The sequence below is a fragment of the Snodgrassella sp. CFCC 13594 genome (genome assembly GCF_001590725.1).
Taxonomy (GTDB): domain Bacteria; phylum Pseudomonadota; class Gammaproteobacteria; order Burkholderiales; family Neisseriaceae; genus Snodgrassella.
In genome coordinates this window covers 1-87528 of record NZ_LQXR01000010.1, presented here as the reverse complement: position 1 = coordinate 87528, position 87528 = coordinate 1, and the positions used below count along the sequence as shown (strand labels likewise).

Here is an 87528-nt window from a genome sequence, read left to right as displayed (position 1 = left end):
GATGTTGATTGTGTGGCCGTCTTGATGGTACTGATCTACGTGGCTTCATTTTGAGTGCAGATCATGCAAAATTTCGACAGTGGTATGGGCGGTTTAATATAAAGGCGGTTCAGCGTAGATTTGTTTGAATATGGGGCGCGCCAGTTGGGGGTAGCTAAAAGCCAGCTGCCGAAGGCAACTATTTAGTTAGGCTAGTGCCTGAATCAATACAAAACGAGGCGTGGATTTTCCCTGCCAGTGTACGGGCTCAGTAAACATTGTCACGGGCCGTGCCCATATGCTGTAATCCCCATATAAGCATTGATAAATCACCAATTCTTCTTCAGTTTCACTGTGTTTGGCCAGCGTTAACATCTGATATAGCTGACCTTTATAATGCTGATAAATACCACGTTGTAATCTCATGTTGTGTTCTTTAAAAAATAATGGTGTGAAAAGCGCTGTTGCTGCGTGATGCATGCTCACCCGGTAGTTGGCATGGGCTTGCTTTTGAGCATTCAAGCAAGCCATGTTGTGCCAATTGAGGCCATGATGGTGGATTGGGTCTTGGCTGTGCCACCTTGGTGTTAAGTGTAGGCCGTTGAATAGCAGCCTGCCGCTTAGCCATCGCAGTTTGTGAAGATACGTCTGGTATTGACTAATTATCCCAATGGGGAGCCAAGCCTACTGGATTGATTTCGCGGCCTTGCCGCTCCAGTGTGGCAATACGCTGCATATCTTCTGGGCTCAATTGAAGCTGTTGGGCCGCTAAATTGCTGATGAGATGGGCTCGTTGAGTGGATGAGGGGATGACCGAGTATCCCTTGGCCAGAGCCCAAGCTAGGGCAATTTGTGCCGTGCTGGCTTGGTGTGTTGCGGCGATGTCCATTAGCACGGGGTCTTGCAACACTTTGCCGTAGGCCAGCGTCATGTAAGAAGTGACCTGAATACCGTTGCGCTGTAGAAAATCAGCCAGTTTACAGTTTTGCAAATAAGGGCTCAGTTCGATCTGATTGGTGGCAATTTCGTCTTTACCCACGGCATGTTCGGCTGCCTGAACATCAGCAATATTAAAATTAGATACCCCGATTTGGCGAGTGAGCCCAGCTTTTTTTGCATCGGCCAATGCACCCATGAATTCGGCTAAAGGAACGCCATTATCGGGTGCTGGCCAATGAATCAACGTCAAATCCACATCATCGACGTGCAATTTGGCCAAACTTTCTTGCAGGCTTTTGGCCAGTTTTTGTGGCGCGTAATTGTCTACCCAAATTTTGGTGGTGATGAACACCTCGTCACGACGTAAGCTACTGTCGGCAATGGCTTGCCCAACCTCGGCTTCATTGCCGTAAATCTGTGCAGTGTCTACGGCACGATAACCGACATCCAATGCGGTTTTGACCGAATCATAAGCTGCTTGGCCTTTGAGACGAAAAGTGCCCACGCCGAAAACAGGTATGCTCATGGTAGTCTCCATTAATAGCAAGGTGAAAGTAAGGTTGATGTTAACGCAGTGGAGTGCTAAAAAGGGTTAAATAAATGGTTATGTGAGCGGCTCTAGAGGCAATTGCTGGCGCCACGACACCACGCAAGTCAATCTGGTTAGCCATGGTTGGATACGCAAGACCCAGTGGGTTTTAATACCAGCTGACCTAGACGGCGGGGCCATATGTAAATCCAGCTTTTGGTTCCTCAGCAGTGCATGCGCTTACGTATAGGTTGCCTGAAATTGTGGCTGATTTGGATTAGCATGTGTGGTTGGGTTCTATCCGCTTTGTGCATTTAAATCCACGCTCATTGAGTAACCGATAAAGAGTAATCGCTTTCAGGCAACCTTGCATATAACCAAAACCTATTTTGATACAACCAAGCATTCTTTCCCTTTTGTTGTGTCCAATAATAGAGTACGTTTATATTCATACGCATAAAAACAGTTTTTAAGGAACCTCCGCATGACCACGTCCGATCCACGCGCCAAACTGCCTGATGCGCCTTTGGCTGATAATGAACGGCTCAAAGACCACAGCGATTATTTGCACGGCACCATCGCCGCAGATTTGAAAGACGGGTTAACCGGTGGGTTCAATGGCGATAATTTCCAGCTCATTCGTTTTCACGGCATGTATGAGCAAGATGATCGCGATATTCGCGCAGAACGCGTGGAACAGAAGCTGGAACCTTTGAAAAATGTGATGTTACGCTGTCGGTTACCGGGCGGCATCATCAGCCCAAAGCAATGGCTGGGCATCGATGAGTTTGCCACCGAGCACACAATGTATGGGAGCATCCGCTTAACCACGCGCCAGACATTCCAGTTTCACGGTGTGCTGAAAAATGATGTCAAACCCATGCATCAATGGTTGCATCAGCTGGGTTTGGATTCTATTGCTACGGCGGGTGACGTAAACCGCAATGTTTTGTGCACCAGTAATCCGATTGAAAGTGCCTTGCATCGAGAAGCGTATGACTGGGCCAAAAAGCTTTCCGAACACCTGCTGCCCAAGACCACTGCTTATGCCGACATTTGGTTGGATGGTGAGAAAGTTTTTTCTACCGAGTTCACGCAACCAGAAACCCAAGAAGCCACGGATAAAGTTGAGCCGGTATTGGGCAAAACTTATCTGCCGCGTAAATTCAAAACCACTGTGGTGATTCCGCCGCTCAATGATGTGGATTTGCATGCCAATGATTTGAATTTTATTGCCATTGGTGACAATGGTAAATTGGTGGGCTTTAATGTTTTGGTGGGTGGCGGCTTGTCGATGGAGCATGGCAATCACAAAACGTTCCCCAATACGGCTTACGATTTTGGTTTTATCGGGTTAGGCGATGTGCTTAAATGCGCGGAAGCTGTGGTGACCACCCAACGTGACTGGGGCGATCGCACCAACCGTAAAGCTGCCAAAACTCGCTATACCTTGCAGCGTGTAGGTGTAGACGTGTTTAAGCATGAAGTGGAACAGCGTATGGGCGTAGCTTTCCAACCCAGTAAGCCTTATGAATTTACTGAACGTGGTGATCGCATTGGCTGGGTGCAGGGCGAAGACAAAAAGTGGCATTTAACCCTATTTATTGAAAACGGCCGCTTGCTCGATTATCCGGGCAAACCGTTGAAAACGGGGGTGCGCGAAATTGCCAAAATCCATCAAGGGGATTTTCGTCTCACCGCCAACCAAAACCTGATCGTGGCGGGGGTATCGGCACGTAATAAAGCCAAAATCGAAAAAATTGCCCGTGAGCATGGCTTGATTAACGACGACACAACAGAGCAGCGCAAAAACAGCATGGCGTGCGTGGCATTTCCCACTTGTCCGCTGGCCATGGCTGAATCAGAGCGGTTTTTGCCTGGTTTCATTGATCAAATCGACGCCATTCTAGCCAAGAATAGTGTGCAAGACGAAAACATCATTTTGCGCATTACCGGTTGCCCCAATGGCTGTGGTCGCGCCATGTTGGCAGAAATCGGCATGGTGGGGAAGGCCATCGGCCGCTATAACCTCTATGTCGGCGGTAATCGTGCGGGCACCCGCATTCCTCGGTTATTCAAGGAAAATATCAGTGCTGATGAAATCTTGGTGTTGATTGGCGATTGGGTGGCCGCTTGGGCGCACGGGCGCGAAAAAGGTGAGGCGTTTGGCGATTTCGCCATCCGCACGGGTATCGTGAAGCCCGTGGTGAATGCCGCAGTCGATTTTTGGGATGAAAGCAAAGTGCCTGCTTAGTCAAAATAATCATCGTTAAAATCAAATTGGATGTAAGCGGTGGTTGGATGGTGAAAGGCTGCTTGAATATTTTCAGGCAGCCTTTGGTGTTTGGAGTAGTGAAGGCAGGATGGATGAAGAGGATGCACAGGATGAAAAAATGGTTATGGGCTGGTTTTGCGGGAATATTGTTGAGCCAAACATGGGCTGCTGTGGCAGCGCCCAGTGCGCAGGGGCAGCCGTCTTTAAAGGTATTGGTGCATGTGGATGAGTTATCCGTGTGGCCACATGCCTTAGCCAACATCAATAACTTAGCTGTGGGTAGTCATGACGCGGCACAGATTGAAGTGGTGGTGAATGGCGCAGCGGCTGCGGTAACAGATAAGACGGTGCGCGACAATCAGCCAGTGATTGCGCGTATGCAGGAATTGGCGCAGGCACATCAAGTGGATTTTGTGGTGTGTGCAAATTCATTAAGTGCCCAGCAGATTGGCACCGCTAAATTGCCGTCATTTTTCCGCGAGGTACCCGTAGGTGTGCTGGAGCTCGCGCAAAAGCAACAGCAAGGATACAGTTATATTAAACCCTAAATAGCCGATTTACGATAACAAAACAAAGGCTGCCTGAAATATTCAGGCAGCCTTTGTTGACGGAGTCATGGTTTTTTTTGTGCCCATAAGGTGGCAAACCTCAGACGGATGCGTTGGCCATCGGCATTTGTGCGATGCAATTCGCCGACGTTTTCATTGTATTTATGAATTTGCCAGCCTGTGTAGAGATCGAGCAGCTCGTTGTGCTGGAAAACAAAGGGGAAATCCACAGGGCAGGGCATGTCATTGGTGGTCATGGCCGAAACGATAAGGTTTCGCCCGCCCGGTTGCGTGGCTTTTTGCATGTTGCTGATGAGTGTGGCAATGGTGGTGGGTTGCAGAAACATCATGACCACAGTAGACACAACCAAATCATATATCGCGTTGGCGCCCTGGAAGCTGGGTTGTTGATTGAAATCACGTATTTCTGCGTGGATGCCCGGTATGTTTTCAGCATCGGCGATCTGTTGCAGAAATTCGATATTGCGTTGGTTGATGTCCAAGCATCCACGGTAAAACCATGGTCAGCCAGAAATAAGCTATTGCGCCCACGCCCGCAACCCACATCCAAAGCATGGCCGCCGGTGAGTTGAGAACCCATCTCACGCAATTCAGAATGAGGCAAGGTTAGGCCATATCGCTCAGCAAAATAATCATCGTTGTGTGCCATTGCGCTGCTTTCTTTTTTTGTTTGGAACCAAATTTTGCTCATGCCTGAAACCCTACTGCTGGCGATTTGGGTCTGCTGGATGCTGCATGGTGGTTCTAACGCAGGGGTTTGGGTGTCGCCAAATTCAATCTGGGTTCTCAGTCCATTCAGACGGATCTTGCTCTGTTTGCTTGGGTGATGGTAATTGTGCAAACCAATGCGCCACCACCCGCTCAACGTCATCCATACCTTTTTTCTTCAAGCTGGAAAACAATTGAACGCTGACTTCTTGGCGCTCGGCAAAAGGCTGCAATGCCTTTTGTACTGTGGCCAAAGTTTTAATCTGGTCATTTTTGGAGAGTTTATCGGCCTTGGACAGTAAAATATGGACGGGCCTACCTGTGAGCGCAAAAAAATCCAACATGCGCTTATCCAATTCTTTTAAGGGGTGCCGGGCATCCATAATCAGCAGTAAACCGATGAGTTGTTGGCGATGTTGCAAATAATCGCCAAGCAACTTCACCCAGTGCGCGCGTATTGCTTCAGGCACTTGCGCATAACCATAGCCCGGGAGATCAGCCAAATAAGCACCATTGGTTAATTCGAAAAAATTGATGTGCTGTGTGCGCCCTGGTGTTTTGGAAACATAGGCTAGGCGCGTGTGTTGTGTCAACGTGTTGATGGCGCTGGATTTGCCCGCGTTACTGCGGCCCACAAAGGCGATTTCGGCGGGGGTATCTGGCAAATCCGTTAAGTGGTTTACCGTGGTAAAAAATTGGGCATGGCGAAATAAGCTCATCGGATGGGTAAACGCTGTGAATAAGCGGATATTTTATCATCATCGGCTAAGACTGAGGGTTTTTGCCATCTGTACCAGTCTAAAATAATGATGTCAAACCCTCTTAAAGTTGTCCTAAGTCAGGGGGGTGATGGGTAGTCCCAAAACAGCGTGTAAAGTATTTTACATACAGCCATGAATGTAGTTTAATAAATCGAAAATATATAAATAAATATAACAATACGTCTACACCTCACACTAACGTCAATTGATTGGCAGCTACTGGCTGCGAATCTGCTGTGATGTCTGTTTAAACATAGAATCAACCCATGTTGTCAATTGTGAAGAGGAGCATAAATTGGAACGTTTCGATTTGGTCGTGATTGGTGCTGGGCCCGGCGGCTATGTGGCTGCTGTGCGGGCAGCCCAACTCGGAAAAAAAGTTGCAGTGGTGGAAGCCAAAGCCGTGGGCGGGACTTGCCTAAATGTTGGGTGTATTCCATCCAAAACTTTTCTGAAACACAGTGAGTGGGTGCAAACCCTACAAGAAGCCAATCATTTTGGCATCGAAAATAGCATCACCAAAATCGACATCACCAAACTGGTCAAACGCAAAAATAGCGTCGTTAAATCCCTGCAAGGGGGAATCAAGCATTTGTTTGGTAAGTATAAAATACCTCTATATTCCGGTTTGGCTGCTGTGTCTGCTGATAAAACAGTTCGCATTGGCAATGAGCAAATTCGTGGGGAAAAGATTCTCTTGGCTTGTGGGAGTGTGCCCTTTGTGCCACCCATTAAAGGGTTGCCTGAAGTACCTTATGTCACCACCGATGATTTTTTTGATTTAGATAAATTACCGCAACAGCTCATTATTATTGGTGGTGGGGTGATTGGTGTTGAATTGGCTTTTGCCATGGCGCCGTTGGGTGTGCAGACCACCATTGTGGAAGTGGCCGATGACGTGTTGTTAACAGAAGACCCCGAAGCGCGAGAGATTGTCAAACAGCATTTGGCAAAACTGGGGATTACCCTCAAAGTCAAAGCCAAAATTGCGGGTGTGATGGACAAGGCACTGCAAGTGGATGGACAGGCACTCCCTTTTGACAAATTGTTGGTGGCTACTGGCCGCAAAGCTGATTTGAATTTGGCCGCCAGTCTTAAGCTGAAGCTCAGTGATAATGGCAAATTCATTCACGTTAATGCCGATTATCAGACTTCTGTACCCGGTATTTACGCCATTGGTGATGCCATTGGCGGCTGGATGCTGGCGCATGCGGCGAGCCAAGAAGGCATCATTGCGGTAGAACGGATGTTTAAGGGTAGTCAAGTTGATTTGAATCAGAATTGGGTGCCGCGCGGTGTGTATTCATTTCCGGAAATTGGCTCAATTGGATTGAGTGAAGCTCAGGCCAAAGCGCAATATGGTGATCAGGTAGTGGTGAAAAAACAGCCATTTGCTGCTAATGGGAAAGCCATCAGTGCCAATGAAACGGCCGGTTTTGTGAAACTGATTACCGAGAAAACCTATGGTGAAATATTGGGTGCTGTGATTGTGGGTGCCCATGCTACTGAATTGATACACACCGTGGGCGCGGTGATGCAAGCCGAGGGCACTGTTGATGACTTGGCTCAACAAGTTTTTGCCCATCCAACCATATCTGAAGTCATTGGCGAGACCGCCAAAAGTGTGTTGTTTAAAGCCATTCACGAGTGAGGAGCGAGAGATGAATAAAGAAACCGCAAAACTGATTTACGAAAAAATGAATGATATTCGTTTTTTTGAAGACAGGCTGCATGAATTGTTTGCCAAAGGTGAAATTCCTGGATTTGTGCATTTATATGCAGGAGAGGAAGCTGTGGCCGTGGGTGTGTGCGCACACTTAACTGATGATGATCAAATCACCAGTACCCACCGCGGGCATGGCCATTGCGTTGCTAAGGGTTGCGATTTAAATGGCATGATGGCGGAAATTTATGGTCGTTCCGGTGGCTTGTGTAAAGGCAAAGGCGGCTCTATGCATATTGCCGATATTGATAAAGGCATGTTGGGTGCCAATGGCATGGTAGGCGGCGGCTTCACTTTGGCAGCCGGCGCCGCTTTGCGTAACCAGTATTTGAAAACCAAAAATGTGGCCGTTTGTTTCTTTGGTGATGGTGCGGCCAATGAAGGCACGTTCCATGAAGCAATCAATATGGCTTCTATTTGGAAATTGCCAGTGGTGTTTGTTTGTGAAAACAATATGTTTGCCGAAGCCACTCCGCAGCATTATTCATCTGCATCCAAAACCATTGCTGACCGTGCCTGCGCCTACAATATGCCTGGTAAAACCATCGATGGAAAAAATGTGGTGGCAGTGTATGAAGAAGTGGGTGCAGCCATTGAGCGCGCGCGCAATGGGGAAGGACCTAGTTTGATTGAATGCAAAACCTACCGCAAATACGGGCACTTCGAAGGCGATGAGCAAAAATACAAAGCTTTGGATGGTGAAGAAAAGGATTTTGCTGATGTGGATCCGATTCCTTTATTCCGCGACTATGCCATCAAACATAAATTATTGACAGCCAAGCAGGCTGATGAAATTGAAGCGGCTTCGCAGCAGCGCATTGAAGATGCAATTAAATTTGCTGAAGCCAGCCCCATTCCTGCCCCAGAAGCCTTATACGAAGACGTATACGCCTAAATATTGAAAAGGAGAGATTAAAATGGCTCGTACACTAACATTCATGAAAGCAATTAATGAGGCTTTGACCATGGCGATGCGTCAGGATGACAAAATCATCCTGTTGGGTGAAGACATCGCAGGTGGACGCAATGTGCCTCACTTGGAAGGACAAGGCGCTTGGGGTGGCGTGATGGGGGTAACCAAAGGACTGGTGGAAGAATTTGGTACTCAGCGTGTCATTGACACACCCATATCAGAAATGGGTTACATGGGGATTGCAGTGGGCGCCGCAGCAACAGGATTGCGCCCGATCCCGGAGTTGATGTTTATTGATTTTCTAGGATTTTGTTTTGATACTTTATTGGGACAAGGCTCAAAAATGCGCTATATGTTTGGCGGCAAAGCTAAAATTCCGATGACGGTGCGCACCATGCACGGTGCCGGTGCATCGGCTGCTGCTCAGCATTCTGGCTCCTATTACGGTATTTTGGGTTCTATTCCTGGTATCAAAGTGGTGGTGCCCTCTACACCTTACAATGCCAAAGGCCTGTTGTTGTCGGCCACCAAGGAAGACAACATTGTGATTTTCTCCGAAGACAAAACCTTATATAGCCGTAAAGGTGAAGTGCCGGAAGAATACTATACAGTCGAAATTGGTAAAGCTGAGGTGGTAAAAGAGGGCACAGATTTGACCATCGTCACCATTGGCAAAATGCTGTATGTGGGTCTGGATGTGGCCAAACTCTTGGAAAAAGACGGCATCAATGTGGAAGTGATTGATTTACTGACTGTGGCACCCTGGGATCAAGAAACGGTGTTGGAATCAGTGAAGAAAACCGGCCGCCTGATTGTGATTGATGAGGCCAATCCACACAATAACACGGCCACTGATATTGCATCTGTGGTATCTGATAAAGCATTTGATTACTTGGATGGACCGGTGAAATGCATTTGTGCCCCCAATACACCAGTGCCTTTTGCAACCAATCTGGAAAAATTGTATATCCCTTCTCCGGAAAAAGTACTTAAAGATGCGAATGAGCTGATTTTTGACTTAAAAGCTTAAGATAAGGAGAAGCACCATGGCAGAAACAGTATTGATGCCCAAACTTGGTTTGACCATGACCGAAGGCGTGGTTGACGAGTGGTATAAAAAGGAAGGTGATGCCGTACAAGCAGGCGAAGCAGTGTGTTCCATCAGTTCTGAGAAGTTAACTCAAGATGTGGAAGCCGAGCAAGACGGTATTTTGTTGAAAATCGTGGTTCAGGCCGGAGAAAGCACGCCAGTCAAAACACCTATTGGTTATATTGGTCAGGCTGGTGAATCCGTTGGTGAAGGCGATGCGGTTGCCACGCCGACGGCAGAGTCGACCCAGCCAGCAGCATCTGCACCTGTAGCAGCTGCGCCGAGCCAACCGATCGCAAAAAGCGGCGCGCGCGTGTTTATTTCCAAGCTGGCGCGAAAAATCGCGTCGGCACAAGGAATTGATTACACCAACATTACGGGCACCGGCGGCAATGGTCGCATCACTAAACGTGATGTGGAAAAATACATGGCCAGTGGCGCAGTGGTTGCTGCAGCGCCAGCAGAGGCGCCTACTGATGTGTCGCCTATTCAGGCAGCCGCTACGGTAGGCGCCGGTCTGAATGGTATGCGTAAGGCCATTGCCAAAAACATGATGTATAGCCTGCATAACACGGCTCAGTTGACTTTACACCGCAAAGCAGACATCACGGCATTGTTGGCATTCCGCGCTGAGATGAAATCTAAGGTGGGGGATGGGGTCGAAGCGGCCACATTCAGCTTGAATATCTTGCTGCTCAAAGCGGTTGCCTTGGCTTTGCAAGCCTGTCCGAAACTGAATAGCCGTTATGATGGCGTGACATTAAGTCAACCTGATGACATCAACATCGGTGTGGCTGTGGCTTTGGAAAATGGTTTGGTGGTACCCACAGTTGCCGATGTGGGTCGTAAATCATTGAGTCAGTTGCAGAAAGATTTTTATGGTCAAGTGGCACGTGCCGCGACGGTGAGGTGGATACCAGTTCAGCAGGTACCTTTACGATCACCAATCTGGGGGCGCAAGGTATTGAGTACTTCACACCGATTGTGAATGTGCCCGAGGTAGCTATTTTGGGTGTGGGTTTAACCACTGAGCGTCTGACTTTGGATGGTGCTGGGGAACTTTTGCTGCGCCAAGAGCTGCCGTTGAGCCTGACCTTTGATCATCAAATCGTGGATGGCGCGGATGGGGCAAAATTCTTGGCTGAATTAGCGGCCATTTTGGCTCATCCGTATCGCATCATTTTATGATGTAGTCTTCATCAAACGGCCACACTTTGCTGTGTGGCCGTTTTTCTGTGGCCGTTATGCCAGAGGCGTCGCCATTGCCTCAGTTGTGCGGCTTGAGTAGGGCTGTCTTGTGCACTAGGGGCGAGCGCTTTTTCTAAGCTGTTTTGATCATAACAAACACCTGAGAGTCTTGATTGTAACCAATTACGCATGTTTGGACTGGCTTGGGGTGCCACTACTTGGGTTATGTGGGCTTGATTGATTTCACAGTAGGCATCTTGTTCATGTGGCTCATGTGCACCGTTGATGTAGTGGCGAAACTTAGGGGTTTTGCCATAATTCCACGCCCAGCTTTGCTGTTGTTCATACAAATGGGTGGCACTTTCAGGTAAATGCCCATCACCATACTGCATACCTAGCCATTTTCCATGCATTGCAAAAGCCTTAGCGAGCTCTTCAATTAAGGTTGCCTGAAAGCTGTCCATATTGATAGCGGGGTTCAGGCTACTTAAATTGATGACTTTAGCGCGCTGGGAAGCCACGCCTTGGCTGATTAAATGCGGCTTGATGACTTTGAGTGCTGCGCGCAGCTGGGTTAAATCGCTATTGATTAACAAAGTGCCATGATGTAGGCCTTTTAGCCGAGTTTCTCGGTATGCTGAGCCAGAAAGTTTATAAGTCTGCCCAGCCTCTGTGTACAAGATATCATTGCGTGCAGACAATTCGGCCTTAATGCCAAATCGGTTCAAAGCTGACACAATGATGGGGCACATTAAATCTTTGTGGTAAAAAGGTTTGGGTGCCATCAGGGTGAAGTTAAGATTGGCTTCGTCATGATAAACTGTGCCGCCCCCGCTGATGCGCCGAAATAATGGGATATGATGTGCTTCCAAGTACGCTAAATTGGCTTCCAGCCAAGGATTTTGCGCGCGACCTATCACCACGCATGGCTGATTGCGCCACAATAATAAATGCACTTCATTTTCAGGCAATTGCTCAAATAGAGATTGCTCTAAAACTAAGTTATGTAGGGCATCGATACCCGTTAAAACCGATAAGCGAATGGTTAACATATGGCGCTGTTGAGTGCATGGCTAGCCTTTATTGGCTATTGTCACGCGGGTCTATAGGAGTCATGAACAAACATGTATTGGATGTGGGGTGTTATTAAAAAAGGTCATCACCACTTTGATGATTGAGGCCCGGATGATGATCAAATCGAACCACGCCAATGGCCACTTGCTTGGGGACTGCTACTTTGATTTTAGCTGTGCCTTCAATACCAAAGCCGCCGCACAATTCAATGGCGGCAATGCCTTCTGCAACCAGCTCTTTGGCAGCTATAACCGCTTCATCATAGTTGGGTACGCCTACTGTAGTTAAGTCTACTTCGGGTGTGTGGATGGTATGGCGATGTTGCTGGCGTTGAGCGCCGGGGGCCAAGAAAATGAAAGCAGCCTTGAGTGCCATGGTTGAACTCCTTTTGTGATTTTCAGACAGCCATTGCTGTCTTGTGGAATTGTAGCCCAATCCGCACTCAATATCACGGCTGGGAGAGCGTGTAATCATGCATTCAAGCATGGGATTGGATATTGCCAGGCACAATGCAGACAGCAGACACTCATGCTGTTTTGAATGCCTGTCGTTGGGTGACCTGCGCATAAGAGAATAACGGGCAAGCTGCCTGGCACCATTATTGGCGGTGTTGTTTTTCGGGCATGCCCGCGTTGGCTGGGCTGGCATAGGTGGGTAAAACTTGCTTTTTGAACGCAGCGTGCTTAAACTTTAAACCATTGTATTTTGAGAATTGTGACTATCATGAAAGACGGTGTCTCGCAGGGTTTTTGGTTAACACCTTGTTCGAACGTGCTTTTTTGATGGTTTTCAGGCAGCCTACCATGATGATAAGGCTGCCTTTTGTCGTTATTACACAGGAACATAAAAATGGATTTCAGTTGGTTGGCTGAGCCGACCACGTGGGTGGCTTTGCCACTTTGGTGGTGTTGGAAATTGTATTGGGAATTGATAACCTGGTGTTTGTGGCGATTTTGGCCAATAAGGTGAAGCCTCAGAATCGGGACCATGCACGCATTACCGGTTTGTGCTTGGCGGTGTTGATTCGCATCATCATGCTGGGCACCATGTCGTATATCATTACCTTGACCAAGCCGTTTTTCCATATTGGAGAGATGGGCATTTCGGTCAAGGATTTGATTATGTTTGCGGGAGGCTTGTTCCTGCTCTACAAAGCCACCACTGAGCTGCATGAACGCTTGGAAGGGCATACCGAGCTTGCTGATGTGGGTCAGGTGAGCCATTTCTCACCATTTTGGATTGTGGTTGGGCAAATTGTGGTTTTGGATGCGGTATTCTCGATTGATTCGGTGATTACGGCAGTAGCCATGGTGCAGCATATTGTGGTGGCCATGGGTGCAGTGGTGGTGGCGATGGCAATGATGATATGGGCCAGTCGTCCACTCACCGACTTTGTGGGGCGCCACCCTACTGTAGTGATGCTGTGTTTGGGCTTTTTGCTGATGATTGGCTTCAGCCTGATTGCTGAAGGACTGCATTTTGAAATTCCGAAGGGCTATTTATATGCCGCCATTGCATTCTCTATTTTAATTGAAGTGTTCAATCAGATATCCAGTAAAAACGTCAAGCGCAATGACATGATTGGCCGTACCTGGCGCCACCGTACCGCCGAAAGTGTTTTGGGCATGATGGGCATGCGTGAGCGTGTGCTGGCTAAATCGGGTGCTCAAGCGGACGACGATGAACATTTCGAGGAAAATGAAAAGTCGATGATACGCAGTGTGCTCACGTTGGCCGAGCGGCCGATTTTGGGTGTTATGACGCCGCGAAGTGACATTGAGCGTTTGGATATTTCACAAAGCAAGGAGCAGCAGCACGAACAGCTGCAAGAAACCCCTTATTCACGTTTGATGGTGGTGGGGAAGGCGGGGATTGATGAGCCATTGGGGTATATCAATAAAAAAGATTTACTCAATCAGCTGTTGAAAACTGGGCAATTGGATATTCAAGCTGCTTTGAAACAGCCGTTGGTGCTGCCTGATGGGGGCACAGTATTGGATGCGATGGAATTATTCCGCTCGCGCAGTGCCGATGTGGCTTTGGTGGTAGATGAATTCGGTGCGGTCTTGGGTTTGGTAACCATGAAAGATTTAATGGAAACCATTGCAGGCGACTTCCCGGAAGAATACGAACGGACTGATGCACCCAGTATCCAGCAGAATGCTGATCATTCCATGACTGTGGATGGCAGCTTGGAATACGCTACATTGGCGCAGCAGCTGCATCTGCCGACGTTACCAGAAGATGCAGATTACCACACAGTGGCAGGATTGATGATGGAGGAATTGCAAACCATTCCGGATGAAGGTGATTATGTTGACTATCACGGTCTCCGGTTTACGGTACTGAGTAAGGAAAATCGACGCATCGAACGCGTGCGTATTAATCGTATCCCTGTGGTTCAATGATGTGCTTGATGAGACTCAGAACGGAGCTCCAATAGCAAAAAGGTCTGCCTTGTCGGGCAGACCTTTTTGAATGTGGCATGAATTAGCGTATTTGGCTGCCGATCACACCGCCCAATGCGGCACCACCCAAAGTGGCACCCGTGTCACCACCGAGCAGATTCCCAGCCACGCCGCCCACTACGGCACCGGTGGCTGCATTGCGTTGCTGATGGGTCATGCCTGCGCAGGCGCTTAAAGAGGCGGCTATGGCAGCCAAAGCCACGCATTTAAGGATTAAAGATTTCATGTTGTTCTCCATGAGGTTGGGTTTGCGGCAATTGGCAAGAACCAGTTGTCTTCAGAAATGAATATAAAAATAATTGAATCTTGGAATCAAAATCAAGTTAAAAGTTCGTTTATCCAACTTTCGTTTGCGCGTTTTAACTTCTCAATACAAAGGCAGCCTCTGGCTGCCTTTGATGCCATCATCTTAACAGTTTATTCGGCTTCAACAGCAGGCACATCTATTTGGCCACTTGGGGTAGCGCGAACCTGTTGTTTTTTCTCTTTGTGTTTCAATACTGCGCGATCCAGCTTGTCCATTAAGCCATCAATAGCCGCATACATGTCAGGATCAGTGGCTTCTACGTGTAAATCTTTGCCAGACAGGTGTAGATCGATTTCGGCTTTTTTGTTCACTTTTTCCACCGACAATGTCATGGTGATCGAAATGACGTTGTCAACGTGACGGGTGATCCGTTCCAGTTTGGCCGTAGCATAGGATTTTAAGGCATCAGTAACGTCAATGTTCAATCCAGTGAATTTTAAGTTCATAGTCTACTCCTTCCGTGGATGGGCCTTTTCAGGCAACCTCTGTGTCAGACACAGTGCGTAAAATCATGATTTGGCTATCTTGCGTACTTTACGTTGGTGTGCAGGTGGGATTTTCAAGGCTTCGCGGTATTTGGCGATGGTGCGCCGGGCCAAATTGATGCCTTGTTTTTGCAGCTGCGTAACCAGTTCGATGTCAGAATAAGGGTTGGATTTTTCCTCTTGCTGGACGATGCTTTCTATTAGGGTTTTTACGGCCGTTTGACTACTGCCTTGTTCATTGTGGGCACTTTGGGAAACGGCATGATTGAAGAAATAGCGTAGCGCAAACACCCCCTGCGGGCAAGCCAAATATTTTTGGTTGATGGCGCGAGAGATGGTGCTTTCAGCAAGCCCCAATGCGGTGGCGGTTTCTTTTAAAGTGAGTGGGGCTAAGCCGATGGGGCCGAAAATAAAGAAATCCTGTTGTTTTTCTAAAATCCAATGCGCCAGACGCAACACGGTGCTTTGGCGCATTTTTAAACTATCCAAATGGGCCTGTGCCTCTTGCCATTTGGCCTTGCAGGCTGGATCCAAATCAGCCTCAGCAAGCCAGGTCTGATATTCGGGATTGATGCGTAAATGCGGCCATGCCGCGCGGATGGGCTGTACCTGCCAATGTCCTGTTTCATCCACATAAATGCGTACGTCTGGTTGTACATATGCCGTGGGCGAGTTATTGCTTAATCCATAGCAAGGATAAGGATTCAGTGAGGCAATTAAATGACAGGCTGCCTGAATAGTGTCGCTCGGGTATTGTGGTAACTTTCGACACAAATTTTTAAATTGGGTACCCGTTTGCCATTGCCCCAGATGATGATGAATGAGGACTTCGGCACATTCACGTATAAGGCTCGGAGGACGGCGTTGTAATTGTAAACTCAGGGATTCCGGCAAATTGCGGGCACCCACACCGGCAGGATCAAATTGTTGCAAAATGTGCAATGCTTCGGCCAATTCTGCTTCATTTAAGCGCCATTCGAGTGGGCTGTGATCGATTAGGTCCAGCAAACTGCTGTCTAAATAGCCTTGTTCATTGAGGTTGTCGATAAGCATGTGTATTTGTGCTGCGATACGGTCATCCAAATCGCAGACGCCTGTCTGATGGTGCAATTGCTGATAAATACTTTCTTCTTCGGCAACCGTTGCCCAAATGTCGGCGGCTTCATCTCCACCAATGTGCCGTTGAGCTGGTTGTACATATTGGGTAATGGCATCGTTAGGCGGAGCGTCTTCGCTGTCTTGGCGCTCTAAAAAAGGATTGTCTTCCAACCACTCATTAACGGCCTCATCCAAACGCAAGGCCGACATGTGCAAGACCTGAAGCGACTGCTGAAGGGTTTGGTTCAGCAGTTGAGTCTGTTTGAGGTTTAGGCGCAGAGCGGTTTTGGCCATAGCAGAATCAATATTCGAAGTGCTCACCTAGATAAACGGCGCGGACTTCTTCATTGTTAACCAATTCTTCCGGGTGGCCCGACGCCATCACGCTGCCTTGATTGATGATGTAGGCTCGGTCACAGATGCGTAAAGTTTCGCGTACATTGTGGTCAGTGATCAATATGCCAATACCACGGGTCTTCAGGTATTCGATAATGGTTTGAATATCGATAACCGCAATTGGGTCGACCCCCGCGAATGGTTCGTCTAACAGGATAAACCGGGGTTTCATGGCCAGCACACGGGCGATTTCTACGCGGCGGCGTTCACCACCAGACAAAGACATGGCCGGATTGTCGCGCAAATGGGCGATGTGCAATTCATCCAATAAATTATCGAGCGCAGCATCAATATCGGCTTTGGCGTGGCTAATTTGTAAAATGGCCCGGATGTTTTGCGCTACGGTCATTTTGCGGAAAATAGAAGCCTCTTGGGGCAAATAGCCCAGACCCAATTTGGCACGCTCATGAATGGGCCGGTGGCTGATTTCGGCACCATCCACTTGGATGCTGCCCGAATCGGCTGCAATGAGTCCCACAATCATATAAAAACTGGTGGTTTTGCCCGCCCCATTGGGGCCCAGCAAACCCACTACCTCACCACTTTGCAGATGCAGGGACACATCTTTCACTACTTGACGGTTTTTGAAGCTTTTTTGCAGGCCTTGTACTTGCAGTTGGCTGCCTGAAAGGGCTGTTGTCGGCATACGGGCGTCCGTTTATTTTTTCTTTTGTGGTTGAATGATCACGTGAACTCGGCCTTTGGCCGCACTTTTCACGGTATAAACTTCGGTACGGGTATTGTAAACAATGGTTTGACCACGAGCCATATCACCGCCACGGGTTACTTTGGCGTTGCCAATAAGCGTCACAATACCAGTTTGGCTATCGTAGTGTACCTGATTGCCTTGGCCGGTGACCTTGCCGTCTTTTTCTAATTGTTGTCCAAACGTGGCGGGGCTGCCGCTGGCATCCATGCGTTGATTGCCGGCGCCATCTTTGTTGGCTTGTACACGCGCTGCATTGATGTACATGCTGCCTTGGCGCATTTTGACATTGCCAGTGAAGATGGTGGTTTGGTTATTTTTGTCGAGAGAGCCTTGATCGGCCTCGATTTCAATGGGCTGATTTTTGTCGCTTTCCAAAGCCATTGCTGGCACGTTGGCCAGCATGAAGCCGCAAGTCAACAGCCAATCACGGGTTTTTAGGGTCATAAATAATTGCCTTTATGCGGGAATTGAGGTTCAAAAAACCGCGTTGTTTATGGTAAACAAAGCCAGTAGCGGTGCCATGTGAGGCGCCATAAAGGTAGCTGATGGGGGCATCGGTGTATACCGATTGCGATTGCGTATCCACCGTCAATTGGCTGGTGGTGAGCTCTGCTTCCGGTTCATTGGGGCGGCTGTTTTTGTGCCACACCACATTCTGGTTTAAATCAATTTGTTTGTTGTCACTGCGATAAAGCCCTTCGTTGGCGCGAATACGGTATAAGGCATGACCCTGGTCATATAATGTTAAATCGGGTCGGCTGAAGTGAATTTCATTTTGTTTGGGATATTGCCAAGCGCGTTCGGCAATAATGGATTGATCGCGTTGCCCAGATCGATTGAAGCGTTCGCCGGCAATGCCATCAATGGTATATTTGGGCTCATTTGGATTGAGCGCCACTTCAACGGTTTGTACTTCAGTGACTTTATCCAGCCAAAAAGTCACCCCGCCCAGTACGACGGCCAAGCACAATGGGAAAAACCAATTACTGCGGTTGCGTATCATGCGGTATACCTGTCTAAAAGCGGTTGTAGCAAGCCCTGTGACTGCAAAATTAATTCACACAATTCACGCACTGCGCCTGCCCCAGCATGGGCTTGGGTAGTCCATGCAGCATACTGGCGTACCAATGGGTGTGCTTCAGGCACGGCCACCGGTAAGCCGCAACGCACCATGACTGGTAAATCCACCACATCATCGCCGATGTATGCGCATTGGCCTTCCGTCAGCCCCAAGGTAGACAATAAATCTTCATAACACCGCTTCTTATCGTGTATGCCTTTAAAATAATGGGCGATGTTCAATTGTTGTACGCGTATTCCGACAGAAGGTGCATCACGCCCTGTGATGATGGCGGTTTGCAGACCGCACTCATGCAGCATCTTGATCCCATGTCCGTCTAGGGTATGGAAAGACTTAATTTCTTCACCATTGTCGCGAATAAAAATGCGCCCATCCGTCAACACACCATCTACATCCATAATCAACAAACGAATGTTTTGTGCGAGTTTGAGAATGGCATCGGAGGGGGTGATCATAGTAAAAATGCTTTCTGTATGGGCTGTGGTCGATCATTATTTTAAATGAATTCAATCAACAAACTCTCAAAGGCTGCCTGAATAAATCAGACAATCCGTGCTTGCAATAAATCATGCATATTCAAGGCGCCAATAGGGTGTTGCTGCGCATCAACCACCACCAATCCGTTGACTTTCTGATCTTGCATCAATTTAAGTGCTTCTGTCGCCAACAGGCCGGGGGCAATGGTTTTCGGTTGGCGACCCATGGTGTCGGCTAAGGTTAATCCGCGCAAATGGTCTTGGGTTTGGAAAAGTCGGCGCAAATCGCCATCGGTGAACACACCAGACAGTATCCCGGCATCATTGACGGCCACCAACATGCCCAAGCCTTTTTCACTCATGGTGACGATGGCTTGTTGCAAAGGCGTATCCTCACGCACCAGCGGCAGATCCTGATCACGGTGCATCACATCAGCTACTGTTAAGAGTAAGCGTTTGCCCAAACTTCCGGCTGGGTGGCTGAGAGCAAAATCATCGGGCGTAAACTGGCGGGCGCGCAGCAAGGCCACCGTTAATGCATCACCCAGAACCAAAGCAGCCGTGGTGCTGGAAGTTGGTGCCAAGCCCAAGGGGCATGCCTCTTGTGAAACGTGAGCGAGCACATGAATATCCGCGTGCTTGGCCATGCGAGATGTGTCTTTGCCTGTGATGCAAATCAGAGTTACATTTTTGCGTTTGATGGCAGGGATAATGGCCAAAATTTCATCGCTTTCACCGGAGTTAGACAGCGCCAGTACCACATCGCCATCCACAATCATGCCCAAGTCACCATGACCCGCTTCCGCTGGGTGAATGAAAAAGGCGGGGGTTCCGGTAGAGGCCAAAGATGCGGCAATTTTGCGACCGATGTGGCCACTTTTACCCATGCCAGTGACCACGACATGGCCATGACAAGCAAGAATGGCAGCCACTGCATGAGCAAAATGGTCATCCAAACTATTGGCCACTTCAGCTACTGCTTGCTCTTCAATGGCAAAAACAGCTTTGCCCCATTGCAAATAAGTATCCAATACATCCATATTCAGTGTCATCACCATGAAAAAGAATGCTTGCATTATACCGACCCTGTCCCGTAATTGTGCAGTTTGGCTTGTCAAATCAAGTTAGCTTGGCATACTGTATGCTTAATGGGCGGTTCAGGCAGCCGTATTACTTGTTTAGAATTGGCTTTAAGGTTAAGTAAATTCAGGTACGTTTACTGTATGACAATTTTGTGGGCGTTGAGAAAAAAGGGAAATAGCGATGACGGTATTGCAGCAAGTACGAGCGTTGGGCCAGCAAATTTGGCTGGATAATTTGTCACGCTCTTTGATTCAATCGGGTGGTTTGGCGCAAATGCTCGAGGCTGGTGTGTGTGGGGTGACCTCCAATCCTGCTATTTTCCAAAAGGCCTTTGCGGGCGATGCTTTGTATGCCGAAGATGTGGCGCGCTTGAAGCGGCAGAATTTATCGGCCAAAGCACGGTATGAGTTGTTGGCAGTGGCTGACGTTCAGGCCGCTTGTGATGTGTGTTTGCCGCTTTACCAAGAAAGCGGTGGTCAGGCGGGACTGGTGAGCTTGGAAGTGGCGCCAGAATTGGCAAATGATACTGCAGGCACCGTTGCTGAGGCTCTGCGGTTGCACACAGCATTGATGCGCCCTAATGTCATGATTAAAGTGCCGGCCACTGATGCTGGGTTGGCGGCGATGACGCAATTGGTGGCGAAAGGTTTGCACATCAACCTAACCTTGTTGTTTTCACGCGCGCAAGTGGCAAAAGCTTATTTGGCCTATTGCGCGGGTTTGCGCGAACGTCAGGCGCAGGGATTGCCTGTGTGTGGTATTCAGGTGGTGGCGAGTTTTTTCCTCTCACGCATTGATGCTGCTCTGGATATAACGTTGCCCGCCCAGTTGCAAGGACAAACGGCAGTTGCTTTGGCTAAGGCCGCCTATCGAGATTGGCAGGTTTTTTTTGGTGCTGAAGGTTTTGCGGGCTTATTGGAGGCCGGTGCTGGACCGATGCGTTTATTGTGGGCATCCACCGGCACCAAAAATGCCGCGTATTCAGATGTATTGTATGTGGAAAGTGTGATTGGTCCACAAACCGTGAATACCGTCCCTGATGGTACTTTGGCTGCATTTATTGATCATGGCGTTGCCGCATTGACACTCACTGATAAATGGCTCGATGCTGAGGCGGTTTTGGCAAAAGTGACTGAGCTCGGTATTGATTTAGAGGTATTGGCGGCGCGTTTGCAAGAAGAGGGTTTGCATCAGTTTGAGGTCGCATTTTCGGCGTTATTGCTGCCTTTGGGTGATGCCTGAGTTTGATTTTGACCCCAGTTTTTCTGTGAATGCGTGACGGTTTATCGCCGTGGGCAACAACACCCGCAAATGGCGGGTGCTGTTGCCCAAATCGACTTAATTTTTTTTAGGTGCGTTCCCTGATGTTAACGATCATGGTTGGTGTTATATCGTTTTTCCAGCCATGAGAAAAACCAGCTTAGGGCCATGGTCATCACCAGATAAATCAAGGCAATAGTGTAATAGGGTTCTTCATAAACGGAGTAGCGGCCAGCCACTGTGCGCGCCACAAAGGCCAATTCAGCCACGGCGATGGCGGAAACCAATGAGCTGTCTTTAAGTAAAGTAATGAATTCGTTGCCAAATGGTGGCAGCATGCGCCGCACTGCTTGCGGCAAAATGACATAGCGCATCGCTTGTGGGTAGCTCAGACCTAAGGAGCGAGCAGCTTCAACTTGGCCGCGGTCGATGGATTGGATGCCTGCACGGAAAATTTCGGTGATGTAGGCACCGACGTTGACCGTCAATGCCAGTGTACCGGCAATCAACGCACCATAACTGCGCCGTAACTCAGCGGCCAAATCGCCACTGATGATCCAGCCATCGGTGGGATTGATGAGAATCGGAAACCACACAAAATACCAGATAAAAATCTGCACAAATAAAGGGGTACCACGGAAAATGGTGACGTACACCAGTGAAATTTGCCGCAAACACCAACTGAGGAGGCGTACCGGCCAGCCTCCTTTTTCCACATGAACAATGCGCGCCAGCGCACTGAAAAGCCCCAATATCGTACCTGCTAACGTGGATACGAAAGTAATGCCCAATGTGGTCAAGGCGCCGTAAAAAAACATTTCACGGTATTCGTAAATAATACTGAAACGGAAGCCCGTGAGGTTTTGGAGAGAAAGGAAGATGGCGTGAAAATCAAAGGGCATGGTGTATCCCGCAGATGTGTTTTATTAAATCAAATACCGCTGCTGTGCGCGGTTCTCTGCCTGAGAAAAGCAAGTGGCGCTTATTCTAACAAGAAAAAAAGCTGGCACCGTACTAAATTTTACCGTTCGATGACGCAAGCTTACTTTTTACATCGGATTTCTGAGTGTATGACAAAGGATATGGCTGGATATGGTTGCCTGAAGTGTTTACAATAATGCGCTTGACTATTTGATGTATCAAAGAATTGTATGCAAGTTTGGTTGGGAAGCGGGCGCAAGCCAAGCTGGCCTCAAGGTACGGCGGTGACCATCGGTAATTTTGACGGGGTACACTGCGGGCATCGGCATATTTTGCAGCGCTTACGCGACGAAGCAGCAGTGCGCCATCTCAGTGCAGTGGCGGTGGTTTTTGAACCGCAGCCTGCAGAATTTTTTGCGCGTAAGACAGGCCGTCCTTTGCCTTATCGCTTAACGCCGTTGCGCGACAAATTAAGTTTGCTGGCGCAAACGCAATGCCTTGATGCGGTGTGGGTATTCCGCTTTAATCAGCGCTTTGCTGATATGGTAGCCGATGATTTTATTCAACATATTTTGGTGGCGGAATTAAACACCCGCTATTTGTTAGTGGGCGATGATTTTCGTTTTGGTGCGCAGCGTCAAGGGGATTTTTCATTGCTGCAACGACAAACGGCTTTTGTTACCGAACAGACACCATCCATATTGGTGGCCGATGAACGTGCTTCCAGTACGTCAGTGCGTGCGGCGTTGGCGGCTGGCGACTTAGCAACGGCTAGGCGCTTACTGGGGCACGATTATGTGCTCAGCGGCCATGTTAAATATGGCGCACAATTGGGGCGAACCCTGGGATGTCCTACCGCGAATATTCATTTACCGCCACACCGCTATGCAATGAGTGGGGTGTTTGTGGTGGACGTAGAGGGGGTATTTGGACGCAAACGCGGAGTCGCCAGCTTTGGCTTGAATCCCACTGTGTCCAATACTCAGGCGCAAAAATTGGAAGTACACATTTTTGATTGGCAAGGCCATTTGTATGGGCAACGCTTACGTGTACATTTTTTACATAAGCTGCGGGATGAAGCCAAGTTCGCTGACTTACCAACATTGCAGGCGCAAATTCACGCAGACATGGATGCCGCACGAATATGGCAGGTTGCCTGAACACAAAGTGACTGTTCAGACAGCCAAAATCCCGTCACAATGCTTTAACCCGATCCTGTTTGTGGCCGCTATTGCGGCCAAACCCACACGAGTATGTTATGACTGATTACAGTAAAACCGTAAACCTATTGGATACGCCGTTTCCCATGCGCGGTAATCTGGCTAAGCGCGAAGGCGGCTGGCTGAAATCTTGGTATGAGCAAAAACGCTATCAAAAACTGCGTGAGCTTGCCCAAGGTCGCCCTAAATTTATTTTGCACGACGGCCCTCCGTATGCCAATGGCGATATTCACATTGGTCACGCAGTGAATAAAATTCTCAAAGACATCATCATCCGCAGCAAAACATTGGCCGGTTTTGATGCGCCTTATGTACCCGGCTGGGACTGCCACGGTTTACCGATTGAGCTGATGGTGGAAAAACTACATGGCAAAAATATTCCAGCAGCTAAATTTCGTGAGCTATGCCGTGAATACGCAAAAGAGCAGATTGCCAAACAAAAGTGTGATTTTATCCGTTTGGGGGTGTTGGGCGATTGGGACAATCCTTATCTCACCATGAACTTCAAAACCGAAGCCGATATCGTGCGCACGCTGGGCAAAATTCAAGCTGCTGGTTTCTTGTATCGCGGCGAAAAACCCGTGAATTATTGTATTGAGTGCGGTTCTGCTTTGGCCGAAGCTGAGGTGGAATACAAAGACAAAACGTCACCAGCCATTGATGTGGCTTTTGATTTTGTGGATGTGCCGGCCTTGGTTAAGGTGTTTGGGTTGCCTGAAACGCCGGATAAGGTCAGCGCGGTTATTTGGACCACCACGCCATGGACGTTGCCAGCCAACCAAGCGGTCACTGTGCATCCTGAGATGACCTACCAATTGATTGATACCAGCAAAGGGATGTTGGTATTGGCCAAAGATTTGGTGGATGCGGCTTGTGCGCGTTATGGCATCGCTGATTACACTGTGGTGGCCGAAATCCACGGCGCAGCGTTGGAGCATTTGCGACTACAACATCCATTCTTGGCCGATCGCCAAGTACCGGTTATTTTGGGTGAACACGTGACCACTGATGCTGGTACTGGCTTGGTGCACACGGCACCGGCTCATGGTATGGATGACTATCTGGTGGGCTTGCGCTACCACCTGCCGATTGATAATCCGGTGTTGGGCGATGGTACATTCCGCAAAGATACCCCCATTGTGGCTGGTATGAATGTGTGGGCTGCTAATCCGGTGGTGATTGACACATTGGCCAACAATGGCCACCTTCTGGCCAGCCAAAAATTGGAACACAGCTATCCTCATTGCTGGCGCCACAAAACGCCGATTATTTTCAGGGCCACCAGCCAATGGTTTATTGGCATGGATAAACCTGGGTCCAATGGGAAAACCTTGCGCAGCATGGCGATGAGCGCCGTGGATGCCACCGAATTTTTCCCAGCGTGGGGGCGGGCGCGTTTGGAAGCGATGATTGAAGGCCGCCCTGACTGGGTGGTGTCACGCCAGCGCAACTGGGGAACACCCATGGCGTTTTTTGCACACAAGGAAACCGGGGAATTGCACCCACGTTCGGCAGAATTGTTAGAGACAGTGGCCAAGCGTATTGAGCAACACGGCATAGAAGCGTGGTTTTCATTGGATGCCAAAGAACTATTGGGCGATGAAGCGGGGCATTATGAGAAGCTGAAAGACACGTTGGATGTGTGGTTTGATTCAGGCAGCACCCATTATGCCGTATTGCGTCAACGCCCTGAATTGGCTTGGCCTGCGGATTTGTATTTGGAAGGCTCAGACCAACATCGCGGTTGGTTCCAATCATCCATGCTCACTGGTTGCGCCACTGTGGGTCGCGCCCCTTATAAACAATTGCTGACGCATGGTTTTGTGGTGGATGGCAATGGTCAGAAAATGTCCAAGTCGGTGGGCAATGTGGTGGCGCCGCAAAAGGTCAATGATTCACTGGGTGCCGATATTCTGCGGCTGTGGGTGGCCTCAACTGATTATTCTGGCGAATTGGCGATTTCTGATGAGATTTTGAAACGCGTGAGCGAAAGCTATCGGCGTTTGCGCAATACTTTACGGTTTTTGCTGGCCAATTTGTCTGATTTCGACCCAATGGAAAACGCGGTACCACAAGACAAAATGGTGGAAATGGATCGCTATGCCTTGGTATTGGCGCGACAGCTGCAAGAACGGGTGGCTGGCGATTATTACCCTCGTTATGCATTTCATTATGCCGTTCAAGATATTGTGCATTTCTGCTCTGAAGACATGGGCGCGTTTTATCTGGACGTCCTTAAAGACCGTCTGTACACCACCAAGGCCAACAGCCATGCACGGCGCAGTGCGCAAACGGCGTTGTTCCACATCACGCGCAATTTGGTGCTGCTGTTGAGTCCGATCCTGTGTTTCACCGGTGAAGAAGCATGGGACATCATTGGCGGTGGTGAAGAAGACAGTGTGCTGTTCCATACTTTGCACAATTTCCCCGATATGCCCAAAGACAGCGAGGAGGTGCTGGTGCGTAAATGGGAAGCCATCCGCGCCGCGCGCGAAGTGGTGAATGCAGCGATTGAGCCATTGCGTATGGATAAAACCGTTGGTTCGTCTTTGCAGGCCGATGTGGCCATTACGGCACCCGCACCCACGGCAGGCTACCTGAAAGCCTTGGGGAATGAATTGCGGTTTGTGATGTTGGTTTCTCAAGCCAGCGTAACAGAAGGGGATGATTTGGCTGCTGTGGCCACGGCCAGTAGTGGTGAGAAATGTGACCGCTGTTGGCATTACACGCATGATATCGGCATTGATGCCAAGCACCCCACTGTTTGTGGCCGGTGTGCCGATAATTTGGATGGGGCTGGAGAAGAGCGGCACTATGCCTAATTGATTCAGGGTCATTTACTGGATTTAGACAAACATGGATAGCGCAGCAACTGTCGTTGCGGCGCTGCTGTGTACATGGGAAATTTTATGCAGCAAGAAAAAGTGGGCTTGGGTAAATACATGGCTTTGGCCGCGGTGGCCATTGTATTGGACCAATTGATCAAAACATTGATCGTGCAACAGTTTAGCTATATGGAACGCGTGAACGTTATTCCTAATTTTTTTGATTTGACGTTGGTTTATAACCCGGGTGCGGCATTTAGTTTTTTGGCTGACGCGGGCGGCTGGCAAAAATTCTTCTTTATGGGGCTGGCAGTGGTGATTTGCGCTTACTTGATTCGTGCCATTGCCAAAAATGAATTTGGGGGAATCGGCAAATGGGGTGCTGCGATGATTGTTGGCGGTGCCATTGGGAATGTCGTGGACCGATTGATTCATGGTCATGTGATTGATTTTTTGTTGTTCTACTATCAAGAATGGTATTACCCAGCATTCAATATTGCCGACAGTTTTATTTGTGTGGGCGCGGTGTTGTTGGTCATCGACAGCTTCCGCCATAAACCCAAAAAACCAGAAAAAAATACCCAAGCTGCTTGAATAATGTGTTTGAGTAGCTTGAACGCACGTTAATTCACATCAATGAGTGACACGATACATGAGTGAAAAAAGCATTATGCTGGCCAATCCGCGTGGCTTTTGCGCAGGTGTGGATCGCGCCATCAGCATTGTTGAGCGCGCCTTGGCCCAATATGGCGCACCAATTTATGTGCGCCATGAAGTCGTACACAACAAATTCGTGGTGGATAATCTGCGCGCCAAAGGCGCGATATTTATTGAGGATTTGGCCGAAGTACCTTTGGGCGCTACCTTGATTTACTCCGCCCACGGGGTGTCTAAAGCAGTGCAAGATGAGGCTGTTTTACGTGGTTTTCGGGTATTTGATGCCACTTGCCCGTTGGTGACTAAGGTGCATAAAGAAGTGGCGCGATTGGATCAGCAAGGCTTTCAAATCATTATGATTGGGCACAAAGGCCACCCAGAAGTGGAAGGCACGATGGGACAACTTTCGCCCGGTGCGATGTTGTTGGTGGAAACGGAAGAAGATGTGGCGCATTTAGTGGTACGGGATACAGAGAAACTGGCGCATGTGAGCCAAACCACTTTGTCGGTGGATGAAACCAGCGGCATTATTGCCGCTTTAAAAGTTCGATTTCCGCACATTAAAAGCCCTCATAAAGAAGACATTTGTTATGCCACCACCAACCGCCAAGAAGCGGTGAAAGCATTGGCTGCGGATTGTGATGTGGTGATCGTGGTGGGCTCGCCCAACAGTTCGAATAGCAATCGCTTGCGTGAAGTGGCGGCACTGCGCGGTGTCGATGCATATATGGTCGACAACGCAGGCTGCCTGAAACGCGCGTGGTTTGAGGGTAAACATAAAGCGGGCATCACGGCTGGAGCGTCTGCGCCTGAGGTGTTGGTACAGGAAGTAGTGGACACCATTGCGGCATGGGGTTACCCATCTGCTCGTGAAACAGAAGGTGTCGCTGAGAGCATCGTGTTTGTGTTGCCTAAGGAATTGCGTGATCCGTCATAAATGATAGCAGCGTAAAACATTCAGGCAGCCTTTAGGGCTGCCTGAATGTTTTTTGAGCCAGCTGCTGGATATGAGTTTGCTGCCTAGGACGTGCGCTTTTTTAGGCTTGCGCGGATGAAGGCTTGCCTCGAGCCAGATTGGCTTGCTGCGTTTTTAAGTAACTATCATACATGGCAAAACACAGGCCTACCCAAATTAAAGAATACGTGATCATGGCCGAAACGGTGACGGGGGTTTGCAGTACCGTTACCGTGAGCACAAACAGCAAAATTGGTTCCAAGTAGCTGAACATCCCAAATAAACTCATGGGAATCATTCTGCTCGCATAGAGATTCAACTGCATGGACGCGGCACTGATGATGCCCATAACTGGAATCAATAGCCAATATCTAGAAGGCTCCGTGAGTATGGCCCAACTGCCGGGCTGAAACGCCAAATAAAAAGCGGCCACCGGGGCAATTAAGGTGAGATCGATCAATAAGCCGGTGAGGGCAGGAACCTGCATCCAACGGCGCAGCATGTAATACAGCGGATAAGTTGTGAACACCGACAGCGTTACCCAAGAAAAGACTTGGTTTTGCCATAATTCGTGGGCCACGCCCATGCCAGCCAGACCCACTGCCAACCATTGCCAACCACTCAATTCTTCATGCAAAAACAACCAACCGCATAACACCATCATTAAGGGGAATAAGAAATAACCCATCGCCACGTCAATGCCATGACCATTGACGGGTGCCCACATAAATAACCACAGTTGGTAGCCGATAATCGGCGTTGGCAACAGAATCAGCAGCCATTTTCGCCCGTTCATACCCACTTGGTAAACAAAGCGGAACAGTTCTGGCCAGCCATGCGTACACAACACGATTAACCATAAGCTCAAGAGCATGCTTACCATCCGCCACGCAAACACGGTGGTGCCAGACATGGGCGCCATCCAGTCACTGTATAAAAACATGGCACCAAATAAAAAATTGGACAACAAAGCAGCCCAAATGCCTTTTTTATGTGTATTCATCAACAATGGCTCAACGATTGCCAAGGCCCAATTGTCTTGGTTCTTGGTTAATAAGAATGAAGCTATTTTATTCGTCCTGACCCAATAAATTTTTTCTAAATTTATTAATTTGTGGGATTTTTTATCAATTTGATATAAATTGTAGGAAATTTTTTTGGAAATGACGATGCACGAGTTGGATAGACTGGATAAGCAAATTCTCAATATCATGCAAACGGATGGCACTACGCCTTTGAAGGTTTTGGCTGAGGAAGTGGGCTCTTCGGTGGCCACGTGCCAGCGGCGTATTCAGCAAATGGTAGATGAAGGCGTCATCATCAAGCAGGTGGTGATGGTGAATCCGGATGCGGTGGGCCGCCATTTGAGTGTGTTTGTGATGATTGAAATGGACAAGCAAAATTTCGCGTTACAAGATGAATTTGTGCGACGGGTGAATAAGGAACCCGATGTGATGAGCTGCTATGAAATTTCTGGGGATTACGATTATATGTTGTTGGTGCATGCCCGCGACATGGCGGATTATCATCAATTTACGCGCCGTGTATTAACGTCTGAAAATAATGTGCGTGGTTTTAAAAGTCAATTTGTGATGAATTTTAATAAAGTTGAAACCAAAATTACATTGTAAAACCGCACAGGCTGCCTGAATTCGGTAGGATGATTCCTTTTTACTGTGGAGTGTGCCATCTTGATTTGGCAATGGTTGGGTTTGTGGTTTTCAGCATTCAGCTCGGCCACGATTTTGCCTGGGACATCAGACGTGGCGCTGTTGGCCTTTGTGCATGCCTATGAATCATTGTGGCCGTGGGCATTGCTGGTGGCCACGTTGGGCAATGGCATGGGCAGCATGGTGTCTTATGGCATGGGTAGATTGGTGCCGGACAAACACCAACCCAGTGAACGTATCAAACACTGGATAGACAAATACGGTATTTGGGCTTTGCTGATGGCTTGGGTACCGTTTGTGGGCGACGGATTGGCCATTGCGGCGGGGTGGTTGCGATTGAATTTTTGGCTGTCCAGTTTGCTTTTGGTGGTGGGTAAATTTGCTCGTTATGCGGTGTTAATTGGTGGGCTTTGGGTTGTGGTGTAAATGGTATGTTCACTGTGTGTATTCAGCAGGTTGAAATGCGTGGTGCCTAGTTATGATTTTATGTATGGGTTGATTCGGATTGATGCTTTAAAACAATATGTTGATCAATCAACCCTGCATCGGCATATGGCTTTTCGCACGAGGTTAATCTTGCTGAATGTCTGTTATTTGTATGGGATGAAATGTGCTTATTGAGCTCATGTGATTCACTGACCAAACAGTGAAGAATAGTATCAGCACATTCCAAGCTGATGAGGCTAATTGTTCATTGCTGTTTGGATGAAAGGCTGCCTGAACCGGTTTCAGGCAGCCTTAAATAAGATTTGCGGTATTATTTATTGATGCTGGTCTTCGTCTGCTGCATCGTAAGCATCAACAATTTTTTGTACCAGAGGATGCCGCACCACATCTTCGCTGGTGAATACGTGAAAATAGAGGCCATCAATGTTGTTTAATTTTTCGCGCGCGTCTTTTAAGCCACTTTTGATGTGTTTGGGCAAGTCAATTTGACTTGCATCGCCCGTGATGACGGCTTTGGCACCAAAGCCGATGCGCGTGAGGAACATTTTCATTTGTTCTGGCGTGGTGTTTTGTGCTTCATCAAGGATGACGTAGGCACCATTCAAGGTGCGCCCCCGCATGTAGGCCAAGGGGGCGATTTCAATCAAGCCTTTTTCCAGCAATTTAGTGACACGATCAAAGCCCATCAAATCGTACAATGCATCGTATAAAGGGCGCAGATAAGGATCGACTTTTTGCGCCAAATCCCCAGGTAAAAAACCCAGCTTTTCCCCCGCTTCCACAGCAGGCCGAACCAATACAATGCGCTCAACTAAATGTTTTTCCATGGCGTCTACTGCCGCGGCCACGGCCAAATAGGTTTTGCCCGTACCCGCTGGGCCCAAGCCAAACACCACATCATGCGTTAAGAGCGCGCGGATATAGCCGCTTTGGCGCGGTGTTCGGCCGCCGATATTGCCACGCTTGGTGCGCAGCGTCCAAGTTTGGTGGTCTTGGTGTGTGGGGTGTTGTGGTTTATGGGCTTTCGCTTCCACTGCGGCCAGTTGAATGTCGCTGTCGTTGATGTCGCGCTCGTTCGCGGTCTCGGCTAAGCTTTCCAAAGCAGTGATGCCTGCATGGGTGTGCTCACCGGTTAGGGTAAACTGGTCAAAACGACGGCTGATGTCTAAATTTAAGGCTTTTCCCAAGCTAATGATGTGCTCGTCTAAGGCGCCGCAGAGGCGTTGTAACGCGGCGTTGTCCATTTGCTGGAGTTGGTGATGTGTGGTGTGACTCATGGTGATGATGTGTGACATTCAAAATAAACAATAAACACAATATGCTGCCGAGTAGGCTGAAATGCAAGTGTTGGACGCGCGGTGAAGCTGTTTCAGGCAGCCTTGGGCTTTACAGAGAGGGTGGGAGGTATGTTACATTTATTTTAAATGGCATGCTGGAGGCGAAAGCGTGCTGCTCATTTACTCACTTCAATCAAGAATCGAGATCGCCATGACTGCTTTAGATGTTGTTCGCCCTTATGTGCGCGAGGCCAAAGCATATGCGGTGGCTGATGTGCCGGCCGATTTTGTTAAACTGGATGCAATGGAAAGCCCTTATGAGTATCCAGAAGAAATGCAAAAGGCGTTGGCCGAAATGCTGGCTGAAGTGCCTATTCGTTTATACCCGGCACCGCAAAAATGCGCTTTATTGCCATTGTTGCGCCAGACGCATCGCATTCCCGATGAGGCTGACTTGGTGCTGGGCAATGGCTCGGATGAATTGATCGAACGACTCGTTATGTTGGTGGCTGAACCTGGGGCAGTCGTGGTGGCCCTGCGCCATCTTTTGTGATGTATCGAGTCAATGCTGAGTTTTTTGGTTTGAATTATGTCGGGGTGCCTTTGCACTCCGATTTTACTTTGGACCTCGAAGCCATGCTGGCTGCGATTCATACTCATCAACCTGCATTGGTATTTTTGGCCTACCCCAATAATCCCACCGGTGGCCGGTTTGAGCGCGAACAAATGGAGGCCATTATTCAGGCAGCCCCTGGGATCGTGGTTATCGATGAGGCCTACGGCGCTTTTTCTTCTGACAGTTTTTTGCGTCAGGCAGGCACCATTGATAAGCTGGTGGTGTTGCGAACCTTGAGTAAAATTGGCTTTGCTGGTTTGCGCGTGGGTTATGCAGCTGGTGCGCCTGCACTGATTCATGAGCTGCGCAAGATTATTCCACCTTATAATGTCAGTCAGTTGAATTTGGCTGCGGCTGAGTTCGCGATGAAATATCGGCCGTTTATTTTGCAGCACATTAATCAGTCGATGGGTGAGCGTGAGCGCATGCGCACGGCTTTACGCGCTTATGACTGTGTTGAGGATTTTGCATCGGAAGCCAATTTTTTGACAGTGCGTGTGCCGGATGCCCAAGTGTTGTTTGATACACTGTATGCCAATAAAATTTTAATTAAAAACCTGCATGGCACGCACCCGCTGTTGGATCAGTGTGTGCGCATTACCATTGGGCTGCCTGAACAAAATCAAGCAGTTTTGCGTGTCATCGACGAACTATACGGAAACCTTTAATCACCATGAGAACCGCTACCATTACCCGCCATACCAGCGAAACCCAAATCACCGTCAGCATTAATTTGGATGGTACGGGAAAGGGCCATTTCGATACTGGGGTGCCGTTTCTGGAACACATGTTGGATCAAATCAGCCGCCACGGTTTGATTGATTTAGACATCGTAGCCAAAGGCGATAACCACATTGATGATCACCATACAGTAGAAGATATTGGCATCACTTTGGGACAAGCGCTGAAAGAAGCATTGGGTAATAAAGTCGGTATTTGTCGTTATGGTTTTAGTTATGTGCCGTTGGATGAGGCGTTAAGTCGAGTGGTATTGGATTTGTCTGGTCGTCCTGGGTTGGTTTACAACATTGATTTTACCCGCGCCATGATTGGTCGTTTTGATGTGGATTTGTTCAGTGAGTTTTTCCATGGTCTGGTTAATCACGCCATGATGACCGTGCACATTGATAATTTACGTGGGATTAATGCCCATCATCAAGCAGAAACCGTATTCAAAGCGTTTGGACGGGCTTTGCGTGCGGCTGTTGCATACGATGAACGCATGGCGGGCGTGATGCCTTCGACCAAAGGAACGCTCACCGCTTAAGTGTTCAAGCAGTTAAAGCCAAGCAATCAGCGGCCCTGACTGCTTGGCTTTACATATTCTAAAAGCCTTCAATCGAGATGATTTACACTCGATAAGGAATCATTAAACTTCAGTATTCATTAATAAAACCAGCGCCTTGATTGATAATACAGTTCTGGCTGCATGAAATCCCTAATTGTTTATATCTAAATCATTTGGCAATGTCGAATGTAATGTATTGTGAAAACCTATTTTTTTGCGCTAAGATAACTTCCATCGCATTCGCCGAACGAATGAATCACGGTGCAATGGAGATGAATCTCAATAAAAAGGACTTATGCAATGATGAACATTAAACGCAAAACCATGGTTTTGGCTGCCATGGCGGCTTTGGCCAGTTTAACGGCTTGTAGTGGCGGCGATAAAGGTGCTGCTGCGGGTTCTGCTGCCTCTGGCGCAACTGCGGCGGCTGGTGAGGATACGCTGCAAAAAATTAAAAATTCCGGCACCATTGTATTGGGCTATCGTGATTCTTCCATTCCATTTTCTTATATTGCAGATAAACCCGGTCAACCAGTGGGTTATGCACACGATTTGGAATTAAAAATCGTTGATGCGGTGAAAAAAGAACTCAATTTGCCCAATTTGCAAGTGCGCTACAATCCCATTACCTCACAAAACCGCATTCCGTTGGTATTGAATGGCACCATTGACGTGGAGTGTGGTTCAACCACGAATAACGCAGAACGTGCCAAACAAGTAGCGTTTTCTAGTGCGTTTTTTGAAGTGGGTACGCGCCTGTTGGTAGCCAAAGGCTCCCCCATTAAAGATTTTGCTGATTTGAAAGGTAAAACCGTTGTAACCACCGCAGGTACCACTTCTGAGCGGTTGTTGAAAGCCTATAACGATAAAGAAAAATTGGGCATGAATATCATTTCTGCCAAAGATCATGGTGAAGCATTTTTGATGTTGCAAAATGGCCGTGCGCAAGCGTTTATGATGGATGACGTGTTGTTGGCTGGCGAGCGCGCTAAATCACAAGATCCGAGTAAGTGGGAAATTGTGGGCAAGCCAATGTCATTTGAGCGTTACGGCTGTATGCTGCGTAAAGGTGATGATGGCTTTAAAAAGGTAGTTGATGGTGCTTTACAGGCAACCTTTAAATCTGGCGAAATCAACACGATGTATCAAAAATGGTTTGAACAACCTATCCCACCTAAAGGGGTAAACATGCAGTTCCCGATGTCTGAACAGGTTAAAGGCATCATTGCAACGCCGACAGATCAGCCGGCTGAGTGATTTAGCGTTTGTGCAGCCAAGCCGGCTTGCCAGCCAAGCCGGCTTTGTGTTTTACACAGTCTGGAGCGGATGTTTGCCGCTTTCTAACCCTAAGTAAAGGAACATCAATGGGTTATACATGGAACTGGGGGGTCTTATTTGACCAAACCGGTGTTGGCAGTCAAATTTACTTGCAATGGATGTTGGCAGGGATTGGTTGGCTGTTTGTCATTGGCGGAATTGCTTGGACCATCGCCATGGCATTGGGGACTGTGCTGGGGATTATGCGCACCTTGCCTTCCGTCGGTAGCCAACGTTTGGCCGCGTTGTACGTTACGCTGTTTCGTAATGTGCCTTTATTGGTGCAGTTGTTTATTTGGTATTATGTGGTGCCTAATTTTTTACCCGATTCAGTGAAAAACTGGTGGTATTACGATTTGACGCCAAACACTTCAGCGTTAATTTCAGCCGCCATTGGTTTGGGTTTATTTACTGCCGCACGGGTGTGTGAGCAAGTGCGAACAGGGATTCAATCATTACCCCGAGGCCAAACTCAGGCAGCCTATGCCTTGGGTTTTACGACTCGGCAGGTCTATCGGATTGTATTGTTGCCCCAGGCATTTCGGGTAATTTTGCCACCGCTGGGATCTGAGTTAACCAATTGTTTTAAAAATGCTTCTATTGCATCGCTGGTGGGTGTGGCTGAATTGATTAGTCAAACCAAAACCATTGCCGAATACTCGCAAAGCAACTTCGAAATTTACACTTATGCCACCATCGTATATGTGGTGATTAATATGGTGCTGTTTGCTTTCATGGCTTTCTTGGAGCGCCGTTACCGCATTCCGGGTTTGATGAATGAGAAAGGACAATCATGAGTTTCGGTTTACAAGAATTGTCCGCTGCTGCTCCCACCTTGTGGGAAGGCATGAAAACAACGCTGGAAATCACCTTTTTGGCGATTGTCGGCGGTTGTTTCATCGGTACGTTGCTGGCCATGGCACGCCTGTCTTCTATTAAGTTTTTGGCTGCTGCGGCCACTGCGTATGTGAATTTTTTCCGTTCGGTGCCTAAACTATTGACCATCATGTGGTTGTATTATGCTTTTCCTTTGTTTTATCGCATGATAACTGGCCAGTTTGTGAATTTTGACACTGGATTTGTTGCGGGTGTGATCGCGTTTTTGATCTTTGAGTCAGCCTATTTTTCTGAAGTTGTGCGTGCGGGTATTCAATCTATCCCCAAAGCAGATGAATGCAGCCAAGGCCTTGGGCATGACTTATGGGCAAACTATGCGTTTGGTGATCTTGCCGCAAGCATTTCGTAAAATGACACCGCTGCTGTTGCAAGAAAGCATTATTTTGTTTCAGGACACCACCTTGGTGATTTCGATTGGGGTATTGGATTTCTTCGGCGCGTCCAACGTGCGCGGCGATGCTATGGGGATGAAGACCCAATACATTATTTTTGCCGGTGTGGTGTATTTCGTGATCAGTACGATCTGCAGCTATGGCGTCAAACAAATTCAAAAAAGAATGCGTGTTTAAGGAAACCAGCTTATGTCAGACAATTCTGTGATGATCGACATCAACAACGTCAGCAAATGGTATGGCGACTTTCAAGTCCTTACGGATTGCACGGCACAAATCAATAAAGGCGATGTGGTGGTGGTGTGCGGGCCTTCTGGCTCAGGAAAATCGACCCTTATCAAGTGTGTTAATGGGTTGGAGCCGTTTCAAAAAGGCGATATTGTAGTCAACGGTACCTCGGTGGGTGATCCGAAGACCGATTTGCCGAAGTTGCGCAGCCATGTGGGCATGGTGTTTCAGCATTTCGAGCTGTTTCCGCATCTGAGTATTACTGATAATTTATCCATTGCCCAAGTTAAAGTATTGGGCCGCAGTAAAGACGAAGCCCGCAAAAAAGGTTTGGCGTATTTGGATCGGGTGGGCTTGTCAGCACATGCGAAGAAATTTCCTGCCGAGCTTTCCGGTGGTCAGCAACAGCGCGTGGCCATTGCCCGTGCTTTGAGTATGGACCCCATTGCGATGCTGTTTGATGAGCCCACATCGGCGTTGGATCCTGAGATGATTAATGAAGTATTGGATGTGATGGTGAGTTTAGCTCGAGAGGGTATGACTATGATGTGTGTGACCCATGAAATGGGGTTTGCCCGCCAAGTCGCTAATCGTGTTATTTTCATGGACCAAGGCCAAATTGTGGAAAATTGCAGTAAAGATGAATTCTTTGGCAGCCCGCGCAGCGAACGGGCGCAGCAGTTTTTGTCGAAGATTCTCAATCATTAGGCTTTCGGGTATGATGCCTAGGCTGCCTGGTGGGGTTTCAGGCAGCCTCTTGTTTGGGCACCTGATGCTGCCTGAAATACCTACACAAGTATTTTATATATGATGAACATAGCCATAGTTGATTATGGAATGGGTAATTTGCACTCGGTATTGAAATCGGTTCAAGCCGCCAATTCTTTATGCGGGGCAAATGCCCAAGTGGTTTTAACGGAAAGCCCTGAGACGGTATTTGCTGCGGATAAGGTGATTTTCCCAGGACAGGGGGCGATGCCTGATTGCATGGCCGCATTGAAGCGTAGTGGCATGGCCGATGCCATTGAGGATGGTTTGCGAAATAAACCTTTTTTTGGTATTTGTGTGGGCGCTCAGTTATTGTTTGATGTCAGCGAGGAGGGTCCGACTCCAGGCTTAGGTTGGTTTGCTGGCAGTGTAAAGCGTTTTCAACCTGCCCCTGCTGCTCCTGATGGTACCCGTTTGAAAATTCCCCACATGGGTTGGAATCAGGTGCATCAATGCGTTTCACATCCTGTGTTTCGCGGCGTAGCGCAAGATGCGCGATTTTATTTTGTACACAGCTATTATTTTGCGCCAGTAGACCCTCAACTGGTACTGGCGACCAGTGAATATCCAAATGAATTTGCTTGTGTGGTGGGGCGTGATAATGTATTTGCCACACAGTTTCACACTGAAAAAAGCCATGACGCGGGCTTGCGCTTATTGCAAAACTTTCTACAATGGGATGGCACAGCCTAAATCTGGCTGGGTTTGGATTTAACGATTAATCACGAAATGTTGCTGCTATGTTATTGATTCCTGCAATTGATTTGAAAGAAGGACAATGTGTCCGATTGAAACAAGGCTTGATGCAAGAGGCTACGGTTTTTTCCGATAATCCAGCAGACATGGCCAAGCATTGGCTGGCGCAAGGTGCAAGGCGCCTGCACTTGGTGGATCTGGATGGGGCTTTTGCAGGGAAACCTAAGAATTTTGCCGCCATTAAGTCCATTTTGGCGGAAGTAAGTGACGATATACCTGTGCAATTGGGTGGTGGTATTCGGGATTTGGAAACGGTTGAACGTTATTTGGATTTAGGCTTGCAATATGTGATTATTGGCACAGCCGCAGTAAAAAATCCGCAGTTTCTGCATGATGCGTGTGATGCATTCCCGGGGCAGATTATTGTTGGTTTGGATGCCAAAGATGGGCAAGTCGCGATTGATGGTTGGGCCAAGCTAACCAAATACCATGTTACCGATTTGGCCAAGCGCTTTGCGGACTATGGCGTCGAAAGTATTATTTACACGGATATTGGCCGCGATGGCATGATGAGTGGTGTGAATATTGAGGCCACGGTGAAATTGGCGGAGGCGGTTAATGTGCCGGTGATTGCTTCTGGTGGTTTGACGAACTTGGATGATGTTCGAGCATTGTGTGCGGTGGCTGACAGTGGCGTGATGGGGGCCATTACTGGGCGAGCAATCTATGAGGGTAGTCTGGATTTTCAGGCAGCCCAAAAACAAGCAGATGAATGGGTGGGCCTTTAGATTCAAAGTTAACTTCATGAATACAAAGGATGCATTAATCTAAAATAAAACAATAAAGGAGATGTCATGCTGGGTGCGTTAATATTGGGTGTGTGGCTGCTGTTGAGCATTGATCGTGCCAAGCAAACCTTTTGGGAAGCCAGTCTGTTTACCTTTATTGTGATGGTGGCAATCAGTTTGATGGATTGGTCTTTGCCACACATTAATGCCATCTGGTTGTTTTCATGGTTTGTGTTGTGGCTGTATGCGTTCGTGGTGTTCTGGTTGCTTGACGTGGTATCGGTCAATTTTATCAGTGGTGCGGTTTTTTCGGTGGCGGCAGGAATAGGCTATTTCTTTTTGCAGTCCCACGCGTATGCACTTGCCACACAGTGGCTGAATTAACAATTAATTAGGTGACAACATGGCCTTGGCCAAACGCATCATTCCTTGCTTGGATGTAGATAATGGCCGTGTGGTGAAAGGCGTGAATTTCCTTGCCTTGCGCGACGCGGGCGATCCCGTTGAAGTGGCGAAACGCTATAACGACGAAGGGGCAGATGAAATTACCTTTTTGGATATTACCGCCAGTTCTGATCATCGCGACACTATTCTACATGTGATTGAAGCCGTTGCCAGTCAGGTATTTATTCCCTTAACAGTGGGTGGCGGCGTGCGCAGTGTGGCTGATATACGTCGTTTATTGAATGCTGGTGCCGATAAAGCGGCCATCAACACGGCTGCCGTTTCTAATCCCGATTTGGTCAATGAGGCCAGTGGTTTTTTCGGTAATCAAGCGATTGTGGTGGCGATAGATGCCAAGGCCGTGAATGAGGATAACACCCGCTGGGAGGTGTTTACCCATGGTGGTCGTAAGCCTACTGGCTTGGATGCAGTGACTTGGGCGCAAGATATGGCTGCCCGTGGGGCAGGGGAAATTTTGCTCACCAGTATGGATAGGGATGGTACCAAAGCTGGTTTTAATCTGGCTCTAACGCGGGCTGTGAGTGATGCGGTGAGTATTCCTGTGATTGCTTCTGGCGGCGTGGGCAATGTGCAGCATCTGGTGGAAGGCATTAGTTTGGGGCATGCTGATGCGGTATTGGCCGCCAGTATTTTCCATTTTGGAGAAGTGCGCATTGGTGAGGCTAAAGCAGCGATGCAGGCTGCAGGTATTGAAGTACGCCGCTAAACTTTGCTATTGCAGACCCAAATTTGAGTAGCCTTTATATTGTTGTCAATGAAGGCAGCAGCGTGAGATGAATGGCATGGGCTCGCTCTTTTGATTTTAGGGCAAATCGGCATATATTAAAGGGTGGCGTGATGGGCAGAAGTGACCTGCCCGTAGCTAGATGGCTCGTACATTGGTTTTTAATTAAAGGGATGGCCATGTTGCCTGAATTACAACAGGCTTTGTTACAAGCAATAAAATGGGATCAAAATGGTTTGGTGTGTGCAGTGGTGCAAGATGCGCACAGCAAACGGGTTTTGATGGTGGCTTGGATGAATGCCGAAGCTTTGTGCGACACAGTGCGCACAGGATTGGCCCACTATTACAGCCGCTCTCGGCAAAAGCAGTGGATGAAGGGCGAAGAGTCTGGGCATACACAGCAAGTGCATGAGTTGCGCTTGGATTGCGATGGCGATGCTTTGGTGTTGCTGATTACGCAGAATGGTGGGATGGCTTGTCATACAGGACGCGAGAGCTGTTTTTTTCGAGTGTGGGATGGGTGGCAGTGGTTGGTTACTGATGCAATATTGAAAGATGAACTGGCCATTTATGGACACACGCACAGCCATGATTAAATTTATGGCGGAGCAGGAGGCAGCATGGACAACGAATTAAAAAAAATGCATTTAGACACGGTATTGACTGAAATTGCTGATGTCATGGCGGTGCGTCGAGAGGCTTCGCCGGAAAGCTCTTATGTATCGCAGCTTTTACATGCGGGTGAAGACAAAATTCTGAAAAAAGTCATTGAAGAAGCAGGTGAAGTTTTGATGGCTTCTAAAGATGGTGACAAATTGCACTTGATTAAAGAAGTGGCAGATGTGTGGTTTCATACCATGGTTTTGTTGACTTATCATGGATTAAGGCCAGAAGATGTCTTAATGGAATTAAAACGGCGCCAAAATATTTCCGGATTGGATGAGAAAGCCAGCCGGAAGTAGTAGGGGTAAGGCAAACAAAATTGGAATGGTCATTAAACGGACATGTATTTTGGTGATGATGTCTGGCTGTTTTCAGGCAGCATGACTGTATGAATTTAAATCGTAATAAAGGATAGACTCATGGGCGGATTTTCAATTTGGCATTGGGTGGTGGTATTGGTGATTGTGGTATTGATTTTTGGTACCAAAAAATTGCGCAACATGGGGAAGGATTTAGGAGGTGCCGTGCATGATTTCAAACAAGGGTTGAATGACGGTGAATCAGAATCGAAGGCCAAAAAAGACGACATCATCGAACACCCCAAAGACGATACTAAGGCTTAAGCTGGCATGTTTGATTTGGGCTTTAGCGAGCTGCTGCTCATTGCTGCAGTGGCCTTGGTGGTATTGGGTCCGGAGCGGTTGCCTAAAGTGGCGCGCATGGCTGGGCTTTGGGTCGGGCGCATTCAAAATTTTATCAGCAACGTGAAAACCGATTTAAGCAATCAGGCAGGTATGGCTGAGTTTAAAGCAGCGCGTGACAGCATCGAGCAGACAGCCCAACAATTGCGCCAAGACGTACATCAGCAGGTGCTGATGTACGTGCCGAAGTAGATGATTTACAGCAAGCTGTGGGGGAGTTGGATGGGCCAGTTGATGGCCGATTGCCTGATGAAAATAATGGTGCTGAAGACCATCATAACCAGCGCAATATCGATTCTGCTGTGGCTCAATACTCTGGTAATCGATCTGCTTTTCTGCCGCCTTTGCATCACGTGTCGTTACATAATCAAGCTCGGCAACGCAAGCGCGATTGCCGCCCTCGACCCCGTCCACAGCCCAAACTGCGCGTACGACGCCATGTGTCTATGAAATAAGCCATTATGAGCAATTCAGCCGAACAGCCAGAGCAAACCCTGATTGACCATTTGTTGGAATTACGCCGCCGCTTAATGTGGATTTTGGGCGTGATGTTGGTGTGTTTTTTTGCGTTGGTGCCGTTTGCGCAAAAATTGTATACCTTTGTAGCGGAACCGCTGATGCACACCTTGCCAGCAGGCAATCACATGATTGCAACAGATGTGATCGCGCCATTTTTTGTGCCCATTAAAGTGACTTTAATGGTGGCATTTTTGATTACGCTACCGCATACGCTTTACCAAATATGGGCTTTTGTGGCGCCTGGGCTGTATCGTCATGAAAAGCGGCTGATTTTGCCATTGCTGTTTTCCAGTGTGGTGTTGTTTGGTTTGGGCATGGCATTTGCCTATTATTTTGTGTTTCCGGTTATTTTCAAATTTTTGGCTGGTGTCACGCCCGATGGCGTGAACATGGCGACTGATATCGACAAATATTTGTCGTTTATTTTGGGCATGTTTGTGGCGTTTGGCACTACGTTTGAAGTGCCTGTGGTGGTAATCTTGTTAAATCGTATGGGAATAGTGGATGTTACTCAGCTGAAGAAAGCACGCCCTTATGTGATCGTGGTGGCCTTTATTGTGGCCGCCATTATTACACCTCCCGATGTACTCTCCCAGACTTTGTTGGCGGTACCTTTGATTGTGCTGTATGAAATTGGGATTGTGCTGTGCCGTTTGCTGGGGCGGTCATCGAAGCGCAGCCCTGTGGACGAGGCTTAATAGGAAATTTTGACAAACACATGGGATTGGGCAATATTGCCAGGCTGCCTGAATCGTTTCAGGCAGCCCGTTTTGTTATTGGCACAGACGGATAATGTGTTTCGAGGTGGTGAATGATACGAGATTATGTAACGAGCAGCGCGACTTGGCGTAACCGATTGCCGGAATGCGGAATTTGGTGGTTGGGTATGTTGTTGGTGTGCGTGGTGCCTTTTTTATCCAGCGCGCGCATGGGCACGCTGTCCAGCTTCTACCTAGAAAACGGTACCTTGTTTTTTGCTGCAGCTTTGGCATTGGCTACGGCGTTAACCCAATTTCAGCGAACGGGTTGGCCCCGCGTTGCTGTGGTGCTGTTGGTGTGGGCAGTGCTGTTGATGGTGCAGGCACGGATAATGCGACTGCCTTATGTTAGCCAATCAGACCTAACTGCAGCCATTTTTTTGATTCTGGCACTGTTGGCGTGGGCTGCGCGCGCTTGGGTGTTGCGAGTGGGGCAGCGCCAAGCAGTAGCAGTCTTGGCTTGGGCTTTGCTTATTGGCGCTGTGTTGCAAAGTGTGGTGTGTATTTTGCAGTTTTCCGGTGAAGCAGCTGCCATCCCCGGTGTGCTGCCTGGGCCCGGTAATCATTATGTGTATGGTCAATTGGCGCAGCGCAATCATTTGGGCCATTACTTGATGTGGGGTGTACTGGCCGTGTGTTATCTATGGCATGAGCGCAAGCTGGAAGGTAGTTTGGCGGTTGTGCTGATGTTGTGGTTGACTGGCGTAATGGGGTTGGTGGGGTCGCGCACCATTATTGCGTATGTGCTGGCGGTGGGGGTGTCCTTAGGATTTTGGCGTTGGCGCGCAGGGGCAGAAGCCAATCGTTTATTGGGCATCATCGCCATTGCCATCGCCTGCATTTTGTTTTTCCAGCTTACACTGAGCCCAATGCTGTCATTCTGGTTGCATATTGATTTTCAGTCTGCGACCGAGCGTTTGGGCGAAGGCAGTTTTGCTCAGTCGGGTCGTCAAATGGAATGGCGTAAAGCTTGGGCTGTGTTTATGAGTGCGCCATTGTGGGGACATGGCTGGGGCAGTTATGCTTATCAGGGGTTTGCGCAAACGGGGATTTATTCTCATGGGTTCCGTGAGTATGAAGGTTCGGTTTTATTTACCCATTGCCACAACCTGATTTTGCAACTGCTGGCTGAAACAGGCGTGGTTGGGGTGCTGTTGGTGGTGGCAGGGTTTGTGTGGTCAACGTGGACGCTATTCCAGCGTGGTTTTCATCCTGCCTCCATTATATTGGTGAGCATGATGCTGGTTAGCCTGTGTCACAGCATGTTGGAATACCCGTTGTGGTATGTATATTTTTTAGCGGTTTTTGTGTTGTTTATGGCGCTCTCGCCAGTGCCTGAACCATCCCAGCAAAACGCCGTGATGCCAATGTCGCTTTGGTCGCGTCGCTTGCTGGTGTTGCTGTGTGGCATTGCCTTGCTGGATATGATTAGGCTCACCGTTACCTACACTGAATTGCTCTCAGCACGTCGCGGTTCGGCGGCCACAATGAATGTGGATCAGGCCAATGAGTTTCAAGCGCTACGGCGACATATGTATTTACTTCGTTACTACGTTGACATGGCCATAATTGAAAAGATTGATACCAATCAATCACCTCTGCCTGTATGGGGTTTTCAGGCAGCCGACTTGGCTGGCCTATATCGGCCATACAGCAATACGTTCGTACGCGGTCTATATTTAGGCAATGCAGGACAAACTGCGGCTGCCCAAACATGGATAACACAAATGGCGCATTATTACCCAACATTAACCCCCAGCTTTATGGCAAAAGCTTCATTGCAGCCTCAGGCGCAACTATGGTTGCCCATTTTGCAGCAAAATTGTGATCAATACCAACGGCAAGTCAAATCCACATTGGTGTGCCGTCTTTAATGTAAAGCCGTGTTTAATGATATTGATGAATGAAAAAATGCGCAAAAGCATTCGGATTGTAAAGATATGACGTGGCTTCATGTTAAGATAAACGCAAAGCCTTGAATAAGAGGCACACAACTTCTTCTGGGGAGCGAACATGAGTCGAATATTATTGGTGGATGATGACAACTTATTAACCGAACTGTTGACTGAGTACCTTACTGCTGAAGGCTTGGAAGTGAACAGCGTGGCAGACGGTGAAGCTGGGGTGAAAGAGATTTTGTCTGGCGATTATGATGTCGTGGTTTTGGATTCCATGATGCCGAAAATGAACGGTTTGGATGTGCTGAAAACTGTGCGCGTGCAAAGCAAAATCCCCGTCATTATGCTGACCGCAAAGGGTGATGATATTGACCGCATTATTGGGTTAGAGATGGGCGCCGATGATTACGTGCCTAAGCCTTGTCAGCCTCGGGAGTTGCTGGCACGCATTAATGCCATTTTGCGTCGCACTCAAGAAAGTGGCGAGCAAAGCAGTGCTCCTAATAGTATTTCAGCCAGTGGGGTTACTTTATTCCCTGCTAAGCGTCAAGCCACGATTGATGAAGAGCCATTGGAGCTGACCAGCACTGAATTTAATTTGCTGCAAGTACTGATGCGCCATGCAGGTCAAGTAGTGAGCAAAGAAACCTTGTCTTTGGAGGCCTTGGATCGGAAGTTGGCTAAATTTGACCGAAGCATTGATGTTCATATCTCCAGTATCCGCCATAAACTGGGTGATCCAGCCTTGATTCAAACCGTGCGCGGTTTGGGTTATTTATTTGTGAAAAACTAATGACGCCCAAGCGCCGATTGACTCTTTCATGAAACTGTTTCAACGCATATTCGCCACATTTTGCGCCGTTATCGTGTGCGCTATATTTGTGGCGAGTTTTTCTTTTTGGCTGGTGCAAAACACTTTGGCCGAAACCCGATTTAAGCAACAACGTCATTTTGAAGAGAATTTGCTCAGCAGTACAATGAATGCTTTTCGCGCACGCGGTGATGCCGGTATTCGAGAGCAGCTGCAAGAGTGGGGGAATAACCCAGGTGGCGAGAATTTATATGTCATTACGGGCGACGATAAGCGCGATATTCTCAATCGTCCTATCGACGATGATGCCATTCAGCGCGCCCAGGACTATGCTGCCGCACACCCTGAGTCACCATTGGTTCAGGTTGCCTATAATCGGTTGGGTGAGGAGTATTTGTTTTTTGTACGCGACTGGGAACGGGAGCAACTACCTCGGTCGCCCAGCCCGTTTTTGATTCCGGGACTGCCGCTGCCGCCTATTTGGCATGAATTCATTATTTTGGGTTTTATTGTGGTCGTGGGGTTGTTGACGGCTTATATCCTGGCCAACAACATCACTCAGCCAATCCGTGTACTGTCGCGAGGCATGGATAAATTGGCGGCTGGCGATTTACAAACACGCGTTTCCCATCAGTTGGCTGAACGTCAAGATGAGTTGTATTCTTTGGCGGTGCAATTTGACAATATGGCGGGAAAATTACAAAAATTGGTGGAAAAAGAACGTCATTTACTACACCATGTTTCCCATGAAATGCGCTCGCCGCTGGCGCGTATGCAGGCCATCGTGGGACTGATACAGGTACAGCCGCAAAAACAAGCACAGCATTTGCAGCGTTTGGAAACGGAATTATCACGCATGGATTCATTGGTGGGTGAATTGTTGACGCTGTCGCGTTTGGAAACCTCTGACCTGCCCATGGAGCTCGAGCCTTTGGCTTTGTTGCCATTAATCCAACAAGTGGTGGAAGATAATCAGGCAGTAGCCATTCAGCATCATCAGCAATTGACTTTGGAAACTGACATTCCTGAAAGTAGTCTGATTAGCGGCAATGAAAGCTATTTGTATCGTGCTTTCGACAATGTGATTCGTAATGCCATGAACTATAGTCCAGAGGGCAGTGAAATTCGAGTACATGTAGGCGATGGTGGGAAGCAGCAATGGCAAGTAGATGTTAGCGACAATGGCCCTGGTGTGGCGGAAAATCAGTTGCCCCATATTTTTACTGCTTTTTATCGCGCCGATAGCAGTGCCAATAAGCCTGGTACTGGGCTGGGTTTGGCCTTGACCAAACACATTGTGGATCGGCACAAAGGCAAGATTTTTGCCGATAATTTGCAACCCAATGGGTTGGTGGTGCATTTTATTTTGCCGCGTTTGGCCGTCGCTAAAGTAAAGACCAAGAGTAGTAAGGCTTCTAACAATGCTAAGGCTGCAGATCAAGCCGTAGACAAAACTTAAACCTACTTTAAACCCTCAAAGCCGCCTGTTTTTTGCAAACAAGCGGCTTTTGCGTTTTTATGTTACTTTCATGCCCTTGTCGTCGTTCCTGAGTGGGGTAGGCATTGAATTGAGAACCCAATCAGGGATATTTTGGACTGAGCCGATCAGGTTGCCTGCAGTATGGCTGACACGTGTGGTGACATACATGCTTATTCGTGGGTGATGTATGGTGTGTGATGAAAACATCGGCGTTGCTGAGTATTTTATAGCAAGCACGATGTTATAAACGATGAGCGATGATCAGGTCGGTTCTGTGGGTCGGTAGTGGTCTATCTGAGCTGAGCATATTCAATAGTTCAAATAAAATTGGCTTATTGAAAGTGATCATGATAGAAACAGCCGAATTGCCCTGGTTTTATGGCTTGTGCGATGGCGCTTTTGAATATACGTGGAGTGAAGCGATCAAGAATATAAGGAAGAATAGAGCGCATGGCTAAATGCTCATTTTGAATTCCTGCTAATTGAAGTGTCGTTATATGAACTCGTATAAGTAATGGTTTGGTTTTAGGCATATTGCATCATGAGCTGCCATTCGGGGGCGATTGAATTGCGTAAGGAGAAGAAATGTTGTCATTTTTAATGAATGTATTGTGGCTGTTGCTGGGCGGCGTGTGGATGGCCTTGGGGTGGTGGTTGGCCGCACTGATTATGGCCATTACTATTATTGGCTTGCCTTGGGCTCGCTCTTGCTGGGTTATTGGCCAATTCGTGTTGTGGCCTTTTGGTCAGCAAGCGGTTAACCGTCATGAGTTGACGGGACAGCATGACTTAGGTACAGGCAGTTTGGGTTGCTTGGGGAATGTGGTTTGGTTTGTATTGGCTGGTTGGTGGTTGGCATTGGGCCATCTGTTTTCGGCGTGTCTCAATTTCATGACCATTATTGGCATTCCTTTTGGTATCCAGCACCTAAAATTTGCGGCGTTGTCGCTGGCTCCTGTGGGGAAAACGATTGTGAGTAAGAAAACAGGGCAGCCATTGTGGTAGGCAAAGACTAAGTTGGGTACCGTTCAATCGGGACATAACCACATGTAATCGGGCTGCCCGACTAATAACGCAATGGAAAGCTTGGTGTTGAAACAAGCATAGAGGGAAACAATATGGCAACTCAAGGGGTGTTGGCTCGGCGTTTGGCCAGAATAACCGATGGTGTATTGTGTGGTATCACGTCATTGATTACAGGCGTACGTCCTCAACGGGCTCAAGATTTACGCTGCCCAGCAAGTCGTACGGTGTTTTATGCCAACCACAATAGCCATGGTGATTTTGTATTGGTGTGGATTTCTTTGCCCAAAGCGTGGCGGATGCAGGTGCGTCCGGTTGCCGGTTCTGATTATTGGCTGGGCGGCAAAATCCGCCGTTTTGTGATCGAACAAGTGTTTAATGGACTGCTGGTGGCCCGCAATGGAGGTCACCCACAACAAGTCATTGATGACATGAGTGTGGCTTTGCAACAAGGGGATTCCTTAATTATTTTCCCTGAAGGCACCCGCAATACCACGGATGAAAACTTATTACCGTTCAAGTCTGGCATCTATTATCTGGCAGAGCACAATCCAGATGTGGCATTTGTACCGGTGTGGTTGGATAACATCAACCGGGTTTTGCCAAAAGGCCATATTTTACCTGTGCCATTGATGTGCGCGGCGCGCATTGGGGATCCTATATACAAGTTGCCTGAAGAAGACAAAGCCACATTTTTACAACGCACCCGCGATGCGCTATTGGCGCTGTCGCCACGCGCATCGACAGATCAACCACAACAGGAGCACGCATCATGACCCCCGATATTGGTTGGCTTTTCGCTGGTATTTTCGGCATTCTCATCCTTGCCAGTGTGGTGGCGTCATTGCTCAAATGGCGTTTGCACGGGGTCCCCAATAGCACCATAGACAACCTCTCTGCCCGCATTAATGCTTGGTGGGTGATGACCTTGGTATTATTGCTGGCATTTTGGTTTGGCCGCATCGGTACGATTGTGTTGTTTTTCTTGGTGTCGTTTGCCGCTTTGCGTGAATTTTTGTCGTTAGTGTCGAGTCGGCGCGCTGATTATCGAGTTTTGGTGACGTGTTTTTATGTGCTTTTACCGTTGCAATATTGGTTTGTGCTGACAAACTGGTATGGCATGTTCTCGATTTTTATTCCCGTGTATGGTTTCTTGTTGCTGCCGATAATGGCCAGTTTTGCTGGTGATACCGGGGATTTTTTGGCGCGTGCGGCCAAGATACAATGGGCCGTAATGATCAGCGTGTTTTGTCTTTCTCATATTCCAGCATTGATGAATTTACACATACCGGGATTTGAAGGGCGCAATGTTCTGCTGTTGGTGTTTTTGGTGGCAGTGGTTCAGGCGAGTGATGTATTGCAATACGTTTGGGGCAAGCTTATGGGCAAGCGCAAAATCATGCCAGCTTTGTCCCCATCCAAAACGGTGGCGGGTACGGTGGGTGGGATTGCCAGCGCCACTTTATTGGCGGCAGCTTTGTATTGGATTACTCCGTTTAACCCTTTTCAGGCCGCTTTGATTGGGTTTGCCATTTGTGTGATGGGTTTCTTGGGCGGTTTGGTGATGTCGGCCATCAAACGCGATAGAGGGGTGAAGGATTGGGGTAATTTAATTCAAGGCCATGGTGGCATGCTTGATCGTGTGGATTCTTTGTGTTTTGCGGCGCCCGTGTATTTTCATATTGTGCGTTATTTCTGGGAAGGCGGCTTAGGTGTGGCCAGTTTATTTGGTTGGCATTAATGGTCAATTAAAATAGAGAGTGCGGCGCCGCAATAACGATTGATTTGTTTTTGCCCCCACATATGATGGTTAAAACAGGCTGACTGATTGGTTTCAGGCAGCCTGTTTTTTGTGTCAAGGAATCGGACTTGGCTTGTAATGATGTGAAAGCGGTCATGCCTTATCGGGTTAGGTTTATTCAGTCTGCTCAATGAAAGAATGCATTCAGCCTGGCTTTAGTTGAGTCACATCGCCATTTACTCAGTAAGTTTTGAGTGTGCCTATTTGCATTACGTATTGTTTGGGATTGTTGGGATTAACAGTCACCGCTATATGCGTGCCGATTTGATTTGAGGGATATTCACGCAGCGGCGGGCTCACAAATTCCACACTATGCCCCGTTTTCGGGTTGTGCCACTGCGCGATAATTTCATATTTGTCTTGATATTGCCCATCGCCGATTTTGTGTTGCCAATGGCGCACTTGAGACACGACGGCCTGAATCGTTTCACCGTGTTTCAGCGCCTGTTGCTGACCCTGATATTTGGGCAGCAGCACCAGAAAAAACAGCAAGCCCAGCGCGGCTGTAATTAGCCACGTAATCGGTTGGGGTAAAGTGAATGACAATATTGCCGCACCCAATAAAATCAAAGCGGCAATGAGCAATGTGATCAGGTTCATGGTGTGCCAATTGTCAGGAATGAGGTTTGACTTTAACTGGTTGAGCCGGTGTGTCAAGTTGGCTGCGATATCAGTAGGCGCGTAAATACTTTTGGGCGCCAGTGGTAATGCACTTGTATTGGTACAAAATAGGGTGAAATCATAGATTGTGCTATTATTATTGTTTCACTAACGCAAAACAACGGCTATATATTGAGAAAATGGCAGTCGAGCTAGAAATAATTTTGGTTTCTGCCAAAGCCGCCTTTGTTTTTGCTCCATCATTTTGAATCATGAGTACACAACCGATTATGGCTGCAGCGCCGGAAAAAAAGCTGCTCACCCGAGAAGACACCCGCACGTTGGGGTTGTCGTCATTAGGTGGCGCGTTGGAGTTTTACGATTTCGTGATTTACGTGTTTTACGCCAAAATCATTTCCGAATTATTTTTCCCCAGCACCTTGAGCCCGTTTTGGGCCATGCTCAATACTTACGGTATTTTTGCGGCCGGTTATTTGTTCCGCCCATTGGGCGGGATGGTGATGGCGCATTTCGGTGACTTGGTTGGGCGTAAACGATTATTTGCCTTGTCCATTATGATGATGGCGGTGCCCACTTTGATTATTGGCTTGTTACCCACCTTTCACACCATTGGCTATGTGGCGCCGTTGCTGTTGCTGTTGATGCGTGTGATTCAAGGGGTGGCTATTGGCGGTGAAATTCCGGCAGCGTGGACGTTTGTGTCTGAACACGTTCCAGACCGTCATATTGGTTTGGCCAATGGGTTTCTGACTGCGGGCTTGTCTTTGGGTATTTTGCTGGGCTCTTTGATGGCCTTGTCGATTGCCAAAATCTACACCCCAGACGTTATTCATGATTGGGCATGGCGTATCCCATTTATTATTGGTGGTGTTTTTGGTTTAATCACCATGTATTTGCGCAGTTATTTGAAAGAAACACCCGTATTTAAAGCCATGCAGGAGCGCAAACAGTTGTCAGAGGTGATGCCGATTAAATTGCTGGTATCTCAGCACAAAACCGGGATTGTTTTGGGCATGCTGTTTACCTGGTTCCTCACTGGGTGCATTGTGGTGCTGATTTTGGCCATGCCGCAGTTGCTCACGAGCACATTTGCTTTTGATAGTGTGCTGGCATTCGAAATGCAGAGCTTGGCCATTGTCACGCAGATGCTCGGTTGTATCGTTTTCGGCGTGCTCTCGGATAAAGTGGGGTGTGGCCGTATGCTGGGGATAGGTGCGCTGTTGGTGGCGGTGATGTCGGTGGTGTTTTATACCAGTTTAGCGCATCAGTCGACACAAACTGTGTTTGCCTTGTATATGCTGCTGGGTTTGGTTTCGGGTACGGTTGGTATTGTGGCGGTGGCCATGGTGCGGATGTTTCCGCCGCAAGTACGCTTTACAGGGATTTCCTTTGCTTATAATGTTTCTTATGCGATTGTGGGTGGTTTGACATTGCCATTTGTGCATTGGCTCAACAGCGTCGTTAGTCCAATCGGCGCAGTGTATTATGTGGTGCCTTTGGCGTTGATGGCGTGCGTCACCGCATTTATGTTCCACCGCCGTTATCGCGTTTGAATTACGCTATGTGAAATGGGCTGCCTGAAGCATTCAGGCAGCCCATTTAGCGTGTATGATCCCGTAAACGTCAAAAGATTGGGAGATCACCCATAATCGCAAGTGATTATTAAGGTTTTGAGGCGCCCAAACGTTGCGTGGTTTGGATAAATTCTTGCTGTTTGGTTTGGGCTTTGCCCGAATCAATGGCGGCGATGGCGGCATCAACACCAGCTTCCAATGACTCAACCACATCGCCGGCGTACAAGGTGGCCGCCGCATTCATGAGTACAATATCACGGCATGGCCCCATTTCACCGGCCAAAACGGAATTCATTTTCTGTAGCGATTCCTGGCTATTGGCCACTTGAATGGGCTTTAAATCTTCAATCACTGATAAATCAAATTGTGCAGGATGAATGTCATACTCGAGAATGGTGCCATTTTTTAATTCGGCCACTCGTGTGGCACCCGTGAGGGTAATTTCATCCAAGCCATCATGGCCATGTACCACTAAAACGTGTTTGCTGCCTAACTGCTGTAGTACCCGCGATAAAATACCCACTAAATCAATATGGAATACGCCCAAAACTTGATTGGGTGCTGCCGCAGGATTGGTGAGTGGTCCCAGAATATTAAAAATAGTGCGCACGCCCAATGCACGTCGTACGGGTGCCACGTAGCGCATGCTGCTGTGGTGATTGGGCGCAAACATAAAGCCCAAACCCAAATGGTCAATACAATCACCTACTTGGTTAGCATTTAGGTTGAGAGACGCACCCATGGCTTCAATGATATCGGCAGAACCACTGGATGAAGACACTGAGCGACCCCCGTGCTTAGCCACTTTAGCGCCCGCCGCCGCCGCTACAAACATGCTGGTGGTGGAGATATTGAAGGTATAGGCTTTGTCGCCACCTGTGCCCACAATATCCACCAAATGGGCTTGATCTTGTACTGGAACCTTGGTGGCAAATTCCCGCATAACCGTTGCTGCTGCGGCAATTTCCGACACCGTTTCTACTTTTACCCGCAATCCAATCAAAATAGCAGCAATCACCTCGGGTGCAACTTCACCGGTCATGATTTGGCGCATTAAATCGGCCATTTCGTCATAAAATAACTCATTATTATCGAGTAGTCGGTTAAGCGCTTGTTGCGGTGTAATCACAGTGTTCCCCACAGATTCAATCAAGTAAATAATATTGGTATGGCGTTGGCTCAGATTTTAGGCAGCCAAAGCAGCATGTTGGGTTAAGAAATTTTGCAGCATGTCGTGCCCATGTTCGGTGAGCAATGCCTCTGGATGGAATTGTACCCCTTCTATGGGTAATGTCTGGTGACGCACGCCCATGATTTCTTGATCATCTGTCCATGCGGTCAATTGCAAACAATCAGGCAGGCTGTCTCGCTGAATCACAAGACTATGATAACGCGTGCAAGTAACCGGATTGGGCAATCCCGCGAAAACACCTTGATTGAGGTGGTGTACGGGTGAAATTTTGCCATGCATCAGTGTTTGGGCGCGCACGATGTTGCCGCCGAAAGCATAACCGATGCTTTGGTGCCCTAGGCAAATACCCAAAATGGGGATTTTGCCCGCAAAGGTGCGTATGGCCTCTACTGAAATACCAGCTTCTTTGGGTGAGCATGGGCCTGGGCCAATCACCAGGTAATCGGGTGCCATGGCCGCTATATCGGCCAACCCAACCTCATCGTTGCATTTTACCTGTACATCTTGCCCCAATTCGGCAAAATACTGCACGATGTTGTAGGTGAAGCTGTCGTAATTGTCGATCATGAGAAGCATAGTTTTCGATGAACCTCTAATTTGTCTATTGATGATGGCCTGTATTGGGTGCCGCTCATCGTGTTTTGCTTGTCTGAAGCCTACCTTAGCAGTTTGCTTATTGCTGTGCACACAGCAGTATTTTTGCCAATAGCTATTTTTCATCTATCGTGCTTGCAAGCAAACCATTTAATGACCAACTGTCGCACTTAGCTGTTTTATAGTCAATAGTCTCATGACATCATGGGCATTAGGTTGGTGTTCGGGCCAGCAAGAATGGCTTGAATTGGCGATTGGACTTGGCTTAGGGTACTATCCAATGCTGACATAGGCGTAATGGCACAGGATAATGAGATGGATGAATCTTTACAAGGTATGCGTCGCATTGAGGAACTGGAAATCCAGCTTGCTTTTCAGGAAGATTTATTGCAAACCTTAAACGATGCCGTGGTTCGGTTACAGCAGTTGGCGGATTTGCAGCAAGCACAATTGCGGTTGCTGTATCAAAGGTTGCCTGAAAAAAATCCCGATGATGTCGGCGTGTTTGATCCGAGCCATGAAATTCCACCTCATTATTGATATTGTTGTCCATTTACCTATTTTACTGATGTGTCTATGTTGACAAATGTGCCAACCAATCCCAGTGCGCCAACCCGATTGTCAGCTCGGCAGCGCCTTCAACTTGCCTTCAAATACAGTGCGCCGGTGGCGATGGGCTATTATCCTGCTGGTCTTGCTTATGGTGTTTTGATGAGTGCATCTGGATTGCCGTGGTGGTTGTCTTTGGCCATGAGTATGATTGTGTATTCGGGGGCGGCACAATATGCCTCGATTCCGCTATTGGCCAGTGGTGCTGGCGCATTAACGCTTACGTTGAATGCCTTTGTGATTAATTTGCGCCATGTGTTTTATGGTTTGCCATTGCTGCCGGCGTTGCCGTTAAACAAAGCAGAGCGCATTTATGCTTTATTCGCTTTAACCGATGAAAGTTTTTCGGTACTCACTACCTTGCCTGAACCATTAAGGCAACCATTGTTTGCCCCTATTGTGGGCTTAAATCAGTTTTATTGGGTGAGCGCGACGCTAATCGGTTGTGCGGTGGGCAGCGGATTGACGGATTTGGTGCCGCATTTGGATTTTGCGCTCACGTGTTTGTTCCTAATTTTGGCGTATGAACAATATCGAAGTAAAAAAGCATGGTGGCCTTGTGTATTGGCTTTGGTGTCTTTTGTATTGGCTCAGCTTTTGACGACGCAATACTTGTTGTTGAGTGCAGTGGGGTTATGTGTGATGGGCGTTGTTTTAGCTGGTCTTTGGCCTAGCAGGAGAGCCCATCATGATGCCTGACACACTCATGTGGATAATGGCAGTATTGGCCATGGGTGCAGTTACCTTTGCCATTCGTGCAGCACCAGTGGTTATGCCCAAGCGCTGGTTGAAATCGAATTTATTAATGGCGCTGAATTTTGCATTGCCTCTGTGTGTCATGACCTTGTTGGTACTCAGTAGTTTGCATGTTGATGCACCATCTCAATCCTCTTACTATTTATTGGCAGAAATACTGGCTTTGTCGCTGGTGTGGTTGAGCTATCGACTTTGGCGTAACGTGTTGGTGAGTATGATGGTGGGCGTTGCTGCACTGAATGGGTGGCTGTGGCTATTGGCCAACATGCCATAGTGTGGCTATTTTACGCAAAGCGGATGAGGTCTGTTTTGTTATGTTACTGGTGGTAAAGAGCCATATTTTTACATACCAGCAAATAAGAATAATAATTGTTATTATTTGTATTGATAAAGATAATAGTTCTCGTTTATACTTCATGCCCTTACATAAACACAATTAAATGAGGGATGGAAAAACGTGCGCTACACTCCTAAATCCTTGGCCTTGGCCATCGCCTTAATTGGTCTTCCTGCAGCAGTTTGGGCCGAAGATTCTGCTCAGTTACCCACCGTCACTGTCGAAGGGGATCAAACATCTAATCAAGGTGTCTTTCAGACAACTCAAGTTACTGCGGCGGATATTCAGAAAAGCAACGCCGTTGATTTAAAAAGTGCTCTTAAAGATGTGCCTGGGGTAGAGGTGCTGGGTGTACAAGGTACGCGGCAAGGCAACGACAGTATCAACATTCGCGGTTTGAATGGTAATCGGGTGGGGATGGCCATTGATGGCATTGACTTGCCTGAAACCAACGAAAGCCGATATCTCAGCGGACAAAGCGTGATTTTTGGCAGGGGTGGTTTTATCGATACCAGCTCGTTGCGTGCAATCGATATTGATAAAAATGCCCGGGGTAATGGCTTGGGCGGCTCAGTAGAAATGGTCACGCTCAGCCAAATGATGTGTTGGCAGGTGGCAAGCAAGGTGGCTATATTGAAAGCGCTTACAATAGTATAGATAAATCTACCATGCTTTCGGGCGCCGCTGCGTTGAGCCGAGGAGATTGGCGTGGGATGGTTTTGGCGACTTGGCGCAAGGGCCAAGAAACAGATAATAGGGGTGATGTAGGCGGTCAAGGTAGTAATCGCACAGAGCCAGATCCATTGGATTACAACAGTCGTTATTTTTTGACCAAACATGAATACGACATCAATGAACATCATAGTTTGAGTTTTGTAGCAGAATATTTAAGTCGAAATCAATGGATGGATGCTCAGTCACAATTGACTAGCCGTATCACTTCTTATAATGCCTTAGACGAAAATAAACGTACCCGATTGTCTTTGGGTCACCATTATCAAAATGATGATGGCCCAGTGCAAGATATTCAAACCCAATTGTATTGGCAAAAATCAGAAACCAATTCAGATACCTATCAGAATGGTACAAGCTTTACATCTTCTTATTATCGTCCCAAAGGCTATCGTCAGCAGGTCTTTAATAATCAAGATCAAGTTTGGGGTTTGGGCAGTAATTGGGTGTCGCGTATTGATGGTGATGGATTGAAGCAAATCTGGCGTTATGGTGTTGATGTGGCTTATCACGATTTGAGCAGTGATTGGCAATCCAACTACCATTATGCTAAGTCCAAGCCTACTGCAGACAGCAAAATGTTGCAGATGAAGTTGTATGTAGATGGTGATTTGGATTTTAATCAATTGGTTGTTAGCCCTGGTCTGAGTGCCCATTACTATCGCTATAGCCCATCTACCAATGGTTATGTAACAAACACCACCAATAGTGTTGCGGATCTTGGGAAGCAGCATGATTTTGAATTAACACCTAGATTGGGGTTGGCATGGAAAATCAATCCGTTATTTGAGCCTTATGTTCAATATTCTCGTGGATTTAAAGCGCCTTCTGCTCAGCAGCTTGGCACTTCATTCAATCCTGGCTTCTACAGTGTCTGGGGTAATCCCGAATTAAAACCTGAAACGGCCAATAATTTTGAATTGGGTTTGCGTGGTAAAAATGACGTACTTGAATATGGCATAGCCGCATTTAATAACAAATACAAAAACTTCATAGATTTGGTTGAATTGGACGCCAGGTTGGCAGGCCAATACGTTACCTACCAGTATAAAAATCTTGAAGATGCGCACATTTATGGCGGTGAGGCTTTTGCGCGTTGGAAGTTTGCTCCCAACTGGTTGGCTAGTGGTAGCTTGGCTTATTCTCGAGGTACCTTTACCAATGAAGGCGTTAAATCACCCCTGAACTCAGTGACACCCGTGAAAGTAAAACTGGGGATTGCCTATAATCAGGAAACTTGGGGCACCAATGTCGATTTTACTTATGCCGCGGCTAAGAAAGATAAGGACATTTATAATGCTACCTTTAATCCCTCTAAAAGCTATGCCTTGGTTGATTTTGGTGGATATTGGAAGCCTAATAAACACCTAAGCATCAATGCGGGCATCAATAATATCTTCAATCAAAAATATTGGAATTGGTCAGACATTTCTTATTTCTTGCCCAATGCCAATACCAGTCAGAATGATGCCACTGTAAGCATGACCAGTACCAATGCGGATCGTTATACCGCAACGGGCCGCAACTTTAATGTGGGTGTGCGTTATACCTTCTAAATGGGTTAAGTGCATGCTTTCTGCGTTAAAAGTAGGCTGCCTGAAAGGCAATGACGTTCAGGCAGCCTTATTAGAAAAATACATAATTAATCACAATGGAAGACAGACAAATGAACTTATGGCAACAATATTTAAGCAATAAAGATGCGGCACAAGGGCCGTATTTCACGCGTGAAGGTGCCGCCGATCTGGGCATCAGTGAAGGTGAGCTCATCGCTCAGGCGCCGGATACCATCTATTTGGGTGGCGCCATTCGGGACATCATATTGAAGTTGGATACCTTGGGTTTGGTGCAAAGTGTGGTGCGCAACAGTGTTGCCGTACATGAAAAAACCGCATTGTATGAAAACGTTACCTTGTCACCCGTGAGTGGTTTGGCCATTAATGTGGGCGGGATGGATTTGCGTTTCTTTCCGCAACGGTGGCACCACGCCCTAGCTGTGACTGCCCATCAAGCCGACAAAGTGACTCGTTCCATTCAGTTCTATGATGAGTTTGGCGTGGCGCTTGAGAAAGTATTTATGCGCGATGACACCAAACTGCCGGAATGGACCGCTTTGGTGGATGCATTCCGTACCGAAGGGCTGCCAGAATTTGAACAAGGCACATTGCCACCGGTTGCTGTACCTGAGCCGTTGTCAGCGGAACGAGCCGTGGCGTTCCAAGAGCGCTGGTTGGAGCTGAAGGATGTGCATCATTTTGGTGGGCTGCTGGAAACGTTCGGTATTGACCGCCAATCTGCCTACCGGTATGCACCGCAAGGTTATACCAAAGCGCTGGATAACACAGTATGGGAAGAGGTACTGACACGGGTGCGTGACAGCGGCATGGAGTTGATGATTTTTTGCGGTAATCGCGGGTTGGTGCAAATTCAAACCGGCGCGGTACACCACGTTGTTCGTGCACGCGGTTATTTGAACATCCTAGATGGGCAGACCGAAGGATTTAACCTGCATTTAAAAGACAGCGACATTGTTGAGACTTGGGTGGTGCGGCGCCCTGTTCGCGATGGTTATGTGACTTGTATTGAAGGCTTTGATGAACGGCGCAAATCCGTGATTCAGTTTTTTGGCCGTCGCCAAGAAGGTGAGACCGAATTAAATGAATGGCAACGGATAACCAATCAACTTTTGGGTGTGGCTTAACGGCTGCCTGAAGTGTATTCGTTGGGGTAAGCCTGAGAGGAAATGAAATGAAAAAGCATGCGTTAATGGGGCTGTTGGCGCTGACGGCGTATTCGTCTGTGTTCGCCGCGCGCATCGTGACGCTAACGCCGGACGTGGCCGATGTGGTGGTGGCGTTAGGCAGCGGCAAAGAAGTGGTTGGTCGTGATATGGCGACAATGAATCCGGCATTGAAAAATGTGCCAGTATTGGCATTTTCCGTCAGCTCAATGCTGAAGCCGTGGCTTCGAAAAAACCCACGGTGGCCATTGGTTCTTGGATGGCCCAGCCACAAAGTATTTATGCCAATTTAAATCGAGTGGGGGTGAAAGCGGTCAATGTGGCGCCCAAAGATGACTTGGCTGATTATCCTGCCAGCATCCGTCGCATTGGCGCTTTGGTGGGGAAAACAGCCCAAGCCAATGCGTTAGCGAGTCAATGGCAAAATGCAGTGAAACAATTGCCAGCAACTGGAAAACGCTATTTGTTTAGCTATGATGGGCGCATGGTGGCCGGGAAAAACACCGCTGCGGATGAATTAATCCGGCGTGCGGGAGGGATCAATGCGGCAGCGAATATTGATGGGTTAAAGCCTATGGCACGTGAAGCTTGGTTGGCTGTCAAACCCGATATCATCATTATTGCCGATCATCAAAGTAAAGCCATTGGTGGGGTGAATGGGTTCATCAAGCGCCCTGAAGTTGCGGCCACACCTGCAGGCAAAAGGCGCAAGGTTTACCTTTGGCCAGCCAATGATATGTTCCGCTATGGTTTGGATACACCGCAAGTATTACAACGGTTGCATGGTTTGGCTAAATAAGGATGACACGTCAGCATGAATGATCATGTAAAAACGGCGATGCCTGTGCTGATTTTAAGTCACCATACGCCATGGTGGCGTCATCCTATGTGTTTGATCGGCGTGGCGTTTTTGGTGACGGTATTGTTGGCATGGGCTTGCGTGGGCATTGGCTTAGGTGGGTGGCAGTGGCCGCAAACATTGGATGAGACCACATGGGGCATACGTTGGCCGCGGGTGGTGGTGGCGTTGATTGTGGGGGCTTCTTTGGCGGCGGCTGGCGCCGCTTTGCAGGCGTTGTTTGATAACCCATTGGCCGATCCTAGCTTGATTGGCACATCGGGTGGAGCCGCGTTAGGGGTCATTACTGTGTTGGCATTTGGGTTGGGTGCCATCAGTGTGCCACTGGCTGCGTTTGTTGGCGCATTATTGGTGTGTTTGCTCATTTTGTCGGTGCACCGTTTTTTGGGTGGTGGCACTTTGGGTTTGTTGGTGTTGGGCTTCGTGGTCAGTGCCTTTTGTGGTGCTTTGGTCAGCCTGATTTTATTTATGTCAGATGACTTGGTATTACGCAGTGCCACCGTTTGGCTATCAGGTAGCTTGGCGGAAGCAGGTTTTACCTCACCATTTTATGCATTGGTGGTGATGTTATCGGGTTTAGCCGTATTGGTGTTGATGGGGCGGCGGCTGGATGTGTTGATGTTGGGTGAAGAGGCGGCTGTGAGTATGGGTGTGGCCGTTGGGCCGACCCGTGTGTGGACTGTGGTGGGTGCTGCTTTACTCACTGGCGCTGCGGTGTCGCTGGCAGGCATTATTGGCTTTTTGGGCATGATGGTGCCGAATGTCATTGCCCGCAGCATTGGCGGCGCGCGCCGTCGCATCGTATTACTTTCAGCTTGGCTGGGTGCGGTGTTTTTGCTGGCGGTTGATAGCGCTGCACGATGGTTGACGTACCCCATTGATTTGCCTGTCGGCATTGTGATTGCCTTACTTGGCGGTCCATTTTTCCTGTGGCTATTTTTGCAGCCACTGCGCCGTTAGGAGTAGACCATGCATGATTTGTTTCAGGTTCAAGAATTGCTGGTTGCCCCCCGTGGCCGCACCATTTTACGGGTACCCATGCTGAGTATTCCAGAGCAAGGACATACCGCCATTATTGGCCCCAATGGTGCGGGGAAATCTACCTTATTAAGGGCTTTATTGGGTTTGCTGGGCGGGCAGATTATGGCGATGGGTAAACCAATTACCGCGGCCGTAAAGCAGCGGCAATTGGCTTGGGTGGGGCAGCATGGTCATTTTAATATGCCGCTCACCGTTACAGAATATGTGCAATTAGGCCATGCATCACCACAACAAGCATGGTTCCAGCAGGCAAACAAGTTGCCTGAAAAAGTGGCTGCATTGCTGGAGACGTTTGATTTGGCACCGCTGGCTGGGCAGCGCATAGGCCAATTGTCGGGGGGAGAGCAACAAAGGGCCAGTATTGTGCGCGCTTTACTGCAAGAGGCACCGATTCTGCTCTTGGATGAACCCTTCAATCATCTGGACATTCGCCATCAGCATCGACTCATGCATTATGTGCATGAGCACCGCCAACAATTCAGTGCCGTTATGGTGTTGCATGATTTGGCGATGGCAGCCAACCATGCTGACTATGTGGTGCTATTAAACCAAGGTGAAGTGGTGGCTGCAGGCAGCCCAGAAGAGGTGATGACAGCGGAGCGACTCAGTGAGATTTATCAATGGCCGATTCGGCGGGTGGCTGAAAATGGAGCTGTTTATTTCCGGATGCATGCGGTTGCCTGAAACTGTAACCATAAAGTAATTTCAGGTAAAATCAGCGTTTCGGCACATAGCCTATCTTTTCGACTGACTTGGGGTTTTTCATGCAAAGCGCATTACGCACACTTTTATTGGGTTCTTTAACAGGTTTAGCATTGGCGGCCTGTGGCGGTAAAACCGACTCGGCGCCAGCCGCTTCAGCATCGGCTGGCAGCGCTGCTGCGGTCGAAGGACAAACCGTGGTGGTGGGTTTGGACGACAATTTTCCACCTATGGGCTTCCGTGATGACAAAAATGAGTTGGTGGGATTTGACATCGACATGGCGCGCGCTGCGGCCGAACATGCGGGCTTAAAAGTTGAGTTTAAACCGATTGACTGGAGTGCCAAAGAGTCAGAACTCAATAGCAAACGCGTTGATATGCTGTGGAATGGACTAACCATCACCGATGAGCGCAAGCAAAATATTCTGTTTTCCAATCCTTATATGGAAAATCATCAAATCATTGTGGTGCGTCCAGACGCGGGCATCAAGCCAAAGCCGATTTAGGTGGCAAAATTGTGGCCGTTCAGGATGGCAGCAGCGCCATTGATGCTGTGAATGCCGACGCTGTGTCGAAATCATTTAAAGAGCTGAAAAAGTATGCGGACAATGTCACCGCGTTGATGGATGTGCAAAACAAACGCGTAGATGCGCTGGTGGTGGATGAAGTGGTTGGTCGTTATTACGTGGCCAAAAAACCGGCCGAATACACAGTATTGGCTGATAACTTTGGCACCGAAGAATACGGTGTGGGTTTCCGCAAAGACGACGCGGCTTTGCAACAAAAAATCCAGAAAGCGCTCGATAGTATGAAAGCCGATGGCACTTCTGCTAAAATTGCCACCAAATGGTTTGGTAAAGACATCGTGAAATAACACATGGCTTAGCCGGTATGCCAACGCTGCCTGAAACATTGAGGCAGCGTTGTTGTTTATAGGAAGTGTGCATGGACTACATTTGGCAGATTCTGCCGCAGTTTGCAGAAGGTGCAAAGCTGACGCTGGGCTTGTTTGGCATTACTTTGGTGCTATCCATTCCTTTGGGCCTGATATTGGCGTTGATGCGTTTGTCGAAAATCAAGGCACTCGACTGGGCAGTAAATTTCTATATTTGGGTGATGCGCGGCACGCCTTTGATGTTGCAAATTTTCTTTATTTACTTTGCCTTGCCCGCAGCCAATATTTTATTGCCCGCCTTTACTACGGCGGTGGTGGCTTTTGCTTTGAATTATGCTGCTTATTTTGCGGAAATCTTCCGCGCGGGTATTCAGGCCGTGGGTAAAGGGCAATATGAAGCGGCCAAAACACTGGGCATGAGTTATGGCCAGACCATGCGGCGCATTGTGTTGCCGCAAATGTGGAAGAAAATCTTACCTCCATTGAGTAATGAAACCATCACCTTGGTGAAAGATACGTCGCTGGTGTATGTATTGGCCTTGCAAGATGTGATGAAAATAACGTTTCAAATGGTGCAGCGTGAATTTAATTTGACGCCTTTTTTTGTGGCGGCTGCGTTCTATCTGGTTATGACGCTGGTATTGACCTGGGCTTTCCAGCATATGGAGAAACGCTATGCACGCTACGACGACTGAAACCATGATACAAGCGGTTCAAATTCACAAGGCATTTGGTGCTTTGCAGGTGCTCAAAGGCGTGAATTTCGCAGTAGGTCGCTCTGAAGTAGTGGCGATTATTGGCTCGTCTGGTTCTGGCAAATCCACCTTGTTGCGCTGTTTGAATCATTTGGAACGCATAGATGCCGGCAGCATTGTGGTTGAAGGCGAAGCCATGGTCAGTAACAATGCGGCGGGCACCGCCCAATATGTATCTGAGCGCGACATCAAACGCTTGTGCAGCAAAATGGGTATGGTGTTTCAGCAATTCAATTTGTTTCCGCACATGACTGTGTTGCAAAATGTGATTGAAGCACCCATGACTGTTAAGAAACAATCTCGCGCAAGCATTGAACCTCTGGCACAAGCGCTGTTGGCCAAGGTTGGGTTGGCAGACAAGCAAGATTACTTTCCATCGCAATTATCGGGTGGGCAAAAACAACGGGTAGCGATTGCCCGCGCACTGGCCATGCAGCCAGAAATTATGTTATTCGACGAACCTACTTCTGCGCTTGATCCAGAGCTAACCGGTGAAGTATTGAAAACCATGCAACAATTGGCCGAAGACAAAATGACTATGGTGGTGGTGACGCATGAAATGGGCTTTGCCCGTGAAGTGGCTGATACGGTATTGTTTATGGATGGTGGTGTGATTGTGGAATCGGGCCCAGCCAAAACGTTTTTTGATGCGCCGAAGCAGGTACGGACACAAGCATTTTTAAGCGCTATGCTGAAATAAGCACTGGATATACTTCCATCTTTAACAGGCTGCCTGAATGTTTCAGGCAGCCTGTTTTATTGAATTGGGCGGTGAAAAAAATGGGCAACATGCCGTATTTAGAACATGTTGCGTACTGAGGATTCATGAAAAAAGGAATCCGCTATTTCTTTTTATTCGTTTGAAGACCGCAGCTGAGGCATTTAACATCGGTTCACCACCGCTCGGTTGGGTGGCTGCAAAAGCATGCAAACAGTCAATCGGCGACTGACATTATCCAAAGCGCAGGAGCGCGCAATGGCAGAGGTGACAATTTTTCACCGTGGGCAACAATGATGAGCCTCGTATACGCATGGCAATTGCCACGTTGAGTACTAAATTTTGGGCTGATGCTGGGATTGGCCTTGCCCGTCTCGAGTGGCAATTTAGATGCCATCGAGTTGCTTAAAATATTGGGTTAACGCGTCAACCAATACCCGCACTCGCGCGGGCAGAATGCTTTGTGCTGGCCACACGGCATATACATGCCGAGGCGGACTTTGCCATTCAGTCATCACCCTTTGCAGCAGGCCACTGGCCAGTTCTGCTTGGCATTGCAATACAGGCAGATAGGCCAACCCCAACCCCGAGGCCGCCAGCTGGACGCACAAACGAATTTCATTGGCAGCAAAACGACCAGAAGGGATGCTGAAATGTTGAGTTTCTGTACCGCGCTGAAAGGTTATGGTGTTAAGCGGGGTGGCCACTAGCCAACGGTGGGATTTTAATTGTGTGGGCTCGATGATTTTGGGATGCTGGCTCAAATAGCTGGGTGCGGCCACGATGGCCGTGGCGGTGCTGGTCAGGCGTTTTTGAATCAATGTGGAATCGGCCTGATGGCCTGCCCGCAAGGCCACGTCAGCCCCTTGTGCCAGCAGTTTGTCGTTGCGGTTATCTAGAATCAGCTCCAATTCAATGTCGGGGTATGTTTGCAAAAATAACGGCCAAAATTCGGCGAGCGGTGTCACCGCTAAGTTTATGGGTGCCAAAACACGGATCTTGCCAGCAGGTTGGGTGATGTGCGCGTGTAAATCTTGTGTGGTTTGATTTAACGCGCTCAGCAGCGGCAGGCAGGCATCATAATAACGACGGCCTTCTGGTGTCAGCTTGATGCCGCGGGCATGGCGGATGATGAGCTTGCAGCCCAAAACCTGTTCTAGCTTTTGTAGGCGGCGAGTTAAGGTGGCGGCGGATGTGCCAATTTGTTGTGCTGCGGTATTAAAGCTGCCTGCATGAACAATGTGTGTGAAATAATCTAGGTCATCTAGCATTTCATATTTGCAATTTAAATTTTAATATTTGTTTATTTTATCGAATATGGAATTTTGCCACAATACGGCTTCACATACGGGGTGCATGTTCATGCATCTGGTTCGGACAATAGAAATCAAAAAAGGGAACTGTGATGAAATACCGTCAATTGGGTAAAAGTGATTTGACCGTGTCTGCGGTGGGATTGGGCTGCATGGGTATGAGTGAGTTTTATGGGCAAAGTGACGATAAAGCATCAATCGAGTTGATGGCACACGCTTTAGACTTGGGTATTAACTTGTTTGATACGGCCGATATGTATGGTGATGGGCATAATGAGCGCTTGATTGGCCAATTCATTGCACAGCAACCATCGCGGCGCCACAATATGGTGATTGCCTCCAAGTTCGGCATTCAACGACAGCCCGGGCAATATGAGCGCACGATTAACAATCACCCAGAGTACATTCGCCAAGCTTGTGAGGCTTCTTTGTCGCGCTTGGGTGTGGACGAAATTGACTTGTACTATTGTCATCGACGGGAACAATCTATTCCGATTGAAGAGGTGGCAGGGACGCTTCAGGATTTAGTGAATGCGGGCAAAATTCGCGCATTCGGGTTCTCGGAAATTGCCGCCCCATCGTTGGATCGAGCATTGGCAGTGGCGCCGGTAGCCGCAGTGCAAAGCGAATACTCATTGTGGGCGCGCGAACCGGAAGCTGCAGTATTGCCAAAATGCATGGCAGAGCAGGTGGGCTTTGTGGCCTATAGCCTTTGGGTAGGGCTTTTCTAACGGGGAAATTAAATCCCCAACAACTGGCTGACGGTGACTTTCGTCAGATGATGCCGAAAATGCAAGGGGCAGCGGGCAAGCACAATCAGCATGTATTGCAACAATACCAACAACTGATAAAGGATTGGCAGCTGAGTGCTGGACAGGTAGCCTTGGCTTGGCTGTTGCAGCAGTCACCCAATGTGGTGGCGATTCCAGGAACGCGTCGTCTGTCTTATTTACAAGAAAATGCCGCAGCGGCAGAAGTGCTATTGACGACGGAGCAAGTGGCGGCGCTGAATGCGCTATTTGCTTCTGAACAGATCAGTGGCGCGCGTTATCCAGATGCGGGGTGGGCTGGCATTGAATAGATTCTCATGGTGGCAATAGGGAACCCGTGAGGGCACTGATACATGGGGCAACGGTGTATTGTCGAACAACTCAACCTTCATGTTGGCTGCAGTGTGCTCAGTTTGATGGGCTCATGGCTTGTTATGGTGTGGGTATAGGCTGCCTGAATCATGCTGGCAGCCTTGTTTATTATCTTTCCGCGGAGGGGCTATGTTATTTGCACATGCCACCAACTATCACATTGCTTGTTCAAACAATAAGTCCACGCCAGCCAATGCGCTAACGCGTTGCATATAGGTCAATGTATTGAGCTTGAAATTAACATCCTTCACGATACTAAGGCTGCGCAACAAAGGCAGCAGGATGAAATCATTGGTGTTGATTTGATGGTGTTGGGCTAACCATTGATCAAGCGTATTTAATGCGGGTGTGAGTTTTTTAACCAGTTCTGGGGTTTTTGAGTGCAATTGATTTAAATCGCCAAAAGCGAGGGTTTCTCGCTGAACGTAAGCGTGGCGCGCGCCAGGCGTCGCCAATTCGGCAAATTGTGCACGGGTAAAACGCGGTATGGCCAATTGGAAAATAATAGGAGCATGGTCATCAGCCCATTTTTGTATGAATGGGTCTACAGCGTCGTTGGCAATTTTAAGCCCAGTTTGGCTGTCTACATAGTGGACGATGTCCATGCTTTCACCCATATAGGTGCCATCATCTTTTTGTAAAATGGGCAGCATTTTTTTTCCGATCATGCGAGTAGGTGTTTCTGTGTCACCTTCCATGATGATGCTGGTTTCAACAGCTTGGTTTTTTAGTCCGAAAATCATGCGGGCCCGTAGGCAAAAAGGGCAGTGTTGGTAGATAAAAAGCTTCATCGCGTATTCCTTTGTTTTTGATATTTATGGGTAAATTTTAGCACTGGGCGATGATGCTTGAAACCTGAATGGGGGTTAAAACCAGAAAAGGCTGCCTGAAACAGTCAGGCAACCTAGGTGAAAACGAGGTATGCGGATCAGCTTAATTTTTCGGCAATGGTTTTTACACGAGCCACATATTCTGCCACGGTTTTGATGTCTCCTTGTGGAATCTCATCGACCCCCGCGTCTGATGGCGTTTGTACCAATGCACCCACAGATCCGCCCAAGTTGTTGATGTCAGTGCGTTGGGCTGTTTTGGTATTGGCGGGAAGCAATCCTAGGCTGACCCAAATGCCGCCATGTTGTGATGCCAAGGTTTGCATCGAAATCAAAGTGACTTGTTTGTCGCCATTCAAGCTCGCGCTATTGGTAAAACCGCCGAAGATTTTGTCTTGCCAGCGCGTGTGGCCCAGATTTTGGATGTGGCGTCGGCGAATTTCTTGAATTGCCAAGGAGCATTACCCATGTAGGTGGGGGCGCCAAACACAATGGCATGTGCTTGATTCAGTGTTGTCCATTGTGCCTCGGTGAGATTGCCATCATTGTCGATCTCTACTAATTGTGCGCCAGTTTGCGAAGCGGCAGCTTCAGCGATTTGTCGGGTGTGGCCGTAGCCGGAAAAATAAACAATAGCCAGTGTGGTCATGATGATTCCGATTCTTGTGTAGGGAAAATAGAGAAGACACCATACCCGAATTGGGCCTTTAACCACAATGCATTGATGGGCAATGCAATATTTCTGTTTAGGAAATATTGCTTGTGTTTGGGGTGTTCTGGGTATCAACCACAGCAGATAAAGCGGCTAAGCGCACATAATCTGTCTCGAGCTGAGGGTGGTAAATGCTGAATTGGGCACTGTTATCCCCTCCGCTGGCGCACAGCATTTGTTTTTGGAATGACATCGCGCCAAGTTTCGCATGCATCAGCGTGTGTGCCAAAGGGTCAGGGTGGCTAACTTGATTGGCTTGCCAAGCATGAGCGAACTCAGGGGATATGCCTGAAAGCGGCGGATGTGTGCGGTTAAGATAGGGTCATTGGGTTGTGCTGCATTGGTGCCACGCAGGTGGCTCGCCATTTGCGTTATCTGAGCCAAGCGTTCATCAACAGCGGTGGCCAGAAAGCATTGTTGAAATTGAGGGTGTGCCAATATCAGGTAGATATAATTGCGTTCTTCGGGCGGCAATGATGGGATGTGGAAACCACACAATTGATTGAAGCTTTCATTGCAATCAATAATATCTGCATATTGATTTTTTAGCAGCACGGGTAGTGGATTGAGTAAGGTCAGCAGCTTAATGGTGTGCGGTGAAGCATGCTGGCATGCGCGTTTTGGCAAAGATTCAGCATGGTTGGCCAATGACATTAAATAGCGCTGCTCCAAATCATTGAGTTGCAGCACTTGGCTTAGAGCTGTTAATACCGATGGCGATACACCCAGTACTTTACCGCGCTCAATTTTGCTGTACCAAACAGTGCTGATGCCGGCCAAATCGGCCACATCCTCCCGGCGCAGCCCGGCGTGCGCTTGCGTTTGGCGGTTGGCAGTCCAACCATTTCTGGTCGCAGATTTTCCCGCTTACGGCGCAAAAAATCGCCCAAAAGAACCGAATTGTTGGTGTTCATCACTCATCCCCGTAGAAATTATACGTGTTTAACTGATTTCTTGTACACGTTTAATATACGCGCATAATGGCGACCATTACAGTGATTTCGTCAGGGAAAACATGATTACCGAATCCAAAACACTCTCCTCTTGGGCTCTATTACTCCTCATTGCGGGGCAATTGTTGCCACAAGTGGATTTTTCAATTGTGAATGTGGCGCTGGCAGCCATGCGCCCATCATTGCATACCAATGAAACCGGATTGATTTTGATTGTGGCCGTTTATGGTTTGAGTTTTTCTGTTTTGATGGCCACCGGTGCCCGACTGGGTGATCGCTATGGTCGCAAGAAAATATTCATGTTGGGTATTGTGGGCTTTGCTTTGGCTTCAACTGGCTGTGGTTTGGCGCACAGTATTGTGCCGATGCTGCTGGGCCGGTTTGGGCAAGGTATATTTGGTGCGCTGTTGATGCCACAAATACTCACTATTATCCATGCTACATTAAGTGGGGAGCGGCACAGCAAAGCAGTGGGCATCTATACTGCCGCCGCTGGATTGTCTTTTGTGATTGGCCAAGTTTTGGGCGGTTGGCTGGTTTCAGCGGATTTAGGCGGTTTGGGTTGGCGCATCGCCTTTTTTATCAATATCCCCGTGTGTCTGGTAATTTTGGTGTTTGGTAGCAAGCTCATTCCGGAAACCCGGGCGCTCGAATATATCCCCATGGATGTGGGTGGCATAATTTGGTTGGCCGCAACGTTATTGAGCTTGTTGATTCCTGTGGTATTGGGTGAACATTGGCCATCATTGTTGTGGTTTTTGGTTGCCGTAGCCCCTCTGGCATGGGGCTTGTGGCGCTGTGAACGTTATCAAGAACAACAACAGAATCAGCCTTTATTGCCGCCTTCACTCTTTCAGCAAAAAATTGTACGCATGGGTTTTTTGGGGGAGATGACGGTCACTTTTATTTATTCGGGTTATTTATTTGTGACGGCCTTATTTTTGCAAAGTGTATTGCATTACACGCCTGCGCAATCGGGGAATGCTTTTTTGGTGCTGGGGATTTTGTTTTTTGTAACGTCTTTACTCAGCAAGCGATTGGCCAGTTTGGTGCGCTTGTCTAAACTTCTGGCCATTGGTGCCTTGTTGAGTGCATTGGGCATGGCCAGCATTTGGTTGGTGTTTTGGCAACAAGGTACGGCCACGGCGATTTGGGATTTAAGTGCCTCCATGGCTCTGGTGGGTGTGGGTAACGCCTTGATGGTGTCTTCATCATTCAGAATGGTATTGTCACATGTGCGTACTCAGCAGGCGAGTGCTGCCAGTAGTGCGCTGACCACGATACAACAAGCATGTTTTGCGCTGGGAACGAGTGTTGCCGGTGCCTTGTATTCGGTAATGCTGCCTCTGGGCTCTTTGTTGGCTGTAGCGATGGTGTTTGGGCTGTTAATGATGGTTTTACTGGTTTCAGGCAGCCGCATTGGTTTATCTTGCGGGCCTAATTGCAGCCAAATAGTACTGCGGTGATTAAAACGGCTACCATAAAGGTAGCTGTATGAGAGTAATAAAGTTTCATACTGGATGTGCTGTATCTCATTGATATTTCGACTAAGCAATCAATGGAAGAAAAAATAAAGTTTCATACTCACCTTTATTATTTCTTCTACTTTTACTTTTTATCGAGTAATAAAGTTTCATACTGAAATGCAACTTTAGGGCTGTCGAGTCTATTTCCATACTATATCAGTGATGTTAGAAAGTCAGTGTAAGCTTTTCAGTTTATCAATATCTTGAAGTAATTGATTTTTTCTTCGTAGTATTTCATTTTTTAATTCTGGAAAGTCTATAAGTGTAGATTATCATTTAAGTGAGCCCCCATTCTCATATAGATGTGCGCATCATTCTCATTGCACTAGATGTGTACGTGAACTATTACTCATATCTTGAGTTATTTAACACTAGGGCGTGTTGAGGATTTGATTAAATAGGATAAATATTTAAAATAATTATGCAAAGATAGCAAAGAACCCCAAATTAACGGTCTGAGGTTCTCTATAATGAATTTACGATTGATGATGAAGGTATCAATTAGCCCATGCCTGATGAGGATATGGAGGTGAGGATTTTGGTCTAAATTAGGATCGAATATCAATTAGAAACGCCACCAATTAGGTGGCGTTTTTTATTTCTTTACCAGTAGATAAAAGTTATTAATACGACTCAATAATTTTGATTTCATCATCAGTGAGACCATAAAGCTGATAAACCATATTGTCGATTTCTTTATCAGTTTGGATAATTTGAGCTTGTAAGCTTTGAGCGTTCTGCTGCTCGGCTAAAAAATAATCTTCCCATTCTGCTTCATCAGCAAGTGAGAGTTTGATTTTCTTTTTACCTAATTCTTTAATTAATTCAGAATAGGTCAGATTTCGCCAACCTTGCAGATTCTTTGATGATTCAGTAAGGTTAAATTTGCGTTCTAGCATTCGTAAAAATTTATTATTAAGCTTTTTTAGTTCTTGATTAAAATATAAAATTTCATCAACTTTGATTATAAAATTTTCTTGTTTTATTAAAGGAATTTTTTTAATTGGCAAGTTTTCTAAATGAAAAGCTTTTACTTGAGCTAGAGCTTCGCCTTTTTCAGGATTAATAACTTGATAATAAAAATTAGCTAATTTAGAATTTAATAAAGCTAACGCGAATTTCAAGTTAATTTGAGAATTTTGCTTAGATAAAATGATATGCGTATTATCCCGCATAATAAATGTAGAATCTACAAATACACCTACAAGCTTGTCAGAGGTTTGTCTAAATATTAATTTTTCAGGTGCATTAAAAATAGCCTTATCTCTGGGTGCTGCTAGCCATTCTCCATATTTTATCCAATTGTCATTATTCCATAAAATAACATAGCGATTGAAATTACTTCCGCCAATTAATGGAGAAAAGCTGTCATCAATTTTTATTTCGGATGTAAAAGGTTTTGTTTTTAATGTTTCCGCTGTTTGCGCAGGTTGTCCCTTACCTTTTTCATAAGGTTTTGTACCATTTTTTACAAGAAGTAAATCTTTAACCAAATAAGATTGATTCTCTATTTTTTTCTTAATTTTTATATGGTAGTCACTTAAAGATAAGTTTATAAACGCCTGATCTAACAATTCAGATTGATTTACATTATTAACTTTATAATCACCTTTTAATGAACCAATAATAACTGAAATATCGTTATTTTCTGAGATGGAATTTTTTATAATTATTGTATCGACATCAACTGTGGCATCTGTAAATACTTTTTCAGTATGTTGCACTATTTTATGTATAGAGAAATTCTTTAGTAAATACTGCCTAAAATCATTACCATTTATTACTGTACGCCAAGTATTGGGTGCAATATAACCTAATAATCCTTCATCTTTTATAAGATGATTTAATCCTAAAATATAAAATAAAACATAAGTATCTGAAAAGATTTTATTTAACCCACTTCCCTCATATTTTTTTTGTAAGTGGCTTAGTTGTTTAATATCTATTTTTGCGCCATAAGGTGGGTTACCTATGATTACATCAAACCCACCATTCTTAAACACATTTGGGAACTCATATTTCCAATCAAAAGCTTTATCTCCAGCTACAGAAGCTTCATCAATTAAAGAATTGCCACATTTTAAATTTTCATTCAAATTCGATAGCTTTCGATGTGGCTCTGCTGTACGTAACCAAAGTGATAATTTAGCTATTTCAACAGATTCTTGATTAATATCTACCCCAAACAAGTTATTTTCCAAAATGTGATTTCGTACCTCTTGGAATACCAAGCCACCGCCAAATAATTTACTTTCTAATTCATCTAAATAAGCATGTTCCGTCATTAAGAAATTTAAGGCTTCATTGAGAAATGCCCCTGATCCACATGCAGGGTCGCAAATGGTGATAGCAAGTAACCACTCACGATAGTCTTTTAGTTTTTGCAGCAAAGCCTCTTGAGTTTTCTTTTGACGTTTTTTATCCATAATATAGTCGGCGTCTAGAATGCCAATTTCTGCTTTTTTATCGCTACACAATTTGCCTATTGTATTTTGTACAATATAATTTGTAATATATTTGGGTGTGTAAAATACTCCATCTTTTTTACGTTTAGATTGTGATTTATCGAGTTTATCACCGTTTAATTTGGCTTTGATTTCGTCAATTTCAGTCAAACTATTTTCAAAGATACGTCCTAAAATATTGACATCAACTTCACTCGAAAAATCATAGTCAGCAAGTTTACTAATATGCGGCTTAAGTACATCATCAGATATTTTGACATTGTCTAATACATCATCCGGCTTAAATAAGCCGCCGTTATACGCAAAAATTTCGCTAATATTGTCTTTGTATCCTGTATTCAAAAAATTAAAATAGCGTTTTAATTGGTCGTATACGCTAATCGGCATTTTTAAATCTTTAAGATGTTCCCATTCTTTTAGCATAGTACGAGCTGTGTTAGCAGCAAGTAGACCGCTATCTTCAGCAAAAAAGATAAACAATAAGCGATCTAGTAATTTTTGAGATTTTTGGAATAATGTGAGTGAATTGTATTGAGGATTTTTTTCAACCAAATCTTTGAATAGCAATTGTCTAAAAGTTGAGTAGTCTTGATAAAGTTGCTTGGTGATTTTCTCTTCCTGACTAATACTCTCACTTTTAATTTTAAGTGGTAAATCAGCCAGTAAATTATCGGATTTTAGTAGTAGAAATAGAAAATTAAAGTCTTCTCTGGTTATTTTGAACAAGTCGAACTCTATAAATTCTACAGCGTTATCAATATAAAATCGTAGTTTTTGAAAGTTAGAAGTCATCACATAGCGGCAAGTTGGATGATTATTTTTGTAGCCAAAAGCCTGATCTTCGATACTAGCAAGGTCAGTAGTATCCATGCCTTTTAATTCAATTACAGCAAGAGCTTTGGAGTCTTTGAGTATGGCACCATCGCACTTTTTAGAACCTTTAATATTTTTAAGTTCGGTAGTTAAATTAAATCCTGCAGTTGGATTCAAAACATAGTTGAATATATTGACAAATAAGTCTCGTAAAAATCCTTCCTGATATTGCTCTTCTTTGCTTTTTTTAATGTTGTCTTGTATGTCGTTGTCTTGGAAGTGGGAATGAAATTTATCCCATACTTGATCCACTTCCTCTTTATTGAGATTGTTAAGATATTTTTTTACAATAATAGATTGAAATAATGACATGCAACCAACTCCTGCAACAGAGGGAAATATTAAAATTTTTTAGATTATTTTGTTTGAGAACATCTAAGGTTAACAAGACTATATTCTATATGTCATAATTTTAACATTAACACTTTACATGATTATGTTTTAAAAAATATCAAAAATACCCTACCAAATTCATAAACTGCAGCCCCTGTAAAACTTCAGTAGGCATGATTGATTCAGTATACAGCTTCACAAGTTCAAACAATCTATCCCATACTGGGGTCGAAGTTATTTAAGGAGGGCTGAAAGGGGGGGGAGGTGAATCCTACTTTGGAAAAAATCTATGAAATAGCTAGGGCTTTAGATATAAATCGACAAGATTTGCTACCACATACAATTTAATAAATTTCTATTTAAATGCAAATCATAGTTATGTATTTGTTAATAAATGTTTGAAATTTTCATGAATTTGAGCAGCAGCTTCATCAGGATTTACTTCCCATAAAGCTGCAAGCTTATTAAGAGCAGGTTGAACCTGGCCTGGTAATAAAGGAATATTAGAATTCACAATAAATGGCCCATCCGTTTCAGTTAAAATCATATTTTTAGGAATGTGCTTGACTAGCTGCCGTCCCTTTTCTGTTTTTAGCATTCGCTCATTTATTGAAAACCAGCATCCAGCTTTCAAGGCCTCTCTTAACTCAGAAAGATTACCTGTAAACCAATGCAGTACTGGTATACCGTTATCAAAATTTTCACTTAGGAGTTCTATGACGGGCTTTGTTGCTCTGAGGCTATGTATCGTTAAAATTTTAGCTGATCCGCTATTAGTTTTTTTTAATATGTGTGAGAAAACCTTTTTCTGCATTTCCCAATGATTTCGAAAACTAGGGGAGCCATCTAGTCCAATTTCACCAATATATCTAGTTTGATTAACTAGTGAATCAAACAGCTCAAGCTCCTTATAGCGCTCATGAGCTATTTGCGGGTGTAAACCCAATGCTGTTTTAATTCTTTTACTATGACGAGCTAGTTCATCCGTACCATACCACGCTTTAGGCGTTGTTGTTACCGATAATATATAGCTTTTAGAATCTCCACATGCTTTTGCTACAGCATGTGGGTCATCATATAAATCTAAATGGCAATGAAAATCAATGTAGGGGTAGATCAAATATTAACACCTAAAGATTGCGACTTTAAATAGTCTTCAACTTCTTTAAATCCTCGAACCACCGTATCTAGAATTTGATTTCTGACATGTAAATCAGTAGGTAATGCTCCTGACTTAGATATCCAAATTTTAGGATTTCTTACCTTTTTCAATTTTCTAATAGCTAGAATCATTGACATAAGGTCATCACGATTATCTGGATCCTTTACTACTAAATCCAATTGTTTATAAACATAATCTACTGTTTGGTCAGGTATAGAAGCTGAATGGAACGATGCTCTTCTTATTATACACGGAACACACTTTCCGCACTGAATCCCTGTTCTTTTCCATTTACCACAAGACACTGTATCTTTGGCGATTTGCATCAAAACTGCCTTGTTTGAGCAATTTTTCATCATCTCACCTTTTGTCAAAAATTGGTAAGGATTTTCAACAAATACGGGTAAATGCACTCGCTTAAACAATTCGTTTAATAGCTTCATATAATGGGGATGGGTTGTTCTAGTACTCAATGAACCAATTCGACGCGGAGTAAGAGGTGGATTAATAGAGATCAAGCCATTTTCTGGCACATATAAGGTTGTTACTTTACCTGCTTGATGATGTTGGCTGATTGCAGTACTGATTAATGCGCCGAAAGCTATGAAATTAAAGCTTCTAGTCCTCATTTGTACGTCAGTTGGAATATCACCAGCCTTTCTTGGATATGCAATAACTTGAAATTTCGAATTTCTCAAACCTAATAAGTTATATAGATTATCCTGTTTAGACTTATCTCTAGCATAAGCATGACTAATGAGTACTGGATGAATATTTTTAGAAGTTAGATCAATAATTCCGATAGCACTATCTAATCCACCAGAGAAAAGGCATGCAGAGTCATGCCCCGCTAGAGGTATTTTACGACCACGTTTTATTTTAGTTGGCCAATCAAAATTCCCCGCCCTAAATTCAAAATGCCATAAGTCACCACTCAAAAAGTGCATAATTTCTGACAATAAACCAATTTCTTGAAGCCATATAATAGGATTTATTAGAGGAATTGAAAGCCTAAATTCTCGGCACCATCCATCTTCAGCCTGCTTATTTCTTTCAACAAACGTATCAGCTGCAGTAATGGCCATAGCTATAGTCAGGAAATCTAGCGCTGTTTCATCTAAATCTTCTTTGATCCTTCTTATTTCATTTAGTAAAGGGCGACCAATACTTGCATATTCCCCATTTTTTGCCGGCGAGCCATATAAGTGAATAGGAATCAAACTGTCTGATAAAGGAGGTAACTGAGTGTTGTCTGTATCAAAATAGAGCTCAATCATTTAAGTGATCCTCCCATTCACCCCAAATATCTTGGATAGCATTTTTTTGTATTGTTTCAATGTCTTGTTTGGAAAGTGTATTGATATTTTCCAAATGACTTCCAAAATTCAAATCTACTGATGTCTTTATTAATTCCAATAAGCTGGATTCGATCATTTCTACTTTTTCTGGTGTATCAGCTTTATCAAATGCTGTTTTAGAATCTAAAATAATTTGTTCGAAAATACATTGGGTCAGGTAATTAATCATCATATCCACGATAATATCATCAGTAATTTTTGAAAAATCAAATGTCGATAATCCATCTAAAGCCTCTGCTAGAGCTTCATTCATAGCAGCTCTAATACGCTCTGAATCTCCATTGACATCGATGATAGACTCAATAATTTTATCAATTACCACATCTACAGGTTGTCCCTGTAAATCTGAAATATTTAGGGAATTAGTGTCTGTACCTGATTGCAATGACCTTAAAGTATCAAATAAAGTGCCGCCACCACTTATCATAGAGCTAAATCTTCTTGCCCCGTTAGATTTACCACCAGTGGCACTCTTGGCATAATGGCCAAGGGCTTTTTTTAGAGTATCCGTACTTCCTCCGCCAATTGAAACAGCTTGTCCTAAGGTAGCTCTAAAACCTCTGAAACGTTGCTCTAATTGATTGTTACCTGGGCCTTGACCATCATTGTCAGCCCATGAAGGCACTAATGGTGATTTACTACCTGGCCCTTTACTTGAGGTTGATGTTCCCATGATTTATATCTCCCTTAATTTTTTGGAAACCATTTTTCTTTACTTATCAATAGGCTAAACCATGGAGTTTTTTCCACCATGACCGTGTTCATGAAATGTATAAACTGAGGTCTAGTGTCTTCTAGTTCTCTAGCTAATAAAAATGCGCCTATGAAACCATTTGGTTTTGCCTCCCAATGAGTATGTTTATTTAATTCATCTAATATTAGATTCATCACTAATGACTCTTCACCTATTGGAATATTCCTAATAGCTTGAATTGCTGCTTTAGAAGAAGAATGCGTAACTTTCAATAAAGTTTTTAATGCAGCTTCACCATCACTAGATAAGCCTTTTGTTATAGTTCTTAAAGGTACAGTCTCTTTGCTTAAGTATACTAAAGGTCTAAGGTTTACACCTTTTAGCTTTGGTTCTAGGCTAAACCAACTAAATAAGAAAACATGATGCTCTTCCCATTCCTTCGGTAATTTGTTTTTAAATGTATCTATATCATTTGTTAATTCTTCTAATTCTTCTAATATTTTAGGTTTACCATCTGATGAACTGTTAATTGTATTGTATAAAAGAGAGACACTTTTTGAATTACAACATCTTTCAAATAAAGCCATTTTGGTGATTAACCCAATATCGTTAGGCATTTTTCTAGCGCTAGCAATCATTTGACGCATACTAATGACATTAAGCATTCTTTTTACAATTCGTGGATTACCCTCAATGTATTTATTCTCAGCTAGAAGATGTGCTATACGGTCAGAGACATAAAAGTTGTTAGAGAGATTAAGTGTATTAACTGCCTGTTCATCTAATAAGGCAAGAGCATCTTTAACCTTAATTGGATCATCTTTCCAAGAAAGCCTCAGATTCGACTCCAATTCATTTCGAAGATTTTCTAGCTTTGCTGTTTCTGTTGCATAATTTTCATGGATAGATGCATACAATAAGAATAAATAAGCTCGCACTTCTCTTGTACTAATACGAGGTACTTTTACAGGAAACTGAATAAGTTTATCTAGATAGTCAGTTATATGTCTTTCATCAATCCCATTAAAATGATCTTTAACAGCGAATCTCACCATTTCTTCGTCAGCTGCTATCACAAAAGCTGTGTTTTTCATGAATAAAAATAGTCGTAATGATTCAAGGGTCTCAATGGTTTGCTTTGGAAGACATCGATCTAAATTATCAACAAAGACAATTACTTTTTTATTCAATGATTCCAATAATTCTTCAAATTCATTTTTTAAGGCTGTTATTTCCTTAGGTGCGGTACTTTTTTCTTCGTTAAGAATATCTTTTAAGCTTTCTTGTCCTTTACTAATAACTTCAGTAATGTGAGTTGCATCTTCTTCACTAGCATTGCCATTGATACCGTTACCAATAGAATCAATGGCTTTTGAAAGTAAACCAAATGTAGGAACGCCAAAAGCTAAAGCCGTACCTTCGGCAGCCCAACCTAGAGCACGCAACTTATTAATTCTTTTTCCGATACTTAATGCTTTTTCGTATAATTTTTCATCTTGTTTGACCAATTTTGAAATTTCAGTATTAATGACCTCTAATAGTGAAGCCCTAGCGTCATCAAAACCCTGATATAACCAAGCATCAAATCTAATAATTATATAATCATCATGGTTTTCAATACGTTCTAAATTGTTTTGAATAAGATTTAAGATCGTAGATTTGCCAGTACCCCATGATCCAAATACGCCTATTGAAATAGGTAACATTTGCGGATTTTGAAGAACATTAATAATAATTTCTGATGCTTCAGAATAGTTTAAAAAGTCTATTTTAGATTCTATATCCGACCACATAAATTGGACCCAAAAGTTATATTTTTAAAGAATTTATATGAAATTTATAATTTAAGATAGTTTTCATTAAATATATTGTTTATTCGATATATTTCATTGTTATCTATCTAATGAGCGTATTTGATAAACGATGTGCCCATCCTTGTAGTTCGTGATCAGGAGTTTCTTGATTGTTGGAGTTTATTTTAGGATGGTTTAACGTATTATTTTTATAGCAAATATGCTTAAAGATTCCTTTTGGCCAACGTAAGCATTGAGTAACAATAAGCTCAAGTACTTTTGCTCGATCAGAATGATTCCATTGATTTAAGTCTTTAATCGATAAAACACGAGTTGAGAGAGGTTTCTTATTGTCAGAAATATCTACTTCTAAGATCACAATATTTTGCCCATTAAATTGAAAACTGACTTCTGCGATACATCTAGGATTACCATCAGTCTTTATATGTTTGGAGTGGCCTTGAATGTTAGGTAATTTGTGAAGTTGAAAGCTAAAATTTTTAACTGATTTTTCTTTGCAAAAAAATCAATCATTTGTTGAAATGCAGAGAAACGGTCAAGATACACATGAAGAACTTCAGTTTTATCTTCAACACCATTGAATTCAGCAGAGGGGAGATAGTACCCTCAGAAATAGGTTCGTTGGTGCTAACTTCCGATGTCGCATTAGTGGATGGTAAGTCTTGATCTTTTGTACCATGATTTCTATGCCTAGTTTTTTTAGAAGTTTTCCTTGTTTCAATGGCCTCTAGGAAGTCGAAGTGTGTCGGTACAACATCAATGATTTGAACATCATCTTCAAGTAATTGCTTAGGGCTTGTAATAGCATGATGAATTCCAGCTCTTGCAATCGTGCTGTAAATTAACTCATTGGGATATGGTGTAGGGAAATTCAACATATTAATTCTACTATCACATTGATTGCACCCAAGTTTGAGTATTAAAAATTAAATCACTTGATTGAAGAATGTCATAAAAATTTTGAGATTTTTGCTTTTGAGAAAACTTAAACCTTAAATCATCTGACGGTAAGCTCATCCATTCACGTTGTTTTATTTTTTTGAGATTAGTTTTTTCAGGCCTAGTTTCTTTATCTGTCTCAACTTCAGTGAGCCAATTCGAAACGATAGGCATGAGTTCTTGCATATTAAGATGGGGGAAGTCGGCAAAGGCTTTTTTGATCGTAGAGATTACTTTAGATTCTGGATATCCAGTGGCAATAAGTAGGTTATGCAATCTTTGTGCATGTACATTTCCATTATATTGTTCAACTTTTTCTTGTTCTTCTTCTATTTTTTTCTGAAGTAAAAGTAAGGTTTTATCGACATATGGAATAGTTAAGTCAGAATAGAGTGCGATGCGATTAGGATCTCCAGACTTAAGTGCTTCTATCATAGGATGGACAAATTTGAGTTCATCCTCATAAACTTGTCTAAGCAAACTAGGTGTTATTCTTTCTAATCCTGTCATGATCGCTCGGCATTGAGCCAAAACAAAAAGTTTGACGACTATATCCAGTACGCCTTGAGAGAGTTCATACCAACAGTCTCGAATTTCTTCACTCAGTTGTTCTTTATGGGTGAGCCATTGATATTTCCAAAGTGCATTGGTGAAAGCCATCCATTCTGTTCTAGTCGTAGTATTTGATAATGGGGGAGTGTTCTTCATAGGTTCCCATATAACAGCCCCGAAACCAGCCCCACGACGTGCTGAACGCAGATCACCATCGAATATAAATTTGGCTTTAGGTGTGCCGACCATAACCACGGGCAAACCTACAACATTGATTAAGGTGACAAAGAAGTTCAGCATTTTTTCAGCACCACCTGAATTCTTATGAATTTTGAATTCATGATTCTGAGCATTTTTTAAATTAGCCATAAAAAATCCACATATCTATGCTATTGTAAAGCATAACGTATGTGGATTTTTTGAGCAATTTAGTATGAAACTTTATTGAGTAGTATGATACTTTATTACTCTCATACAGTAGCCTATGGTCAGACAAAATAGTTGTTAACTGGTGGCGGATAAAAATCAATGGTTTAAGTTAATTTTTATCCGCTAAAATCACAAAATAGTTCTTAACTATATTATGGGTAATCTTTCTTATTAAAAAATAAATTACAAAATAGTTGTTAACTATTCACAAAAATCAGCAGTCTTCCTACCGTCTAAGTTTACTACATTGTATAATACATCATTAAACATAAGTGAAGTTTAGATACTTTAAAGAAAATGAATGCAACAAATGATCAAGATATTCGTCATGCTTTACATAGTAGATTGCAAAAGCAATACTACGTTAAAGACGATCATTTAGTCGTTGATGAGTTACCTTTAGAGCATGGTCGAAATCGAGTAGACATCGCAGTATTTGATAACTGTATTCATGGTTATGAAATTAAAAGCTCTAAAGATAATCTGCTTAGATTGCAAAATCAGTTATCACAATATTCAAAAAGCTTGCAAAAAGTTACTTTTGTTGTAGCTGAAAACCATTTCAAAGATGTAATGGTTTCTACCCCCGAATGGTGTGGACTTATTTTAGTGACAAAAGGTCCTAGAGGAGGTGTAAGCTTTCGCTCGATGAGGAGAGCTAAACCTAATCCAAATGTAGATTTTTTTAGTTTAGCTCATATTTTATGGAAGTCAGAGGCTATTGATCTGCTATATCAATATGGTGTTACAGAGAGACTTGAATATAAAACTAGAAAAGAACTGTATAAGCAATTGAATCAAGTTATGACTGTCCAAGAATTAGGTTTGGAAATTAAAACTAAATTATTGAAGCGTGGTAACTGGAGAGCTGATAAACAACCTTTGTCATATGATGATTGATTGCCACTTGCTTCCACGTTCCTAAGTTTCCAAAATTTGCGTTACCGTTTGCAGTATCATGAATTCGTTTATCCCCATCAGAAAAAGGAACTCCTTTGTAGCCTGGTAGGCCAATAACATTTGCACAGAGAGAGACCATTTGGATCTCATTTCCTCTAAATGCTTTAGCTTTTAAGACATACCAATGTTGAGGTAGTGTATAAATTAATTTTGCTGATGGGTTGACCTTCCGCATATCCATAGGAGGTAGAAATTCTATATTATCAGTTGTGTAATCGCCAAAAGTTGGCAATTTATCTTTGAATTTATTTATAAAATAAGGATATAGCATCCATTCATGACGAGTAAATAATCCACCTGGTTGTTTAATTTCTCTTAAATTCAATGAATGAGCAGCTATAATAAAAGAACGATAACTTTTGAGGTTGTTTATCTTATTAATTTTCATGAAGATGAGGTTAGAGAACAGAGGGTATGGTTCAAACTTATCTGGTACTTTTAAATCAATAATCAAATCAATCTCATTTATGTTCAAATCAAACATCTTCAATATTTGATCAATTTCACTATTTAAAGTCGGCTTATCCAAATCTTCTAAAAAAAGTCTTAAAGCAATACCACAATTCTGAGAGCTAATAATTGATTTAATTTCTGTTAAATACCAAGTGGACTTCTGGAATGAGATAACGGGAATTAGTTTACACCCCATAGCTAGGGCTTTTGTATAGACATATTTTATAACATTTTCCCCATTATCCATGATCCCTTGCTCGATACTGTCATGAAAGTCTAGAAGAGCGAGTCTAGCTCCCCATTTATCTTTAAGGCGTTTTGGCATAGGCTCAATGTGTTCTTGAATAGTTTTCTTTAACCGCTTTTCTTCAAAATCATATTCGATTGGTGGCATGATTATATAAGGGGTAATAAGATCTTTAATCTCTTTTTTGAGTTTAAACAATGCTTGGTATTCACTTTGTCGCCACTTTAAGAAAGGAACATAATGGTTACTCAAAATCATATTCATCACCCCAAAATAGTTTTCGTACTTGCTTTAGTCCAATTTTCTCATTAAATATTTGATAATTATTATTTTCTTTTCTTAATCTACCAGCAATAATGCTTGGATGAATATTTAGATTTCTAGCATCTTCATTTAAGGTATCTTCATTGATATAGAACCTACACATACACATATCCCATTGTTCTGAAGGAATTAGGTTGTTAAGAGCAAAGTTGTCAGCTTCAATCTCAACCTCATCTGTAGCTATACCAACGTCTTCATCAACTATAGAGGTGCGTTCCGCATTCAGATGAAGAAAAATATGCCCTAATTCATGGAAAAGAACAAACCAAAAATTATCTAGGCGATCTTGTCTTAATGTGAGTCCTATTACAGGAATTGAGGTGTTTGGCAAAAGCATTGCAGCGCCATCAAGATATGTAGATGGTAAATGCGGTTCTACAATTAGTATGATTCCTTTTGATAAAAGAAATTCTTGAGCTTCTAGAGGTCCACTAGAATGAGTAGAAATTCTAACTAACTGATTTAGCCAAGATGAATCTTTATTAAATTTTGGAATCTTTATTTGCTTTGTTATCTCTTTCGCTTTACTGAGAACCTGAATCTGCCATGCAAGCAATGAGTATTCATTGGGAGAATTTCCATTAAAGTGAAACTTTCTATGTAATGCTAATTCATATTGCTCGTTACCAAAAAGATCTGTAAACCGTGCTTTGATTGCACTTATTGGATCAATATTGCCTGATAGTAACCATTTGCGTTTTAGCATTTCTTTAATTGGAAATTTATTCCAATTAATTGGAGACGTATGTACAGTTAAACTATTCGATATTTTTTCTTCTAAAAAGTCATTTATTCTCAATAAAGAAATAGAATCTAAATGTCTATAGAGGTAATCTTCCTGTCTTTTTACCTCCTCAATACTAACATTTAAAAGTGAAGCTATATCTTCTTGAGAGATATCATTAGCTATTCTGATATAAACTAGATTTTCTGGATATTTTAGGACTTCTTTCTTTACAGGGATCTTGTGTTTAAAATTTTGGCTAATTTCTAAGAATTCATCTCGCTCTTCAATCAATTCATTTAAAAATACATTTAAAGAATCTAATTCTAATTTTAATAGAAAGGAATCTACAGATGTGTCTTTCTCTACATCAGCTATTGTGGCTTGTATCTGTTTAATTTTTTGTTCTGTTAGACTTAATTCAAAAGAGTTTAAAATCATTTTTATACTCCTTGATTTGGTAAGGAAAATTCAGTTTGAAGATCTATTACAATAATCCCTTTTTGTTGATTTGTATGTTTTTCATTCTTAAAAAAATCTTTAAATAATTTACCAGATGCTCTTTCAGTACGATTGGGAAAAAGTTCTCCACCGAAACGTGCTTTTTGTGCGGTAGTTCCATTACTCAAATCTAAAAAAATTGGATCGACTAGAGAAAAATCAACCTGTTCAATACTCCAACATGCATCGAAATCACCTGGCATATCCTTTTCTGTTACATAGCTACCATCAAGATATAAATATTTACATCCTGACTGAGCTAATAAACTAGCAGCGGAAACAAGCCCATTAAACAAGTTAAGTCTATGAGAGTTAAATGCTAATCTTTGTTCGATTTCTTGTAGGGTTGCGATGTGCTCACCTGGAGGCAAAATTTGCCATGGCGCCCCACTCAGTGGTTGAAAATTAGGTAACATAATTCTTAGTATTTGATTGTTTGACCAATAAATTATAGCAAAAGTAAAATGTTTTTTCTTGTGAAATAGTCTTATAAGTTGATAATTTCCTTTGGTTTAGATCAAGTCCTTCAACCCATTCATAATCCTTACAGCCCAATTGTTAACTGATTCTGAAGAATCGCTTCCTTGAGTTGCAAACCTTGGATGGACAATATGGGTATGAGAATGTATGCCAAACACATCATTGAACAGAACATTAGGCCAGGACAATGATTTTGCGACAAGATGTTTTTTAATATCATCTAAATAAACTTTCCAATCATCGGTTGTCAGATGAATCAATTTAGTCGAAATACTCTTAATGCCATCAGCGGTATCTAGTTCAATAAGTAGAAAATCTTTTCCCCTTTGAGCAAGATGTACAAATTTAATTGTTCGTAGTTTATTGTTAGCAAGCTTATGACATTCTGAACGTCCTACTTTCATAAGCTCATGGGTTACGGATTCATAAAGCGTACATTGATGTCCAGACTGGAGTATTTCAATCATTGAGTTGAAATTATTATAGCGTTGAGCATACTTCTGATCGTAATTTGTATAGTCCTTTTTGCCACCGACATCGGCAGCAGGTAAATCACCTGCATAATTTGCTTCGTCTGTACTGACTAAATATCCTGAACCAGACTCATTGTCATCACTACCATCTTCTGCTTTCTGTCTAGTAATTTTGGTTTTGCCTTTCTTATTTATTTCTAATGGTTTAATGAAACTTACCCAGGATTCATTACCATTTAGAACTCGAATTCCTTGCCTTATTGAAGCTGTTGCATCATCATCAATACTAGGGTTTAGAGAGTCACTATATTCTGGCTTGTAGCCTTGTTCAGATTGCTGTCCTTGAGTCTTGATTTGTATGAAAGATGGGTGTGAAAAAGTAATGTTTGTTGGAATGTTAGAATCGATTTCGATGCCAACAATTTCTTCTACAAGAAAAGCCTCTTGTGATGTGTTATACCTTCCTCGAAAATGTAATGTCCAACCAATCATTGGTGGTGGATCAAACTGGAAAATCCATTTTTTCCATCCATTCTCATTCTTGAGCTGAGTGTTAAGGTAACGGCAGATGCTTTCAAATGATTGTTTTGCATTTGAATCAAGTAGTAACCAAGCAAGTAGGCATTGGGTCCCTTTTTGGTTAACCAACTTTAAAGGCATTGTATTATTTTCTAGAAAGACAATTAAGTTTCCATCTTCATTCTGAATAACCTCAAACTCATGTTGGATTGTGGTTGTAGAGAGGCTTGCCCTACAAAAATAAGAGTTAATAAGGAAAAGCGTGCGAGCTAACTCAAATTGAGGAAGATGAATTGTGGCTTGATCTGGTCTCTCGATGATAAAGCTGGTTTGTATTCCCTCAAAATACGCAAGGTTTGAATCAGTCGTTAATTCATCAAAATATTTTAAGCATGATGGTGTAAGGGTATTTTCATTAGACAATGTAATCACTAGGTTTGGTTGGGATAATTGTCGTTCACTACAGTTTAGCTTTTTACCTCTGATTAGCATGGCCGCATTACTGAAATTGGTAAATTTTTTTTCCTGTTTTGGTGAACATTGAAGGTTGATACTCCATATTTGAGATCTTGAGCCTTTAAAAAGTCCGCCAATATGTGACACGGTTACATTATGATCGAATTGATTAATTCTTGCTGTCATCAGTTTTAAAAATTCCAGATAGTTTTAAAATTTTTGCTGCATCAGGAGTTATTCTTTCTTTACTGAGTCCCGCTAAACGAAAGACTCGCCATAAGTGTAATTGTTGATTATCTAACGATAATGATTCAACAGCTACACAGACTCTTCGTAGTTGATATTCAGTGATGCTTTCAACATATTTCATTAAAAACTGTTTAACTAATGGGAGCTTGTTAAGATTATGTTCTATTGTTGAATGCTGCGGTAATTGCATAAGATACCAGTTTGCAGAATGTCTCGGAGTACTTAGATCATCTTTAGATTGATGTAAAATTCGTAGTAATAGTTTTACGTACACCCGATCTCGTTGAGGCCATTCCACACGGGTTTCAGGTGCTTGTTGGATTATTTGATGTTCTGAGTTAAAGCTCTGGAGCCACTGATAATCATAGCGATACAACGATGCATAGATAGCGCCTCCATTTCGTATAGAACGACTTACTTTAATACCATTTTCTAGAACTAACTGTTGCCATTGTTCTCTATATTGTTCACGTTTAATTATATCTAGGGTATCTTCATTAGGTTGAAGCCGCGCGCGAAAAATGCTGCGCACTTTGTGCAATAAACGCTTTTTGATTTTATTTCATACAGTGTAACAGCGTTGCAAATCCACACCACCAGATGCAACTGCAACAGACACCAAAAGCGACGATAGCGTCGCTTTTTCCTTATCAATCGTTTGGCGTGTAATTACAAATCACCAACTCACCGCTGCTATTCCGATATTTTGGATCGCTCGGTATCGTGTAGACCAGTTCTAAGCGCCGCTGCCAGAAACCTGCAAACAAAGTCCGAATGTCGGGGTGATCATTGATTGAAAGCATCATCTTGCCTTTGATGTTGGCCATTGCCTCGGCCAACTGCTGGTATTCAGCCCAATCAAATGCCCGGTCATAACCAGCCGTCTGCCAGTATGGTGGGTCACAATAGAAAAAAGTATGTGGTCGGTCATAGCGTTTGAGACATTGCTGCCATGATTCGTTTTCAACATACCCCCCAGCCAGTCGTTTTCGGGCAACTTGCAGCTTGGCACTGATACCGGTGGAGTCAAATGCTCGCCCAGTCGTTGCTGTACCAAAATGCTGATCCTTTGTTTTGCCGCCAAAAGCATTGTGTTGGAGATAATAGAATCGCGCCGCACGTTGAATGTCTGTCATCATGTCGGGTGGTGTAGCTTGAAGCCGGAGAAACACCTCGCGACTGGTCACTGCATAATCAAACTGTCGCACAAATTCATCAAAATGATGCGGTACGACACGATACAAATTAACCAGCTGGCCATTCAAATCATTAAGCACTTCCACTTTGGCTGGTTGTGGCCGCATAAAAAACAAAGCAGCACCACCTGCAAAAGGCTCAACATAACAAGTATGGGCTGGAAACAATGGCAACAAATGTTTTGCAAGCCGCCGTTTTCCGCCCATCCATGGGATTATGGGCGCGGGTTTGGTATTACTGGGCATCGGATATTGTCCTTCTTAATTCGATGCTCAGTGGCATTCTGGGTTGTTAAAGAGCCAAAGCTATTAATGGATTTACATCGTGGGCACTTTATTTCTAAAGAGCCTGTACCAATGGCCAATAGCTTATTGCAGTTTTTGCAACGATATTTCATTTTCGCAGTTTCCTAAGTTGCTCGTGATAAAATGCCGCTGCCTCGCGAGGTGGCGGCCTTGAAGTCAACGCAGGCCAAAACTGCTTGGCTGGCGTGCCGGTGCTCCAACACCGGCACGTCGCCGTCTTTACTTTATTTATGTCTATTCAGGTGCAGTTGGCTTATCTGTAATCAATCCTTTCTGGTACTTCAACAGTGTCGCCCTGTATTGACGCCACGCTTTGTACCCAGCCTCACCTGCAGCCGTTTCTTCTTCAGAATCGGCAAAATCAATCAAATCTTGATATTCGCTGATTTTTTGAGCCGCTTTATTAAGCAGTTCGATGATTTGTTGCTGTTTTGCTGATGCTTCTTCAGATGCTTTTTGTGCTTCCGATTCTGCTGTCATCGTCCATTGTCCATCAACGAATAT

At 45.4% G+C, this 87528-nt stretch carries 87 protein-coding genes and 9 pseudogenes; 54 read left to right on the top strand and 42 right to left on the bottom strand.

Annotated features, from left to right (window positions below):
- Window positions 1-186: 186 nt before the first annotated feature.
- Together A2F46_RS07505 and dkgB are read right to left on the bottom strand one after the other, a co-directional pair.
- Window positions 187-405, bottom strand: coding sequence for a DUF1653 domain-containing protein (locus A2F46_RS07505; RefSeq protein ID WP_066568781.1), 219 nt, complete (start codon window positions 403-405; stop codon window positions 187-189).
- Window positions 406-637: 232 nt separating this feature from the next.
- Entirely contained in the window at window positions 638-1444 is an 807-nt protein-coding gene (gene dkgB, locus A2F46_RS07500; RefSeq protein WP_066568752.1) for a 2,5-didehydrogluconate reductase DkgB, read from the bottom strand.
- Between the two features lie 487 nt (window positions 1445-1931).
- On the opposite strand from dkgB, the gene cysI reads away from it, so the two are divergent.
- Both cysI and A2F46_RS07490 read left to right on the top strand, forming a co-directional pair.
- Window positions 1932-3701 carry an assimilatory sulfite reductase (NADPH) hemoprotein subunit gene (cysI, locus tag A2F46_RS07495; protein ID WP_066568749.1) on the top strand — a complete coding sequence of 590 codons (1770 nt, stop codon included), beginning with the start codon at window positions 1932-1934 and terminating at the stop codon, window positions 3699-3701.
- Window positions 3702-3832: 131 nt separating this feature from the next.
- Window positions 3833-4270, top strand: coding sequence for a DsrE family protein (locus tag A2F46_RS07490; RefSeq protein WP_066568747.1), 438 nt, complete (start codon window positions 3833-3835; stop codon window positions 4268-4270).
- A 65-nt stretch (window positions 4271-4335) separates the two neighbouring features.
- Here A2F46_RS07490 and tehB read toward each other — a convergent pair.
- Window positions 4336-4940 (bottom strand): annotated as a pseudogene (gene tehB, locus A2F46_RS07485) (tellurite resistance methyltransferase TehB).
- Between the two features lie 124 nt (window positions 4941-5064).
- The gene (yihA, locus tag A2F46_RS07480; RefSeq protein WP_066568743.1) at window positions 5065-5718 is read right to left on the bottom strand and encodes a ribosome biogenesis GTP-binding protein YihA/YsxC; all 654 of its coding nucleotides are present in this window, start codon (window positions 5716-5718) and stop codon (window positions 5065-5067) included.
- 337 nt (window positions 5719-6055) lie between these two features.
- Here yihA and lpdA point away from each other — a divergent pair, with 337 nt between their 5' ends.
- Genes lpdA through A2F46_RS13275 form a run of 5 tightly spaced genes read left to right on the top strand, consistent with a single transcriptional unit; the run spans window position 6056 to window position 10674 of the window.
- Window positions 6056-7411, top strand: a complete 1356-nt coding sequence (gene lpdA / locus A2F46_RS07475; RefSeq protein WP_066568740.1) for a dihydrolipoyl dehydrogenase — start codon at window positions 6056-6058, stop codon at window positions 7409-7411.
- A gap of 10 nt (window positions 7412-7421) precedes the next feature.
- Window positions 7422-8378 carry a thiamine pyrophosphate-dependent dehydrogenase E1 component subunit alpha gene (locus A2F46_RS07470; protein WP_066568737.1) on the top strand — a complete coding sequence of 319 codons (957 nt, stop codon included), beginning with the start codon at window positions 7422-7424 and terminating at the stop codon, window positions 8376-8378.
- 22 nt (window positions 8379-8400) lie between these two features.
- The gene (locus A2F46_RS07465; protein ID WP_066568734.1) at window positions 8401-9426 is read left to right on the top strand and encodes an alpha-ketoacid dehydrogenase subunit beta; all 1026 of its coding nucleotides are present in this window, start codon (window positions 8401-8403) and stop codon (window positions 9424-9426) included.
- Window positions 9427-9442: 16 nt separating this feature from the next.
- Window positions 9443-10474 carry a 2-oxo acid dehydrogenase subunit E2 gene (locus tag A2F46_RS07460; protein ID WP_066568732.1) on the top strand — a complete coding sequence of 344 codons (1032 nt, stop codon included), beginning with the start codon at window positions 9443-9445 and terminating at the stop codon, window positions 10472-10474.
- Window positions 10396-10674: a 2-oxo acid dehydrogenase subunit E2 gene (locus A2F46_RS13275; RefSeq protein ID WP_197457602.1), complete on the top strand. Its 279-nt coding sequence runs from the start codon at window positions 10396-10398 to the stop codon at window positions 10672-10674. The genes A2F46_RS07460 and A2F46_RS13275 overlap by 79 nt, the downstream gene beginning before the upstream one ends.
- An 11-nt stretch (window positions 10675-10685) precedes the next feature.
- Here the strand turns inward: A2F46_RS13275 and A2F46_RS07450 are convergent, their stop codons facing one another.
- Both A2F46_RS07450 and A2F46_RS07445 read right to left on the bottom strand, forming a co-directional pair.
- A complete protein-coding gene (locus A2F46_RS07450) occupies window positions 10686-11726 on the bottom strand; it encodes a lipoate--protein ligase (protein ID WP_066568720.1) in 1041 nt (346 codons plus the stop codon).
- A gap of 94 nt (window positions 11727-11820) precedes the next feature.
- Window positions 11821-12123, bottom strand: coding sequence for a DUF6506 family protein (locus A2F46_RS07445; protein ID WP_066568719.1), 303 nt, complete (start codon window positions 12121-12123; stop codon window positions 11821-11823).
- Window positions 12124-12597: 474 nt separating this feature from the next.
- Here A2F46_RS07445 and A2F46_RS07440 point away from each other — a divergent pair.
- Window positions 12598-14156, top strand: a pseudogene (locus A2F46_RS07440) (TerC family protein).
- Between the two features lie 82 nt (window positions 14157-14238).
- Here the strand turns inward: A2F46_RS07440 and A2F46_RS07435 are convergent.
- The 8 genes from A2F46_RS07435 to A2F46_RS07400 form a co-directional block, all read right to left on the bottom strand.
- Window positions 14239-14442 carry a glycine zipper 2TM domain-containing protein gene (locus A2F46_RS07435; protein WP_082783623.1) on the bottom strand — a complete coding sequence of 68 codons (204 nt, stop codon included), beginning with the start codon at window positions 14440-14442 and terminating at the stop codon, window positions 14239-14241.
- 191 nt (window positions 14443-14633) lie between these two features.
- Entirely contained in the window at window positions 14634-14969 is a 336-nt protein-coding gene (gene hpf / locus A2F46_RS07430) for a ribosome hibernation-promoting factor, HPF/YfiA family (protein ID WP_066568709.1), read from the bottom strand.
- Window positions 14970-15032: 63 nt separating this feature from the next.
- Window positions 15033-16400: an RNA polymerase factor sigma-54 gene (rpoN, locus tag A2F46_RS07425; RefSeq protein ID WP_066568698.1), complete on the bottom strand. Its 1368-nt coding sequence runs from the start codon at window positions 16398-16400 to the stop codon at window positions 15033-15035.
- 7 nt (window positions 16401-16407) lie between these two features.
- A complete protein-coding gene (lptB, locus tag A2F46_RS07420; protein WP_066568693.1) occupies window positions 16408-17148 on the bottom strand; it encodes an LPS export ABC transporter ATP-binding protein in 741 nt (246 codons plus the stop codon).
- Between the two features lie 12 nt (window positions 17149-17160).
- A complete protein-coding gene (gene lptA / locus A2F46_RS07415) occupies window positions 17161-17655 on the bottom strand; it encodes a lipopolysaccharide transport periplasmic protein LptA (protein ID WP_066568690.1) in 495 nt (164 codons plus the stop codon).
- On the bottom strand, window positions 17636-18214 hold the full coding sequence (gene lptC / locus A2F46_RS07410) for an LPS export ABC transporter periplasmic protein LptC (RefSeq protein WP_066568687.1): 579 nt from the start codon (window positions 18212-18214) through the stop codon (window positions 17636-17638). Before lptC ends, lptA begins: the two co-directional genes overlap by 20 nt.
- Complete coding sequence (locus tag A2F46_RS07405; protein ID WP_066568681.1) at window positions 18211-18747, bottom strand: HAD family hydrolase; 537 nt, start codon at window positions 18745-18747, stop codon at window positions 18211-18213. The genes lptC and A2F46_RS07405 overlap by 4 nt, the downstream gene beginning before the upstream one ends.
- An 86-nt stretch (window positions 18748-18833) precedes the next feature.
- A complete protein-coding gene (locus A2F46_RS07400) occupies window positions 18834-19808 on the bottom strand; it encodes a KpsF/GutQ family sugar-phosphate isomerase (RefSeq protein WP_066568775.1) in 975 nt (324 codons plus the stop codon).
- Window positions 19809-20031: 223 nt separating this feature from the next.
- On the opposite strand from A2F46_RS07400, the gene tal reads away from it, so the two are divergent.
- Window positions 20032-21093, top strand: a complete 1062-nt coding sequence (gene tal, locus A2F46_RS07395) for a transaldolase (RefSeq protein WP_066568678.1) — start codon at window positions 20032-20034, stop codon at window positions 21091-21093.
- Window positions 21094-21218: 125 nt separating this feature from the next.
- On the opposite strand, the gene A2F46_RS07390 is transcribed toward tal, so the two are convergent.
- Window positions 21219-22013 (bottom strand): amino acid ABC transporter permease, encoded by a 795-nt coding sequence (locus A2F46_RS07390; protein ID WP_066568676.1) that lies wholly within the window; start codon window positions 22011-22013, stop codon window positions 21219-21221.
- A gap of 249 nt (window positions 22014-22262) precedes the next feature.
- On the opposite strand from A2F46_RS07390, the gene A2F46_RS07385 reads away from it, so the two are divergent.
- From A2F46_RS07385 to ispH, 4 genes are all read left to right on the top strand, one after another.
- Complete coding sequence (locus tag A2F46_RS07385; protein WP_066568672.1) at window positions 22263-23192, top strand: bifunctional riboflavin kinase/FAD synthetase; 930 nt, start codon at window positions 22263-22265, stop codon at window positions 23190-23192.
- A gap of 98 nt (window positions 23193-23290) precedes the next feature.
- Window positions 23291-26074 carry an isoleucine--tRNA ligase gene (gene ileS, locus A2F46_RS07380; RefSeq protein WP_066568670.1) on the top strand — a complete coding sequence of 928 codons (2784 nt, stop codon included), beginning with the start codon at window positions 23291-23293 and terminating at the stop codon, window positions 26072-26074.
- 87 nt (window positions 26075-26161) lie between these two features.
- Window positions 26162-26671, top strand: a complete 510-nt coding sequence (gene lspA, locus A2F46_RS07375; protein WP_066568667.1) for a signal peptidase II — start codon at window positions 26162-26164, stop codon at window positions 26669-26671.
- A gap of 58 nt (window positions 26672-26729) precedes the next feature.
- Window positions 26730-27671 (top strand): 4-hydroxy-3-methylbut-2-enyl diphosphate reductase, encoded by a 942-nt coding sequence (gene ispH / locus A2F46_RS07370; protein ID WP_066568664.1) that lies wholly within the window; start codon window positions 26730-26732, stop codon window positions 27669-27671.
- 100 nt (window positions 27672-27771) lie between these two features.
- Here the strand turns inward: ispH and rarD are convergent, their stop codons facing one another.
- Window positions 27772-28692 (bottom strand): EamA family transporter RarD, encoded by a 921-nt coding sequence (gene rarD, locus A2F46_RS07365; protein ID WP_066568663.1) that lies wholly within the window; start codon window positions 28690-28692, stop codon window positions 27772-27774.
- A gap of 166 nt (window positions 28693-28858) precedes the next feature.
- On the opposite strand from rarD, the gene A2F46_RS07360 reads away from it, so the two are divergent.
- Together A2F46_RS07360 and A2F46_RS07355 are read left to right on the top strand one after the other, a co-directional pair.
- Window positions 28859-29320, top strand: a complete 462-nt coding sequence (locus A2F46_RS07360) for an Lrp/AsnC family transcriptional regulator (RefSeq protein WP_066568662.1) — start codon at window positions 28859-28861, stop codon at window positions 29318-29320.
- A gap of 60 nt (window positions 29321-29380) precedes the next feature.
- Window positions 29381-29785 carry a YqaA family protein gene (locus tag A2F46_RS07355; RefSeq protein ID WP_066568772.1) on the top strand — a complete coding sequence of 135 codons (405 nt, stop codon included), beginning with the start codon at window positions 29381-29383 and terminating at the stop codon, window positions 29783-29785.
- A gap of 335 nt (window positions 29786-30120) precedes the next feature.
- On the opposite strand, the gene A2F46_RS07350 is transcribed toward A2F46_RS07355, so the two are convergent.
- Window positions 30121-31083 (bottom strand): PhoH family protein, encoded by a 963-nt coding sequence (locus A2F46_RS07350; RefSeq protein WP_066568768.1) that lies wholly within the window; start codon window positions 31081-31083, stop codon window positions 30121-30123.
- Between the two features lie 211 nt (window positions 31084-31294).
- Between A2F46_RS07350 and hisC the strand changes: the two are divergent.
- The 23 genes and pseudogenes from hisC to A2F46_RS07235 all read left to right on the top strand — a co-directional run bounded on the left by hisC (window position 31295) and on the right by A2F46_RS07235 (window position 48856).
- Window positions 31295-32367, top strand: a pseudogene (gene hisC, locus A2F46_RS07345) (histidinol-phosphate transaminase).
- 8 nt (window positions 32368-32375) lie between these two features.
- Window positions 32376-32966 (top strand): annotated as a pseudogene (gene hisB / locus A2F46_RS07340) (imidazoleglycerol-phosphate dehydratase HisB); the annotation flags it as partial.
- 321 nt (window positions 32967-33287) lie between these two features.
- A complete protein-coding gene (locus A2F46_RS07335) occupies window positions 33288-34244 on the top strand; it encodes a glutamate/aspartate ABC transporter substrate-binding protein (RefSeq protein ID WP_066568659.1) in 957 nt (318 codons plus the stop codon).
- A gap of 107 nt (window positions 34245-34351) precedes the next feature.
- Complete coding sequence (locus tag A2F46_RS07330) at window positions 34352-35101, top strand: amino acid ABC transporter permease (RefSeq protein ID WP_066568657.1); 750 nt, start codon at window positions 34352-34354, stop codon at window positions 35099-35101.
- Entirely contained in the window at window positions 35098-35550 is a 453-nt protein-coding gene (locus A2F46_RS07325) for an ABC transporter permease subunit (protein ID WP_231867743.1), read from the top strand. The genes A2F46_RS07330 and A2F46_RS07325 overlap by 4 nt, the downstream gene beginning before the upstream one ends.
- Window positions 35474-35770 carry an ABC transporter permease subunit gene (locus A2F46_RS13025; RefSeq protein WP_369796321.1) on the top strand — a complete coding sequence of 99 codons (297 nt, stop codon included), beginning with the start codon at window positions 35474-35476 and terminating at the stop codon, window positions 35768-35770. Before A2F46_RS07325 ends, A2F46_RS13025 begins: the two co-directional genes overlap by 77 nt.
- A gap of 30 nt (window positions 35771-35800) precedes the next feature.
- On the top strand, window positions 35801-36529 hold the full coding sequence (locus A2F46_RS07320) for an amino acid ABC transporter ATP-binding protein (RefSeq protein WP_197457605.1): 729 nt from the start codon (window positions 35801-35803) through the stop codon (window positions 36527-36529).
- Between the two features lie 102 nt (window positions 36530-36631).
- On the top strand, window positions 36632-37282 hold the full coding sequence (gene hisH, locus A2F46_RS07315; RefSeq protein ID WP_066568762.1) for an imidazole glycerol phosphate synthase subunit HisH: 651 nt from the start codon (window positions 36632-36634) through the stop codon (window positions 37280-37282).
- Window positions 37283-37329: 47 nt separating this feature from the next.
- Window positions 37330-38073, top strand: coding sequence for a 1-(5-phosphoribosyl)-5-[(5-phosphoribosylamino)methylideneamino]imidazole-4-carboxamide isomerase (gene hisA / locus A2F46_RS07310; protein WP_066568652.1), 744 nt, complete (start codon window positions 37330-37332; stop codon window positions 38071-38073).
- A gap of 66 nt (window positions 38074-38139) precedes the next feature.
- On the top strand, window positions 38140-38457 hold the full coding sequence (locus tag A2F46_RS07305) for a hypothetical protein (protein WP_066568646.1): 318 nt from the start codon (window positions 38140-38142) through the stop codon (window positions 38455-38457).
- Window positions 38458-38476: 19 nt separating this feature from the next.
- Window positions 38477-39244 carry an imidazole glycerol phosphate synthase subunit HisF gene (gene hisF, locus A2F46_RS07300; RefSeq protein ID WP_066568643.1) on the top strand — a complete coding sequence of 256 codons (768 nt, stop codon included), beginning with the start codon at window positions 38477-38479 and terminating at the stop codon, window positions 39242-39244.
- A gap of 197 nt (window positions 39245-39441) precedes the next feature.
- Complete coding sequence (gene hisI / locus A2F46_RS07295) at window positions 39442-39858, top strand: phosphoribosyl-AMP cyclohydrolase (RefSeq protein WP_066568641.1); 417 nt, start codon at window positions 39442-39444, stop codon at window positions 39856-39858.
- 24 nt (window positions 39859-39882) lie between these two features.
- Window positions 39883-40224, top strand: a complete 342-nt coding sequence (locus A2F46_RS07290) for a phosphoribosyl-ATP diphosphatase (protein WP_369796320.1) — start codon at window positions 39883-39885, stop codon at window positions 40222-40224.
- A gap of 120 nt (window positions 40225-40344) precedes the next feature.
- The gene (gene tatA / locus A2F46_RS07285) at window positions 40345-40548 is read left to right on the top strand and encodes a Sec-independent protein translocase subunit TatA (protein WP_066568639.1); all 204 of its coding nucleotides are present in this window, start codon (window positions 40345-40347) and stop codon (window positions 40546-40548) included.
- Between the two features lie 6 nt (window positions 40549-40554).
- Window positions 40555-40818: a Sec-independent protein translocase protein TatB gene (gene tatB / locus A2F46_RS07280; protein WP_066568637.1), complete on the top strand. Its 264-nt coding sequence runs from the start codon at window positions 40555-40557 to the stop codon at window positions 40816-40818.
- A 17-nt stretch (window positions 40819-40835) separates the two neighbouring features.
- Window positions 40836-41081, top strand: a complete 246-nt coding sequence (locus A2F46_RS07275) for a hypothetical protein (RefSeq protein ID WP_066568634.1) — start codon at window positions 40836-40838, stop codon at window positions 41079-41081.
- A gap of 6 nt (window positions 41082-41087) precedes the next feature.
- The gene (gene tatC, locus A2F46_RS07270) at window positions 41088-41843 is read left to right on the top strand and encodes a twin-arginine translocase subunit TatC (RefSeq protein WP_066568632.1); all 756 of its coding nucleotides are present in this window, start codon (window positions 41088-41090) and stop codon (window positions 41841-41843) included.
- A 113-nt stretch (window positions 41844-41956) separates the two neighbouring features.
- Window positions 41957-43777, top strand: coding sequence for a PglL family O-oligosaccharyltransferase (locus tag A2F46_RS07265; protein ID WP_082783622.1), 1821 nt, complete (start codon window positions 41957-41959; stop codon window positions 43775-43777).
- A 139-nt stretch (window positions 43778-43916) separates the two neighbouring features.
- Window positions 43917-44594: a response regulator transcription factor gene (locus A2F46_RS07260; protein ID WP_066568630.1), complete on the top strand. Its 678-nt coding sequence runs from the start codon at window positions 43917-43919 to the stop codon at window positions 44592-44594.
- 28 nt (window positions 44595-44622) lie between these two features.
- On the top strand, window positions 44623-46071 hold the full coding sequence (locus A2F46_RS07255; RefSeq protein ID WP_066568628.1) for a HAMP domain-containing sensor histidine kinase: 1449 nt from the start codon (window positions 44623-44625) through the stop codon (window positions 46069-46071).
- 606 nt (window positions 46072-46677) lie between these two features.
- Window positions 46678-47097 carry a YccF domain-containing protein gene (locus A2F46_RS07245; RefSeq protein ID WP_066568623.1) on the top strand — a complete coding sequence of 140 codons (420 nt, stop codon included), beginning with the start codon at window positions 46678-46680 and terminating at the stop codon, window positions 47095-47097.
- 113 nt (window positions 47098-47210) lie between these two features.
- Window positions 47211-47891, top strand: coding sequence for a 1-acyl-sn-glycerol-3-phosphate acyltransferase (locus tag A2F46_RS07240; RefSeq protein WP_066568621.1), 681 nt, complete (start codon window positions 47211-47213; stop codon window positions 47889-47891).
- Window positions 47888-48856 carry a phosphatidate cytidylyltransferase gene (locus tag A2F46_RS07235; RefSeq protein ID WP_066568619.1) on the top strand — a complete coding sequence of 323 codons (969 nt, stop codon included), beginning with the start codon at window positions 47888-47890 and terminating at the stop codon, window positions 48854-48856. Before A2F46_RS07240 ends, A2F46_RS07235 begins: the two co-directional genes overlap by 4 nt.
- A gap of 240 nt (window positions 48857-49096) precedes the next feature.
- Here A2F46_RS07235 and A2F46_RS07230 read toward each other — a convergent pair whose 3' ends face one another.
- On the bottom strand, window positions 49097-49516 hold the full coding sequence (locus tag A2F46_RS07230) for a DUF3592 domain-containing protein (RefSeq protein WP_066568617.1): 420 nt from the start codon (window positions 49514-49516) through the stop codon (window positions 49097-49099).
- Between the two features lie 272 nt (window positions 49517-49788).
- Here A2F46_RS07230 and A2F46_RS07225 point away from each other — a divergent pair, with 272 nt between their 5' ends.
- On the top strand, window positions 49789-51090 hold the full coding sequence (locus A2F46_RS07225; protein WP_197457601.1) for an MFS transporter: 1302 nt from the start codon (window positions 49789-49791) through the stop codon (window positions 51088-51090).
- 109 nt (window positions 51091-51199) lie between these two features.
- On the opposite strand, the gene trpD is transcribed toward A2F46_RS07225, so the two are convergent.
- On the bottom strand, window positions 51200-52240 hold the full coding sequence (gene trpD / locus A2F46_RS07220; RefSeq protein ID WP_066568759.1) for an anthranilate phosphoribosyltransferase: 1041 nt from the start codon (window positions 52238-52240) through the stop codon (window positions 51200-51202).
- A gap of 57 nt (window positions 52241-52297) precedes the next feature.
- Window positions 52298-52879, bottom strand: coding sequence for an aminodeoxychorismate/anthranilate synthase component II (locus A2F46_RS07215; RefSeq protein WP_082783621.1), 582 nt, complete (start codon window positions 52877-52879; stop codon window positions 52298-52300).
- Window positions 52880-53212: 333 nt separating this feature from the next.
- On the opposite strand from A2F46_RS07215, the gene A2F46_RS07210 reads away from it, so the two are divergent.
- The 12 genes and pseudogenes from A2F46_RS07210 to A2F46_RS07155 all read left to right on the top strand — a co-directional run bounded on the left by A2F46_RS07210 (window position 53213) and on the right by A2F46_RS07155 (window position 63023).
- The gene (locus tag A2F46_RS07210; protein ID WP_066568611.1) at window positions 53213-53437 is read left to right on the top strand and encodes a SlyX family protein; all 225 of its coding nucleotides are present in this window, start codon (window positions 53213-53215) and stop codon (window positions 53435-53437) included.
- Between the two features lie 36 nt (window positions 53438-53473).
- Window positions 53474-54205 carry an AzlC family ABC transporter permease gene (locus A2F46_RS07205; protein ID WP_066568609.1) on the top strand — a complete coding sequence of 244 codons (732 nt, stop codon included), beginning with the start codon at window positions 53474-53476 and terminating at the stop codon, window positions 54203-54205.
- A complete protein-coding gene (locus A2F46_RS07200; protein WP_066568606.1) occupies window positions 54195-54536 on the top strand; it encodes an AzlD domain-containing protein in 342 nt (113 codons plus the stop codon). The genes A2F46_RS07205 and A2F46_RS07200 overlap by 11 nt, the downstream gene beginning before the upstream one ends.
- A gap of 183 nt (window positions 54537-54719) precedes the next feature.
- A complete protein-coding gene (locus tag A2F46_RS07195) occupies window positions 54720-55256 on the top strand; it encodes a TonB-dependent receptor plug domain-containing protein (RefSeq protein ID WP_066568605.1) in 537 nt (178 codons plus the stop codon).
- Between the two features lie 11 nt (window positions 55257-55267).
- Entirely contained in the window at window positions 55268-56887 is a 1620-nt protein-coding gene (locus A2F46_RS07190) for a TonB-dependent receptor domain-containing protein (RefSeq protein ID WP_156471595.1), read from the top strand.
- Between the two features lie 110 nt (window positions 56888-56997).
- A complete protein-coding gene (locus A2F46_RS07185) occupies window positions 56998-58032 on the top strand; it encodes a ChuX/HutX family heme-like substrate-binding protein (RefSeq protein ID WP_066568601.1) in 1035 nt (344 codons plus the stop codon).
- A gap of 47 nt (window positions 58033-58079) precedes the next feature.
- Window positions 58080-58870: pseudogene (locus A2F46_RS07180) on the top strand (hemin ABC transporter substrate-binding protein).
- Between the two features lie 87 nt (window positions 58871-58957).
- Window positions 58958-59890: an iron ABC transporter permease gene (locus tag A2F46_RS07175; RefSeq protein ID WP_066568757.1), complete on the top strand. Its 933-nt coding sequence runs from the start codon at window positions 58958-58960 to the stop codon at window positions 59888-59890.
- Between the two features lie 9 nt (window positions 59891-59899).
- Window positions 59900-60655, top strand: coding sequence for an ABC transporter ATP-binding protein (locus A2F46_RS07170; RefSeq protein WP_066568594.1), 756 nt, complete (start codon window positions 59900-59902; stop codon window positions 60653-60655).
- A gap of 80 nt (window positions 60656-60735) precedes the next feature.
- Window positions 60736-61547, top strand: a pseudogene (locus A2F46_RS13020) (amino acid ABC transporter substrate-binding protein).
- 71 nt (window positions 61548-61618) lie between these two features.
- The gene (locus A2F46_RS07160; protein WP_066568593.1) at window positions 61619-62263 is read left to right on the top strand and encodes an amino acid ABC transporter permease; all 645 of its coding nucleotides are present in this window, start codon (window positions 61619-61621) and stop codon (window positions 62261-62263) included.
- 4 nt (window positions 62264-62267) lie between these two features.
- Complete coding sequence (locus A2F46_RS07155) at window positions 62268-63023, top strand: amino acid ABC transporter ATP-binding protein (RefSeq protein WP_066568755.1); 756 nt, start codon at window positions 62268-62270, stop codon at window positions 63021-63023.
- Window positions 63024-63427: 404 nt separating this feature from the next.
- Here the strand turns inward: A2F46_RS07155 and A2F46_RS07145 are convergent, their stop codons facing one another.
- Complete coding sequence (locus A2F46_RS07145) at window positions 63428-64312, bottom strand: LysR family transcriptional regulator (RefSeq protein WP_066568591.1); 885 nt, start codon at window positions 64310-64312, stop codon at window positions 63428-63430.
- Window positions 64313-64446: 134 nt separating this feature from the next.
- Between A2F46_RS07145 and A2F46_RS13440 the strand changes: the two are divergent.
- A pseudogene (locus A2F46_RS13440) lies at window positions 64447-65435 on the top strand (aldo/keto reductase).
- Window positions 65436-65651: 216 nt separating this feature from the next.
- Here the strand turns inward: A2F46_RS13440 and grxB are convergent.
- From grxB to A2F46_RS13260, 5 genes and pseudogenes are all read right to left on the bottom strand, one after another.
- Window positions 65652-66287: a glutaredoxin 2 gene (gene grxB, locus A2F46_RS07135; RefSeq protein ID WP_066568590.1), complete on the bottom strand. Its 636-nt coding sequence runs from the start codon at window positions 66285-66287 to the stop codon at window positions 65652-65654.
- A 137-nt stretch (window positions 66288-66424) separates the two neighbouring features.
- Window positions 66425-66685: a hypothetical protein gene (locus tag A2F46_RS12555; RefSeq protein WP_197457596.1), complete on the bottom strand. Its 261-nt coding sequence runs from the start codon at window positions 66683-66685 to the stop codon at window positions 66425-66427.
- Complete coding sequence (locus A2F46_RS12550; RefSeq protein ID WP_197457595.1) at window positions 66682-66975, bottom strand: flavodoxin domain-containing protein; 294 nt, start codon at window positions 66973-66975, stop codon at window positions 66682-66684. Before A2F46_RS12550 ends, A2F46_RS12555 begins: the two co-directional genes overlap by 4 nt.
- Window positions 66976-67251: 276 nt before the next feature.
- Window positions 67252-67692 (bottom strand): hypothetical protein, encoded by a 441-nt coding sequence (locus A2F46_RS07120; RefSeq protein WP_255358757.1) that lies wholly within the window; start codon window positions 67690-67692, stop codon window positions 67252-67254.
- Between the two features lie 24 nt (window positions 67693-67716).
- A pseudogene (locus A2F46_RS13260) lies at window positions 67717-67854 on the bottom strand (helix-turn-helix domain-containing protein); the annotation flags it as partial.
- 199 nt (window positions 67855-68053) lie between these two features.
- On the opposite strand from A2F46_RS13260, the gene A2F46_RS07115 reads away from it, so the two are divergent.
- Window positions 68054-69457, top strand: coding sequence for an MFS transporter (locus A2F46_RS07115; RefSeq protein WP_082783618.1), 1404 nt, complete (start codon window positions 68054-68056; stop codon window positions 69455-69457).
- A gap of 683 nt (window positions 69458-70140) precedes the next feature.
- On the opposite strand, the gene A2F46_RS07110 is transcribed toward A2F46_RS07115, so the two are convergent.
- From A2F46_RS07110 to A2F46_RS07080, 8 genes and pseudogenes are all read right to left on the bottom strand, one after another.
- Window positions 70141-73167, bottom strand: a complete 3027-nt coding sequence (locus A2F46_RS07110; RefSeq protein WP_066568582.1) for a TaqI-like C-terminal specificity domain-containing protein — start codon at window positions 73165-73167, stop codon at window positions 70141-70143.
- 397 nt (window positions 73168-73564) lie between these two features.
- A complete protein-coding gene (gene qatD / locus A2F46_RS07105) occupies window positions 73565-74308 on the bottom strand; it encodes a Qat anti-phage system TatD family nuclease QatD (RefSeq protein ID WP_066568580.1) in 744 nt (247 codons plus the stop codon).
- Window positions 74305-75627 (bottom strand): Qat anti-phage system QueC-like protein QatC, encoded by a 1323-nt coding sequence (qatC, locus tag A2F46_RS07100; RefSeq protein WP_066568574.1) that lies wholly within the window; start codon window positions 75625-75627, stop codon window positions 74305-74307. Before qatC ends, qatD begins: the two co-directional genes overlap by 4 nt.
- Complete coding sequence (locus tag A2F46_RS07095) at window positions 75620-76381, bottom strand: hypothetical protein (protein ID WP_066568573.1); 762 nt, start codon at window positions 76379-76381, stop codon at window positions 75620-75622. Before A2F46_RS07095 ends, qatC begins: the two co-directional genes overlap by 8 nt.
- Window positions 76382-76395: 14 nt before the next feature.
- Window positions 76396-78195, bottom strand: coding sequence for a P-loop NTPase fold protein (locus tag A2F46_RS07090; protein ID WP_066568570.1), 1800 nt, complete (start codon window positions 78193-78195; stop codon window positions 76396-76398).
- A gap of 103 nt (window positions 78196-78298) precedes the next feature.
- Window positions 78299-78703, bottom strand: a pseudogene (locus A2F46_RS13435) (Tn7-like element transposition protein TnsE); the annotation flags it as partial.
- A 22-nt stretch (window positions 78704-78725) separates the two neighbouring features.
- On the bottom strand, window positions 78726-79094 hold the full coding sequence (locus A2F46_RS12540; RefSeq protein WP_197457606.1) for a hypothetical protein: 369 nt from the start codon (window positions 79092-79094) through the stop codon (window positions 78726-78728).
- A gap of 13 nt (window positions 79095-79107) precedes the next feature.
- Window positions 79108-80076: a hypothetical protein gene (locus tag A2F46_RS07080; protein ID WP_197457594.1), complete on the bottom strand. Its 969-nt coding sequence runs from the start codon at window positions 80074-80076 to the stop codon at window positions 79108-79110.
- A 357-nt stretch (window positions 80077-80433) separates the two neighbouring features.
- On the opposite strand from A2F46_RS07080, the gene A2F46_RS12315 reads away from it, so the two are divergent.
- Window positions 80434-81036: a sce7726 family protein gene (locus A2F46_RS12315; RefSeq protein ID WP_156471594.1), complete on the top strand. Its 603-nt coding sequence runs from the start codon at window positions 80434-80436 to the stop codon at window positions 81034-81036.
- Here the strand turns inward: A2F46_RS12315 and A2F46_RS07075 are convergent.
- The 8 genes from A2F46_RS07075 to A2F46_RS07045 form a co-directional block, all read right to left on the bottom strand.
- Window positions 80975-82054 carry a beta family protein gene (locus A2F46_RS07075; RefSeq protein ID WP_066568568.1) on the bottom strand — a complete coding sequence of 360 codons (1080 nt, stop codon included), beginning with the start codon at window positions 82052-82054 and terminating at the stop codon, window positions 80975-80977. The two genes, A2F46_RS12315 and A2F46_RS07075, sit on opposite strands and share 62 nt — an antisense overlap.
- Entirely contained in the window at window positions 82041-83285 is a 1245-nt protein-coding gene (locus A2F46_RS07070; protein ID WP_066568565.1) for an ImmA/IrrE family metallo-endopeptidase, read from the bottom strand. The genes A2F46_RS07075 and A2F46_RS07070 overlap by 14 nt, the downstream gene beginning before the upstream one ends.
- A gap of 2 nt (window positions 83286-83287) precedes the next feature.
- On the bottom strand, window positions 83288-83761 hold the full coding sequence (locus tag A2F46_RS07065; RefSeq protein WP_066568563.1) for a hypothetical protein: 474 nt from the start codon (window positions 83759-83761) through the stop codon (window positions 83288-83290).
- A gap of 96 nt (window positions 83762-83857) precedes the next feature.
- Window positions 83858-85459 (bottom strand): Tn7-like element transposition protein TnsE, encoded by a 1602-nt coding sequence (locus tag A2F46_RS07060; RefSeq protein WP_066568560.1) that lies wholly within the window; start codon window positions 85457-85459, stop codon window positions 83858-83860.
- The gene (locus A2F46_RS07055) at window positions 85443-86054 is read right to left on the bottom strand and encodes a TnsD family Tn7-like transposition protein (protein WP_066568557.1); all 612 of its coding nucleotides are present in this window, start codon (window positions 86052-86054) and stop codon (window positions 85443-85445) included. The genes A2F46_RS07060 and A2F46_RS07055 overlap by 17 nt, the downstream gene beginning before the upstream one ends.
- 118 nt (window positions 86055-86172) lie before the next feature.
- Window positions 86173-86964 carry a DNA adenine methylase gene (locus tag A2F46_RS07050; protein WP_066568556.1) on the bottom strand — a complete coding sequence of 264 codons (792 nt, stop codon included), beginning with the start codon at window positions 86962-86964 and terminating at the stop codon, window positions 86173-86175.
- Window positions 86934-87116 (bottom strand): Com family DNA-binding transcriptional regulator, encoded by a 183-nt coding sequence (locus A2F46_RS12050; RefSeq protein ID WP_082783615.1) that lies wholly within the window; start codon window positions 87114-87116, stop codon window positions 86934-86936. Before A2F46_RS12050 ends, A2F46_RS07050 begins: the two co-directional genes overlap by 31 nt.
- 142 nt (window positions 87117-87258) lie before the next feature.
- A partial coding sequence (locus A2F46_RS07045; RefSeq protein ID WP_231867741.1) for a hypothetical protein occupies window positions 87259-87528 on the bottom strand: 270 nt, incomplete at its 5' end.

What these genes read in the sequence shown, in the direction of transcription:
- A2F46_RS07505 (WP_066568781.1), bottom strand. Translation starts at nt 405, where the DNA reads ATGAGATTACAACGTGGTATTTATCAGCATTATAAAGGTCAGCTATAT.
- dkgB (WP_066568752.1), bottom strand. Translation starts at nt 1,444, where the DNA reads ATGAGCATACCTGTTTTCGGCGTGGGCACTTTTCGTCTCAAAGGCCAA.
- cysI (WP_066568749.1), top strand. Translation starts at nt 1,932, where the DNA reads ATGACCACGTCCGATCCACGCGCCAAACTGCCTGATGCGCCTTTGGCT.
- A2F46_RS07490 (WP_066568747.1), top strand. Translation starts at nt 3,833, where the DNA reads ATGAAAAAATGGTTATGGGCTGGTTTTGCGGGAATATTGTTGAGCCAA.
- yihA (WP_066568743.1), bottom strand. Translation starts at nt 5,718, where the DNA reads ATGAGCTTATTTCGCCATGCCCAATTTTTTACCACGGTAAACCACTTA.
- A2F46_RS07470 (WP_066568737.1), top strand. Translation starts at nt 7,422, where the DNA reads ATGAATAAAGAAACCGCAAAACTGATTTACGAAAAAATGAATGATATT.
- A2F46_RS07465 (WP_066568734.1), top strand. Translation starts at nt 8,401, where the DNA reads ATGGCTCGTACACTAACATTCATGAAAGCAATTAATGAGGCTTTGACC.
- A2F46_RS07460 (WP_066568732.1), top strand. Translation starts at nt 9,443, where the DNA reads ATGGCAGAAACAGTATTGATGCCCAAACTTGGTTTGACCATGACCGAA.
- A2F46_RS07450 (WP_066568720.1), bottom strand. Translation starts at nt 11,726, where the DNA reads ATGTTAACCATTCGCTTATCGGTTTTAACGGGTATCGATGCCCTACAT.
- A2F46_RS07445 (WP_066568719.1), bottom strand. Translation starts at nt 12,123, where the DNA reads ATGGCACTCAAGGCTGCTTTCATTTTCTTGGCCCCCGGCGCTCAACGC.
- A2F46_RS07435 (WP_082783623.1), bottom strand. Translation starts at nt 14,442, where the DNA reads ATGAAATCTTTAATCCTTAAATGCGTGGCTTTGGCTGCCATAGCCGCC.
- hpf (WP_066568709.1), bottom strand. Translation starts at nt 14,969, where the DNA reads ATGAACTTAAAATTCACTGGATTGAACATTGACGTTACTGATGCCTTA.
- rpoN (WP_066568698.1), bottom strand. Translation starts at nt 16,400, where the DNA reads ATGGCCAAAACCGCTCTGCGCCTAAACCTCAAACAGACTCAACTGCTG.
- lptB (WP_066568693.1), bottom strand. Translation starts at nt 17,148, where the DNA reads ATGCCGACAACAGCCCTTTCAGGCAGCCAACTGCAAGTACAAGGCCTG.
- lptA (WP_066568690.1), bottom strand. Translation starts at nt 17,655, where the DNA reads ATGACCCTAAAAACCCGTGATTGGCTGTTGACTTGCGGCTTCATGCTG.
- lptC (WP_066568687.1), bottom strand. Translation starts at nt 18,214, where the DNA reads ATGATACGCAACCGCAGTAATTGGTTTTTCCCATTGTGCTTGGCCGTC.
- A2F46_RS07405 (WP_066568681.1), bottom strand. Translation starts at nt 18,747, where the DNA reads ATGATCACCCCCTCCGATGCCATTCTCAAACTCGCACAAAACATTCGT.
- A2F46_RS07400 (WP_066568775.1), bottom strand. Translation starts at nt 19,808, where the DNA reads ATGGATGTATTGGATACTTATTTGCAATGGGGCAAAGCTGTTTTTGCC.
- tal (WP_066568678.1), top strand. Translation starts at nt 20,032, where the DNA reads ATGACGGTATTGCAGCAAGTACGAGCGTTGGGCCAGCAAATTTGGCTG.
- A2F46_RS07390 (WP_066568676.1), bottom strand. Translation starts at nt 22,013, where the DNA reads ATGCCCTTTGATTTTCACGCCATCTTCCTTTCTCTCCAAAACCTCACG.
- A2F46_RS07385 (WP_066568672.1), top strand. Translation starts at nt 22,263, where the DNA reads ATGCAAGTTTGGTTGGGAAGCGGGCGCAAGCCAAGCTGGCCTCAAGGT.
- ileS (WP_066568670.1), top strand. Translation starts at nt 23,291, where the DNA reads ATGACTGATTACAGTAAAACCGTAAACCTATTGGATACGCCGTTTCCC.
- lspA (WP_066568667.1), top strand. Translation starts at nt 26,162, where the DNA reads ATGCAGCAAGAAAAAGTGGGCTTGGGTAAATACATGGCTTTGGCCGCG.
- ispH (WP_066568664.1), top strand. Translation starts at nt 26,730, where the DNA reads ATGAGTGAAAAAAGCATTATGCTGGCCAATCCGCGTGGCTTTTGCGCA.
- rarD (WP_066568663.1), bottom strand. Translation starts at nt 28,692, where the DNA reads ATGAATACACATAAAAAAGGCATTTGGGCTGCTTTGTTGTCCAATTTT.
- A2F46_RS07360 (WP_066568662.1), top strand. Translation starts at nt 28,859, where the DNA reads ATGCACGAGTTGGATAGACTGGATAAGCAAATTCTCAATATCATGCAA.
- A2F46_RS07350 (WP_066568768.1), bottom strand. Translation starts at nt 31,083, where the DNA reads ATGAGTCACACCACACATCACCAACTCCAGCAAATGGACAACGCCGCG.
- A2F46_RS07335 (WP_066568659.1), top strand. Translation starts at nt 33,288, where the DNA reads ATGATGAACATTAAACGCAAAACCATGGTTTTGGCTGCCATGGCGGCT.
- A2F46_RS07330 (WP_066568657.1), top strand. Translation starts at nt 34,352, where the DNA reads ATGGGTTATACATGGAACTGGGGGGTCTTATTTGACCAAACCGGTGTT.
- A2F46_RS07325 (WP_231867743.1), top strand. Translation starts at nt 35,098, where the DNA reads ATGAGTTTCGGTTTACAAGAATTGTCCGCTGCTGCTCCCACCTTGTGG.
- A2F46_RS13025 (WP_369796321.1), top strand. Translation starts at nt 35,474, where the DNA reads ATGAATGCAGCCAAGGCCTTGGGCATGACTTATGGGCAAACTATGCGT.
- A2F46_RS07320 (WP_197457605.1), top strand. Translation starts at nt 35,801, where the DNA reads ATGATCGACATCAACAACGTCAGCAAATGGTATGGCGACTTTCAAGTC.
- hisH (WP_066568762.1), top strand. Translation starts at nt 36,632, where the DNA reads ATGAACATAGCCATAGTTGATTATGGAATGGGTAATTTGCACTCGGTA.
- hisA (WP_066568652.1), top strand. Translation starts at nt 37,330, where the DNA reads ATGTTATTGATTCCTGCAATTGATTTGAAAGAAGGACAATGTGTCCGA.
- A2F46_RS07305 (WP_066568646.1), top strand. Translation starts at nt 38,140, where the DNA reads ATGCTGGGTGCGTTAATATTGGGTGTGTGGCTGCTGTTGAGCATTGAT.
- hisF (WP_066568643.1), top strand. Translation starts at nt 38,477, where the DNA reads ATGGCCTTGGCCAAACGCATCATTCCTTGCTTGGATGTAGATAATGGC.
- hisI (WP_066568641.1), top strand. Translation starts at nt 39,442, where the DNA reads ATGTTGCCTGAATTACAACAGGCTTTGTTACAAGCAATAAAATGGGAT.
- A2F46_RS07290 (WP_369796320.1), top strand. Translation starts at nt 39,883, where the DNA reads ATGGACAACGAATTAAAAAAAATGCATTTAGACACGGTATTGACTGAA.
- tatA (WP_066568639.1), top strand. Translation starts at nt 40,345, where the DNA reads ATGGGCGGATTTTCAATTTGGCATTGGGTGGTGGTATTGGTGATTGTG.
- tatB (WP_066568637.1), top strand. Translation starts at nt 40,555, where the DNA reads ATGTTTGATTTGGGCTTTAGCGAGCTGCTGCTCATTGCTGCAGTGGCC.
- tatC (WP_066568632.1), top strand. Translation starts at nt 41,088, where the DNA reads ATGAGCAATTCAGCCGAACAGCCAGAGCAAACCCTGATTGACCATTTG.
- A2F46_RS07265 (WP_082783622.1), top strand. Translation starts at nt 41,957, where the DNA reads ATGATACGAGATTATGTAACGAGCAGCGCGACTTGGCGTAACCGATTG.
- A2F46_RS07260 (WP_066568630.1), top strand. Translation starts at nt 43,917, where the DNA reads ATGAGTCGAATATTATTGGTGGATGATGACAACTTATTAACCGAACTG.
- A2F46_RS07255 (WP_066568628.1), top strand. Translation starts at nt 44,623, where the DNA reads ATGAAACTGTTTCAACGCATATTCGCCACATTTTGCGCCGTTATCGTG.
- A2F46_RS07245 (WP_066568623.1), top strand. Translation starts at nt 46,678, where the DNA reads ATGTTGTCATTTTTAATGAATGTATTGTGGCTGTTGCTGGGCGGCGTG.
- A2F46_RS07240 (WP_066568621.1), top strand. Translation starts at nt 47,211, where the DNA reads ATGGCAACTCAAGGGGTGTTGGCTCGGCGTTTGGCCAGAATAACCGAT.
- A2F46_RS07235 (WP_066568619.1), top strand. Translation starts at nt 47,888, where the DNA reads ATGACCCCCGATATTGGTTGGCTTTTCGCTGGTATTTTCGGCATTCTC.
- A2F46_RS07230 (WP_066568617.1), bottom strand. Translation starts at nt 49,516, where the DNA reads ATGAACCTGATCACATTGCTCATTGCCGCTTTGATTTTATTGGGTGCG.
- A2F46_RS07225 (WP_197457601.1), top strand. Translation starts at nt 49,789, where the DNA reads ATGAGTACACAACCGATTATGGCTGCAGCGCCGGAAAAAAAGCTGCTC.
- A2F46_RS07215 (WP_082783621.1), bottom strand. Translation starts at nt 52,879, where the DNA reads ATGCTTCTCATGATCGACAATTACGACAGCTTCACCTACAACATCGTG.
- A2F46_RS07210 (WP_066568611.1), top strand. Translation starts at nt 53,213, where the DNA reads ATGGATGAATCTTTACAAGGTATGCGTCGCATTGAGGAACTGGAAATC.
- A2F46_RS07205 (WP_066568609.1), top strand. Translation starts at nt 53,474, where the DNA reads ATGTTGACAAATGTGCCAACCAATCCCAGTGCGCCAACCCGATTGTCA.
- A2F46_RS07200 (WP_066568606.1), top strand. Translation starts at nt 54,195, where the DNA reads ATGATGCCTGACACACTCATGTGGATAATGGCAGTATTGGCCATGGGT.
- A2F46_RS07190 (WP_156471595.1), top strand. Translation starts at nt 55,268, where the DNA reads ATGCTTTCGGGCGCCGCTGCGTTGAGCCGAGGAGATTGGCGTGGGATG.
- A2F46_RS07185 (WP_066568601.1), top strand. Translation starts at nt 56,998, where the DNA reads ATGAACTTATGGCAACAATATTTAAGCAATAAAGATGCGGCACAAGGG.
- A2F46_RS07175 (WP_066568757.1), top strand. Translation starts at nt 58,958, where the DNA reads ATGTGTTTGATCGGCGTGGCGTTTTTGGTGACGGTATTGTTGGCATGG.
- A2F46_RS07170 (WP_066568594.1), top strand. Translation starts at nt 59,900, where the DNA reads ATGCATGATTTGTTTCAGGTTCAAGAATTGCTGGTTGCCCCCCGTGGC.
- A2F46_RS07160 (WP_066568593.1), top strand. Translation starts at nt 61,619, where the DNA reads ATGGACTACATTTGGCAGATTCTGCCGCAGTTTGCAGAAGGTGCAAAG.
- A2F46_RS07155 (WP_066568755.1), top strand. Translation starts at nt 62,268, where the DNA reads ATGATACAAGCGGTTCAAATTCACAAGGCATTTGGTGCTTTGCAGGTG.
- A2F46_RS07145 (WP_066568591.1), bottom strand. Translation starts at nt 64,312, where the DNA reads ATGCTAGATGACCTAGATTATTTCACACACATTGTTCATGCAGGCAGC.
- grxB (WP_066568590.1), bottom strand. Translation starts at nt 66,287, where the DNA reads ATGAAGCTTTTTATCTACCAACACTGCCCTTTTTGCCTACGGGCCCGC.
- A2F46_RS12550 (WP_197457595.1), bottom strand. Translation starts at nt 66,975, where the DNA reads ATGACCACACTGGCTATTGTTTATTTTTCCGGCTACGGCCACACCCGA.
- A2F46_RS07120 (WP_255358757.1), bottom strand. Translation starts at nt 67,692, where the DNA reads ATGTCATTGGCCAACCATGCTGAATCTTTGCCAAAACGCGCATGCCAG.
- A2F46_RS07115 (WP_082783618.1), top strand. Translation starts at nt 68,054, where the DNA reads ATGATTACCGAATCCAAAACACTCTCCTCTTGGGCTCTATTACTCCTC.
- A2F46_RS07110 (WP_066568582.1), bottom strand. Translation starts at nt 73,167, where the DNA reads ATGTCATTATTTCAATCTATTATTGTAAAAAAATATCTTAACAATCTC.
- qatC (WP_066568574.1), bottom strand. Translation starts at nt 75,627, where the DNA reads ATGATTGAGCTCTATTTTGATACAGACAACACTCAGTTACCTCCTTTA.
- A2F46_RS07095 (WP_066568573.1), bottom strand. Translation starts at nt 76,381, where the DNA reads ATGGGAACATCAACCTCAAGTAAAGGGCCAGGTAGTAAATCACCATTA.
- A2F46_RS07090 (WP_066568570.1), bottom strand. Translation starts at nt 78,195, where the DNA reads ATGTGGTCGGATATAGAATCTAAAATAGACTTTTTAAACTATTCTGAA.
- A2F46_RS12540 (WP_197457606.1), bottom strand. Translation starts at nt 79,094, where the DNA reads ATGTTGAATTTCCCTACACCATATCCCAATGAGTTAATTTACAGCACG.
- A2F46_RS07080 (WP_197457594.1), bottom strand. Translation starts at nt 80,076, where the DNA reads ATGGCTAATTTAAAAAATGCTCAGAATCATGAATTCAAAATTCATAAG.
- A2F46_RS12315 (WP_156471594.1), top strand. Translation starts at nt 80,434, where the DNA reads ATGAATGCAACAAATGATCAAGATATTCGTCATGCTTTACATAGTAGA.
- A2F46_RS07075 (WP_066568568.1), bottom strand. Translation starts at nt 82,054, where the DNA reads ATGATTTTGAGTAACCATTATGTTCCTTTCTTAAAGTGGCGACAAAGT.
- A2F46_RS07070 (WP_066568565.1), bottom strand. Translation starts at nt 83,285, where the DNA reads ATGATTTTAAACTCTTTTGAATTAAGTCTAACAGAACAAAAAATTAAA.
- A2F46_RS07065 (WP_066568563.1), bottom strand. Translation starts at nt 83,761, where the DNA reads ATGTTACCTAATTTTCAACCACTGAGTGGGGCGCCATGGCAAATTTTG.
- A2F46_RS07060 (WP_066568560.1), bottom strand. Translation starts at nt 85,459, where the DNA reads ATGACAGCAAGAATTAATCAATTCGATCATAATGTAACCGTGTCACAT.
- A2F46_RS07050 (WP_066568556.1), bottom strand. Translation starts at nt 86,964, where the DNA reads ATGCCCAGTAATACCAAACCCGCGCCCATAATCCCATGGATGGGCGGA.
- A2F46_RS12050 (WP_082783615.1), bottom strand. Translation starts at nt 87,116, where the DNA reads ATGAAATATCGTTGCAAAAACTGCAATAAGCTATTGGCCATTGGTACA.